Annotated in this window: 98 protein-coding genes and 1 pseudogene (2 of these 99 cut by a window edge); 66 read left to right on the top strand and 33 right to left on the bottom strand. The window is 55.9% G+C overall.

Going from position 1 to position 115,343, the window contains the following annotated elements; translation table 11 throughout:
* Together ABR39_RS11030 and ABR39_RS11025 are read right to left on the bottom strand one after the other, a co-directional pair.
* Positions 1-111, bottom strand: the beginning of a protein-coding gene (locus tag ABR39_RS11030) for a metalloregulator ArsR/SmtB family transcription factor (RefSeq protein WP_047346970.1). Its footprint begins 210 nt before the window's first position; only the first 111 of its 321 coding nucleotides appear in the window; the start codon lies at positions 109-111; its stop codon lies beyond the left edge, outside the window.
* A gap of 253 nt (positions 112-364) precedes the next feature.
* Complete coding sequence (locus ABR39_RS11025; protein ID WP_014169303.1) at positions 365-2,050, bottom strand: aspartate:alanine antiporter; 1,686 nt, start codon at positions 2,048-2,050, stop codon at positions 365-367.
* Between the two features lie 273 nt (positions 2,051-2,323).
* Between ABR39_RS11025 and ABR39_RS11020 the strand changes: the two genes are divergently transcribed.
* The gene (locus ABR39_RS11020; protein WP_047346969.1) at positions 2,324-2,698 is read left to right on the top strand and encodes an inner membrane protein YbjM; all 375 of its coding nucleotides are present in this window, start codon (positions 2,324-2,326) and stop codon (positions 2,696-2,698) included.
* A gap of 30 nt (positions 2,699-2,728) precedes the next feature.
* Here ABR39_RS11020 and ABR39_RS11015 read toward each other — a convergent pair whose 3' ends face one another.
* A complete protein-coding gene (locus ABR39_RS11015; protein WP_006809455.1) occupies positions 2,729-2,998 on the bottom strand; it encodes a GrxA family glutaredoxin in 270 nt (89 codons plus the stop codon).
* A gap of 184 nt (positions 2,999-3,182) precedes the next feature.
* On the opposite strand from ABR39_RS11015, the gene nfsA reads away from it, so the two are divergent.
* The 11 genes from nfsA (at position 3,183) to ABR39_RS10960 (ending at position 13,948) form a co-directional block, all read left to right on the top strand.
* Positions 3,183-3,905 carry a nitroreductase NfsA gene (nfsA, locus tag ABR39_RS11010; protein WP_047346968.1) on the top strand — a complete coding sequence of 241 codons (723 nt, stop codon included), beginning with the start codon at positions 3,183-3,185 and terminating at the stop codon, positions 3,903-3,905.
* A gap of 69 nt (positions 3,906-3,974) precedes the next feature.
* On the top strand, positions 3,975-4,877 hold the full coding sequence (rimK, locus tag ABR39_RS11005) for a 30S ribosomal protein S6--L-glutamate ligase (protein ID WP_047346967.1): 903 nt from the start codon (positions 3,975-3,977) through the stop codon (positions 4,875-4,877).
* 63 nt (positions 4,878-4,940) lie between these two features.
* A complete protein-coding gene (locus ABR39_RS11000) occupies positions 4,941-5,417 on the top strand; it encodes a YbjN domain-containing protein (protein ID WP_003858385.1) in 477 nt (158 codons plus the stop codon).
* A gap of 351 nt (positions 5,418-5,768) precedes the next feature.
* Positions 5,769-6,881, top strand: coding sequence for a spermidine/putrescine ABC transporter substrate-binding protein PotF (gene potF / locus ABR39_RS10995; protein WP_047346966.1), 1,113 nt, complete (start codon positions 5,769-5,771; stop codon positions 6,879-6,881).
* Between the two features lie 143 nt (positions 6,882-7,024).
* Positions 7,025-8,158, top strand: coding sequence for a putrescine ABC transporter ATP-binding subunit PotG (potG, locus tag ABR39_RS10990; RefSeq protein ID WP_048339039.1), 1,134 nt, complete (start codon positions 7,025-7,027; stop codon positions 8,156-8,158).
* Positions 8,159-8,168: 10 nt separating this feature from the next.
* Positions 8,169-9,122 carry a putrescine ABC transporter permease PotH gene (potH, locus tag ABR39_RS10985; RefSeq protein WP_047346964.1) on the top strand — a complete coding sequence of 318 codons (954 nt, stop codon included), beginning with the start codon at positions 8,169-8,171 and terminating at the stop codon, positions 9,120-9,122.
* Positions 9,119-9,964, top strand: a complete 846-nt coding sequence (gene potI, locus ABR39_RS10980) for a putrescine ABC transporter permease PotI (RefSeq protein ID WP_023310934.1) — start codon at positions 9,119-9,121, stop codon at positions 9,962-9,964. The genes potH and potI overlap by 4 nt, the downstream gene beginning before the upstream one ends.
* 65 nt (positions 9,965-10,029) lie before the next feature.
* Complete coding sequence (locus ABR39_RS10975; protein WP_047346963.1) at positions 10,030-10,503, top strand: YbjO family protein; 474 nt, start codon at positions 10,030-10,032, stop codon at positions 10,501-10,503.
* 40 nt (positions 10,504-10,543) lie between these two features.
* Complete coding sequence (gene rlmC / locus ABR39_RS10970; RefSeq protein WP_047346962.1) at positions 10,544-11,683, top strand: 23S rRNA (uracil(747)-C(5))-methyltransferase RlmC; 1,140 nt, start codon at positions 10,544-10,546, stop codon at positions 11,681-11,683.
* A gap of 104 nt (positions 11,684-11,787) precedes the next feature.
* Positions 11,788-12,495, top strand: a complete 708-nt coding sequence (locus ABR39_RS10965; protein WP_047346961.1) for a response regulator transcription factor — start codon at positions 11,788-11,790, stop codon at positions 12,493-12,495.
* Positions 12,479-13,948: a sensor histidine kinase gene (locus ABR39_RS10960; RefSeq protein ID WP_047346960.1), complete on the top strand. Its 1,470-nt coding sequence runs from the start codon at positions 12,479-12,481 to the stop codon at positions 13,946-13,948. Before ABR39_RS10965 ends, ABR39_RS10960 begins: the two co-directional genes overlap by 17 nt.
* An 86-nt stretch (positions 13,949-14,034) precedes the next feature.
* On the opposite strand, the gene artJ is transcribed toward ABR39_RS10960, so the two are convergent.
* The 6 genes from artJ to ABR39_RS10930 form a co-directional block, all read right to left on the bottom strand.
* The gene (gene artJ, locus ABR39_RS10955) at positions 14,035-14,766 is read right to left on the bottom strand and encodes an arginine ABC transporter substrate-binding protein ArtJ (protein ID WP_047346959.1); all 732 of its coding nucleotides are present in this window, start codon (positions 14,764-14,766) and stop codon (positions 14,035-14,037) included.
* Positions 14,767-14,945: 179 nt separating this feature from the next.
* Positions 14,946-15,614, bottom strand: a complete 669-nt coding sequence (gene artM, locus ABR39_RS10950) for an arginine ABC transporter permease ArtM (protein WP_025756070.1) — start codon at positions 15,612-15,614, stop codon at positions 14,946-14,948.
* Complete coding sequence (gene artQ / locus ABR39_RS10945; RefSeq protein ID WP_047346958.1) at positions 15,614-16,330, bottom strand: arginine ABC transporter permease ArtQ; 717 nt, start codon at positions 16,328-16,330, stop codon at positions 15,614-15,616. Before artQ ends, artM begins: the two co-directional genes overlap by 1 nt.
* Before the next feature lie 6 nt (positions 16,331-16,336).
* A complete protein-coding gene (artI, locus tag ABR39_RS10940; RefSeq protein ID WP_008500032.1) occupies positions 16,337-17,068 on the bottom strand; it encodes an arginine ABC transporter substrate-binding protein ArtI in 732 nt (243 codons plus the stop codon).
* A 19-nt stretch (positions 17,069-17,087) separates the two neighbouring features.
* Positions 17,088-17,816 (bottom strand): arginine ABC transporter ATP-binding protein ArtP, encoded by a 729-nt coding sequence (artP, locus tag ABR39_RS10935; RefSeq protein ID WP_047346957.1) that lies wholly within the window; start codon positions 17,814-17,816, stop codon positions 17,088-17,090.
* A 226-nt stretch (positions 17,817-18,042) separates the two neighbouring features.
* Positions 18,043-18,561 (bottom strand): lipoprotein, encoded by a 519-nt coding sequence (locus ABR39_RS10930; RefSeq protein ID WP_023310943.1) that lies wholly within the window; start codon positions 18,559-18,561, stop codon positions 18,043-18,045.
* A gap of 97 nt (positions 18,562-18,658) precedes the next feature.
* Here ABR39_RS10930 and ABR39_RS10925 point away from each other — a divergent pair, with 97 nt between their 5' ends.
* From ABR39_RS10925 to ABR39_RS10915, 3 genes are all read left to right on the top strand, one after another.
* On the top strand, positions 18,659-18,982 hold the full coding sequence (locus tag ABR39_RS10925) for a heavy metal-binding domain-containing protein (protein WP_023310944.1): 324 nt from the start codon (positions 18,659-18,661) through the stop codon (positions 18,980-18,982).
* Positions 18,979-19,809 (top strand): N-acetylmuramoyl-L-alanine amidase, encoded by an 831-nt coding sequence (locus ABR39_RS10920; protein WP_047346956.1) that lies wholly within the window; start codon positions 18,979-18,981, stop codon positions 19,807-19,809. The genes ABR39_RS10925 and ABR39_RS10920 overlap by 4 nt, the downstream gene beginning before the upstream one ends.
* 261 nt (positions 19,810-20,070) lie before the next feature.
* Positions 20,071-20,694 carry a helix-turn-helix domain-containing protein gene (locus tag ABR39_RS10915; RefSeq protein WP_047346955.1) on the top strand — a complete coding sequence of 208 codons (624 nt, stop codon included), beginning with the start codon at positions 20,071-20,073 and terminating at the stop codon, positions 20,692-20,694.
* Here the strand turns inward: ABR39_RS10915 and ABR39_RS10910 are convergent.
* A complete protein-coding gene (locus tag ABR39_RS10910; RefSeq protein ID WP_047346954.1) occupies positions 20,691-21,299 on the bottom strand; it encodes a hypothetical protein in 609 nt (202 codons plus the stop codon). The two genes, ABR39_RS10915 and ABR39_RS10910, sit on opposite strands and share 4 nt — an antisense overlap.
* Positions 21,299-22,852, bottom strand: coding sequence for an ExeA family protein (locus tag ABR39_RS10905; RefSeq protein ID WP_047346953.1), 1,554 nt, complete (start codon positions 22,850-22,852; stop codon positions 21,299-21,301). The genes ABR39_RS10910 and ABR39_RS10905 overlap by 1 nt, the downstream gene beginning before the upstream one ends.
* A 299-nt stretch (positions 22,853-23,151) precedes the next feature.
* Between ABR39_RS10905 and gspC the strand changes: the two genes are divergently transcribed.
* The 15 genes and pseudogenes from gspC (at position 23,152) to ABR39_RS10830 (ending at position 39,511) form a co-directional block, all read left to right on the top strand.
* Positions 23,152-23,883, top strand: a complete 732-nt coding sequence (gene gspC, locus ABR39_RS10900) for a type II secretion system protein GspC (RefSeq protein ID WP_047346952.1) — start codon at positions 23,152-23,154, stop codon at positions 23,881-23,883.
* Positions 23,884-23,895: 12 nt separating this feature from the next.
* Positions 23,896-25,839: pseudogene (gspD, locus tag ABR39_RS10895) on the top strand (type II secretion system secretin GspD).
* Positions 25,840-25,852: 13 nt separating this feature from the next.
* Positions 25,853-27,331: a type II secretion system ATPase GspE gene (gene gspE, locus ABR39_RS10890; RefSeq protein WP_047346951.1), complete on the top strand. Its 1,479-nt coding sequence runs from the start codon at positions 25,853-25,855 to the stop codon at positions 27,329-27,331.
* Positions 27,331-28,539 carry a type II secretion system inner membrane protein GspF gene (gene gspF, locus ABR39_RS10885; protein ID WP_047346950.1) on the top strand — a complete coding sequence of 403 codons (1,209 nt, stop codon included), beginning with the start codon at positions 27,331-27,333 and terminating at the stop codon, positions 28,537-28,539. The genes gspE and gspF overlap by 1 nt, the downstream gene beginning before the upstream one ends.
* A gap of 2 nt (positions 28,540-28,541) precedes the next feature.
* Complete coding sequence (gspG, locus tag ABR39_RS10880; protein ID WP_047346949.1) at positions 28,542-28,991, top strand: type II secretion system major pseudopilin GspG; 450 nt, start codon at positions 28,542-28,544, stop codon at positions 28,989-28,991.
* The gene (gene gspH / locus ABR39_RS10875; protein WP_047346948.1) at positions 28,991-29,476 is read left to right on the top strand and encodes a type II secretion system minor pseudopilin GspH; all 486 of its coding nucleotides are present in this window, start codon (positions 28,991-28,993) and stop codon (positions 29,474-29,476) included. Before gspG ends, gspH begins: the two co-directional genes overlap by 1 nt.
* Positions 29,469-29,849 (top strand): type II secretion system minor pseudopilin GspI, encoded by a 381-nt coding sequence (gene gspI, locus ABR39_RS10870; RefSeq protein ID WP_047346947.1) that lies wholly within the window; start codon positions 29,469-29,471, stop codon positions 29,847-29,849. Before gspH ends, gspI begins: the two co-directional genes overlap by 8 nt.
* The gene (gspJ, locus tag ABR39_RS10865) at positions 29,846-30,520 is read left to right on the top strand and encodes a type II secretion system minor pseudopilin GspJ (protein ID WP_047346946.1); all 675 of its coding nucleotides are present in this window, start codon (positions 29,846-29,848) and stop codon (positions 30,518-30,520) included. The genes gspI and gspJ overlap by 4 nt, the downstream gene beginning before the upstream one ends.
* Complete coding sequence (gspK, locus tag ABR39_RS10860; protein ID WP_047346945.1) at positions 30,517-31,533, top strand: type II secretion system minor pseudopilin GspK; 1,017 nt, start codon at positions 30,517-30,519, stop codon at positions 31,531-31,533. The genes gspJ and gspK overlap by 4 nt, the downstream gene beginning before the upstream one ends.
* 15 nt (positions 31,534-31,548) lie before the next feature.
* Positions 31,549-32,679, top strand: a complete 1,131-nt coding sequence (gspL, locus tag ABR39_RS10855) for a type II secretion system protein GspL (protein ID WP_047346944.1) — start codon at positions 31,549-31,551, stop codon at positions 32,677-32,679.
* Positions 32,676-33,161, top strand: coding sequence for a type II secretion system protein M (locus ABR39_RS10850; RefSeq protein ID WP_047346943.1), 486 nt, complete (start codon positions 32,676-32,678; stop codon positions 33,159-33,161). The genes gspL and ABR39_RS10850 overlap by 4 nt, the downstream gene beginning before the upstream one ends.
* On the top strand, positions 33,158-33,955 hold the full coding sequence (locus ABR39_RS10845; RefSeq protein ID WP_047346942.1) for a prepilin peptidase: 798 nt from the start codon (positions 33,158-33,160) through the stop codon (positions 33,953-33,955). The genes ABR39_RS10850 and ABR39_RS10845 overlap by 4 nt, the downstream gene beginning before the upstream one ends.
* A gap of 261 nt (positions 33,956-34,216) precedes the next feature.
* The gene (locus ABR39_RS10840) at positions 34,217-36,946 is read left to right on the top strand and encodes a glycosyl hydrolase family 18 protein (RefSeq protein WP_047346941.1); all 2,730 of its coding nucleotides are present in this window, start codon (positions 34,217-34,219) and stop codon (positions 36,944-36,946) included.
* Positions 36,947-37,083: 137 nt separating this feature from the next.
* Complete coding sequence (gene iagB / locus ABR39_RS10835; protein WP_029485019.1) at positions 37,084-37,536, top strand: type III secretion system invasion protein IagB; 453 nt, start codon at positions 37,084-37,086, stop codon at positions 37,534-37,536.
* Between the two features lie 136 nt (positions 37,537-37,672).
* Positions 37,673-39,511 (top strand): glycoside hydrolase family 19 protein, encoded by a 1,839-nt coding sequence (locus tag ABR39_RS10830; protein WP_047346940.1) that lies wholly within the window; start codon positions 37,673-37,675, stop codon positions 39,509-39,511.
* Positions 39,512-39,656: 145 nt separating this feature from the next.
* Here the strand turns inward: ABR39_RS10830 and ABR39_RS10825 are convergent, their stop codons facing one another.
* The 4 genes from ABR39_RS10825 to poxB all read right to left on the bottom strand — a co-directional run bounded on the left by ABR39_RS10825 (position 39,657) and on the right by poxB (position 44,968).
* Positions 39,657-40,670, bottom strand: a complete 1,014-nt coding sequence (locus tag ABR39_RS10825; protein WP_048339046.1) for an NAD-dependent epimerase/dehydratase family protein — start codon at positions 40,668-40,670, stop codon at positions 39,657-39,659.
* Positions 40,671-40,762: 92 nt separating this feature from the next.
* Positions 40,763-42,199: an SDR family oxidoreductase gene (locus tag ABR39_RS10820; RefSeq protein WP_047346938.1), complete on the bottom strand. Its 1,437-nt coding sequence runs from the start codon at positions 42,197-42,199 to the stop codon at positions 40,763-40,765.
* Positions 42,200-42,209: 10 nt separating this feature from the next.
* Positions 42,210-43,211 (bottom strand): low-specificity L-threonine aldolase, encoded by a 1,002-nt coding sequence (gene ltaE / locus ABR39_RS10815; protein ID WP_047346937.1) that lies wholly within the window; start codon positions 43,209-43,211, stop codon positions 42,210-42,212.
* A 38-nt stretch (positions 43,212-43,249) separates the two neighbouring features.
* Positions 43,250-44,968, bottom strand: coding sequence for a ubiquinone-dependent pyruvate dehydrogenase (gene poxB / locus ABR39_RS10810; RefSeq protein WP_047346936.1), 1,719 nt, complete (start codon positions 44,966-44,968; stop codon positions 43,250-43,252).
* A gap of 151 nt (positions 44,969-45,119) precedes the next feature.
* Between poxB and ABR39_RS10805 the strand changes: the two genes are divergently transcribed.
* Complete coding sequence (locus ABR39_RS10805; RefSeq protein WP_047346935.1) at positions 45,120-45,554, top strand: DoxX family protein; 435 nt, start codon at positions 45,120-45,122, stop codon at positions 45,552-45,554.
* Between the two features lie 97 nt (positions 45,555-45,651).
* On the opposite strand, the gene hcr is transcribed toward ABR39_RS10805, so the two are convergent.
* The 4 genes from hcr to aqpZ all read right to left on the bottom strand — a co-directional run bounded on the left by hcr (position 45,652) and on the right by aqpZ (position 50,192).
* Positions 45,652-46,620: an NADH oxidoreductase gene (gene hcr / locus ABR39_RS10800; RefSeq protein WP_047346934.1), complete on the bottom strand. Its 969-nt coding sequence runs from the start codon at positions 46,618-46,620 to the stop codon at positions 45,652-45,654.
* Positions 46,621-46,630: 10 nt separating this feature from the next.
* Complete coding sequence (hcp, locus tag ABR39_RS10795) at positions 46,631-48,283, bottom strand: hydroxylamine reductase (protein ID WP_047346933.1); 1,653 nt, start codon at positions 48,281-48,283, stop codon at positions 46,631-46,633.
* Positions 48,284-48,427: 144 nt separating this feature from the next.
* Positions 48,428-49,327 (bottom strand): lysine exporter LysO family protein, encoded by a 900-nt coding sequence (locus ABR39_RS10790; protein WP_047346932.1) that lies wholly within the window; start codon positions 49,325-49,327, stop codon positions 48,428-48,430.
* 169 nt (positions 49,328-49,496) lie between these two features.
* A complete protein-coding gene (gene aqpZ, locus ABR39_RS10785; RefSeq protein ID WP_025756038.1) occupies positions 49,497-50,192 on the bottom strand; it encodes an aquaporin Z in 696 nt (231 codons plus the stop codon).
* Positions 50,193-50,482: 290 nt separating this feature from the next.
* On the opposite strand from aqpZ, the gene ABR39_RS10780 reads away from it, so the two are divergent.
* Positions 50,483-52,141 (top strand): ATP-dependent endonuclease, encoded by a 1,659-nt coding sequence (locus tag ABR39_RS10780; RefSeq protein ID WP_047346931.1) that lies wholly within the window; start codon positions 50,483-50,485, stop codon positions 52,139-52,141.
* Here ABR39_RS10780 and ABR39_RS10775 read toward each other — a convergent pair.
* Entirely contained in the window at positions 52,138-53,094 is a 957-nt protein-coding gene (locus ABR39_RS10775) for a VirK/YbjX family protein (RefSeq protein ID WP_047346930.1), read from the bottom strand. The two genes, ABR39_RS10780 and ABR39_RS10775, sit on opposite strands and share 4 nt — an antisense overlap.
* A 158-nt stretch (positions 53,095-53,252) precedes the next feature.
* On the opposite strand from ABR39_RS10775, the gene macA reads away from it, so the two are divergent.
* Together macA and macB are read left to right on the top strand one after the other, a co-directional pair.
* Complete coding sequence (macA, locus tag ABR39_RS10770; RefSeq protein WP_047347378.1) at positions 53,253-54,368, top strand: macrolide transporter subunit MacA; 1,116 nt, start codon at positions 53,253-53,255, stop codon at positions 54,366-54,368.
* Positions 54,365-56,305: a macrolide ABC transporter ATP-binding protein/permease MacB gene (gene macB / locus ABR39_RS10765; protein ID WP_047346929.1), complete on the top strand. Its 1,941-nt coding sequence runs from the start codon at positions 54,365-54,367 to the stop codon at positions 56,303-56,305. The genes macA and macB overlap by 4 nt, the downstream gene beginning before the upstream one ends.
* Before the next feature lie 70 nt (positions 56,306-56,375).
* Here the strand turns inward: macB and cspD are convergent, their stop codons facing one another.
* A complete protein-coding gene (cspD, locus tag ABR39_RS10760; protein WP_006809408.1) occupies positions 56,376-56,597 on the bottom strand; it encodes a cold shock-like protein CspD in 222 nt (73 codons plus the stop codon).
* Between the two features lie 267 nt (positions 56,598-56,864).
* On the opposite strand from cspD, the gene clpS reads away from it, so the two are divergent.
* Both clpS and clpA read left to right on the top strand, forming a co-directional pair.
* On the top strand, positions 56,865-57,185 hold the full coding sequence (gene clpS, locus ABR39_RS10755; RefSeq protein ID WP_047346928.1) for an ATP-dependent Clp protease adapter ClpS: 321 nt from the start codon (positions 56,865-56,867) through the stop codon (positions 57,183-57,185).
* Positions 57,186-57,212: 27 nt separating this feature from the next.
* Positions 57,213-59,492, top strand: a complete 2,280-nt coding sequence (clpA, locus tag ABR39_RS10750) for an ATP-dependent Clp protease ATP-binding subunit ClpA (RefSeq protein ID WP_023335109.1) — start codon at positions 57,213-57,215, stop codon at positions 59,490-59,492.
* A gap of 205 nt (positions 59,493-59,697) precedes the next feature.
* Here clpA and infA read toward each other — a convergent pair whose 3' ends face one another.
* From infA to trxB, 5 genes are all read right to left on the bottom strand, one after another.
* Complete coding sequence (gene infA, locus ABR39_RS10745; RefSeq protein ID WP_002211347.1) at positions 59,698-59,916, bottom strand: translation initiation factor IF-1; 219 nt, start codon at positions 59,914-59,916, stop codon at positions 59,698-59,700.
* A gap of 284 nt (positions 59,917-60,200) precedes the next feature.
* The gene (gene aat / locus ABR39_RS10740; RefSeq protein WP_047346927.1) at positions 60,201-60,905 is read right to left on the bottom strand and encodes a leucyl/phenylalanyl-tRNA--protein transferase; all 705 of its coding nucleotides are present in this window, start codon (positions 60,903-60,905) and stop codon (positions 60,201-60,203) included.
* Positions 60,906-60,950: 45 nt separating this feature from the next.
* Positions 60,951-62,672, bottom strand: a complete 1,722-nt coding sequence (cydC, locus tag ABR39_RS10735; RefSeq protein ID WP_047346926.1) for a heme ABC transporter ATP-binding protein/permease CydC — start codon at positions 62,670-62,672, stop codon at positions 60,951-60,953.
* The gene (gene cydD, locus ABR39_RS10730) at positions 62,672-64,438 is read right to left on the bottom strand and encodes a heme ABC transporter permease/ATP-binding protein CydD (RefSeq protein WP_047346925.1); all 1,767 of its coding nucleotides are present in this window, start codon (positions 64,436-64,438) and stop codon (positions 62,672-62,674) included. Before cydD ends, cydC begins: the two co-directional genes overlap by 1 nt.
* 114 nt (positions 64,439-64,552) lie before the next feature.
* Positions 64,553-65,521, bottom strand: a complete 969-nt coding sequence (trxB, locus tag ABR39_RS10725; RefSeq protein WP_047346924.1) for a thioredoxin-disulfide reductase — start codon at positions 65,519-65,521, stop codon at positions 64,553-64,555.
* Between the two features lie 544 nt (positions 65,522-66,065).
* Here trxB and lrp point away from each other — a divergent pair.
* The 10 genes from lrp (at position 66,066) to ABR39_RS10675 (ending at position 80,070) form a co-directional block, all read left to right on the top strand.
* Entirely contained in the window at positions 66,066-66,560 is a 495-nt protein-coding gene (lrp, locus tag ABR39_RS10720) for a leucine-responsive transcriptional regulator Lrp (RefSeq protein ID WP_000228469.1), read from the top strand.
* A gap of 135 nt (positions 66,561-66,695) precedes the next feature.
* Positions 66,696-70,391, top strand: coding sequence for a DNA translocase FtsK 4TM domain-containing protein (locus ABR39_RS10715; RefSeq protein WP_047346923.1), 3,696 nt, complete (start codon positions 66,696-66,698; stop codon positions 70,389-70,391).
* Between the two features lie 128 nt (positions 70,392-70,519).
* Complete coding sequence (gene lolA, locus ABR39_RS10710; RefSeq protein WP_047346922.1) at positions 70,520-71,131, top strand: outer membrane lipoprotein chaperone LolA; 612 nt, start codon at positions 70,520-70,522, stop codon at positions 71,129-71,131.
* A 9-nt stretch (positions 71,132-71,140) separates the two neighbouring features.
* Complete coding sequence (gene rarA / locus ABR39_RS10705) at positions 71,141-72,484, top strand: replication-associated recombination protein RarA (RefSeq protein WP_047346921.1); 1,344 nt, start codon at positions 71,141-71,143, stop codon at positions 72,482-72,484.
* Between the two features lie 99 nt (positions 72,485-72,583).
* Positions 72,584-73,876 (top strand): serine--tRNA ligase, encoded by a 1,293-nt coding sequence (gene serS / locus ABR39_RS10700; RefSeq protein WP_045261771.1) that lies wholly within the window; start codon positions 72,584-72,586, stop codon positions 73,874-73,876.
* 211 nt (positions 73,877-74,087) lie between these two features.
* Positions 74,088-76,532, top strand: coding sequence for a dimethylsulfoxide reductase subunit A (gene dmsA / locus ABR39_RS10695; RefSeq protein ID WP_047346920.1), 2,445 nt, complete (start codon positions 74,088-74,090; stop codon positions 76,530-76,532).
* Between the two features lie 10 nt (positions 76,533-76,542).
* Positions 76,543-77,160, top strand: coding sequence for a DMSO/selenate family reductase complex B subunit (locus ABR39_RS10690; protein WP_023310987.1), 618 nt, complete (start codon positions 76,543-76,545; stop codon positions 77,158-77,160).
* A gap of 1 nt (position 77,161) precedes the next feature.
* On the top strand, positions 77,162-78,025 hold the full coding sequence (locus ABR39_RS10685; protein WP_047346919.1) for a dimethyl sulfoxide reductase anchor subunit family protein: 864 nt from the start codon (positions 77,162-77,164) through the stop codon (positions 78,023-78,025).
* 275 nt (positions 78,026-78,300) lie between these two features.
* Positions 78,301-79,449: an MFS transporter gene (locus tag ABR39_RS10680; protein WP_047346918.1), complete on the top strand. Its 1,149-nt coding sequence runs from the start codon at positions 78,301-78,303 to the stop codon at positions 79,447-79,449.
* Positions 79,450-79,572: 123 nt separating this feature from the next.
* Positions 79,573-80,070 (top strand): anti-virulence regulator CigR family protein, encoded by a 498-nt coding sequence (locus tag ABR39_RS10675; RefSeq protein WP_047346917.1) that lies wholly within the window; start codon positions 79,573-79,575, stop codon positions 80,068-80,070.
* Between the two features lie 35 nt (positions 80,071-80,105).
* Here ABR39_RS10675 and pflA read toward each other — a convergent pair whose 3' ends face one another.
* From pflA to ycaO, 4 genes are all read right to left on the bottom strand, one after another.
* A complete protein-coding gene (gene pflA, locus ABR39_RS10670) occupies positions 80,106-80,846 on the bottom strand; it encodes a pyruvate formate lyase 1-activating protein (protein ID WP_008499976.1) in 741 nt (246 codons plus the stop codon).
* Between the two features lie 204 nt (positions 80,847-81,050).
* A complete protein-coding gene (pflB, locus tag ABR39_RS10665) occupies positions 81,051-83,333 on the bottom strand; it encodes a formate C-acetyltransferase (protein ID WP_023335122.1) in 2,283 nt (760 codons plus the stop codon).
* Between the two features lie 51 nt (positions 83,334-83,384).
* A complete protein-coding gene (gene focA / locus ABR39_RS10660) occupies positions 83,385-84,242 on the bottom strand; it encodes a formate transporter FocA (RefSeq protein WP_047346916.1) in 858 nt (285 codons plus the stop codon).
* A gap of 407 nt (positions 84,243-84,649) precedes the next feature.
* Positions 84,650-86,410, bottom strand: coding sequence for a 30S ribosomal protein S12 methylthiotransferase accessory factor YcaO (gene ycaO / locus ABR39_RS10655; protein WP_047346915.1), 1,761 nt, complete (start codon positions 86,408-86,410; stop codon positions 84,650-84,652).
* Positions 86,411-86,537: 127 nt separating this feature from the next.
* On the opposite strand from ycaO, the gene ABR39_RS10650 reads away from it, so the two are divergent.
* The 13 genes from ABR39_RS10650 (at position 86,538) to ABR39_RS10590 (ending at position 101,468) form a co-directional block, all read left to right on the top strand.
* Positions 86,538-87,230, top strand: coding sequence for a DUF421 domain-containing protein (locus ABR39_RS10650; RefSeq protein ID WP_047346914.1), 693 nt, complete (start codon positions 86,538-86,540; stop codon positions 87,228-87,230).
* A gap of 162 nt (positions 87,231-87,392) precedes the next feature.
* The gene (gene serC / locus ABR39_RS10645; RefSeq protein ID WP_047346913.1) at positions 87,393-88,481 is read left to right on the top strand and encodes a 3-phosphoserine/phosphohydroxythreonine transaminase; all 1,089 of its coding nucleotides are present in this window, start codon (positions 87,393-87,395) and stop codon (positions 88,479-88,481) included.
* A gap of 68 nt (positions 88,482-88,549) precedes the next feature.
* Positions 88,550-89,833, top strand: a complete 1,284-nt coding sequence (aroA, locus tag ABR39_RS10640; RefSeq protein WP_047346912.1) for a 3-phosphoshikimate 1-carboxyvinyltransferase — start codon at positions 88,550-88,552, stop codon at positions 89,831-89,833.
* 185 nt (positions 89,834-90,018) lie between these two features.
* Positions 90,019-90,702 (top strand): (d)CMP kinase, encoded by a 684-nt coding sequence (cmk, locus tag ABR39_RS10635; protein WP_013097305.1) that lies wholly within the window; start codon positions 90,019-90,021, stop codon positions 90,700-90,702.
* A gap of 111 nt (positions 90,703-90,813) precedes the next feature.
* On the top strand, positions 90,814-92,487 hold the full coding sequence (rpsA, locus tag ABR39_RS10630) for a 30S ribosomal protein S1 (protein ID WP_014169387.1): 1,674 nt from the start codon (positions 90,814-90,816) through the stop codon (positions 92,485-92,487).
* 170 nt (positions 92,488-92,657) lie between these two features.
* Positions 92,658-92,945, top strand: coding sequence for an integration host factor subunit beta (gene ihfB, locus ABR39_RS10625; protein WP_008499965.1), 288 nt, complete (start codon positions 92,658-92,660; stop codon positions 92,943-92,945).
* A gap of 216 nt (positions 92,946-93,161) precedes the next feature.
* On the top strand, positions 93,162-95,426 hold the full coding sequence (locus ABR39_RS10620; protein ID WP_047346911.1) for a ComEC family protein: 2,265 nt from the start codon (positions 93,162-93,164) through the stop codon (positions 95,424-95,426).
* Between the two features lie 36 nt (positions 95,427-95,462).
* The gene (gene msbA / locus ABR39_RS10615; protein WP_047346910.1) at positions 95,463-97,214 is read left to right on the top strand and encodes a lipid A ABC transporter ATP-binding protein/permease MsbA; all 1,752 of its coding nucleotides are present in this window, start codon (positions 95,463-95,465) and stop codon (positions 97,212-97,214) included.
* Positions 97,211-98,188 (top strand): tetraacyldisaccharide 4'-kinase, encoded by a 978-nt coding sequence (lpxK, locus tag ABR39_RS10610; RefSeq protein ID WP_047346909.1) that lies wholly within the window; start codon positions 97,211-97,213, stop codon positions 98,186-98,188. The genes msbA and lpxK overlap by 4 nt, the downstream gene beginning before the upstream one ends.
* A gap of 44 nt (positions 98,189-98,232) precedes the next feature.
* On the top strand, positions 98,233-99,462 hold the full coding sequence (locus tag ABR39_RS10605) for a winged helix-turn-helix domain-containing protein (RefSeq protein WP_047346908.1): 1,230 nt from the start codon (positions 98,233-98,235) through the stop codon (positions 99,460-99,462).
* 45 nt (positions 99,463-99,507) lie between these two features.
* Positions 99,508-99,690 carry a protein YcaR gene (gene ycaR, locus ABR39_RS10600; RefSeq protein WP_006174474.1) on the top strand — a complete coding sequence of 61 codons (183 nt, stop codon included), beginning with the start codon at positions 99,508-99,510 and terminating at the stop codon, positions 99,688-99,690.
* On the top strand, positions 99,687-100,433 hold the full coding sequence (kdsB, locus tag ABR39_RS10595; RefSeq protein ID WP_047346907.1) for a 3-deoxy-manno-octulosonate cytidylyltransferase: 747 nt from the start codon (positions 99,687-99,689) through the stop codon (positions 100,431-100,433). The genes ycaR and kdsB overlap by 4 nt, the downstream gene beginning before the upstream one ends.
* A 141-nt stretch (positions 100,434-100,574) precedes the next feature.
* Positions 100,575-101,468, top strand: a complete 894-nt coding sequence (locus ABR39_RS10590) for a YcbJ family phosphotransferase (protein WP_047346906.1) — start codon at positions 100,575-100,577, stop codon at positions 101,466-101,468.
* On the opposite strand, the gene elyC is transcribed toward ABR39_RS10590, so the two are convergent.
* Positions 101,445-102,224 (bottom strand): envelope biogenesis factor ElyC, encoded by a 780-nt coding sequence (gene elyC / locus ABR39_RS10585; protein WP_047346905.1) that lies wholly within the window; start codon positions 102,222-102,224, stop codon positions 101,445-101,447. The two genes, ABR39_RS10590 and elyC, sit on opposite strands and share 24 nt — an antisense overlap.
* 124 nt (positions 102,225-102,348) lie before the next feature.
* Between elyC and cmoM the strand changes: the two genes are divergently transcribed.
* The 7 genes from cmoM to ABR39_RS10550 all read left to right on the top strand — a co-directional run bounded on the left by cmoM (position 102,349) and on the right by ABR39_RS10550 (position 112,985).
* Positions 102,349-103,128, top strand: coding sequence for a tRNA uridine 5-oxyacetic acid(34) methyltransferase CmoM (gene cmoM, locus ABR39_RS10580; protein WP_047346904.1), 780 nt, complete (start codon positions 102,349-102,351; stop codon positions 103,126-103,128).
* Between the two features lie 3 nt (positions 103,129-103,131).
* On the top strand, positions 103,132-104,454 hold the full coding sequence (gene mukF / locus ABR39_RS10575) for a chromosome partition protein MukF (RefSeq protein ID WP_023335133.1): 1,323 nt from the start codon (positions 103,132-103,134) through the stop codon (positions 104,452-104,454).
* On the top strand, positions 104,435-105,139 hold the full coding sequence (mukE, locus tag ABR39_RS10570; protein ID WP_047346903.1) for a chromosome partition protein MukE: 705 nt from the start codon (positions 104,435-104,437) through the stop codon (positions 105,137-105,139). The genes mukF and mukE overlap by 20 nt, the downstream gene beginning before the upstream one ends.
* Positions 105,139-109,590, top strand: coding sequence for a chromosome partition protein MukB (mukB, locus tag ABR39_RS10565; protein WP_047346902.1), 4,452 nt, complete (start codon positions 105,139-105,141; stop codon positions 109,588-109,590). Before mukE ends, mukB begins: the two co-directional genes overlap by 1 nt.
* 177 nt (positions 109,591-109,767) lie before the next feature.
* Positions 109,768-111,591: a L,D-transpeptidase gene (gene ldtD, locus ABR39_RS10560; RefSeq protein ID WP_047346901.1), complete on the top strand. Its 1,824-nt coding sequence runs from the start codon at positions 109,768-109,770 to the stop codon at positions 111,589-111,591.
* A 174-nt stretch (positions 111,592-111,765) separates the two neighbouring features.
* Positions 111,766-112,317 (top strand): YcbK family protein, encoded by a 552-nt coding sequence (locus ABR39_RS10555; RefSeq protein ID WP_032639289.1) that lies wholly within the window; start codon positions 111,766-111,768, stop codon positions 112,315-112,317.
* Positions 112,318-112,337: 20 nt separating this feature from the next.
* Complete coding sequence (locus ABR39_RS10550; RefSeq protein WP_025755996.1) at positions 112,338-112,985, top strand: MBL fold metallo-hydrolase; 648 nt, start codon at positions 112,338-112,340, stop codon at positions 112,983-112,985.
* Between the two features lie 48 nt (positions 112,986-113,033).
* On the opposite strand, the gene aspC is transcribed toward ABR39_RS10550, so the two are convergent.
* A complete protein-coding gene (gene aspC / locus ABR39_RS10545) occupies positions 113,034-114,224 on the bottom strand; it encodes an aspartate transaminase (protein WP_047346900.1) in 1,191 nt (396 codons plus the stop codon).
* Between the two features lie 184 nt (positions 114,225-114,408).
* Positions 114,409-115,343, bottom strand: partial view of a porin gene (locus ABR39_RS10540; protein ID WP_047346899.1) — the 3' portion only. 154 nt of this gene lie beyond the right edge of the window; 935 of the gene's 1,089 nt are visible here — the last part of the coding sequence; its start codon lies off the right edge, out of view; the stop codon is at positions 114,409-114,411.

Here is a 115,343-nt window from a genome sequence, read left to right as displayed (position 1 = left end):
GGCGGAGCAGAGATCGCAGACGCACAGCTCACCGGCTTCGCGGAGCAGCATGACGATGGCGAGCCGCGTTTCGTCGGAGAGGGTTTTGAATAGCTGGAGCGGGTGGAGCATGGGGTTTCCTGCGGGTGTGATTTTTATATATGTTTAATCATATGTGTTTTGGTGGCAAGAGAAAAGGTGAGATTAGAGGAAGGGGAATTTCAGGCAACAAAAAACCCATCAACCTTGAACCAAAACGGCGGGGTTGATGGGCTCCACAAATTGGGGACATCAAAGAAAAGCAGTGGCACTAGTTATGACTGCCCCCTAATAAAAAAGTTCTGCGCAAAGCGAAAATATTTTCCGCTTTGCGCAAACTTAGGAGTTATCCGAGTCCAGGCCAGATGATAATGATCAGCGTACCCGCCAGCGTCAGCAGCACGTTAGCGATAGCGTATGTGCCCGCATACCCCAGCGCCGGGATGTTGCTGCGCGCGGTGTCGCTGATGATTTCCATGGCTGGCGCACAGGTTCGCGCCCCCATCATCGCCCCGAAGAGCAGGGCGCGGTTCATGCGCAGCACGTAGGCGCCGAACAGGAAGCAAATAACGACCGGCACCAGGCTGACGATAAGTCCGGAAACCAACATCTGCCAGCCGACGGCACCGAGGCTGTGGCCAATGCCGCTGCCGGCGCTTAAACCAACGCCCGCCATAAAGACCATCAGACCGAACTCTTTCACCATGTTCAGCGCGCCCTGCGGAATGTAACCGAAGGTAGGGTGGTTCGCTCGCAGGAAGCCCAGCATGATCCCGGCGAACAGCAGCCCGGCGGCGTTACCGATGCCGAAGCTAAAGTTGCTGAACTGGAAGGTGATCATCCCGATCATCAGGCCAACAATAAAGAAGGCGCAGAAGGCCAGCAGGTCGGTAACCTGGCTGTGAATGGAGATAAAGCCGATGCGATCGGCAACGGTTTTCACGCGTCGCGCGTCGCCGCTGACCTGCAGAACGTCGCCTTTGTTGAGCACAACGTTGTCGTCGATCGGCATTTCAATCTGGCTGCGGATTACGCGGTTGAGGAAGCAGCCGTGGTCGGTCAGCTTCAGCTGGGCCAGACGGCGGCCAACGGCGTTATGGTTTTTCACCACGATCTCTTCGGTGACGATGCGCATGTCGAGCAGGTCGCGGTCGAACACCTCTTTGCCGTTACGGAAGCTCGGGTCGAGACGAGCGTGGGCGTCCGGGTAACCGACCAGCGCAATGTCGTCGCCCATCTGCAGCACCGCGTCGCCGTCCGGGTTCGCCAGAATGCCGTTGCGGCGGATACGTTCGATATAGCAGCCCGTCTGGCGGTAAATCCCCAGCTCGCGCAGGTTTTTGCCGTCTGCCCATGCCACCAGCTCCGGTCCGACGCGGTAGGCGCGGATCACCGGGAGATAGACTTTACGTTTGGAATCGGTATCCAGGCCGCGCTCGCGGGCGATTTGCTGGGCGCTGGTCTGCAGATCCTGATGCTGCAGTTTTGGCAGGTAGCGCGCGCCGACAATCAGGCTCACCAGACCAATCAGATAGGTCAGGGCATAGCCCAGGCTCAGGTGGTCGAGGGCGGTCGAGAGCTGCGCGCCGGCCATGCCGGAATGGCGAAGGGTATCACCGGCACCCACGAGCACGGGGGTAGAGGTCATGGAGCCTGCCAGCATACCGGCCGTTAACCCGATATCCCAGCCAAACAGTTTGCCCAGCCCTAAGGCGATCAGCAGCGCGCTGCCGACCATCACCAGCGCCAGCATCAGATAATTTTTGCCGTCGCGGAAGAAAATTGAAAAAAAGTTAGGTCCCGCTTCCACGCCAACGCAAAAAATAAACAGCATAAAACCTAAGTTGAGCGCGTCCGTGTTAATGCTGAAGTGCTGCTGGCCTAATAATAAGGAGACGACTAAAACGCCAATGGAATTACCAAGTTGAACTGAACCCAGGCGCAATTTACCCAGGCAAAGACCCAGCGCCAGTACCACAAATAATAACAGGATGTAATTCCCATTTAACAAGTCTGCGACGTTTATATTCACGGAGGCTAACTTCTTGTTTACCAGTAAGTTGTTGAATGAAAGGACTTTTTGGGCTACTGTTTTCTGGGTCAGGGAAAGGCGTTAACGCTCCCTGTTTCCTGCTTTATTCCCTAAAACATTAGCTGGCGTGTAGTTTAATCGCATTAGCTACTGACAGCCACTTATTATCGCATCACCCTGTGCGTGCTTTGGCAAGGATTGCCGCATTGCTTTATCTGACTGGGCGTCTACCCGACGAATGTGTATTTGATAGAGATAAGTCAGGAGGATAGTTTGAACATTAAACGAAACTGGGCGGGGGTGATCAGCTGCTTTTTGCTGTTCACGGTCGTATGCATGTCGCTCGCTTTTAATGTGAAAGGGGCGTTCAGGGCTTCGGGCCATCCGGAGCTGGGGTTGCTCTTTTTCACGCTGCCGGGCGCCGCGGCCAGTTTTCTCTCCCGTAAAGGGGAGGTGGTGAAACCGCTTCTGGGCGCTATGCTGGCCGCACCGCTGTGCCTGCTGCTGATGCGCTTGCTGTATATATCAACGCGGAGTTTCTGGCAGGAGCTGGCGTGGTTGATGAGCGCCGTGTTCTGGTGCGCCCTTGGCGCGCTCTGTTACTTATTCGTACGCAGCCTGATTCAACACCGACGGCACCCCAAATAAAAACGCCCTCAGGGTGAGGGCGTCTTCGCATTACTGGGCGGCAAACAGGCCCAGATGCTCTTTGGCGTAAGCTTCAAAATCAGTGCAACCGCCAATGTGTTTCTGATCGAGGAAGATCTGCGGTACGGTTTCAACCGGCTTGCCGACGGTTTTTTCGAGATCCGCTTTGGTGATGCCTTCCGCGTGGATATCCACGTAGCGGAAGTTGAAGTCATCGCGCTCTTCAGTCAGTTTCTCAGCCAGCTCTTTCGCGCGCACACAGTAAGGGCACCCTGGACGACCAAAAATTACTGCAAACATTTCTCTCTCCTCAAAAAACAAGCCTGACGGCGAATAAGACATATAGTGCCCGATAACCTGCCGCCATTAAAGAAGGTTTCGCCTGTCGCTTTGATACAGTAAGGCTATGTTTCGCCAATTACACCGCGCAAATCATTGCCTATACTGGCTGCCATACGGTTTAAGCACGACAAAGAGAGACAAGATGACGCCAACCATAGACCTGCTCACATCCCACCGTTCCATTCGCCATTTCACCGATGAGCCGATTACCGAGGCGCAGCGTGCCGCGATTATTGACAGCGCAAGGGCGACCTCCAGCTCCAGCTTCCTGCAGTGCAGCTCGATTATCCGCATTACCGACCCGGCCATGCGCGAGCAGCTGGTCACGCTGACCGGCGGTCAAAAGCACGTGGCCCAGGCCGCGGAGTTCTGGGTGTTCTGCGCCGACTTTAACCGCCACCTGCAGATCTGTCCTGAGGCTGAACTGGGCCTGGCCGAACAGCTGCTGCTGGGCGTGGTGGATACCGCGCTGATGGCGCAAAACGCCTTTACGGCGGCGGAGTCGCTGGGGTTAGGTGGCGTTTACATCGGCGGCCTGCGTAACAACATCGAAAGCGTCACCGAGCTGCTGAAGCTGCCGAAACATGTGCTGCCGCTGTTTGGCCTGTGCCTCGGCTGGCCGGCGGATAACCCGGATCTGAAGCCGCGCATTCCTGCCGCCATGCTGGTGCATGAAAACCACTACCAGCCGGTTGACCAGGAGGTTCTTAATCACTATGACGAAGAGCTGGCGAACTACTACATGACGCGCGGCAGCAATACGCGTCGCGATACCTGGACCGACCATATTCGCCGCACCATCATCAAAGAAAATCGCCCGTTTATTCTCGATTATCTGCACAAACAGGGCTGGGCGACGCGATAGTCCATTTATCCTGCGCCTGCCTGCGTATATGATACGCAGGCTTTTTCCATGTCTTTAGCGAGGTGCAGGGTGAAAATTGCCATATTGTCCCGGGATGGAACGCTCTATTCATGTAAGCGCCTGCGAGAAGCGGCGGCGAAACGCGGGCATCAGGTTGAGATCTTGGACCCGATGTCCTGCTATATGAACATCGACCCGGCCGCCTCGTCGATCCACTACAAAGGCCGCAAGCTGCCGTTCTTTGATGCGGTGATCCCCCGCATCGGCTCGCAGATAACCTATTACGGCACCGCCGCGCTGCGCCAGTTTGAAATGCTGGGCAGCTATCCGCTCAATGAATCCGTCGCCATTTCCCGCGCCCGCGACAAGCTGCGCTCGCTGCAACTGCTGGCCCGTCAGGGGATCGATCTCCCCGTCACGGGGATTGCCCATTCGCCGGACGACACCAGCGATCTCATCGACATGGTGGGCGGGGCACCGTTAGTGATCAAACTGGTGGAAGGCACGCAGGGCATTGGCGTGGTGCTGGCGGAAACGCGGCAGGCGGCGGAAAGCGTGATTGATGCCTTCCGGGGGCTGAACGCCCACATTCTGGTGCAGGAGTACATCGAAGAGGCGAAAGGATGCGACATTCGCTGCTTCGTGGTCGGTAACGAAGTGGTGGCGGCCATTGAACGCCAGGCAAAAGAGGGCGACTTCCGCTCCAACCTTCACCGCGGCGGCGTGGCGCGGGTCGCCAGTATCAGCGACCGGGAGCGGGAGATTGCCGTGAAAGCGGCGCAAACGCTGGGGCTGGACGTAGCGGGCGTAGACCTTCTGCGGGCGACGCGCGGGCCGCTGGTCATGGAGGTAAATGCCTCGCCGGGGCTGGAAGGCGTGGAAAAAACCACCGGGGTCGATATTGCAGGTAAAATGATCGCATGGATCGAGCGTCACGCCACGCCGGGTTACTGTCTTAAAACGGGTGGTTAAATGGATTACAGCGCACTTTTTGAGTACCCTATGCGAAGTTTTTACTAGAGAGGCTGCACAGCGATGGATTTACAGGTCGTACCAACACTGGATACGTTACGTCAATGGCTCGATGATGCCGGTATTACGTTCTTTGAATGTGATTCCTGCCAGGCGCTGCATCTGCCTCATATGCAGAATTTCGACGGTATTTTTGATGCCAAAATCGATCTCATTAACGACGTGATCCTTTTCTCCGCGCTGGCCGAAGTGAAGCCGTCGGCGCTGCTGGCGCTGGCCTCCGACCTGTCAGCGATCAACGCCAGTTCTTTGACGGTGAAAGCATTTCTCGACATACAGGATGATAATCTGCCAAAACTGGTCGTTTGCCAGTCTTTATTCTCCGGGGCAGGGCTGTCGTTCAAGCAGTTCGCCTGGTTTATGCGCTTGAGCGAAGAGCAAATTTCGATGGTAATGATGGAAGCCAACGCGCATCATCTGCTGTATAGCGCGGAAGATGATGCAGAGAATAATGATGCATCTCCCAATTTTCTTCACTAAGCCTGTCTGACTTTTGCGCAGTCGCTGCCATAGCGGCTGCAGAAGGCCATTTTTTCTGCTGCTTTTAACCTTTCCTTAAAGAATTTTTCACCTCCCTGAAGGCCGTTTCGGCTTATCACGTAGACATAACCTGCATAAAAAATTGATAAAAGGCGTTTTTTCGTCCGGGCTATAGCCGGAGACACGGGCTACAGTTATTCTTGCGATGCTTAAAAAAGCGAGCGGAAGCTGCCGGGTAAAGAGGTTTCTTTTTATTTCGGGCAGAGCGACAAACTATGCATGATTATTGCATAACTTCAGATTGCACAGTTTTAGTTCGTTTGTTAACGAGCTTTCAGAAGGAATAACGATATGATCGCCTTGAATAAAAAATGGTTATCGGGTCTGGTTGCGGGTGCTCTGATGGCCGTCTCTGCCGGCACGCTCGCTGCGGAACAAAAAACGCTGCACGTTTACAACTGGTCTGACTATATTGCGCCGGACACGGTCGCGAACTTTGAAAAAGAGACCGGCATTAAAGTGGTCTACGACGTTTTCGATTCCAACGAAGTGCTGGAAGGAAAACTGATGGCGGGCAGCACCGGGTTTGACCTCGTGGTGCCTTCCGCAAGCTTCCTGGAGCGTCAGCTGACGGCAGGCGTTTTCCAGCCTCTGGATAAGAGCAAATTACCGAACTGGAAAAACCTCGATCCGGAAGTGCTGAAGCTGGTGGCCAAACACGACCCGGACAACAAATACGCGATGCCTTATCTGTGGGCGACCACCGGTATCGGCTTTAACGTCGACAAAGTGAAAGCGGCGCTGGGTCCGGACGTCAAGCTGGACAGCTGGGACGTGGTGCTGAAGCCGGAAAACCTTGCGAAGCTGAAAAGCTGCGGCGTTTCTTTCCTCGATGCGCCGGAAGAGATTTTCGCCACCGTGCTGAACTACCTGGGCAAAGATCCGAACAGCAGCAAGGCTGATGACTACACCGGCCCGGCGACCGATCTGCTGCTGAAGCTGCGTCCAAACATTCGTTACTTCCACTCGTCTCAGTACATTAACGACCTGGCAAACGGCGACATCTGCGTCGCGATTGGCTGGGCAGGGGACGTATGGCAGGCGGCGAACCGCGCGAAAGAGGCGAAAAACGGCGTGAACGTGTCTTACTTCATTCCGAAAGAGGGGGCACTGGCCTTCTTTGACGTCTTCGCGATGCCGGCCGATGCAAAAAACAAAGACGAAGCGTACCAGTTCCTCAACTACCTGATGCGTCCTGACGTGATCGCCCACATCAGCGACCACGTTTACTACGCGAACGGTAACAAGGCCTCCGTGCCGCTGGTGAGCGAAGAAATCCGTAATAACCCGGCTATCTATCCGCCAGCGGATGTGTTCGCCAAGCTCTTCACCCTGAAAGTTCAGGATCCAAAAATTGACCGCGTGCGTACCCGCGCGTGGACCAAGGTGAAAAGCGGTAAATAACGGCGTTTGGTGTTGTTGCCCGGTGGCGCTATCGCTTACCGGGCCTACAAAACCCGTAGGCCGGGCAGGCGTTAGCGCCGCCCGGCGATGCGCACCCTGACGGTGCGTTTGCACCAGTATTGATCTATGCCGGAGAACACCCCGTGAATGACGCGATCCCCCGCCCGCAGGCGAAAGTCCGTAAAGCGCTGACCCCGCTTCTTGAAATTCGTAACCTCACCAAATCTTTCGATGGCCAGCATGCCGTGGACGACGTCAGCCTGACTATCTACAAAGGCGAAATTTTCGCGCTACTGGGCGCATCTGGCTGCGGTAAATCAACCCTGCTGCGCATGCTGGCCGGTTTTGAACAGCCCACCGCCGGGCAGATCATGCTCGATGGCGTGGATCTCTCCAGCGTGCCGCCGTATCAGCGCCCGATTAACATGATGTTCCAGTCCTACGCGCTGTTCCCGCACATGACGGTGGAGCAGAACATCGCCTTTGGCCTGAAGCAGGACAAGCTCCCAAAGGCCGAAATTACCGCGCGCGTGGCCGAAATGCTGAGCCTGGTGCACATGCAGGAGTTCGCGAAGCGTAAGCCGCACCAGCTCTCTGGCGGCCAGCGGCAGCGCGTGGCGCTGGCAAGAAGCCTGGCGAAACGCCCGAAGCTGCTGCTGCTCGATGAACCGATGGGTGCGCTGGATAAAAAGCTGCGCGACCGTATGCAGCTCGAAGTGGTGGATATCCTCGAGCGCGTGGGTGTGACCTGCGTGATGGTCACCCACGATCAGGAAGAAGCGATGACCATGGCTGGGCGTATCGCCATCATGAACCGCGGCAAGTTCGTGCAGATCGGCGAGCCGGAGGAGATTTATGAGCACCCGACCACCCGCTACAGCGCGGAGTTCATCGGTTCGGTTAACGTCTTTGAAGGGCTGCTGAAAGATCGTCAGGAAGATGGTCTGGTCATCGAATCGCCGGGGCTGCAGCATCCGCTGAAGGTCGATCCGGATAACTCCGTGGTGGATAACGTGCCGGTCTACGTCGCGCTGCGTCCGGAGAAGATCATGCTGTGTGACGATCCGCCTGCCGATGGCTACAACTTTGCCGTGGGCGAAGTGGTCCACATTGCCTATCTGGGCGATTTGTCCATCTACCACGTGCGCCTGAAAAGCGGGCAGATGCTCAGCGCGCAGCTGCAGAACGAACATCGCTATCGCAAAGGCCAGCCAACATGGGGCGACGAAGTGCGCCTGTGCTGGGATGCTGACAGTTGCGTTGTGCTGACGGTATAAGGAGCGGCCAATGAGTACAATTGAACCTCCAGCCCGCGCAGGCAAACCGGGCGGCGTTGCCAACTGGCTGACGCGCATGCAGATGAAACACGGCCGCAAGCTGGTGATCGCCATGCCTTATGTGTGGCTGATCCTGCTGTTCCTGCTGCCGTTCCTGATCGTTTTCAAGATAAGCCTGGCGGAAATGGCGCGGGCGATCCCGCCCTATACCAACCTGCTGGACTGGGCCGACGGGCAGCTGACGCTGACCCTTAATCTCGGTAACTTCCTGCAGCTGACGGACGACCCGCTCTATTTCGAAGCGTATCTGCAGTCGCTGCAGGTGGCGGCGATCTCGACGCTCTGCTGCCTGGTGATGGGGTATCCGCTGGCGTGGGCCGTGGCGCACAGCAAGCCGTCGACGCGGAACATTTTGCTGCTACTGGTTATCCTGCCGTCGTGGACCTCATTCCTGATCCGCGTTTACGCCTGGATGGGGATCCTGAAAAACAACGGCGTGCTGAATAACGTGCTGATGTGGCTTGGGGTTATCGATCAGCCGCTGACGATCCTGCACACCAACCTCGCGGTCTATATCGGCATTGTGTACGCCTATCTGCCGTTTATGGTGCTGCCGATCTACACGGCACTAACGCGTATCGATTACTCGCTGGTGGAAGCGTCGCTCGATCTCGGGGCCCGTCCGTTAAAAACCTTCTTCAGCGTCATTGTCCCGCTGACCAAAGGCGGCATTATCGCCGGGTCAATGCTGGTCTTTATCCCGGCGGTGGGGGAGTTTGTGATCCCGGAACTGCTCGGCGGGCCGGACAGCATCATGATTGGCCGCGTGCTGTGGCAGGAGTTCTTCAATAACCGCGACTGGCCGGTGGCGTCGGCGGTGGCGATTGTCATGCTGCTGCTGCTGATCGTGCCGATCATGTGGTTCCACAAGCATCAGCAGAAACAGATGGGAGAGCACGGATGAACAACTTACCGGTAGTACGCTCCCCGTGGCGGATAGCGATCTTGGTCATCGGCTTTACCTTCCTGTATGCGCCGATGCTGATGCTGGTGATCTACTCGTTCAACAGCTCTAAGCTGGTGACGGTCTGGGCGGGCTGGTCGACGCGCTGGTACAGCGAGCTGTTCCACGATGATGCAATGATGAGCGCGGTGGGGCTGAGCCTGACCATTGCGGCGCTGGCGGCCACGATGGCGTCCGTTCTGGGCACGATCGCCGCGCTGGTGATGGTGCGCTTCGGCCGTTTTCGCGGTTCGAACGGGTTCGCCTTTATGATCACCGCGCCGCTGGTCATGCCGGACGTGATCACCGGTCTCGCGCTGCTGCTGCTGTTCGTCGCCCTGGCGCACGCCATCGGCTGGCCGGCGGATCGCGGAATGCTCACCATCTGGCTGGCGCACGTCACCTTCTGTACCGCGTATGTCGCGGTGGTGATCTCCTCGCGCCTGCGTGAGCTCGATCGCTCCATTGAAGAGGCGGCGATGGATCTCGGCGCGACGCCGCTGAAGGTCTTTTTCATCATTACCCTGCCGATGATTATGCCGGCGGTGATCTCCGGCTGGCTGCTGGCGTTTACCCTGTCGCTCGACGATCTGGTTATCGCCAGCTTTGTCTCCGGCCCGGGGGCGACGACCCTGCCGATGCTGGTCTTCTCCAGCGTACGCATGGGGGTGAACCCGGAGATTAACGCCCTGGCCTCTATCATCCTCGGCGTGGTCGGAATTGTCGGATTTATCGCCTGGTATTTGATGGCGCGCGCGGAAAAGCAGCGCGTACGCGATATCCAGCGTGCAAGACGCGGCTGAAGGATTTAAAATTTCCAGTGATGTGCCGCGCATGACGCGGCACTGTTTTTCAGGGAAGTAAAACATTGGGATTATTAAAAAAATCACGTAATACGCACGCGCGTCCTAACGTCCCTGCGCTGGTTCAGGTGGCGGCGCTCGCCATTATTATGATCCGCTGCCTCGATGTGCTGATGATTCTGAACACTCTGGGCGTACGCGGCATCGGTGAATTCATTCACCGCAGCGTGCAGACGTGGAATCTGACGCTGGTCTTTTTAAGCAGCCTGGTGCTGGTGTTTATCGAGATCTACTGCGCCTTTTCGCTGGTCAAAGGGCGCAACTGGGCGCGCTGGGTGTATCTGCTTACGCAGGTGACCGCCGCCAGCTATCTGTGGGCCGCCTCGCTGGGCTATGGCTATCCCGAGCTGTTCAGCATTGCCGGTGAATCCAAACGCGAGATCCTGCGCGCGCTGTTTATGCAAAAACTGCCGGATATGCTGGTGCTCTGTCTACTCTTCGTTCCGGCGTCCAGTCGGCGGTTCTTCCGTCTGCAATAATGTGTATAATCGCAGCCCTCGTGATTCTTAAGGTTTTCATATGCAGTGCGCACTCTATGACGCCGGACGCTGCCGCTCCTGTCAGTGGATAGAACAGCCGGTCTCTCAACAACTCACCGCCAAAATGGCCGACCTGCAACAGCTGCTGGCAGAACACGCGGTGGGCGAGTGGTGCGCGCCCGTCAGTGGCCCGGAGCAGGGTTTTCGTAATAAAGCCAAGATGGTGGTCAGCGGCAGCGTGGAAAAACCGCTGCTGGGAATGCTGCACCGCGACGGCACGCCGGAAGATTTAACCGACTGCCCGCTGTATCCCGCCTCCTTTGAGCCCGTTTTTGCCGCGCTCAAACCGTTTATTGCGCGTGCAGGATTAACGCCTTACAGCGTCGCCCGCAGGCGCGGCGAGCTGAAATACCTTTTGCTGACGGAAAGCCAGATTGACGGCGGCATGATGCTGCGTTTCGTGCTGCGTTCGGAAGCCAAGCTGGAGCAGCTTCGCGCGGCGCTGCCGTGGCTTCAGGAGCAGCTTCCGCAGCTGAAGGTGATTACCGCAAACATTCAGCCGGTGCATATGGCAATCATGGAAGGGGAGAAAGAGATCTTCTTCACCGAACAGCACGCGCTGGCCGAGAACTTCAACGGCGTGCCGCTGTGGATCCGCCCGCAAAGCTTCTTCCAGACTAACCCAACCGTGGCTAGCAGCCTGTACGCTACCGCCCGCGACTGGGTGCGCGGGCTGAGCATCGATCATATGTGGGACCTGTTCTGCGGCGTGGGCGGTTTTGGCCTGCACTGCGCCACGCCCGAGATGCAGTTCACCGGAATTGAGATCTCCGCCGAAGCGATTGCCTGCGCCAGGCAGTCCGCCGCCGAGCTGGGTCTGACGAACCTGCGCTTCCAGGCGCTGGACTCCACCCAGTTTGCGACCGGCCAGGGCAACGTGCCGGAGCTGGTGCTGGTCAACCCGCCGCGCCGCGGCATCGGAAAGGCGCTGTGCGACTATCTGAGCCAGATGGCGCCAGAGTACATCATCTACTCCAGCTGTAACGCGCAGACCATGGCGAAGGATATCGCCAGCCTGCCTGGCTACCGCATTGAACGCGTTCAGCTTTTCGATATGTTCCCGCATACCGCGCATTATGAAGTGTTGGCGTTGTTAATCCGTAGGCCGGGTAAGGCGTAGCCGCCACCCGGCATGAACCCCGCACAATGTTCAACAAAATGTGAACTCTTCATCCCTGCGAAATCAGGTAAGCTTACGTCATAAGAAATGAATAAGGCTTACCCATGAAGCAGATCCTGCTGGTGGAAGACGACCACGATATCGCGGCGCTTCTGCGACTCAATTTAGAAGATGAAGGCTACGCCATCACCCACGAGCCCGACGGGGGCAACGCCCTGCAGCGTCTTGAAAAACAGCCGTGGGATGCGGTGATCCTCGACCTGATGCTGCCCAACGTTGACGGGCTGGAGATTTGCCGCCGCATCCGTCAGATGACGCGCTACCTGCCGGTGATCATAATCAGCGCCCGCAGCAGCGAAACTGACCGCATCACCGGGCTTGAAACCGGTGCCGATGATTATCTGGCAAAACCGTTTTCGGTGCAGGAGCTGATTGCGCGCATCAAAGCGCTGTTCCGCCGCCAGCAGGCGATGGGACAGGCGCAAACCGACGGTCAAATTCAGGCTCACGGTCTGACCATCGATCCGCTGGCGCGCAGCGTGCTACTTCACGGCCAGGTAGTGGATCTCACGCCGCGTGAGTTCGAGCTGCTCTACTTCTTTGCCCGTCATCCTGGCGAGGTATTTTCTCGCCTGGCGCTGCTGGAGCAGGTCTGGGGCTACCAGCACGAAGGCTATGAGCATACCGTTAACACCCACATCAACCGCCTGCGCATCAAGATTGAGAAGGACGCCGCCGAGCCGGAGATTATTCGCACCGTCTGGGGCAAGGGCTATAAATTTGCGGAGCCAAATCGTGATGCGCCGCTTTAGTCTCAGCCAGCGGCTGACGCTGCTGTTCATCCTGTTGATGATGCTCTGCGCCACCGTCGCCTGCGCGGTACAACTCTATACCAGTACGCAGTACGGTAACGCGATGGTGCAGCGGCTGTCGGGCGGGCTGGCGCAGCAGATAGTCCAGCGCGAACCAATTCTGGACGCGCAGGGAAGAGTCGACCGAACGTCACTCAAGCCGCTGTTTGACCGGCTGATGACCTTTAATCCGAGCGTTGAGCTGTACGTCGTCTCCCCGGACGGCGATATCCTGGCCGATGCCGCACCGCTGGGCCACATTCAGCGGCAAAAAATCGACCTGGCGCCGGTTCAGACCTTCCTGAGCGGTACCGCTATTCCGGTCCTGGGCGACGACCCGCGCAGCCAGAATAAAAAAGTCTTTAGCGCCACGCCGCTGCGGCAGGACGGCGAGCTAAAAGGCTATCTGTACATTATTTTGCAGGGCGAGGAGTCGAACGCGCTGGCGGAGATGGCCTGGCATAAGGCGCTGTGGAGCACGGTGCTGTGGTCGCTGATGTGGGTCGCGCTGTTTGGCCTGCTGGCGGGTCTGCTGGTCTGGTACTGGGTCACGCGCCCGGTAAAAGAGCTCACGGTCGAAGTCGGCGGGCTGGATCGGGACAGCATGAGCGCAATCAGACAGCTGGCCGTAGAGATGCCGGATGCGACGGCAAAGGATGAAGTGGCGCTCCTGCGCAACAGCTTTATCGAGCTGGCACGCAAAATCACCCAACAGTGGGACCAGCTGGCCGACAGCGATCGCCAGCGCCGGGAGTTTATCGCCAACATTTCGCACGACCTGCGCACGCCGCTCACCTCGCTGCTGGGCTATCTGGAAACCCTGTCGCTAAAATCCGCGACCCTGACGCCGCAGGAGCACCAGCAGTATCTCGCTACCGCGCTCCGACAGGGGCAAAAGGTACGCCATCTTTCACAGCAGCTGTTTGAGCTGGCGCGCCTGGAGCACGGCGGTATTAAGCCGCAGCGCGAGCGGTTCGCGATGGGGGAGCTGATTTCCGACGTGGCGCAGAAGTTTGAGCTCACCGCCCGCACGCGCGAGGTGAATCTGCATATTGACGTGCCGGGACCGCTGCCGCAGGTGTTTGCCGATGTATCAATGATCGAGCGCGTGGTGACTAATCTGCTGGATAACGCGATGCGCCATACGCCGACCGGCGGGGAAATTCGCCTGGCGGTCTGGCAGGAGAATCAACAGCTTCAGGTCGAAGTGGCGGACAGCGGAACGGGCGTGGATGCCGCGCTGCGAGACGATCTGTTCCAGCGGCCGTCGGCGTTGACGACTCAGGCTTCGCGGGAGAATCGCGGCGGGTTAGGGCTGCTGATTGTGAAAAGGATGCTGGAGCTGCACGGGGGCGGGATCAGGCTGATGGAGTCGGTGAGCGGGGCGCGGTTCAGGTTCTTTGTGCCGTTGTGAGGGAGTGCCGGGTGGCGCTGCGCTTACCCGGCCTACAACTCCCCCCGTAGGCCGGGTAAGGCGCAGCCGTCACCCGGCAAAAAAAGTTACTGCGGGAACCACTGCTCGCTGATTTTCTGGTACGTACCGTCAGTTTTAATCGCCTTCAGCGCGCCGTTCAGTTTTTCCAGCAGAGCTTTGTTATCCGGACGTACCGCGATACCCAGACCCGTGCCGAAGTACTGCGGATCGGTCACTTTTTCCGTGGCGGTGCCCAGCTGCGGGTTGGTCTTCAACCATTCGTTCACCACGGCGGTGTCGCCGAACACGCCATCGATACGGCCATTTTTGAGGTCGATAATCGCGTTCTGGTAGCTGTCATAGGCCACGGTCTTCACTTCAGGATGTTTGTCCTGCAGGTATTTCTGGTGCGTGGTGCCGTTTTCCATCCCGATGCGTTTGCCTTTCAGCTCGTCAAAGGACTTGTAAGCCCCTTTCTTCGCAATCACCACCGCCGAGTTGGCGTAGTACGGGTCGGTGAACGCAACCTGCTTGCTGCGCTCAGGCGTGATGTCCATCCCGGAGATCACCGCATCGTATTTTTTGAATTTCAGCGACGGGATCAGGCTGTCGAAGGCATGGTTGGTAAAGGTGCAGTCGGCCTGCATTTGTTTGCACAGTGCTTTCGCCAGATCGATATCGAAACCGACGATCTGGTTGCTGGCATCCAGCGATTCAAACGGCGGATAGGTGGCGGAAACGCCGAAATTGATTTTATCCGCAGCGGATGCGCCAGCGGCGAACGTTGCCAGTAATGCGGCCAGAACTAACTTTTTCATTGTAATGCTCCCGTCTGTCTATCTTGTCATTATGCGCCGTGTCTGCGGCATGGATGTACAATGCCAGTTAATGAATTTATATGCAATAAATATGATTAAATATTATGTCTAACACAAAAAAAAGCGGATAACCCATCAGGTTACCCGCCTTTGATATACAGATTTATGCATTTTCCTGGTTAATTTCTGCGCTCAAACGCCAGCGCTTTACGCTCGATCAGGCGCATCATCAGCGTCAACAGACCGTTAACCACCAGGTAGACCACGCCCGCCGCGCCGAACACCATCACGTCATAGGTGCGTCCATACAGCAGCTGTCCGTGCCCCATCACTTCCATCAGGGTGATGGTGTAGGCCAGAGACGTACTCTTGAACACCAGCACCACTTCGTTGGAGTAGGAGGAGAGGGCGCGCTTAAAGGCGTACGGAAGCAGGATTGCCAGCGTGTCTTTCTTGCTCATGCCCAGCGCCCCGCAGGACTGCCACTGTCCTTCAGGGATGGCGCGGATCGCCCCGTAGAACAGCTGGGTGGTATAGGCCGCACTGTTCAGCGAAAGCGCAATCAGGGCACACAGCCACGGCTCAGAGAGCAGATGCCAGATAACCGGATACTCCTGCAGCGACGGGAACTGGCCCGGGCCGTAGTAAATCAGGAAGATCTGCACCAGCAGCGGCGTACCGGTAAACAGGGTGATGTAAGCGCGCACAATCCACACCAGAACTGGCGTTTTCAGCGTCAGGATGATGGTGAAAATCAGCGCAAGGATCAGGGCCACGATAATGGACGCCACGGTCAGCGTCAGGCTGGTGTGCAGCCCTTTCATCAGCTCGGGAAAATATTCAAGCATCAGCCTGGTCTCCGTTCAAAGCGCGTCGCACGCAGGTCAATACGCTTGAGGATGTACTGACTGAGCAACGTGATCACCAGGTAGATAGCCGCCGCCACAATGTACCAGGTAAAGGGTTCCTGAGTACGGGTGGCGATGCTTTTGGTTTGCAGCATCAAATCGTTAACGCTTATCAGGCTCACCAGCGCGGTATCTTTCAGCAGCACCAGCCACTGGTTACCGAGGCCCGGCAGGGCATGGCGCCACATCTGCGGCATCACCAGACGGAAGAAAATCGCTGATTTCGACAAACCTAACGCCTGACCCGACTCCCACTGTCCCTGCGGCACGGCCTTCAGCGCACCGCGCAGGGTTTGCGACGCATATGCGGAATAGAGTAGGGAGAGGGCAATCACGCCGCACAGGAACGGACTGACGTCGAAGTTTTCAATCTGCATCTGCACCGGGATCTGCGCAAAACCGAGATTGAGAGTGAAGCCGTCCGACAGCGTGAGCAGCAGCTGCGAGGAGCCGAAATAGATAAACAGGACCACCAGAATTTCCGGTAGCCCACGCAGCACGGTGACCAGCGCGGAGCCTGCCCAGGCGACGGGGAACCATTTTGCTGATTCCCACACCGCAAAGAACATCGCCAGCACGAGGCCGATAATCAGTGCGCAAACGGCAAGGCCGACGGTCATCCCGGCGGCGCTTGCTAAAGGAAAAATTTCATTCATCAGGAATTACTTCTGGAACCATTTTTTGTAGATGGTTTCGTAGGTGCCGTCTTTCTTCACTTTTTCCAGCGCAGCGTTGAATTTCTGCTGCAGCTCAGTGTTGCCTTGACGAACGGCAATCCCCAGACCGGTACCGAAGTAATCCTTATCGGTCACTTTGTCGCCCACTGGCGCCAGCTTGTCGTTCGCTTTCAGCCACTCGGTCACGACAGCGGTATCACCAAATACGCCATCGATACGGCCATTTTGCAGATCCAGCTTCGCGTTCTGGTAGCTGTCATACGGAACGGTGGTGATTTCCGGATGCTTATCCATGATGAATTTCTGGTGCGTGGTACCGTTCTGCACGCCGACTTTTTTGCCTTTCAGCTGATCGACAGAGGTGAATTTACCTTTCTGACCAATGAACAGAGCGGAGTTGTCGTAGTAAGGGGTCGTAAACAGCACCTGCTTTTCACGCTCAGGGGTGATGTCCATACCGGCCATCACGGCGTCGATGCGGCGGAACTTCAGGCTTGGGATGAGGCTGTCGAACGCCTGGTTGCTGAAGGTGCAGGTCGCGTCGATCTCTTTACACAGGGCGTTAGCCAGGTCCACGTCGAAGCCCACAATTTTGTTGTTCGCATCAATAGACTCAAACGGAGGATAAGACGCTTCCGTGGCGAAACGAATGGTCTGGGCTGCGGTAGCGGAAAGGGTAACGCCAGCAAGCAGCACGGCAAGTAATACTTTTTTCATTATATTTCCCCTGACACAATCAATGAGATAAATAGTTTTTGAAGGCATCGGTTTGCGGGTTAGCGAAGCAGCCCGCATCACCTTGCTCAACGATATACCCGTTTTCCATGTACACCACACGGCTGGCGGTTTTACGCGCCACTTCCACCTCGTGGGTGACGATAACCTGCGTAATATTGGTTTCCGCCAGCTCGCGAATGATACTGACGATCTGGGCGGTGATTTCCGGATCCAGCGCGGCCGTCGGCTCATCAAACAGCAGTACCGCGGGCTCCATCATCAGCGCGCGGGCAATCGCCACACGCTGCTGCTGACCGCCGGAAAGGTGCAGCGGATAGCGGTCGCTGTAGGGCTTCAGGCGCAGACGCTCCAGCAGCTTTTCAGCACGCGCTATCGCCTGATCCTTGCTTAACCCCAGCACGCGGCACGGGGCTTCAATCAGGTTTTGCAGTACGGTCAGATGCGGCCAGAGATTGTATTGCTGGAAGACCATGCCGACGTTTTGACGCAGTTCGCGAATCGCTTTATCAGACGGCGCTTTCGCAAAATCAAAGTGGTTACCGGCAATCGCCAGCGTACCTGAACGGGGCATTTCAAGCAGATTAAGGACACGCAGAAGGGAGCTTTTGCCTGCACCGCTTGGGCCAAGCAAAACCAGCGTTTCGCCTTCCGGGCAGTTCAGCGTGATGTCAAACAGCGCCTGGTGTGCGCCGTAGAAGCAGTTAATGCCGTTTAGTTTAATACTCATCGGGGCAGTCTTTACTCATCCAGGCAATCTATAGCAATTGAGGCCGCAGATAGTACCGTTGACAGAATAGTTATGCAATATTTCTGCGTTAAAAGTTAAATATAACCCGTGTTTCTACTTAAACATAGCACAAAATAGCGAACGGAAAGGTCGGCAAGTATAAATGTCGGCATTCCGCAAGAAATGCCGCACATTTTACGGGGGTAACCGCGTGGTATCGGCGGTTTTAGCGATTCTCAATCGACTGGCGAAGCGTGCCTGCCGGGGCGTGAACGCTGCCGCCAACGTAGCGTACGTCGTCCACCGCCCAGCATTGACCTTCGCGGATCATCAGCACTTCATCCTGCCAGGTTTGGGTACCCTGCGTCAGCTTCACGCGCAGCGGAATATTGCGGGCGTCCGTGTTCGGGATGGTTGACGCGCTGGCCACTTCCGCGCTGTCTGGCAGCGTGGTACGGCTGGAGAACGGGTCGGATTTCAGCAGCGCGTTGTGCTGCGGATCGCGGGTGGCGTCGTTAAGCAGTTTTGCCAGGCCGTCGCTCAGATAGGGGCGCAGGCCGGTGAGATCGTTGCTGCGGTGCTGAATGCGGTAATCATAGAACTGCTGCGCCACGGCGTCCGGGCCGCCCTCAATGCAGGGGCCGCTACGGGTACCAATATCCTTAAAGGCTGGCGTGACCGTGGTGGTACAGGCGCTGAGCACCAGCGCGCAGGGCACCAAAAGTGTTAAAGCAGAATAGCGCATGTTGATTTCCTTATTTATTAACTATCCTTTCAATCATAGCGTAACGAACCGATAATGCTGTGCCTAAGGCATTGAACGCTAAAGAAGGAGAGAAACCATGCAGTTTTCAACAACGCCAACCCTGGAAGGGCAGACCATCACCGAGTATTGCGGTGTGGTCACCGGTGAAGCGATCCTCGGCGCGAATATCTTCCGTGACTTTTTTGCCGGTATCCGCGATATCGTTGGCGGCCGCTCTGGCGCATACGAAAAAGAGCTGCGCAAAGCGCGCGAGATTGCCTTCAAAGAGCTCGGCGAGCAGGCGGAAGCCCTCGGCGCGGATGCGGTCGTGGGGATCGATATCGACTACGAAACGGTCGGGAAAGATGCCAGCATGCTGATGGTGAGCGTAAGCGGTACGGCGGTGAAAACCCTCCGATGAGGCGTGCGTTTGCCACGCTCCTGCTGGCGCTGCTGCTGGCAGGATGCGTCACGGAAAAAGGTATTATCGATAAAGGTGCCTACGAGCTGGACACGCGCCATCAGGCGCAGGCGGCTTACCCGCGCATCAAGGTGCTGGTTATCCACTACACCGCGGATGATTTTGACAGCTCGCTGGCCACGCTGACGGATAAAAACGTCAGCTCTCACTATTTGATCCCTGCCAGCCCTCCCGCACCGGACGGGAAGCCGCGCATCTGGCAGCTGGTGCCTGAAAGCGAACTGGCCTGGCATGCGGGGATCAGCTTCTGGCGCGGCACCAACCGGATTAACGATACGTCGGTGGGCATTGAGCTGGAGAACCGTGGCTGGCAGAAAACGGCCGGGGTGAAGCATTTTACGCCGTTCGCACCTGCGCAAATTGCGGCGCTGGTGCCGCTCGCCAAAGATATTATCGCCCGCTACAACATCAAACCTGAGAACGTGGTGGCCCATGCGGACATCGCGCCGCAGCGCAAAGACGATCCCGGCCCGCTGTTCCCCTGGCGCGAGCTGGCGCAGCAGGGGATTGGCGCCTGGCCCGACGCCGGACGCGTCGCGTTCTATATTAACGGACGACTGCCCTATCAGGCGGTGGACACCGCAGCGCTGCTGGATTTACTCGCGCGGTATGGTTACGAGGTGCCCGACAATAGCACGCCCGCCCAGCAGAAGCGCATCATTATGGCATTCCAGATGCACTTCAGGCCGCAGCTGTGGAACGGCGTCGCTGATGTAGAAACAATGGCCATCGCAGAAGCACTTTTAGAGAAATACGGGCAGGGGTAATTCTTCGGAATGCCCCGAAACGAAAGATTAGCTATTCATGCGCTTCAGATTAATCTTAAGTACATTCTCAATTCATTTTAAGTTAATTGATTTAAAATCGCCCTCAATTAAGATGGATTCATCGATTCACGACATGAATCAATTTAAAAAACCAGCGCTGATTTGGTTTTTTTAATTTTAAAAGAATACAAAATTAACTTTACGGCAACATCAATATTTGCCGAAAGCTTTCTCCTTTAAACATCTTAATTAGGTATAACAATGTTAACTATTTTTGGTAAAAGCACGCGCCCCCACAATGAAATGGCAGCCATTATTGAAGCAACCTCAGGATATGAGGAGAAAACATTAAGAAAATGGCAAAGAATATCAACGGAAAAATCAGATGATATTCATATCATTGTCAGTGGCGAAGTTGAATTTCGTCGTTCCTCTGATGATTTATGTATTTTCACCCTGCAGGGGCAGTGTATTTTTGGTCTCTCCGCCATGTTTTATAACTCTACACATATGCACGGCGTGGTTCGCAGCAATGCGGTTGTCCGCTCAATAAATAAAGAAGAATTCCACCGTTTAATGACCCAGCACGGTCTGTGGCCAGATTTAACCAAAGTGCTGGCATGGTATATCTGTATGCTCAGCAAGCGTGATGACGTTTTAGTTGCCCGTAGTGCCTATTCCGTAGTACGTGAATTCCTGATTGAAATTAACGAACTGATTGTACAGCATCAGCGAGATATTAATATTTATGATTACATTCAGGAATACACTAACCTGGCGCGCAGTACCATTATTAAAATCCTCTCAGATCTGAAAAAAGGTCAATATATTGTGGTGGAAAAAGGGCGACTTCTCAGCCTGACGACCTTACCTGAAAAATATTAATCCCCTCCGGCGTCTCCTTTTATGACAGAAGGAGACGCCTTCTGCGTTTCATCAACCGGTGGCGCGGGCATTTTTCCCTTCGACATATCATCCTGCTGCTGTTTTAACGCCTGCATAAACAACTCTTTTAACGCGCTGTCGTCATCCGATTTCATCGCCTGTTCGTGTGCCTCGGTGCCGGGTAAGGTATCGCGCGAGGTGTCATGCGTGGCCGGGCTATCCGGTAACGCGCCATCGGGTGCCTGCTGCCAGTCATTTTCGTCGCTATTTATGGGCATACTGTCCATCGGCGGCAAATTTTCCTGCATTTTTAGCGGCTGGGGTTTTGGATGCGGATGCGGGAACGGCTTCGTCACGTACACGTAATGCATATCAGACAGCGTGGTTTCCGGTTTCGCCACGCTCACCTTTTTTATCACGGGCGCCGGGTGGCGCAAATTCCAGTAAACGTGCGCATAAAGTCCGGCTGCGATCAGTGCACACAGCCCAAGACACCACAGCGTGGTTACGCTGAGGATTTTACTGAACGACGGTAAACGCCATGAGAACCAGACCGGCTCCCCGGTGGTATAGCTGCGCTGGGCAGCAAGGCAGATGGTAGACATTATGCGTGTTTCTCTTGCGTAGTCGGGTTGGCCTGGGTTGTCTGGATCAACACGCTCGGCGTGGTATGGGTTTCGCGCATCAGCTGCATCAGCGTGTCTTCGCCCGGAATACCGTCGACGTGAAGGTGCATTTTCTGCTGGAATTCGCGGGTGCGTTTCATCAGCTCCGCCGTCCAGTTTTTATCGTGCGTTTCGCTTTCGCCCAGCGCCACGCTCAGCTGCTGATCCAGCCATTCGAGATCTTTACTGCCGCTGGCGGCGGTAATTTCGTCTTTGCCTTCCGGAGTCAGGCGATGCAGGAGGGTGTAATTGCCCGTCGCGTGCTGGTTATACCAGGTGCGGCTCACCTGCCAGGTTCGGTTATTCATCAGCAGGTCGAGGGTCTCTTTCCCCGCGCGCGCCACCACGGCGTAGTTAATATGATCGCCCGTTTTTATTTCGCTGACCCACGGATAGCCATCATTCGCCAGCGAGTCCAGGGTGGCATTGCCCTGTTTACACATCAGGTTCACTTTTGCCGCATTCTGACACAGCGCGTCGTCTGCTGACGCGTCATACCCCCACATGGCGTACAGCTGGTGCATGGCATCAGGCTGGTTTACCACTTCTTGTTCGATGACCGGCAATACCGGCGCGTCTGGCGTTTTAGCCGGCTGTTTCCAGCTGGCCGGTACCGGTAGCGCGACCGGCAGTTTTGCCGTGATGGATGAGGTCATCATCCAGCCGCAGGCGGCGAACAGCACGGAGGCGAACAGCCCGATGGAGGCCAGTGCTTTGCCGCGTTTCGGTGCCGGAAGCACTTCACCGGTGGCCAGGCGCAAATGACGCGGCCCGACGTTTGGCGCGCGTTCGGTCCACGCGGCCAGCATGGAGAGGTGCGCCAGCTCGTTCAGCTTGCTGGTGTTGCCTTTGGTCAGGGCGTGGATCTTTTTCACGCGAGCGGGCGTCAGCGGGGAGACGTCAGCGCCGTGCTCCTGGCACTGGGCGTCAACGTAGCTCAGGAATTCGCGGCAGGTCAGGTTGCGCAGGGTGTGGCTGGTCAGGACAAATTCCTGCAGCGCGGAGTCTGTCAGCATCGTCTCCCGATCTTCACTACCCATCAGAATGACCGACAAACGCACGTCCAGCTCTTGAGCACGCGTCAGGAGCATGGCCAGCACATCGTAGCTGTTGTTCTTCATCGCCTCAGCGTGCGTGATGACCAGCACCTTTTGCGCTGCACGGGTATCTCGCCACTGGCGCAGCACGGCATCCACGGACTGCAGCTTATTTTTGCTCTCTTTCGCCGACGGGTTGAGCTTATACAGCAGGCTGTTGGCGCTCAGCTTTGGAAACGCGTTAATTGAGACGACGGCGCTGCTGCTCTTCAGCGCATCGCTGAACTGCCCCAGCAGTTCACTGTCGTGGTAAAAGAGCCCGGTGATCCCTGCCTGCTGGCTTTTTTCTTTCAGAAGATTGAACACATCCTGATGATAAGGCACCAGAAAATCGCCCGTTTTACGGGTGATTGTTCTGAACGGAGGGGTACTGAATTTAAAATGACTCTGATACATAGCGACTGACCGTCTCTTCTCTTTAATAGCAATGGGCGAAAAGTACGGGATGCACCAGTCCTGGTCAATTTAACACCAGAGTAAAAATAACCTGCCGTCGGGCTCTAACATTCCTCTTTTTCCCGGTCAATCATTTTCTTTATTAAAGTTAATAGCGAAGCAGTTAGTCGATATTAAAAGGGCTGATTATTATTAGCCCACTAAGTGATGCAGCACGTCGCTGCGAATGACTGCTTTGCTAAAAGGCCGGATAAATAATGAGGAACGCACTCCTTTCCCGTGTAATGACACCCTGCATTATGCTTGTCATGCTGATATTTTGCAGCCAGCAGGGTTATGTCGTTTATAAAGATTATAAGAAAGTTACGAATAAGTTAGCGAATGCAGATAAGCCGGCGCTAAAAAAACGTGACGCTGAAAAAAACTTTGGCCTTTTCACCGCGGCAGTGCGTCAAAGCGACGCGCCTGTTGCAACAAAAGCGCCGTTATCAGCAGAAATCGAAGGCATTATTCGCAGCGATGAATCATGGCTGTCGTTTGCCGTGATCAAGACCCCAGCCGGGCAGCAGAGCTACCGGGAAGGGGAGTCGCTGGTGGGTTTCGATGGCGCTTATATAGATGAAATTAATAAAGATAATGTGGTTGTGCAGTACGAGGGGGCGAAACAGACGCTGGCCCTCAAGAAACCGGCTTATTTTAAGGGCGGCGTAGACAGCGGCCCGGTTACCAAATCGAAAAAAGATGCAGGCGCCGACAGTCTGCATCTCGATGATTATCTGGTGTTAAAACCGTTAATCGATAAGGGCCAACTGGAAGGCTTTAATATTAATCCACGGAATGCGTCTCCTTTTTACAGCGATACAGGGCTGGAAAAAGGGGATGTGGTAGTGAAAGTCAACGACGTCGATATGACGAAAGAAGCGCAGGCGAAAAATATCATCGCCAACTGGTCGAAAATGAAAGAGGCGGAGGTCGTCGTAAGACGGCACGCTCACCTTGAAAATATTCGGGTTAATGTTTTAAACAATTAACAAGTGTACATCATGAAGAAATTTCCGTGGGCGTGCGTGGCGCTGACCGCATTGTCGTTATATTCCAGTTCGCTGCTTGCAGCTAACTTTAGCGCCAGCTTTAAAAATACTGATATTCGCGAATTTATCGATACGGTAGGTCGCAATCTGAATAAAACCATTCTCGTCGACCCGTCCGTTCAGGGCACCGTGTCGGTGAGAACCTATAACGTGCTGTCGGAAGATGAATATTATCAGTTCTTCCTGAGCGTGCTGGATCTCTATGGTCTGTCGGTTATCCCGATGGATAACGGCATGGTCAAAGTGGTGCGCTCAAGCGTGGCGCGTACTGCCGGTGTTCCGGTGGCCGACAGCAAAAACCCGGGCAAAGGGGATGAGATCATCACCCGCGTGGTGCGCATGGAAAACGTGCCGGTGCGCGAGCTGGCTCCGCTGCTGCGTCAGCTGAACGATGCCTCCGGTATTGGTAACGTGGTGCATTTCGAGCCGTCCAACGTGCTGCTGTTAACCGGTAAAGCCTCGGTGGTTAACCGCCTGGTGGATCTGGTTGAGCGCGTGGATCGTTCCGGCATGCAGCGCCGTGAAATCGTGCCTCTGCGCTTTGCCTCCGCCAAAGAGCTTTCCGATATGTTGAACAACCTCAACAACGAAGAGCAGAAAGGGCAGAACGCGCCGCAGCTGGCGACCAAAGTGGTGGCCGATGACGAAACCAACAGCCTGGTGATCAGCGGCACCGAAGATGCGCGTGCGCGTACCCGTTCGCTGATTGGCCAGCTCGATCGCGAGCAGAATAACGAGGGCAACACCCGCGTCTTCTAACTGAAATACGCCAACGCCTCGAAAGTGGTGCCGGTGCTGACCGGTATTGGCGAACAGCTGAAAGACAAAGCAGGGACGCCGAAAAGCAAAACTGTCTCAACGTCGTCAAGCGACCTGAATATCACCGCCGACGAGTCTACCAACTCGCTGGTGATCACCGCTCAGCCAAACGTCATGAACTCCCTGGAGAAGGTGATCGACAAGCTGGATATTCGCCGTCCGCAGGTGCTGGTGGAAGCCATCATTGCTGAAGTACAGGACGGTAACGGCATGGATCTGGGCGTGCAGTGGACCAGCTCGCACGGTGGCGTGCAGTTTGGCTCAACCGGTCTGCCGATCAGCCAGATCAAGAACAAGTCGATCAAAACGGCCAGCTTCACGGGCCTGGCGACCGGCTTCTTTAACGGTGACTTTGGCGCGCTGATGACGGCGCTCTCTACCACCGGGAAAAACGACATTCTCTCCACGCCAAGCGTGGTAACGCTTGATAACAAAGAAGCGTCGTTCAACGTCGGTCAGGACGTGCCGGTGCTGTCCGGTTCCCAGACCACCAGCGGCGATAACGTCTTTAACTCGGTTGAGCGTAAAACCGTCGGTACCAAGCTGAAGATTGTTCCGCAGATCAACGACGGGGACATGATCCACCTGAAGATCGAGCAGGAAGTCTCCAGCGTCGACGCCAGCGCAACCACAGACGCCAGCCTGGGCCCAACCTTCAATACCCGCACCATCAACAACGAAGTGATGGTCCACAGCGGGCAGACGGTGGTGCTGGGCGGGCTGATGGAGAACGTCAATAAGCAGAACGTCTCGAAAGTGCCGCTGCTCGGCGATCTTCCGCTGGTGGGACAGCTGTTCCGTTACACCTCGCAGGACACGTCGAAGCGCAACCTGATGGTATTTATCCATACCACCGTACTGCGTGATGACGACAACTACAGCGCGGCGACGAAAGAGAAATACGATCAGATGCGTGCGCGTCAGCAGCAGCGTATGGAAGAGAAGAAGCTGGGTATTGTTGAAAACAATGATGTCCCGGTCCTTCCGGCCTTCCCGAAGCAGGATCATTCAACGCCAGTGGGCGTAACGGCTCCGGCGACCTCATCGTCAGCGTCCCGCAACCCGTTCAAAGAGTAAGCGGAGGTGATGCGTGGATGAACTGACAAAACAGCTTTGCACCAGCAGCTTTGCAAAGGATCACGGCATCCTGTTCTGGGAAGACACGGTCTATATCCGTGAGGGCGTGCCTGCGTTTGCGCTGCTGGAGATGCGCCGGGTGCTGGGGCGCGCGTTCGTGCCCCAGACGCTGAGCGCTGAAGCGTTCGATGAAATGCTGGGCAAAATCTGGCAGCAGAGTAGCGGCGTTTCACAGCAGCTGGTCGATGATATGGATGCGGATATCGATTTGATGGCGTTAACCGAGGAGATCCCGGACAACGAAGATCTGCTCGATAACGACGAAAACTCGCCGGTGATCCGCCTGATCAACGCCATTCTTGGCGAAGCGGTCAAAGACGGCGCGTCGGATATCCATATCGAAACCTTCGAGCGCACGCTGAGCATCCGTTTTCGCGTTGACGGCGTGCTGCGCCCGGTGCTGCAGCCAGCGCGCAAGCTCGCGCCGCTGCTGGTATCGCGTATTAAGGTTATGTCGAAGCTCGACATCGCCGAAAAACGTCTGCCGCAGGATGGCCGTATCTCACTGCGTATTGGCCGCAAGGCCATCGACGTGCGCGTGTCGACCATTCCGTCGCAGTACGGCGAACGCGTGGTTATGCGTCTGCTCGACAAAAGCAACCTGAAGCCGGACATCAACAAGCTCGGACTCATTGATGAAGAGCTGGAAAAACTGAAAGGGCTGATTGGCCGCCCGCACGGCATTATCCTGGTCACCGGGCCGACAGGCTCCGGTAAAAGTACCACCCTGTACGCCATTCTCTCGGCGCTGAACGGGCATGAACGCAACATTCTGACCGTTGAAGATCCGATTGAATACGAGCTGGAAGGGGTGGGACAGACGCAGGTCAACCCGCGCGTGGACATGACCTTTGCCCGCGGCCTGCGCGCCATTTTGCGTCAGGATCCGGACGTGGTGATGATCGGGGAAATCCGTGACGGCGAAACCGCGCAAATTGCGGTTCAGGCGTCGCTCACCGGTCACCTGGTCATGTCTACGCTGCACACCAACAGTGCGGCGGGGGCCATTACCCGTCTGCGGGATATGGGCCTGGAGTCATTTTTGATTGGATCGTCGTTACTTGGCGTCATTGCCCAGCGTCTGGTGCGTCGGCTGTGTCCGCACTGCCGTACCACCAGTTCGCTGGATGACAATGAAAAGGCGTTATTCAGCTTTATGGATACCCCGCCGAAAGCGATTTATCGCGCCGTGGGCTGTGAGCATTGTCGCCAGAGCGGCTACCAGGGACGCGCGGGGATCCACGAGTTTCTGGTGGTCGACAGCACCATGCGCCGCGCCATCCATGAAGACAAAGACGAGATGTCCATCGAGACCGAGCTGTTCAAGCAGGCCTACAGCCTGCGCGAAAACGGCCTGATGAAGGTCATCAGCGGCGTCACCTCGCTGGAAGAGGTGATGCGCGTGACCGCCGAGCGTGGAGGCGATGAATAATGGCTTTCTACGCGTGGACCGCCACCGATGCCGCCGGGAAAACCCAGCGCGGCACGCTGCAGGCGGAAGGGCCAAAGCAGGTGCGCCAGGCGCTGCGCGAGCAAAAACTGATGCCGGTAACGATCGCGGTTACTAGCGAAAAGGCGGCCAGCGCCAAAGCCAAAACCGGGGCCAAACTCTCTGTGCCGGTGCTGTCGATGTTTACCCGTCAGCTGTCGACGCTGGTTAACGCGTCGCTGCCGCTGGAGAGCGCCCTGAAGGCGATTTCGAAGCAGACGGAAGACAAAAAGCTGGCGGCGATGGTGGTTGAAATTCGCGAGAAAGTGGTGGAAGGCCACACGCTGTTTGACGCCTTCAGCCAGTTCCCGCGCACCTTCGACAAGCTGTACTGCACGCTGGTGATGGCCGGGGAGAAAACCGGTCACCTGGGCGATGTGCTGGAGAAGCTGGCGGAGTACAACGAGCAGCGCCAGAAGATGAAAAGCAAGCTGACCCAGGCGATGGTCTACCCCATCACCCTGACGGTGGTCGCCGTGGCGGTGATCTCCATCCTGCTGGTGGCGGTGGTGCCGCAGGTGATCGAGCAGTTTGTACACATGAAGCAGCAGCTGCCGATCACCACCCGCACGCTGATCGCGGTGAGCGATTTCCTGCAGGCGTACGGGATCTATATTGCCGGAGGCCTGTTCGGCGCGGCTGTCGGCTTTAAGGCCTGGGTGAAGAAAAAGGCGAACCGTTTTCGCTGGAACAGCTGGCTGGTGAACGGCTCGCCGATCAAAAAGCTGGTCTGCGCCATCAACAGCGCGCGCTATATCCGCACGCTCAGCATCCTGCAGGCCAGCAGCGTTCCGCTGCTCGAGGGGATGTATATCGCGATGGACGGGATTGAAAACCTCTATGCCCGGCAGGTGCTGGAGCAGGCGGCAGATACCGTACGTCAGGGGGCGTCCCTGTATAACGCGCTGGACCAGGCGAAGCTCTTTCCGCCAACCATGCTTTACATGATTGCCTCCGGCGAAGAGAGCGGGGAATTAGGTTCATTAATGGATCGCGCCGCGGAAAACCAGGAATCGGCACTGCAACATCGAATTACGTTAACACTGTCGGTCTTTGAACCGGCACTGGTGGTGACAATGGCGACAGTGGTTTTATTTATCGTACTGTCAATATTACAGCCGCTTCTTCAGCTCAATAATATGGTGGGTTAAATATGTCTTTAAAACGAAATAGCCTGAAACATCAGGCCGGGTTTACTTTGCTCGAATTAATGGTGGTTATCGTTATTCTCGGCGTTCTCGCCAGTATGGTGGTGCCAAATTTAATGGGAAATAAAGAAAAGGCGGATGCCCAGAAAGCCACCAGCGATATTGTGGCGCTGGAAGGTTCACTGGATATGTACAAGCTGGATAACCACCGTTATCCGACAACCGAGCAGGGCCTGCAGGCGCTGGTGACCAAACCGGAAATCGCGCCGATCCCGAAAAACTACCGTGACGACGGCTATATTCGCCGCCTGCCGCAGGATCCATGGGGTAACGATTACATCCTCGTCAGCCCTGGTGAACATGGCGCGGTAGATGTTTTCTCTGCGGGCCCGGATGCCGAAGCCAATACGGCTGACGATATTACCAACTGGTCTTTAGATAAAAAAGATAAGTAATGAATAAGCAACGTGGGTTTACCTTGCTGGAAATTATTCTGGCGCTGGTGATATTCGCCACCTGCGCCATGATGGTGGTATCAACGATCCCATCGCGCAGTGGCGCAGATATTTTCGGTCAACAGTTAAAAGCCCTCGTTGAATATGGTTCAGACCGTGCCGTGATGGACGGAAATATCGTGGGGCTTGTGGTGACAACGTCAGAATATCAGCTGGTGACCTGGGCGAAAAAAGATGGCGAGCGGCACTGGGAACCCCTGACCGCCGGGCGCATTCTCACCCACGGTCAGTTTCCTGAAGAGATGCACGTGTCGCTTTCGCCCCAGCGTATTGCCGCCACGACGGACACCGCGCCACAAATCGTCTTTTTGCCGGACGGGGAGATCAGCCGTTTTACGCTCTCCCTGCAAAGTTTCGACAAAAAGCAGCGCTTCAACGTGGTGTCGCAAGGCGCATCTCCGGTGTCGGTAGAGAACGATGAGTAAACGCAAAGGCAGAGAGCAGGGCATGACCCTGCTGGAAGTGATGGTGGCGCTGGTCATTTTTTCCACGGCCGCGCTGGCGCTGATGAACTCCGTCTCGCTGAACGTGCGCTTTACCCACGGCCTGGGCGAAACGCTCCAGGCGAGCTGGGTGGCCGAAAATCAGCTGGTGGAAGCACAGCTGAGCAAAACGCCGTTCCCGGATGCCATGCAGACGGGAACGGAAACGATGGGCGGCAGAAACTGGACCTGGCACAAGCAGCGGGTCAAAACCGCGGAAAATCGCTTTGCCGATGAGATCCAGGTGTATGCCGAAGGCGATGACGATAAGTCGGTGCTGTCCCTGCAAGTCGCCGAGCCGGGAGTGAAAAAATGAGCAAGCGCATCCAGCGCCAGCAGGGTTTTACCCTGCTGGAAATCATGATTGCACTGACCATCTTCGCCATTATCAGCTCGCTGGCCTGGCAGATCCTGGACGGCGCCATGAAAACGTCGAACGCAACGGATGTTGCCGCCACCAAATTAAACCAGCTCCAGCGTACCTATAACCTGCTGGAGCGCGATTTCTTTCAGCTTCAGGCGCGCGCCCCGCGCAACGAGCCTGAGGTTTTTGAGCAAAAAGACGATGCCCTGTCGCTGACCACCCTGAACGGCGTGAGCGGGCAGGTGCAGCTGGAGCGCGTGCGCTGGCGGCTGAAGGACAAAAAACTGTGGCGGGATATCTGGCCGGTTATCGACAGCCCCGCGGGCGTGAAGCCGGAAGAGGTGCCGATCCTGAGCGACGTAAAAACCATGGCGTGGCGCTTCTGGAAAGACGGCTGGCAGAACAAGTGGCCCGATACCGCGCACCAGCCGGACGGCGTGGAGCTGCTGCTGACCATGGAGAACGGTGACACCTGGCGCTGGGTCTTTACCACCCCAGGCGATATGCCAACGACGCCTGCGGCTGCCCCTACAGAGGAGGGCGCCGCGGCGGCTGCACCGACCGATCCGGCGGCACCTGCCCCAGCACCAGCACAGCCATCGCCGTCTGGAGAGACAAAATGAGCGGAAAATCGGTGCGGAAACAGCGCGGCGTTGCGCTGCTGGTGGTGTTAATTTTGCTCGTCCTGATGTCGGCGCTGGCCGCCAAAATCAGCCAGCAGTTCTGCCGCAATTTGCAGAAAACGCATTACCAGGTAAGCCAGCAGCTGCTGCGCTGGTCCATGCAGAGCCAGCAAAAAACGATTGAAGATCGGCTCCAGACTTACGCCAGCGGCGAAGGTAAAGGGCTTTCGCCGAAGGGCGAATGGGTGGAACCGGTGGAAACCGAAGGCGAAAACTACACCGTCGTCAGCCAGATTGAGGACGCCCAGACCTGCTTTAACGTCAATAACCTGCTGGCGGCAGACCCGGCACCAGCGCCAGAGACCGCGGGCGCACTGCCGGAAAAACCGGTGAAAGAGCGCATCGTTGAGCAACTGCTTGCCGACAGCGGCGTTTCATCCGGTGATGCAGAAGAGATCTACCAGCAGCTGGTGGACTATCTCGACGGCGATACCACCACGGCCAAAGAGGGGCTGGAAACCGATGCCTGGGCCGGCGTGGAGCCAGCAAGACAGCCTGCCAATCAGATGATGCGCACGGCTGGCGAACTGAAGCTGCTGCCCGCGTTTCCGCAGGCGGCTTACGGCAAGGTCAGCAAGGTGCTTTGTGCGTTACCCGACAGCGCCAGCAAGGTGGATATCAACACGTTGACGTCGGAGCAGGCGCCCCTGCTGTCGGCCCTGTTTATCGGCTCGCTCAACGTCGATGAGGCCACGCGTTTGCTCGCCTCGCGCCCGGAAGACGGGTGGGAGTCGATGGAGGCATTCCAGAAAGAGCTTGAGACAAATTATCCGCAGACTAAAGACGCCCTCAAGCAGGTTCAGGCGTTTCTCGCGGTAAACAGTACGTATTTCCAGGTCAACAGTACCGGCAATACGGATGATTTAACGCTGCGCGTCGTCAGCCAGCTTCATGTTGATAATGAAGCGGGCAAGGTCATTACCTGGCAACGCCGCTACCGAATGGTTGAATAAGAAAAGACTTACTCTATGAAACAGGTGCTTTTTGTTCGTCCCGACACGCGCGAGGACGGAAACATAATGTGGTGCGAGTCCGGTAGTGACCAGGTAGAAACGCGCCAGACGCTGTCGGCGCTGGCCGATCATGCCCTGGCGGCTCGCGTATGTCTGCTTCTGCCCGCCAGTGAGATGATTTTCCGTCATTTCACGCTGCCCAAAAAAGGCGGTGCGGGGCAGGGGATGCAATTCTCATGGCTGGCGGAAGAGACGCTGATCGGCGAGGTGGATAACCTTCACTGGACGGTGCTGAACAAAAAAGGGCGCGACGTGGACGCGGTGGCGATGGATATCGACCGACTGCAGCACTGGCTCACCCGCTGCGCGGAGGCCGGGCTGACGGTGGTGCAGGTGCTGCCGGACGCCATTCTCCTGCCGGTGGCCGAGGGCGGCAGTACGCTGGTCGCCATGGACGACGGCTACTGGATGCGCTATTCGCCGTTCGGCGCCTGTGAAACCGATGACGCGCTGCTGCCCCTGCTGCTGAGCCAGCAGGGCGCAGGCGAGATTGTCTGCTATGGCGAAGCGCCTGCGGACGTTCAGGTTGAACCGCTCCCCTGGCAGCACCCGCTGGTGCTGATCCAGCCCCAGTGGAAAAACTGTAAAGCGAACCTGTTGCACGGCGACTTTGCGCCAGCCGCGGCGACCGGCGGTTTCCGCCACGCTAAAGCGGCCATGGCGGTCGTGGCGGTGCTGGGCCTCGGGCTGATGATCGGCCCCCGCGTTGGCATGGCGCTGATGCTGACCCAGCAGGAAAACCTGGCCCATCAGCAGATGACCGAGCTGGCCCAGCACTACTTCCCGACGCTGCGTCAAACCACCAACCTGAAATACCACTTCGGCCAGAGTATTAAGAAGGAGAAGAAAGGCGTGTTTCTCCAGCTGGAAGCGCTGGAGCAAATTAAGCAAACGCTCCCTTCCGTTGAGCTGAGCGAAGTGGGATATGACGAGACGCAGAATCTGCTCACGCTGAATATCAGCTCCATGGACGCGACGGCGCTACAGGCGTTCGTCAACAAGGCGAGTGACACGTTCGACTTCACGCTGCAGCCGGTCTCAGGCGAAGCACCTTTTACCGCAATCATTACAGGGAAATATAAATGAAAGAGCGAATTGGACAATTAAAGGCGCGTTATCAGCAGTACAGCCCTCGTGAACGTAATTTATTTAAATTATGCGGCGCCGCGCTGTGCTGCGCCATTATCTGGTACGGCGTCATGATGCCGCTGGATAATATGATTAAAAATAGCGAAAGCACATTAACGAAACAGAAACAAACCCTGAACTGGATGCGTGCTGAAATAAATAAAAACCATCTGCAGGCGAAAGTGGTAAAAACCAATAATCCGCGCAGCGTGGTGGAAGAGAGCGCCAAAGAGATCCACGTCGCGCTGAGTAATATTCAGCAGGACGGGCAATCCATGACGTTTAATATCGACAGAATAAACGTGTATGAACTGAAAAGCTGGCTCAGGGAGGTGAATGTCACTTCCGGCGTGCGTCTTGAAAAAATGGATCTGACCCCGGTCGACCATCTCAGCGACGTAAAGGCGCAGATTAAACTCTCATGGGCGAAAGTGGCATGAGTCCGCTGATGCTGCTGCGCGAGGGCAATCTGCCCGCGCTGTGCCTGATGAGCGGCGCGCTGGGTGGCATTATCGGCAGTTTCTTAGGGGTTGTCGCCGAGCGCATTCCGCCGCTGGTGAAAGAAGAGGTAGGGGCCGGGAATTTACTCTTTCCCGCCTCGCATTGCCCTGAATGCGCCCACCCGCTCTCCTGGTGGGAAAACATTCCTGTCCTGAGCTGGTGCGGCCTGCGCGGCCGCTGCCGCTGCTGCAAATCGGCGATCCCGGTGCGGCTGTTGCTGCTTGAGCTGTCGAGCGCGCTCTTTTTTGCCCTGACGGCCGCGTTTGCGCCGTCGCTGACGGGCCTGATCGCGCTGTGGGTGCTGTGGTGCGGCCTGCTGCCGCTGGCGACCATCGACGCGAAACATATGCTGCTGCCGGACTGCCTGACCCAGCCGCTGCTCTGGGCGGGACTGCTGTATCACGCGCTGTGCCATACGCTGCCGCTGACGGATGCCCTGTACGGGGCGGTGGCGGGCTATCTCTCCCTGTGGCTTCTCTATTGGGCGTTTCGCCTGACGACGGGGCGCGAGGGATTAGGCTACGGCGACTTCAAATTACTGGCCGCGCTGGGCGCATGGTGCGGCTGGATGGCATTGCCCTCTTTATTATTGGTCGCCGCATTAAGCGGTATCGCGTTGTATTGTCTTTTTTATAAATCTGTTAAGAAAAATAACGTTATTCCGTTCGGACCGATGTTGTCACTGGCTGGATTGGTTATTTTTATTCTGCAGACGCTGCAATTCACAATCTGATTTATCTGGTCAAGTTTTTTTTGAAATTTTTTCGGCGAGGGAATGAAAGGACGAAAGACAATTCCCGGCGTATTGTATGGAACATAAGCTTTAAGGATTATCGCTCATGTCTTTTATGGAGGATATTTTTGCGTAATAGATGTTTCGCACAATTAGGTACTTTCGTTATTTAATGTAAATAGCACATTCACTAATCGCCCATGTTATATGGAATACATGGTTGTTTTACATTTTCACAAATACATTTATCAGGAATTAATAATGAAATTTATGAAGCCATCCTATCTGGCACTCTTCGTTGCAGCCGCATCCGGCTCCGCATTCGCCGCAGCGCCAGGTACGCCTTCAATCAGCAGCGGTAACGATAAATTTGCTATCGTTGAAGTCGATCAGGCCGCGCAGGATTACAACAGCCTGATCAAAGTTCACAAAGACGGCGTTGACGTTAAGGTTGAATGGAACGTCTGGAGCGGCGATGCGCCGACGTCCGGTAAAGTTCTGCTCGACGGTCAGACCGTGTGGACTGGCGCAGCCGGTGCATCTGGCTCAGCCACCTTCAAAGTGAAAAAAGGCGGCCGCTATCAGGAGCAGGTTGAACTGTGTAACACCAGCGGCTGTACCAAAAGCGCAAGCAAGCTGATTATCGTTGCGGATACCGACGGTAGCCACCTGCTGCCGCTGAATGCACCGCTGCAGGAAAATAACAAAGCGTTCGCGAAACACACTGATAAAGTGGTTGGCGCATATTTCCCTGAGTGGGGCGTATACGGCCGTAACTTCCCGGTTGATAAAATCCCTGCCTCTAACCTGAACCACATCCTGTATGGCTTCATTCCAATCTGTGGCGGCGACGGCATCAACGACAGCCTGAAATCCGTTGAAGGCGGTAACAGCTTCCAGTCTCTGCAACGCGCCTGTGCTGGCCGTCAGGACTACACCGTTGCCATTCACGATCCGTGGGCTGCGCTGCAAAAACCACAGTCCGGCGTGTCTAACTGGGACGACCCGTACAAAGGTAACTTCGGTCAGCTGATGGCGCTGAAAAAAGCCCATCCAGACATCAAGATCCTGCCTTCCGTGGGCGGCTGGACCCTGTCTGACCCGTTCTTCCAAATGCATGACCCTGCGATCCGTTCACGCTTCGTCGGCTCCGTTAAAGAGTTCCTCCAGACCTGGAAATTCTTCGACGGCGTAGACATCGACTGGGAATTCCCGGGTGGCGGCGGTGAAAACGCAGCGCTGGGCAACCCTGAGCAGGATAAAGCGGCCTATACCGCACTGATGCATGACCTGCGCGCCATGCTGAACGAGCTGTCTGCTCAGACCGGCCGTACTTACGAACTGACTTCCGCGATTGGCGCGGGTAAAGACAAGATCGAAGACGTTGATTACAACCAGGCTCAGCAGTACATGGATCACATCTTCCTGATGAGCTACGACTACTACGGCGGCTGGAGCAACACCGAACTGGGTCACCAGGCGGCGCTGAAAGCACCAGCATGGCGTCCGGAAACCAACTACACCACCGAAAACGGCGTTGAAGCGCTGCTGCAGCAGGGCGTACAGCCAGGCAAGATTGTTGTGGGTACCGCGATGTACGGCCGCGGCTGGACCGGCGTGCATAACTACACCGGCAACAACCCGTTCACCGGCACCGCAACCGGCATGGTTAAAGGCACCTGGGAACCAGGCGTTGTTGACTATCGTCAGATTGTGAACGAATACAAAGGCAAGCCAGGCTGGGAATACGGTTATGACGCGGATGCGGAAGCACCATACGTCTTCAACAAAACTACCGGCGACCTGATCTCCTATGAAGATGCCCGCTCTGCCACTGCAAAAGGTAAGTATGTGCTGGCGAAAAACCTGGGCGGTCTGTTCTCCTGGTCTATCGACTCCGATACAGGGGACATCCTGAACGCGATGAACGAAAGCCTGCTGGGCGGTTCTACTCCGGTTGATCCAGTGGTCACTAACCATGCACCAGTGGCTTCTGCGGCCGATCAGACCGTGACCGGTCCTGCGACCGTAACGCTGGATGGCTCTGCGTCAACCGATCCGGATGGCGATGCGATCACCTACAAATGGACCCAGATCTCTGGCCCATCTGTAACGCTGACCAACAGCACCAAAGCGAAAGCAACCTTCTCCGTGGGCGCTGTCACCAGCAACCAGACCCTGGCATTCCGTCTGACCGTGACCGATGCGAAAGGCCTGAGCAGCACCGCTGACGTGCAGGTTGTGAACAAAGCACCTAAGGCTAACCAGGCACCTGTGGTTAACCAGATGCAGGCTGTGACTCTGGAAGCAGAGCAGTCTTATTCTCTGAACGTGCAGGCTGCGGATCCAGACGGCGATGCGCTGACCTACTCCTGGAGCGTTCCAGCGGATATGCAGGCAACCGGTACTGATACCGCAAGCGTGAACATCACTGCGCCAAACGTAAGCTCTGAATCAACGTACACCCTGAGCGTGATTGTCAGCGATGGTAAAACCAGCGTGCAGTCCAACGTCCAGGTTACCGTAACGCCGAAAGCAGCACCAGTTGTGCCTGATGAAGACACCAACCCGGCAGACGACGTAACGCCACCGGCTGATGACGTAACGCCACCAGCAGACGACACGACGCCAGCAGCAGATGATACCACTCCGGCATCTAACAGCTGTGACGCCCCGGTTGACGCTAACGCCAGCAAATATGCTGCGTGGCAGTCAAGCAAAGTCTACAACAATGGCGATACCGTGAGCTTCGACCATCTGGTGTGGAAAGCGAAATACTGGACGCAGGGCAACCAGCCTGGCTTCGGTGTTGACGCGTGGGAACTGGTCAGCAACGTGAAAATGAACTGGCGTGCAGACATGGTCTACAACGGCGGCGATAAGACGACTTACCAGGGCTTCGAGTACCGCGCGAAATGGTGGACTCAGGGCGACAAACCAGGTAACAGCGATGTATGGGTGAAAGAAGGCGCGTCAGCTGACTGCAAATAATCTTCTGAACCTTAAATTGTGGGTGTGATATCCGCCCACAATCACAGACCACACCCCGCTTCGGGTGTGGTCTGTAACCAAAAATATTTAACAGGACGTGTTTGAGGAGAAATAAAACGTACCACCGCAGGTGAATAATGAAGCGATTACTGTTGCTGTTATTAATATTAAGCCAAAGCGCATTGGCGAATTGCTGGGATAAAGCGGCGCATTATTATCATGTTGACCCTTATTTACTTTATGCCATTGCGAATGTGGAATCAGGAATGAATCCCTACGCCGTCGGGACCAATCATGACGGGACGCATGACGTAGGATTAATGCAAATAAACAGCTCGCACTTTTCGGAGCTTGAACGACGCGGTATCAGCGAACGTAGACTTATGACTGAACCTTGTACCTCCATTATGGTGGGCGCATCGATTCTGTCAGGCATGATTAAAGTCTACGGATATAACTGGGAAGCCGTTGGCGCCTATAACGCCGGGATTAAAAAAGAAAATTATCCAAAGCGTATGGTGTATGCCCATAAAGTCTGGGCGAAGTATCAGCAATTAAAATCTGTTGCACGCGAAAGAAATGACTGGTGAGTTTTTTCTTTTTTGAAGCGTACCGTTAAGTATGCTTCAGAAAGTGAAAAACAGCTGTCTGGAGTTTATTTATTAATGGATTAATAAATAAGCTGGGATTTTATTTTAAACCATCGAATTAACAGGAATAACCGAAATGAATAAAAGGACATTACTGAGCGTGTTGATTGCGGGTGCGTGCATTGCACCTGTTATGGCTCAGGCCACCATGTTGAAGGCAGAAAGCAGCGAGCCTTACACCATGAAAGCCAGCGATCTGGCGAAAAAGGAAAAAGAGCTGACTGATTTCCCTCTGATGCAGTCCGTGAAGGATACCATCCGCACGCTGGACAACGCTTCAGTTGAGCAGATTGAGCCAGGCCGCGCGTCCAACCCGGCTAACGTTAAACGCGTTGAGGGGATCCTGAAAGAGAGCGACTGGGAATACCTGTTCCCGCTGCGTGCGAAGGACTACAGCTACAGCAACTTCCTGAAAGCGGTGGGTAAATTCCCGGCGCTGTGCGACACCTACAAAGACGGCCGCGACAGCGATGCCATCTGCCGTAAAGAGCTGGCAACCATGTTTGCCCACTTTGCGCAGGAAACCGGCGGTCACGAAAGCTGGCGCCCGGAAGCCGAATGGCGTCAGGCGCTGGTCTACGTGCGCGAAATGGGCTGGAGCGAAGGTCAGAAGGGCGGCTATAACGGCGAATGTAATACCGACGTCTGGCAGGGTCAGACCTGGCCGTGCGGTAAAGACAAAGACGGCGATTTCCTGAGCTACTTCGGCCGCGGCGCGAAGCAGCTGTCCTACAACTATAACTACGGTCCGTTCTCCGAAGCGATGTACGGCGACGTTAAAGTTCTGCTGGAAAAACCCGAGCTGGTGGCGGACACCTGGCTGAACCTGGCGAGTGCGATCTTCTTCTTCGCCTACCCACAGCCGCCAAAACCAAGCATGCTGCAGGTTATCGACGGCACCTGGCAGCCGAACGATCACGACAAGGCTAACGGCCTGGTCCCTGGCTTCGGCGTGACCACCCAGATCATCAACGGCGGCGTAGAGTGCGGTGGCCCGACTGAAATTGCGCAGTCTCAGAACCGTATCAAGTACTACAAAGAGTTCGCCAACTACCTGAAAGTGCCTGTACCGGCTGACGAAGTGCTGGGCTGTGCGAACATGAAGCAGTTCGATGAAGGCGGCGCAGGCGCACTGAAGATCTACTGGGAACAGGACTGGGGATGGAGCGCGGATACGCCTGACGGCAAAACCTACTCTTGCCAGCTGGTGGGCTACCAGACGCCATTCAGCGCGTTTAAAGACGGCGATTACACCAAGTGTGTACAGAAGTTCTATAACGTGAATATCGTGAATGACGACGGCTCAGCGACCACGCCGGATGAGACACCGGTTACGCCAACACCAACGCCATCAGAAGATGAAACGCCAGCACCAACCCCGGATGAAACCCCGGCTCCAACGCCGGACGAAACCCCGGCAGCGGTAAACCATGCGCCAGTGGCGCAGATTGCGGGTCCAATCGGTGCCGTTGAAGCGGGTGCGCAGGTTTCTCTGAGCGCTGAAGGTTCTACCGACGAAGACGGTAACAAACTGACCTACACCTGGCGTTCCCAGGACGGCCAGACCGTCACCGGCGATGACAAAGCGGTTGTGACCTTCACCGCGCCAGAAGCGGCGACGGCTCAGCAGTACGAAGTGAGCCTGACCGTCAGCGACGGCGAGCTGAGCAGCAGCACCACCTACCTGCTGAACGTGAAAGCGAAAGAAGCGGCTCCGTCTAAGGATGAGGGCACTTCCGGCGATTACGCAGCATGGAGCGCGAACAGCAAGTACAAGGCAGGCGATATCGTGAACAACCACGGTAAACTGTTCCAGTGCAAACCGTTCCCGTACAGCGGCTGGTGTAACAACGCCCCGGCATACTATGAACCAGGCGCAGGTCTGGCATGGTCTGAAGCCTGGACGGCTCTGTAAAAGCAAAACGGCAACCTTCGGGTTGCCGTTTTCGTGTTTTCTCCCTCTCCCTGTGGGAGAGGGCCGGGGTGAGGGCATCAGGCCGCAGAGTTCTGTTTTTTGCCGGGTGGCGCTGCGCTTACCCGTTCTACATGGGGCAGGGCGCTTACCTGTGCAACTTCCCATGATCCCGCAGCCACGCTGCCGTGCGTACAATCCCTTCATCCAGCGTCACAATCGGCTTATACCCCAGCTCATTCTCCGCGCGCGAAATATCCAGCGTGAAATCAAAATTAAGCTTTGATACCCCATAGTGGGTCAGCGCAGGCTCTTTGGCCGTTTTGCTGCCAAAACGCTCCATGCTGCGGGCGATCATATCCAGCATCGGATAAGGCACCGAACGGATACGGCAGTTAATCTGCAGCTCGTCGATCAGGCGCTGCACAATGCTGCGCAGCGTGCAGGGCTCGCCGTTAGTGATGTTGTAGGCGCGACCGGAAATCAGCTTATCGCAGTCCGTCTGGCTTGCCAGCCACATGGCGTGGACCGCATTTTCGTAATAGGTCATATCCACCAGGGCATCGCCGCCGCGCGGCAGCAGCACGCTGCCGTAGTGGTGCATCATCTGCGCCAGACGGGGAATAAACACTTTGTCGTGCGGCCCGAACAGGCTCTGCGGACGCAGCACCGTAAAGCGGGTATGCGGGTTCGACTGCGCCAGCAGGTCAATCACCTCTTCGCTGGCCGCCTTGCTGCGGGCAAACTCACAGGCAAAGCGGGCCGGACGGAAATCTTCCTGCACGTCACGATGGTGGTGATAGTCGAAATAGAGCGACGGGGACGAGATATGAATAAAGTTACGCACGCCCCAGGCGACGGCCCATTCTCCCAGACGGCGGGTTGCCCGCACGTTGGCGAGATCAAAGGCTTCCTGGGTACCCCACGGGGAGGTGAAACTGGAGCAGTGCCACAGCGTATCGATACCGGCGAGCATCACTTTTGCCTGAGAGGAGACCAGCTCCGTCAGGTCGGCATGGACGAACTCTGCGCCCATTTTTTGCAGCAGCTTCCCCATCGCTTCGTTGCGACCGGTAGCCCTGACGCTGATGCCCTTGTTGCGCAGAAATTCGACCGCATTTCGGCCTAAGCCGCTGGTCGCCCCGGTAACCAGTACCTTCATATCAATCCACTGTGTTGAAAAGAATTTCGTGCGCATTCTTTCGTGAATTACGGCGCTATGCAATGGGAAAGGTGAAAGAAAGAGAGTTTTATTTAGATCTTTTCCGTCTTTTGTTCTGCAAGTTGCGCAATCCGCTTTGCCATCCCGCGGAAGATAAACAGGTGTGCAGGGATCATGAACAGCCAGTAGAACAGACCGGGCATTCCGTGCGGATGCCACCATGCGCGGACGTCCAGTTCACGACGATCGCCTTTGTCTTTCAGGGTAAAGCAAAGGCGGCCCAGCCCGGGGGCCTTCATGCCGAACAGCAGCGCCAGCTGTTTTTCCGGTTCGACGATGATGACCTTCCAGCTGTCGACCGCATCGCCCACTTCAAGATACGGGCGAGCAGGGCGGCCTTTTGCCAGCCGGTGGCCGACCAGCAGATCCATCGCCCCGCGGGTTTGCCAGAGCAGGTTGCCGAAGAAATACCGCTCTTTGCCGCCAATCTGGTTTACCACCTCCCACAGCGCGGCCAGGCTGGCCGTGGTTTCCACCGTGCAGCCCGCCTGTTTCGGGTAATAGCCGTACTCCGGCCGCCAGCGGGCAAACGCCTGGGCGTCGTAACCCCAGTCGCTGGAGTTCACCAGCTGCTCTTCTTCCTTCAGGGTGTTGCGCACGGCATCGTCAAAGCGGATCAATGGCTGGGGAATTAAGGCGCGAAGCGCGCGATCGTCTGCCAGCAGATCGTGCTTCAGACCCTGGATCAGCGCTTTGGCGGTCGTCGGGGGCACTGAAGTGATCACATTCAAAAACCACACCGAGATCCAGCGGGTTGGGAAGGGGATGGGGATGAGCCAGCGTCGGCGTCCGCTGACGCGCATAAAGTGTTCGAACTGTTCCTGGTAGCTCAGCACTTCCGGGCCGGCGGCCTCCAGCACGCGGTGCTGCTCGGCCGGGTGATCCAGCAGGGCCACCAGATAATGCAGGAGATTCTCCAGCGCAATCGGCGTGGTGCGCGAGCGCACCCAGCGCGGCGGCGTGAGCACCGGCAGGTTGTAGACCATATCGCGCATCACTTCGAAGGCGGCGGACCCGGCGCCGACGATAATGCCGGCGCGCAGTTCGGTGACGGGAATGTTCGCGCCGCGCAGGGTGTCGGCGGTCAGCTGGCGCGCGCGCAGATGGTCGGACTGCTCGTTTTCGGGAGCCTGCAGCGAGCTTAAGAAAATCACCTGCTTAACCGGCGCTTGCAGCAGCGCATCGCGGACATTCATCGCCACCTGACGCTCGTGGGCGATAAAATCGCCGCCTTCACCCATGCTGTGGACCAGGTAGTAAAGCGTATCGACCCCGTCCAGCAGCGCTGGCAGCGCGACTGGCCAGTTGAGGTCGACGTTGTGGCAGGTCACGCCGGGCAGGTTTTGCTTTTGCAGGCGTTCGGTGTTGCGTGCCGCTGCCAGCACCTGATGTCCCTGCTGGCTTAACGCCGTGGTCAGATGCTGACCAATATATCCGCTGGCGCCAAGCACCAGAATACGCTGCGGCACGTGATGCTCCTTAACGCTGTAAAAAGGCCTGCCAGTGTTTCACCACGTCCGCCAGCTGTTCGCGGCTCACGTCGAGATGCATCACCAGACGCACAACGGGTGACGCGTTGATCAGTACGCCACGCGCTTTCATATACTCGCCAAGCGCAGCGGCGTGGTCATCGCCTACGCGAACGAACAGCATGTTGGTGTCGTGGCGCATCACGTCGGCGCCAATTTCGCGCAGCTGCGCCGCCATCCACGCGGCGTTGTCGTGATCGTCTTGCAGACGCGTGACGTTATTCTTCAGGGCGTACAGACCCGCCGCCGCCAGGATACCGGCCTGGCGCATGCCGCCGCCTGTCATCTTGCGCCAGCGGTTGGCGCGCTTAATGTAGTCCGCACTGCCGACCAGCAGGGAACCCACGGGCGTGCCCAGCCCTTTCGACAGGCAGATAGTGAACGAGTCGCAGTATTGCGTAATCTCTTTCAGCTCGCAGCCGTACGCCACCACGGCGTTAAAGATGCGCGCGCCGTCCACGTGCAGCCCGAGCTTGCGCTCGCGGGTGAATTCCCACGCCGCTTTCAGGTACTCGCGCGGCAGGACTTTGCCGTTATGGGTGTTTTCAAGGCTGAGCAGCCTGGTGCGGGCGAAATGGATATCGTCGGCTTTGATTTTCGCGGCGACCTTATCGAGCGGGAGCGAGCCGTCCGGCGCGGCGTCGATCGGCTGCGGCTGAATGCTGCCGAGTACCGCCGCGCCGCCCGCTTCGTACAGATAGTTATGTGCGCCCTGGCCGACGATATACTCTTCGCCGCGCTCGCAGTGGCTGAGCAGCGCGACCAGGTTGGCCTGCGTACCGGTGGGCAGGAACAGGGCGGCCTCTTTACCGCTGAGCTCTGCGGCATAGCGCTGCAGTTCGTTTACCGTCGGATCGTCACCGTAGACGTCATCCCCGACCGGGGCGGCCATCATCTCTTCGAGCATGGCGCGACTCGGGCGGGTAACGGTATCGCTGCGTAAATCAATCATGGCATGTCCTTATATTTAAAAAGGCGATGCCAGATGTTTTACCTGAGCCAGTTGGTTTTTGCCAGTTCGATCACTTCATCGCCGCGGCCGCTGATGATCGCGCGCAGCATATAGAGGCTAAAGCCTTTGGCCTGCTCCAGCTTGATCTGCGGCGGGATCGCCAGCTCTTCTTTGGCGACGACGACATCCACCAGCACCGGACCGTCGATGGAAAAGGCGCGCTGCAGGGCTTCATCCACCTCAGAGGCTTTTTCAACGCGGATACCGGTGATGCCGCAGGCCTCTGCGATGCGCGCGAAGTTGGTGTCGTGCAGCTCGGTGCCGTCCGTGAGATAGCCTCCTGCCTTCATCTCCATCGCCACAAAGCCCAGCACGCTGTTGTTAAAGACCACGATTTTCAGCGGCAGCTTCATTTGTACGACCGACAGGAAATCTCCCATCAGCATGCTGAACCCGCCGTCGCCGCACATTGCCACCACCTGACGCTCTGGCGCCGTTGCTTTTGCACCCAGCGCCTGCGGCATGGCGTTAGCCATCGAGCCGTGGTTGAACGAGCCGAGCAGGCGGCGTTTGCCGTTCATCTTCAGATAGCGCGCCGCCCAGACGGTTGGCGTGCCCACATCGCAGGTAAAGATGGCATCGTCGTCAGCAAAATGGCTGATCTGCTGGGCCAGGTACTGCGGGTGAATGGCTTTGTCGCTCGGTTTGGCGAGGTCGTCCAGCCCCTTGCGGGCATCGCGATAGTCGCTCAACGCCTTATCAAGGAACTTGCGGTCCGTTTTCTCTTCCAGCAGCGGCAGCAGGGCGGCAAGGGTGGATTTGATGTCGCCCACCAGCGCCATATCGACCTTGCTGTGCGCCCCGATACTGGCCGGGTTGATATCAATCTGAATAATTTTGGCATCCGCCGGATAGAACGGACGATACGGGAACTGGGTGCCGAGCAGGATCAGCGTGTCGGCGTTCATCATGGTGTGGAAACCGCTTGAAAAACCGATCAGCCCGGTCATGCCCACGTCATAGGGGTTGTCGTACTCTACGTGCTCTTTGCCGCGCAGGGCATGAACAATCGGGGATTTCAGCTTGCCGGCAAATTCAAGCAGTTCCTTGTGCGCGCCTGCACAGCCGCTGCCGCACATTAGGGCGATATTGCTGGAGTAGCGCAGCAGCTGAGCCAGCTTTTTCAGCTCTTCTTCGGCAGGCGTAACCACCGGCTGCGGCGCGTGGTACCAGTGCGTGCTGGCCCCTTCAGGTGCGGCCTTAAGGGCCACGTCGCCCGGAATAACGACCACGGAAACGCCGCGGTTTAGCACCGCCTTGCGCATGGCGATTGCCAGCACCTGCGGGATCTGCTCCGGGGATGAAACCAGCTCGCAATAGTGGCTGCATTCACGGAACAGCTCCTGCGGATGCGTCTCCTGAAAATAGCCGCTGCCGATTTCGGAAGAGGGAATATGGGCGGCAATCGCCAGCACCGGCACGTGATTGCGGTGGCAGTCGAACAGGCCGTTGATCAGGTGCAGGTTGCCCGGCCCGCAGGACCCGGCGCAGACCGCCAGTTCACCCGTGAGCTGCGCTTCGGCACCGGCGGCAAAGGCGGCGACCTCTTCATGACGGGTCGGCATCCATTCAATGGTTTTCATCTTGTTGAGGCTGTCGCTCAGTCCGTTAAGGGAATCGCCGGTTACGCCCCAGATACGTTTTACGCCTGCCTGTTCGAGGGTCTTCGCTATGTATGCAGCCACGGTTTGTTTCATGGGTGTCCATCTCCTTTTTGTGATATCGCTTACAAGCTTAGAAGAAAGTCTCTGTCTTGCCCGCTTTACCCCCTCATTAAAAGGTGGTTTTCACATGCCACTCTTCAGCATAATCTGGCTGAACATTGGGTAAAAACAGGAATTATTTCAAATGGTTAAATCATTGTTAACTGCTGTTAATGAAAAGCTATCATGCGACGATCTCGGCAAACTCTTGTTACGACTTGCCGTCGGCGGGCTGATGCTGTTTCACGGTTTACACAAGCTATTCGGCGGCGTGGGGTTTATCAGCGGCATGCTGGTGGAAAAAAGCTTGCCGGGGTTTATCGCCTACGGGGTGTTGATTGGCGAAGTGGTGGCACCCGTCCTGATTATTGTCGGCCTCTTTACGCGCCCGGCGGCGCTGGTGCTGGCCTTTACGATGATCGTGGCATGGCTGATGGTGGGCACGGGCAAAACCTTTGCGCTGGATGCCGTGGGGGCGTGGGCGATTGAAAGCCTGGTGTACTTCTTTATCGGCTCGCTGGCCGTGGCGTTTTTAGGGGCAGGGCGGTACGCGGTGGGGAAAGGTCCTGCGTGGCGATAGGGTTGTTGTGGGTCGGGTAAACGTAGTGCCACCCGACAAAAAGCCCGGAGGCGCTGACGCTTACCGGGCCTACGATCGAACATTTAACGTTTATTGTTTATGCGAGGACCAGGTCCCCCTGCGGATGACATGAGCACGCCAGCACATAACCCTCGGCAATTTCCGCATCCGTCAGCGTCATGGTGCTGGTGACGGTGTAGTCACCGGAGACCACTTTCGTCTTACAGCAACCGCAGACGCCTGCACGGCAGGCTGCTACCACCGGCACCTTGTTACTTTCCAGCGCGTCCAGCAGCGTGGTCCCCACGCGGCCGAAGAAGGTCTGCGCGGGCTGCAGCTTGGTAAACTGAATCCCGCTGGTTGCCGCTTCCGCTACCGGCGTGAAGAACTGCTCTTTGAAGAAGCGGGTCACGCCGAGCGCTTTCACTTCCTCTTCCACGATAGCCATGTACGGCGCCGGGCCGCAGGTCATCACGGTACGGCTCGCGATATCCGGCACGCTTTGCAGAAGCTCGCGGCTCAGGCGCCCCGCGACAAAACCATGCGTCGCGTTGTGTTCTGCCACCAGCGTCACCGGATAGTTGCGCCATTCATCGGCAAAAATCACGTCCTCCGGAGAGCGAACGCTGAATATCACCTGCACGTCGGCCTGAGGGCGGTTTTTGGCCAGCCAGCGGCGCATCGACATAATCGGCGTCACGCCACAGCCCGCCGCCAGCAGCAGGAATTTATCTTCTGTTTTGTCGTCACAGGTGAAATCGCCCTGGGCGTCGGACAGCCAGATATAATCCCCGCGCTTCACGTCCCGGGTCAGCCACTGCGAGCCTGCGCCGTCATCAATACGGCGGACGGTGAGCGTGATGTACTCGCTCACGCCCGGCGTTGAGGAGATCGTGTAGGCGCGCAGGGTGTCCGCCGCGTTGCGGACGCTGACCAGCGCATACTGGCCCGCGCGGTACGGATAGTAGTCGTGGCACAGCAGCGACAGCGTCCACACATCCGGCGTCTCCTGATGGATGTGGTGAACCTGCATCCGCCACGGACATTGTGAGGTTGGCATGGTCATGAATAACTCCTTACGCGCTCAGCAGCTGCTTCATATCATCTTCAACGTTGGTCACGGAACGCAGGCCGAATTTTTCATTCAGCACGGCCAGCAGGTCCGGCGTCAGGAAGCCAGGCGCCGTCGGGCCGGTCACGATGTTGGTTACGCCCAGCGAGAGCAGGGTCAGAAGGATGACAATCGCTTTCTGTTCGAACCAGGAGAGGACCAGCGACAGCGGCAGGTCGTTCACGCCGCAGCCCAGCTTCTCTGCCAGGGTCACTGCCAGAATGATGGCCGAGTAAGCATCGTTACACTGACCGGCATCCACCAGACGCGGCAGGCCTTCGATGTTGCCGAAGTCCAGCTTGTTGAAGCGGTATTTACCGCACGCAAGCGTCAGGATCAGGCAGTCTTCCGGCACGCGGGTGGCGAAATCGGTGAAGTAGTTACGCTCGCCGCGCGCGCCGTCGCAGCCGCCGATCAGGAAGATGTGGCGCAGCTTTTCACGGCTGACGAGGTCAATCAGCGAATCTGCGGCGCCGAGCAGGGTTTCACGACCGAAGCCCACGGTGATGAGATGCGGGATCTCGCTGTACGGGAAGCCTGCCATCTGCTGCGCCTGCGCAATTACCGGACCGAAATCGTCACCTTCGAGGTGGCTCACGCCCGGCCAGCCGACGATGCTGCGGGTCCAGATGCGGTCATCGTACGCGCCGACGGTAGGGTCGATGATGCAGTTGGATGTCATCACGATAGGGCCAGGGAAGCGGGCGAACTCCACCTGCTGGTTCTGCCAGCCGCTGCCGTAGTTACCGATCAGATGCTTAAACTTACGCAGCTCCGGGTAGCCGTGCGCCGGCAGCATTTCGCCGTGGGTATAGACGTTAACGCCGGTGCCTTCGGTTTGCTTCAGCAGGTTGTAGAGATCTTTCAGGTCATGACCAGAAATCAGAATGCATTTACCTTCGGTCGCTTTGACGTTGACCTGGGTTGGCGTTGGGTGACCGTAGGTGCTGGTTTCACCGGCATCCAGAATGCTCATCACGCGGAAGTTCATCTGGCCGATTTCCATTGAGCATTCCAGCAGCGCGTTCATATCGGCAGGCCAGGTCCCCAGCCACGCCATGATTTTGTGGTACTGCGCGTAAATCTCATTGTCGTACTGACCCAGAACGTGCGCGTGCTCCATATAGGCCGCGGCGCCTTTCAGGCCGTACAAGCACAGCAGGCGCAGGCCGAGAATGTTCTCGCCAATTGCCGCTTTGTCTTTGTTTGGGGTGAATTCTGCCGCCTGACGCTGCAGGTCGCCCAGATCGTCGCTCACCAGCTGAAGTTCTGACATCGGGTTTTCCACGCGGGCGCCGGCATCCGCCTTCAGGCACTGTGCTTTCAGCGCTTCGCGCAGGGCAATAGCCTCACGGGCATACCCGACGATGCGCGGGGAATCGAAGTTGACGTTAGTCAGCGTGGAGAAAAATGCGCGCGGGGCGAAGCTGTCAACGTAGTGGTCGACGATGCCGTATTCGCGGGCTTTGAACGCCCATGCGGAAAGGCCTTGCAGGGCGGCAATCAGCAGGTCCTGAAGGTCAGATGTTTCTGCGGTTTTGCCGCACATACCCTGTGCGTAGGAGCAGCCATTGCCTGCCGGAGTACGGATAGTTTGTTCACATTGCACACAAAACATAATCACACCTGTTAAAGTTATATTTAATATACATGTTTAAGGTTATGCTCGTGCCGGAACGGTGAAAAGGGCTTTCTGCCACAAAATAGAGGGAGATTGATTTAGCGCAATTTTGGCGGCAGGTTCGCTACCGCCAAAGAAGTATCAGGCAGAGAAGAAGGCCATCAGAACGGGAACCAGCAGGCTTAAAATAAAGCCGTGAACGATAGCGGCGGGCACCATCTCCAGCCCACCTGAACGCTGTAATACCGGCAGGGTAAAGTCCATCGAGGTTGCGCCGCACAGACCCAGCGCGGTGGAACGGCTGCGGCGAACCAGGCCCGGGATCAGCATGATGGCAATCAGCTCGCGCGCCAGATCGTTAAAGAAGGCGGCGCTGCCAATCACCGGGCCGAAAGATTCGGTCAGCAGAATTCCGGAAAGGGAGTACCAGCCAAAACCTGACGCCATGGCCAGCCCGGTTTTCAGGGGCAGGTCGAGCACAAAGGCATTAATGACGCCTGCCACCATGGAGCTGGCGACAACGATAACGGCAACAATCATTCCCCGACGGTTCAGGACAATTTGTTTCAGCGTCATGCCATTATTTCGCAGCTGGATACCAATCAGGAACAGCAGGAAGATCAGGGTATATTCGCTGGCCTCCGTAGCGTGCTGTAAAAACGCCCAGCCGGTCAGTCCAAGAAGAAAACCGAGCAGCACGACGCCGCACAGTTTTAATGATTCCAGCGCCATTGCTATTCGGGAAGGAAGTTTTTCCTGATGATGGTGATTTTTCCACGGAATTGTGCGTTCAAGCCAGAAGAGTGCGGCAATATTACACAGCAAAATAACCACGACGGTGACGACAGAATAATGCAGAATCGCCAGCAGATTGGTTGCCAGATTATCCAGGAAGGCCAGGCTTATCCCCATAAAGAAAAGAATGACGTAAACAATCCAGCTGAGAAAACGGTTGATTAACCGTAATGCAGATTCCTGACGCAGCGGGATGAGATAGCCCACAATCAGGGGCAGCAGAATAATGAGGAGTCCTGAAAACATGAACAGCCGGTCCTTTAAGTATCTGTTGAGCGCCAGAGACACTACCCAATAAAGGTTGTTCAGTAAAGCGGCAATAAAAAAGCCGGGTGGCGCTAACGCTTACCCGGCCTGTGTGTGCGGCCTGTTGCCCTCACCCCGGCCCTCTCCCTGTGGGAGAGGGAGGGAAAGATTAATCGCGTTTTTCCAGCAGCGTGCGATACAGCACGCCGCCCAGAATACCGCCGACGATTGGCATTACCCAGAACAGCCACAGCTGCTCCAGCGCCCAGCCGCCCTGGAAGATGGCAACTGCGGTACTGCGCGCCGGGTTAACGGACGTGTTGGTGACCGGAATGGAAATCAGGTGGATAAGCGTCAATGCCAGACCAATGGCAATAGGCGCAAAACCGGCTGGTGCGTGTTTGTCGGTTGCGCCGTGGATCACCAGCAGGAAGCCTGCGGTCAGCACAATTTCAATCACGATGGCAGACAGCATGGAATAACCGCCCGGGGAGTGTTCGCCGAAGCCGTTAGAGGCGAAACCACTGGCTGCCGCGTCGAAGCCGGCTTTACCGCTGGCAATCACGTAGAGTACGGCAGCGGCAATAATACCGCCAACCACCTGGGCGACGATATAACCGATAACTTCTTTTGCCGGGAAACGACCGCCCGCCCATAAACCTAACGTTACTGCCGGGTTAAAATGACCGCCGGAAATATGCCCCACGGCAAAGGCCATGGTTAATACGGTTAAACCAAATGCCAGCGCGACGCCGACAAATCCAATGCCTAATTCCGGGAATGCTGCAGCCAGAACGGCGCTACCGCAGCCACCAAATACCAGCCAGAATGTACCAAAGCATTCTGCTGCTAATTTTCTAAACATAACCACCTCAAAATAATTTTCCGCACGCGTTCCTGCGTGTGGGTTATATCGTCAAAAAGGGATGACGACTCAAAGAGTCTCTATTTTAAAAAATAACAACACCCCTTCGCCACTTAAATAAATTAGATTGGTTTGATTTCAGGCAATGTGATGTCATTCCTTGTTCGAGCCGGCGGTAAATAGAGCATAGCTCATTTTTCAATGGGTGGATGTTGTACTGTCGTCACCACCATCCTCCCGCTATACTGCTGATAACTTGAAGGAAAAAGTGGTCATTTGTCGGGGGATTTATGCTTCTCGAACGTGTGGAAATTGTCGGATTTCGCGGTATTAACCGTCTGTCGCTCCAGCTGGAGCAAAACAACGTCCTGATCGGCGAGAACGCGTGGGGTAAGTCCAGCCTGCTGGATGCGCTGACGTTACTGCTTTCGCCCGAAGACGACCTGTATCATTTCGTTCGCGACGATTTCTGGTTCCCACCCGGCGACGTCACGGGGCGCGAGAAGCATCTGCATATCATTCTGACGTTCCGGGAATCCGAGCCTGGCCGTCACCGCGTGCGTCGCTTCCGCCCGCTGTCGCCCTGCTGGGTGCCGTGCGATGACGGTCTCCATCGGATATTTTATCGGCTGGAAGGGGAGATGGCGGAGAACGAAGGGGTACTGACCCTGCGCGATTTCCTTGATGAGAAAGCCAACCCCATCCCGCTGGACAATATCGACGATCTGGCTCGCCATCTGATCCGCCTGACGCCGGTATTACGCCTGCGCGATGCGCGTTTTATGCGGCGCATTCGTAACGGTACCGTACCGAATATGCCTGAAGTGGAAGTGACGGCCCGCGAGCTGGATTTCCTGGCGCGAGAGCTGGTGTCGCGCCCGCAGAATTTGACCGATGGCCAAATCCGTCAGGGGTTGTCCGCGATGGTGCAGCTCCTGGAGCACTATTTTTCCGAGCAGGGGACGTCGGCGTCACGCCATCGTCTGATGCGTCGACGCTCTCATGATGAGCAGCGAAGCTGGCGCTATCTGGACATCATTAACCGGATGATCGACCGGCCCGGCGGGCGTACGCACCGGGTGATTTTGCTGGGACTGTTTTCAACGCTTCTGCAGGCCAAAGGCACCGTTCGACTTGACCGGGACGCCCGACCGCTGCTGCTGGTGGAAGATCCTGAAACGCGCCTGCACCCCATCATGCTCTCCGTGGCATGGCATCTGCTGAATTTACTGCCGCTCCAGCGTATTACCACCACCAATTCCGGTGAATTGTTATCGCTAACGCCGGTAGAGCACGTTTGTCGTCTGGTGCGTGAATCTTCCCGCGTTTCCGCTTTTCGGCTGGGGCCGGGTGGTTTGAACGCGGAAGACGGGCGGCGCATTGCGTTTCATATTCGCTTTAACCGGGCGTCGTCCCTTTTTGCCCGCTGCTGGCTGCTGGTGGAGGGAGAAACCGAAACCTGGGTCATCAATGAGCTGGCGCGCCAGTGCGGCCACCATTTTGATGCGGAAGGCATTAAGGTGATCGAATTCGCCCAGTCGGGATTAAAGCCGCTGATAAAATTTGCTCGCAGGATGGGGATCGAGTGGCACGTGCTGGTCGACGGCGATGAGGCGGGCAAAAAATATGCCTCGACCGTGCGTGGCCTGCTGAATAGCGAGCGAGAAGAAGAGCGCGACCATTTAACCATGCTGCCCGCGATGGACATGGAGCACTTTATGTATCGTCAGGGGTTCGACGACGTTTTCCACCGCATTGCGATGGTACCGGTCGATGTCCCGATGAACATGCGGCGCGTGATCGCCAAAGCCATTCATCGTTCGTCAAAGCCGGATTTAGCCATTGAAGTGGCGACGGAAGCGGGAAGGCGAGGCGTGGAGGCGGTACCGACTCTGCTGCGCAAGATGTTCTCCCGCGTGCTGTGGCTGGCACGCGGGAAAGCGGATTAGCGTTGAGTTGCCTGATTCACCTGCTGAATCAGGCTATCCAGCAGCTCGTAGCGGCGGCGATATTCGGACCGCTTTTTGCTCGCAATTTCTTCCATGGGTTTACGCGGCATGGCAAGCGGCAGCATAAAGTTACCGTTATCCTGTTTTTCTCCCCCGATGGAGATCCAGAAACTGTCGTAATCGGCCAACAGTTTTCCCTCTTTTTTCTTGCGGTAACGCCAGCTGCGATAGATATGGGTGGCGTTACTGACGGCAACAATCTGCTCTACCGGGAAAGCGGTGCCGAGCGTCATGGCGGCTTCGACCAGCAGGCGTTTCGGGAACAGGCCATGACAGGCTTTCGTCGCGCCCTGGATCAGCTCATGAGGAACGTGCGCTTTTGCACCCTGCAAACCGCCAATGAACAGCGTCGCTTTTCCTTCAAACTGGCATAGCGTAAAGGTCATTTCCGCCAGCACCGTGTTTTGGCTGTCGCAAAACGCGAGGGTGGCTTCCCCTTCTTTATCCAGGAACGCATCAGCACACAGACGAACGGTAAATTGCTGTTCATCTTTTCCGGTTAAGGTCAGCAAGGTAAACCCCTGCTTAGAAAGGTAACCCGTGAGCAGCGTCGCGGGAAGCTGGCGGCTCATGGTCTGATAGTGCCAGTTGAGCGATTCCAGCGCATGCTGACGATCCATATTCACCGTCAGCCAGGGGCGATGCAGCCGGCACGGCAGTCCTGGCTGTACCTGCAGCATCTGCATCAGGCGCGGTTGTTTTGCAAGACTCGTTAACAGGCGCGCGGTGCTAAAGGGTGTAGCCAGCGAACGTAACATGAATTTACGTCGATAGGAGGGGTTTTGCCACGCCAGCCCTGGTGTGAGCGTACCGAAAGCCAGATTTTTGAAGAGCTGCCAGCCAGATTTAGGCTGCTGCAGGTTTGAAAAAGGTGTATCGACGATGGAAGACATGATAGATCCTGCTTCTTGATGAAGATCTTCATTTCAGCAGGCGAACTCTCAACGTCTCGTAAACAAATTGTGACGATTTCGGGAAGAAGTGGTTTCGTTGAGGAGTCGTTTAGATAGAATCAACATTATCAATGCCAGAACATTTATTTGGAATATTTATGAACCTCAAGGGAAAACGCAGAACGCTGATTCTGCTGCTGGCGGTCGTGGTTTTAGCCGGTGGGTACTGGCTATGGCAAGTGCTTAATGCGCCTCTACCACAGTATCAGACATTAATTGTTCGCCCGGGCGAACTGCAGCAAAACGTGCTCGCGACGGGCAAGCTTGATGCCCTGCGCAAGGTTGACGTTGGCGCCCAGGTGAGCGGCCAGCTGAAAACGCTGTCGGTAGAGATTGGCGACAAAGTGAAAAAAGGCCAGCTGCTTGGGGTTATCGATCCTGAACAGGCTGAGAACCAGATTAGGGAAGTGGAAGCCACGTTGATGGAGCTGCGCGCGCAGCGTGCGCAGGCGCAGGCAGAGCGTAATCTTGCCCAGGTCACGCTGACCCGCCAGCAGGCGCTGGCTAAAACCCAGGCCATTTCGAAACAAGATTTGGATACGGCCACCACTGAGCTGGCGGTAAAACAGGCGCAGATTGGCACTATCGACGCGCAAATCAAACGCAATCAGGCCTCTCTGGATACGGCGAAAACCAACCTCGATTACACCAAAATCGTCGCGCCGATGGCTGGTGAAGTCACCCAGATCACCACGCTGCAGGGCCAGACGGTGATTGCCGCCCAGCAGGCACCGAACATCCTGACGCTGGCGGACATGAGCACCATGCTGGTCAAGGCCCAGGTATCAGAAGCGGACGTTATCCATCTGAAGCCGGGGCAAAATGCCTGGTTTACGGTGCTGGGCGACCCGCAGACGCGCTACGAAGGCGTGCTGAAAGACATCCTGCCCACGCCGGAAAAGGTTAACGACGCCATCTTCTACTATGCCCGTTTTGAAGTGCCGAACCCGCAGGGCGTGCTGCGTCTGGACATGACCGCCCAGGTGCATATCCAGCTGACCGGCGTGAAGAACGTGCTGACCATCCCGCTCTCTGCGCTCGGTGAATCCGCCGGGGAGAGCCGTTATAAAGTGAAAGTGCTGCGCAACGGGGAAACGCGCGAGCGTGAAGTGGTGATTGGCGCGCGGAACGACACCGATGTGGTGGTAGTGAAAGGGCTGGAAGAGGGTGAGGAGGTTGTCACCAGCGAAAGCCTGCCCGGAGCCGCTAAATGACGGCGCTGCTTGAGCTGAACGACATTCGTCGCAGCTATCCCTCCGGCGATGGTCCGGTGGAAGTGCTGAAAGGTATCTCCCTGCGCGTGGAAGCGGGCGAGATGGTGGCGATTGTCGGGGCGTCGGGTTCCGGTAAATCGACGCTGATGAACATTCTCGGGTGCCTGGATAAACCGACCCGCGGCACCTATCGCGTGGCCGGAACGGACGTCTCCACCCTGGACGGCGACGCGCTGGCAAAGCTGCGCCGCGAACACTTTGGCTTTATCTTCCAGCGTTACCATCTGCTCTCTCACCTCAATGCGGCGCAGAACGTTGAAGTGCCTGCGGTGTATGCGGGCGTCGAGCGGAAAAAAAGGCTTGAGCGCGCGCAGATGCTGCTGACGCGCCTGGGGCTGGCGGAGCGGGTGGAGTACCAGCCCTCGCAGCTTTCCGGCGGCCAGCAGCAGCGCGTGAGTATCGCGCGCGCACTGATGAACGGCGGGCAGGTGATCCTCGCGGATGAACCGACGGGCGCGCTCGATAGCCGCTCCGGTGAAGAGGTGATGGCGATCCTTCATCAGCTGCGCGATCAGGGGCACACGGTCATCATCGTTACCCACGACCCGCAGGTTGCGGCGCAGGCGGAACGCATTATTGAGATCCACGACGGCGAGCTGGTGAGCAACCCGCCGCCGCGCGAGTCCCGGGCGGCCGCACCGAAAGAAGCGCTACCGGCATCAACCGGCTGGGGGCAGTTCTCCAGCGGCTTTCGTGAAGCGCTGACCATGGCCTGGCTGGCAATGGCGGCCAACAAAATGCGTACCCTGCTGACGATGCTCGGCATCATTATCGGTATCGCCTCGGTGGTGTCGATCGTGGTGGTGGGCGACGCGGCCAAGCAGTTAGTGCTGGCAGATATCCGCGCCATCGGCACCAATACCATTGACGTCTATCCCGGCAAAGACTTTGGCGACGACGAACCGCAGTATCAGCAGGCGCTGAAATATGACGATCTGGCGGCGATTCAGAAGCAGCCGTGGGTGAACTCCGCTACGCCTGCTGTTTCGCAAAACCTGCGGCTGCGCGTGGGCAATGTTGACGTGGCCGCCAGCGCTAACGGCGTCAGCGGGGACTACTTCAAGGTCTACGGCATGACCTTCAGCGAAGGGGCGACCTTTAACGCCGAACAGCTGGCGGGCAGGGCGCAGGTGGTGGTGCTGGACGCGAACTCGCGCAGGCAGCTCTTCCCCAATAAAGCGAACGTGGTGGGGGAGGTGATCCTGGTCGGTAACATGCCTGCCACGGTCATTGGCGTGGCGGAAGAGAAGCAGTCGATGTTTGGCAGCAGCAAGATCCTGCGCGTCTGGCTGCCGTATACGACCATCTCCGGGCGGATTATGGGCCAGTCCTGGCTTAACTCCATCACCGTGCGCGTGAAGGAGGGCTACGACAGCGCGCTGGCCGAGCAGCAGCTTGAGCGCCTGTTAACCCTGCGCCACGGGAAGAAAGATTTCTTCACCTGGAATATGGACGGCCTCTTGAAAACGGCGGAAAAGACCACACGTACTCTTCAGCTGTTCCTCACGCTGGTGGCGGTCATTTCGCTGGTCGTTGGCGGCATCGGGGTGATGAATATCATGCTGGTGTCGGTGACCGAACGCACGCGGGAAATTGGCATTCGCATGGCGGTCGGGGCCAGAGCCAGCGATGTCCTGCAGCAGTTTTTGATTGAGGCGGTGCTGGTGTGTCTGGTGGGGGGCGCGATGGGAATTGCGCTCTCAATGATGATCGCGTTTGCGCTCCAGCTCTTTTTACCCGGCTGGGAGATCGGCTTCTCGCCGGTTGCCATTATTACCGCTTTTTTGTGTTCAACCTTTACCGGCATTTTGTTTGGCTGGTTGCCCGCCCGCAATGCGGCGCGGCTGGATCCGGTGGATGCGCTGGCTCGGGAATAACCTGAAAATAAAAATGCCAGCCGATCGGGCTGGCATTTTGACTGCGGGATGTACACAATAAAACAGAGAGCTATGCAACCGTCTCTGCTTCAACGGGTACGATTAGGCTGGCATGATTGCCTTTTGGTCCCTGATGTACATCGAACCGGACGGACTGCCCGGCTTTGAGCGTTCTGTAACCATCCATCTGAATGGTGGAATAGTGAGCGAAGATATCCTCGCCGCCGCCTTCGGGGCAGATGAAGCCAAACCCTTTGGCGTTGTTGAACCACTTAACAGTACCCATTTCCATGCTTCGACATCCTTCGTAAATCTTATAAGTTAAGATGGAATGAACCGGTGGTGGAGTGGGGGCTGTTCAAAACCTCGCCATCTCACGCTTGTACAATTTAGAGAAACGAAAGAAGTCGTCAAGCGTTTGGCGCTGGAGATGGGACAATAATCAACCAAAGTTTGAAGCAGTTAACGCTATTGCAACAGTTTGTGACAGACATCGCGGATGACAGTAATAGATGATTGTTATCTAACATCTGAGGTAGATTCAAAGTGGTTATGCAAAATGGGTAAGACCAACGACTGGCTGGATTTTGACCAGCTGGCGGAAGAGAAAGTGCGTGACGCGCTAAAACCGCCATCTATGTATAAAGTTATGTTAATGAACGATGATTACACGCCGATGGAATTTGTTATTGACGTGCTACAAAAGTTCTTTTCTTATGATGTAGAACGTGCAACGCAACTGATGCTTACCGTTCATTATCGTGGCAAAGCTATCTGCGGCATCTTTACAGCCGAAGTGGCGGAAACCAAAGTGGCGATGGTGAACGACTATGCGAGGGAGAACGAGCATCCGTTGCTGTGTACGCTGGAAAAGGCCTGATAAGGCATAAAATTGGGGGAGGTGCCTATGCTCAATCAAGAACTGGAACTCAGTTTAAACATGGCTTTCGCCAGAGCGCGTGAGCACCGACATGAGTTTATGACCGTCGAGCACCTGCTGCTCGCACTGCTTAGCAACCCATCTGCCCGCGAAGCGCTGGAAGCCTGCTCCGTGGATCTGGTGGCGCTACGTCAGGAACTCGAAGCCTTCATCGAACAAACCACACCGGTGCTGCCAGCCAGTGAAGAGGAGCGCGACACACAGCCAACGCTCAGCTTCCAGCGCGTGCTGCAGCGCGCGGTTTTCCACGTCCAGTCTTCCGGACGTAGCGAAGTGACTGGCGCAAACGTCTTAGTCGCCATCTTCAGCGAGCAGGAGTCACAGGCGGCCTACCTGCTGCGCAAACACGAAGTCAGCCGGCTCGACGTGGTTAACTTTATTTCTCACGGAACGCGTAAAGACGAGCCTAACCAGGCATCGGATTCCAGCAATCAGGTCAATAACAATGAAGAGCAAGCAGGCGGGGAGGATCGTATGGAAAACTTCACCACCAACCTTAACCAGCTTGCTCGCGTTGGCGGTATCGACCCGCTGATTGGTCGCGATAAAGAGCTGGAGCGCGCGATCCAGGTGCTGTGCCGTCGCCGCAAGAACAACCCGCTGCTGGTGGGGGAATCTGGCGTGGGTAAAACCGCGATTGCCGAAGGGCTTGCCTGGCGCATTGTGCAGGGTGACGTGCCGGAAGTGATTGCCGACTGCACCATCTACTCGCTGGACATCGGCTCGCTGCTGGCGGGCACCAAATACCGCGGTGATTTTGAAAAACGCTTCAAGGCGCTGTTAAAGCAGCTGGAGCAGGACACCAACAGCATCCTGTTTATCGATGAGATCCACACCATCATCGGCGCAGGTGCGGCCTCCGGTGGCCAGGTGGATGCCGCGAACCTGATCAAACCGCTGCTCTCCAGCGGCAAGATCCGCGTGATTGGCTCCACGACCTACCAGGAGTTCAGCAACATCTTTGAGAAAGACCGCGCGCTGGCGCGCCGCTTCCAGAAAATCGACGTGACCGAACCGTCCGTCGAGGAAACGGTGCAGATCATCAACGGTCTGAAGCCGAAGTACGAAGCGCACCACGACGTGCGTTATACCGCGAAAGCGGTGCGTGCGGCGGTGGAGCTGGCGGTGAAATACATCAACGACCGTCATCTGCCGGATAAGGCGATTGACGTGATTGATGAGGCCGGGGCGCGTGCTCGCCTGATGCCGGCGAGCAAGCGTAAGAAAACCGTTAACGTGGCGGATATTGAGTCCGTGGTGGCCCGCATCGCGCGTATCCCTGAGAAGAGCGTTTCTCAGAGCGACCGCGATACGCTGCGCACTCTGGGCAACCGCCTGAAAATGCTGGTCTTTGGTCAGGATAAAGCCATTGAGGCCTTAACCGAAGCGATCAAGATGGCTCGTGCCGGACTGGGGCATGACCACAAGCCTGTCGGTTCCTTCCTGTTCGCCGGCCCGACCGGCGTGGGGAAAACCGAGGTGACGGTTCAGCTCTCTAAAGCGCTGGGCATTGAGCTGCTGCGCTTTGATATGTCCGAGTATATGGAGCGTCACACCGTCAGCCGTTTGATTGGTGCGCCTCCGGGATACGTGGGCTTTGACCAGGGCGGCCTGCTCACCGACGCGGTGATCAAGCATCCGCACGCGGTACTGCTGCTTGATGAAATCGAGAAAGCGCACCCGGACGTGTTCAACATCCTGCTGCAGGTGATGGACAACGGGACGCTGACCGACAACAACGGGCGCAAGGCGGACTTCCGCAACGTGGTGCTGGTGATGACTACCAACGCCGGGGTGCGTGAAACCGAGCGTAAATCCATCGGCCTGATCCACCAGGATAACAGCACCGATGCGATGGAAGAGATCAAGAAGATCTTCACGCCGGAGTTCCGTAACCGTCTGGACAACATTATCTGGTTCGATCACCTGTCTACCGACGTGATCCACCAGGTAGTGGACAAGTTCATCGTCGAGCTGCAGGTTCAGCTGGATCAGAAAGGCGTGTCGCTGGAAGTGAGCCAGGAAGCCCGCAACTGGCTGGCTGAGAAAGGCTACGACCGTGCGATGGGTGCCCGTCCGATGGCGCGCGTAATTCAGGACAACCTGAAGAAACCGCTGGCGAACGAGCTGCTGTTTGGCTCGCTGGTGGACGGCGGCCAGGTGACTGTGGCGCTGGATCAGGCGAAGAACGAGCTGACGTACGATTTCCAGAGTGCGGCTAAGCACAAGCCGGAAGCGGCTCACTAACGTAACTTAAATAAAAAGCCGGGTTTTTTAACCCGGCTTTTTTGTGCCTGTTTTTCTCCCTCTCCCTGTGGGAGAGGGTCAGGATGAGGGCATCATGCCGCACTGAAATACATCTTCCCACGCGGCTACATTAATGCCACAAATAAAAAAGGCCGGGATAATCCCGACCTTTTAAATATTCATCTGCCATTACAGGCGAAAAAAATTAGCGACTACGGAAGACAATGCGGCCTTTGCTCAGGTCGTACGGGGTCAGTTCAACAGTCACTTTGTCGCCCGTTAAAATGCGGATGTAGTTTTTGCGCATTTTACCGGAGATGTGCGCAGTTACCACGTGACCGTTTTCCAGCTCTACGCGAAACATGGTATTAGGCAACGTATCAAGTACGGTACCCTGCATTTCAATATTGTCTTCTTTGGCCATCTAATCCTCTGGGGTATCACTACCAAGTTTTGAACCGGCAAGATAATGCCGAAATTCATCAATTAAGTAAAGAATTGCGCGATTAAAACGCTGCAAAACAGTTTCGGCGCATTGCCCAAGCGTCACGGTACAACCGAACAGGAAGCGCATTCGTAAAGGGGAGACAACAGGATAAACGTCAGGACGTTATCTGAAGCGAGGGTCCCAAACGGCGGCGGGGCAACAGGCAGAAGCTACTCTGCGGCATAATTATAACATCCTCAAAAAAAATATGCGGAAAACATTTAGGCATTGGGCATAAAGAGCGTTCTCGGTATCCAGAAGTCACGCGGGAGCTTCTCCTGACGGCTGGCATCCAGATGCTCGATGTACTGACGACGCGGGATTTCAACAGCCCCCAGGGAGGCTGTGTGCTCGTTGAGCACCTGGCAATCGATCAGGCGTCCGCCGCGTTGGGCAAACGCCTGGCAGAAGACCAGCAGCGCGCTTTTCGATGCGTTAACCGCGCGCGAGAACATCGACTCGCCACAAAACAGCGTTCCTTGCGCCACGCCGTACATGCCGCCGACGAGTACGCCACCTTCCCATACTTCGATGGAGTGGGCGTAGCCAAGCTCATGGAGCTGATGGTAAGCGGTAATGATATCGCGGGTGATCCATGTCCCTTCATAGCGGTCTTCGGCACAGCCTTCAATGACCTGCCCAAAGGCGTGGTTGAGGGTGACGCGGTACGGTGATTTCGCATGGAAACGCTTCATGCTGCGGCTCAGATGAAACTGCTCTGGCCACAGCACGGCACGCGGGTCGGGAGACCACCATAAAATCGGGTCGCCGGGGGAAAACCAGGGAAAGATACCGCGCTGGTAAGCCATCAATAGCCGCGCAGGACTGAGGTCACCGCCAAGTGCCAGCAGCCCATTGGGCTCACGTAGCGCCCCCTCCGGAGAAGGGAACGCGATGTTATGACGAGAAAGCTGGACCAGGCGCATGACAGCAGAACTCCAGTACGCGAGTGAGGACGCTACAAATATAGTCTACAGACGCTGTTTAAACTGGTAGTAGCGACCCTGTTTCGCCAACAGTTCTGTGTGACTACCTTGCTCAATAATGTGTCCGTTGTCCATCACAATTATCCGATCAAAACTCGCCAGACCGCGCAGGCGGTGCGTGACCATCAGCACGGTTTTTCCGCTCATCACATTCGCCAGCAAATCAAGGATTTGGCTCTCCGTGGTGGCGTCCAGTCCTTCAGTAGGTTCGTCGAGCAGCATCAGCGGGGCATCATGCAGCAGCGCGCGCGCAATCGCCAAACGACGCAGTTCACCACCGGAGAGCTGACGGCCTCCTTCGCCCAGCCAGCTGTTTAACCCTTCGTCCTCCAGCAGCTTATGCAGGCCGACCTGTTCCAGCATGGCGCGAAGCACATCATCAGAGGCGTCCGGCGCCGCCAGCCGCAGATTATCGCGCAGGGTAGCGCTAAACAGATGCACGCGCTGGGGAACGACGCTGACGGTCTTGCGCAGGGCCTGCTCGCTGAAATCTGTTAGCAACGTATTATTAAAACGAATCTGGCCGCGCTGCGGATCCCAGGCGCGCGTCAGCAGCTGTAGCAGAGTCGATTTACCGCAGCCGGTACGCCCGAGGATCGCAATCCGCTCTCCTGCGCTTACGGAGAGAGTAATGCCGTCCAGCGCATTCTGAGCCTGCCTGTCGTAGGCAAAGGTGACATCATCAAGCGCGAGTGCAACCTGCTCTGGCACCTCAGTCTGACTGGCGCTGAACGTGACTTCAGGTTCCTGCTCGGCAATCTGTGTGATGCGCAGGGCAGAGGCGATCACTTGCCCCAGATGCTGGAAGGCGCCCGTCACCGGTGCCAACGCTTCAAACGCGGCGAGTGCACAAAAAACGAAGAGAGCAATCAGGGGGCCAGGCTGAGTATTACCCCCGACATTGCCGGAAGCCAGCCACAGCATGGCAATGACGGCCACGCCGCCGATGAGCATCATCAGCGCCTGGGAAAAGGCCGTCAGCTCCGACTGACGGCGCTGGGCCTCATGCCAGTTCAGCTCGGTACTTTCCATGCGCGCGCGGTAGCGCTTGCTGGCACCAAAAATGGTCAGCTCGGCCTGACCCTGAAGCCAGGAGGTCAGCTGCTGGCGATAGTCTCCGCGCAGGCGCGTCAGGTTTTCGCCGGTGGATTTGCCGGCGCGGTAGAACAGCGGCGGAAGAATGATGAGCGTCAACAGCATGATCCCGCCCAGCGTGAGCGCAACGGAAACGTCCAGCACGGACAGCCCCAGCGTGACCACCACAATCACCACAAACGCGCCCACTATCGGGGAGATCACGCGCAGGTAAAGGTGGTCCAGCGTGTCGACATCTGCAACGACGCGGTTAAGTAACTCACCCTGACGAAAACGCGCCAGCCCGGCAGGGGAGAGGGGCAGCAGTTTGCTGAAGGTGTAGATGCGCAGGTGCTGTAGCACGCGGAAAGTGGCGTCGTGGCTGACTAGCCGCTCGAAATAACGTCCGGCTGTACGGGTGATGGCGGTACCGCGAACACCCGCAGCCGGGAGCATGTAGTTAAAGCTGTACAACCCCGCAACGCCTGCGACGGCCGAGGCCGACAAGAACCAGCCGGAAAGCGTGAGCAGACCAATGCTGGCGAGCAGGGTCACAATCGCCAGCACAATTCCCAGCGTTAGCATCCACTTGTGGCGTTTATAGAGCGCAAGATAGGGCAGCAGAGCGCGCATCAGATGTCCTCCTGACGGTTCGCCAGCAGGGTGGCAAACGGCCCCTGCGCGGCAACAAGAGAGGCGTAATCGCCTTGCTCAACGATACGGCCATTTTCCATGACCCAGATCTGGTCCCAGTCGGCAATGCCTTCAAGCTGGTGGGTGACCATCAGGGTCGTTTGCTGCAGAGAGGCGGCGTTCAGGGCCTCCATTACGCGCTTCTCGCTGTGTGCATCCAGGCTGGCAGCGGGCTCATCCAGCAGCATTAGCTGGCATGGGTTCAGCAGCGCGCGGGCAACGGCCACACGCTGCGCCTGTCCAACCGAAAGCCCGGCGGACTGGTCGCCGACAACGGTATCCACCCCATGCGGGAGCAGCGGCAGAAACTCGCTGACCCAGGCGCGGTCGAGAACCGATTGCAGTTCATCTTCACGCGCATCCGGGCGCGCCAGAAGCACGTTCTCGCGCAGCGTAGAAGCCGGAAGCTGCGGGTTTTGTCCTACCCAGCTGAGCTGTTTACGCCAGGCGTCAGGATCGAGGTTGCGCAGTTCGGTTTTGTTTATCCGCAGTGAACCGGTGTAGGCCATAAAACCGGACAGTGCATTTAGCAGCGAGCTTTTCCCTGAACCGCTGATGCCGACAAGCACCACGCGCTTTCCGGCTGGCAGGGTAAAGTTCAGCGGGCCTGCCAGCACCTTACCTTCAGGCGAGAGGATGCAAAAATCATTCGCCTCAAGAGTCACGGGCTCTTTAGCATTCAGCGTCACGTCGCCCCGCTCAGGGTGCGCCAGCGGCGTTTCCAGGAAGGTTTTCAGACTGTCGGCCGCGCCCACCGCCTGCGCTTTGGCGTGATAGAAGGTCCCCAAATCGCGAAGCGGCTGGAAAAACTCGGGGGCCAGAATCAGCGCCAGGAAACCGGCGGAAAGGGTTACCGCGGTGCCGTAATGGCCGAAATCGAGCGCGCCGAGGTAGGAGAAGCCGAAGTAGACCGCCACAAGGGCAATCGACAGCGAGGTAAAGAATTCCAGTACGCCTGAGGACAAGAAGGCGAGGCGTAACACTTCCATGGTGCGCTGGCGGAAGTTCTGCGATGCCTGGCGAATGTTTTCGGTTTCCGCTTCACCGCGGCCAAAAATGCGTAACGTCTCCATGCCGCGCAGACGGTCAAGGAAATGGCCGCTTAAGCGACCTAGTGCCAGGAAGTTACGACGGTTAGCATCCGCTGCGCCCATTCCGACCAGCGCCATAAACAGCGGGATCAGTGGGGCGGTGCCCATCAGAATCAGCGCAGCCATCCAGTTCACAGGGAAGATGGCAATCACAATCAGCAGTGGAACGAAGACGGCAAGGGCCATTTGCGGCAGATAGCGCGCGTAGTAGTCGTGCATATCGTCAATCTGCTCAAGGATCAGCGTCGCCCAGCTTCCGGCCGGTTTTCCCTGGATCCACGCGGGCCCGGCTTCCTGAAGCCTGTCGAGCACCTGACGGCGGATCTCGTAGCGGATATGCTGTCCGGCGTGAAAACCGACGCGCTCACGCAGCCACACCACCCAGGCGCGCAGGACAAAAATCAGGATCAGGACAATAAAGGGAAGCAGGAGCGCTTCGCGCGGGATGTTCTCCATGATCATGTGATTAAGAATGCGGGCCAGCAGCCATGCCTGGGCAACAATCAACAGACCGCTAACGAATCCCAGGAGACGGGAAATCGTAAGCCAGCGGCGGGAAATAACGCTTTGCTGTTTCAGCCAGCGTGTTAACTCTTGTTGACGGGTTTTTTCCATTGCGTACTTTGCAGGTGACGTTATTAGAAGTTGGGCAGCGCAATGTTACAACGGGGAGACAATAAAGGCGACTTATCGCCGCCTTTATTTACGTTTGTTACTGACTTGTAAAGATTATTTACCTTGTTCAGCCAGTCCGTCGAGGTAGCGTTCGGCGTCCAGCGCGGCCATACAGCCGGTGCCCGCAGAGGTAATCGCCTGACGGTAAATGTGGTCCATCACGTCGCCGGCCGCGAACACGCCAGGGATGCTGGTCTGGGTCGCGTTACCGTGAATGCCGGACTGCACTTTGATGTAGCCGTTTTCCAGCTCCAGCTGACCGTCGAAGATGGCGGTGTTCGGGCTGTGGCCGATAGCGACAAACAGGCCCGCCACTTCCAGCGTTTCGACGTTATCAGTGTTCTGGGTATCACGGATACGCAGACCGGCAACGCCCATCTGGTCGCCCGTGACTTCTTCGAGGGTACGGTTGGTGTGCAGCACGATGTTGCCGCTTGCCACTTTATCCATCAGGCGTTTGATCAGGATCTTCTCCGCGCGGAAGGTATCACGACGGTGGATCAGGTGCACTTCTGAGGCAATGTTCGCCAGGTACAGCGCTTCTTCCACTGCAGTGTTGCCGCCGCCGATGACCGCGACCTTCTGATTGCGGTAGAAGAAACCGTCACAGGTTGCGCAGGCAGAGACGCCGCGGCCTTTGAACGCTTCTTCGGATGGCAGACCGAGGTAACGGGCAGAGGCACCGGTTGCGACGATCAGCGCGTCACAGGTGTATTCGCCGCTGTCACCCGTCAGGCGGAACGGACGGTTCTGCAGATCGACCTTGTTAATGTGGTCGAACAGAATTTCGGTTTCGAATTTGGCGGCATGCTCGTGCATACGTTCCATCAGCAGCGGCCCGGTCAGGTCGTTCGGGTCGCCTGGCCAGTTTTCCACTTCGGTGGTGGTGGTCAGCTGACCGCCTTTTTCCATGCCGGTGATTAATACCGGTTGCAGGTTAGCGCGTGCAGCATAGACCGCTGCGGTATATCCCGCAGGTCCAGAACCAAGGATTAGCAGCTTACTGTGTTTGGCCGTGCCCATGAGATCCCCATTGTTGTTGGCAGACATTTGGCTGGATTGTAGGGAATTTGTTGTCGTAAAAAAAGAGCGCAGCAATTTTGTTATCAATCCATGTAATAGCTACGGACGATGAATGACGCGCGATAACATCAGGCTTTCGCCTGAAAATCGGTCGTTTGTAAGGCAATAAAATGAGGATTAATACCCTGCCGTAATGAATATCCGGCATGTTGTACTAAAAAACGATGTTTTGCTTTGACAATCCCCTGCGCTTTTGCGAAAACATTCAAGGAAGAAAAAAAACCGCGTTAACCGTATGCCGCATAGGCATGCACGTAAATGCCATTTTTACCGGGTCAGTGAAATCTACGCATGGCGTGGACAGACGCCATACGTGATGTCGGTGACTGCCTTCGGGCAACGGTCTTCTTACCAACAGAACCCGAATCCGCATCGCGTCTAATACAAAACCAGGCGATGTGATGACTAACGGGTACAGGCTCTGAACAGTGATGTGCACAGGGTCCAGGCAGGAGTAGGGAAGGAATACAGAGAGACAATAATAATGGTAGATAGCAAGAAGCGCCCTGGCAAAGATCTCGACCGTATCGATCGTAACATTCTTAATGAATTGCAAAAGGATGGGCGTATTTCCAACGTCGAGCTTTCAAAACGTGTGGGACTTTCCCCGACGCCGTGCCTTGAGCGTGTGCGCCGACTGGAAAGACAGGGTTTTATTCAGGGCTATACGGCTCTGCTGAACCCGCATTATCTGGATGCCTCACTTCTGGTATTTGTTGAGATTACTCTGAATCGTGGTGCGCCGGATGTGTTTGAGCAATTTAACGCCGCTGTACAAAAACTTGAAGAAATTCAAGAGTGTCACCTGGTTTCCGGTGATTTCGACTACCTGTTGAAAACCCGTGTGCCTGATATGTCCGCCTACCGTAAGCTGCTGGGGGAAACCCTGCTGCGTCTGCCAGGCGTGAACGACACCCGTACGTATGTGGTGATGGAAGAGGTCAAACAGAGCAATCGTCTGGTTATTAAGACGCGCTAACACGGAACAGGTGCAAAATCAGCGTAGTTTGATTACACTCCTGTTAATCCATACAGCAACAGTGCCGGGGAGTCCCGGCGCTGTTGTCCGTTTTAGCAAACAGGCAGGATATGCCTGATACCTGGAGAGCCTTTCTTGAGCCAGGAATACACTGAAGACAAAGAAGTCACACTATCGAAGCTAAGCAGCGGACGTCGTCTCCTCGAGGCTTTGCTGATTGTTATTGCCCTTTTTGCCGTCTGGCTGATGGCAGCCTTACTCAGTTTCAACCCCTCAGATCCCAGCTGGTCACAAACTGCATGGCATGAGCCTATCCATAATTTAGGCGGCGTACCCGGTGCCTGGCTTGCGGACACGCTATTTTTCATTTTCGGTGTGATGGCCTACACCCTTCCGGTCATTATCATTGGCGGATGCTGGTTTGCGTGGCGTCATCGTCAGAACGATGATTACATCGACTATTTCGCCGTGTCGCTGCGCCTGATTGGCGCGCTGGCGCTGATCCTCACCTCATGTGGTCTGGCGGCGATTAATGCGGATGATATCTGGTACTTCGCCTCGGGCGGGGTGATTGGCAGCCTGTTGAGTTCTGCGCTGCAGCCAATGCTGCACAGCAGCGGCGGCACGCTGGCGCTGCTGTGCATCTGGGCGGCGGGGCTGACGTTATTCACCGGCTGGTCCTGGGTAAGCATTGCCGAGAAAATTGGCAGTTTTATCCTCACTATTCTGACCTTCGCCAGCAACCGTACTCGTCGTGATGATACGTGGGTTGATGAAGATGAATACGAAGATGAAGAGGAAGACGATGCGCCTGTGCAGCGTCGCGAATCTCGTCGTGCTCGAATTCTGCGTGGCGCGCTGGCGCGTCGTCAGCGTGTTGCTGAGAAATTTGCTAACCCGCTAGGCCGTAAAACCGATGCGGCGCTCTTCTCTGGTAAACGCATGGATGAAGACGAGCAGGTGGCGTACCGCGCTGCGGGCGCTGCCGTCGATCCTGACGATGTGCTCTTCTCCGGCAATCGTGCCACGCCTGGTGACTTTGACGAATACGATCCGCTGTTAAACGGCCACTCGGTCACCGAGCCGGTTGCCGCAGCCGCAGCCGCGACGACCGCTGCTCAGGCCTATGCCGCGCCAGTTGAAGCCGTGATGCCGTCTGCGCCGGTTTCACCGCCGGAATCCGTTATTCAGCAGCCGCAGATTGACTGGCAGACTGCCCCGGGTGTTCACAGCCCGGAACCGGTCATTGCGCCTGAACCAGAAAGCTATATTCCCGTGCAGCAGGAGCAGTGGCAGCAGCCATATCAGCCGCAGCAGCCTGCGTATGAACCGCAAGATTACCCGCACTATGAACAGCCTGTGGCTCAACCCTATCAGGAGTATGTACCTGAACCGGTTGAACCTGTGCAGCCTTATGTCGCACCGCAGCCTGAACCTGAGCCCGAAATTGTGGAAGAGGTGAAGCCCGCGCGCCCACCGCTGTACTATTTCGAAGAAGTCGAAGAGCGACGTGCGCGTGAACGCGAGCAGCTGGCGGCCTGGTACCAGCCGGTGCCTGAACCGGTGCAGGAACCCGTTTCGAAAGCGCCTTCTGTTTCTGTTCCGCCGATCGACCCGACGCCTGTTGTTGCACCCGTAGCGGAAAGCGTTAAGCAGGCTACCGCGGCGGCGGCCGTGGCTGCACCTGTCTTTAGTCTGGCAACCGGTGGGGCGCCACGTCCTCAGGTGAAAGAGGGGATTGGTCCGCAACTGCCTCGTCCTAATCGCGTTCGCGTTCCGACCCGTCGTGAGCTTGCCTCTTATGGGATCAAGCTGCCTTCCCAGCGCATGGCCGAAGAAAAAGCGCGCGAGCCTGAGTACGAAGATGACGTCGATGAAATGCAGCAGGACGAGCTGGCTCGCCAGTTTGCTGCGCAGCAGAATCAACGCTACGGTGAGGAATATCAGCACGATGAGCCTGTGCTGGAAGACGAAGATGACGCGGCAGAAGCCGAATTAGCGCGCCAGTTTGCCGCTACCCAGCAGCAGCGCTATTCCGGTGAACAACCTGCGGGCGCAAATCCGTTCTCGCTGTCGGATTTTGAATTCTCGCCGATGAAAGATCTGGTGGATGATGGCCCGAGCGAGCCGTTATTTACCCCGAGCGTGATGCCGGAAGTTGAACCTGTGCGCCAGCAACCCGCTCCTGCACAGCCGTCCTATGCCCCGCAGCCTCAGCAGCCGGCTCCGCAGGCTTACGCGCAGCCGCAGCAACCGCCGCAGTACCAACAGCCTGCTCCGCAGCCGCAGGAAAGTCTTATTCACCCGCTGCTGATGCGTAACGGTGACAGCCGTCCGCTGCAGCGTCCAAGCACGCCGTTGCCGTCTCTGGATCTGTTAACACCGCCGCCGTCAGAGGTTGAACCGGTCGACACATTCGCGCTGGAGCAGATGGCGCGCCTGGTGGAAGCCCGTCTGGCTGACTTCCGTATCAAGGCGGATGTGGTGAACTATTCACCGGGTCCTGTCATTACCCGTTTCGAACTGAACCTGGCGCCTGGCGTAAAAGCCGCGCGTATTTCTAACCTGTCCCGTGACCTGGCGCGCTCCCTGTCGACCGTTGCGGTGCGCGTGGTGGAAGTTATACCGGGTAAGCCCTATGTTGGTCTTGAGCTGCCGAACAAGAAACGTCAGACCGTTTACCTGCGTGAAGTGCTGGATAACTCCAAGTTCCGCGATAACCCCTCTCCACTGACCGTGGTGCTGGGGAAAGATATTGCCGGCGATCCTGTCGTGGCAGATCTCGCGAAAATGCCTCACCTGCTGGTGGCCGGTACGACCGGTTCCGGTAAGTCCGTCGGTGTGAACGCCATGATCCTCAGCATGCTCTATAAAGCGCAGCCGGAAGATGTGCGTTTCATCATGATCGACCCGAAAATGCTCGAACTGTCGGTCTACGAAGGTATCCCGCACCTGCTGACTGAAGTCGTCACCGACATGAAAGACGCCGCCAACGCCCTGCGCTGGAGCGTGAATGAGATGGAGCGCCGATACAAGCTGATGTCTGCGTTGGGCGTGCGTAACCTGGCCGGTTATAACGAGAAAATCGCCCAGGCGGTGCGCATGGGGCGTCCGATTCCGGATCCTTACTGGAAGCCGGGTGATAGCATGGATGCCCAGCATCCGGTGCTGGAAAAACTGCCTTACATCGTCGTGCTGGTCGATGAGTTCGCCGACCTGATGATGACCGTCGGTAAGAAAGTGGAAGAGTTGATTGCCCGTCTGGCGCAGAAAGCGCGTGCGGCCGGCATTCACCTTGTGCTGGCGACCCAGCGTCCTTCCGTGGACGTTATCACTGGTCTTATTAAAGCGAATATTCCAACGCGTATCGCCTTTACCGTATCAAGTAAAATTGACTCGCGTACCATCCTCGATCAGGGCGGCGCAGAGTCGCTGCTGGGGATGGGTGACATGCTCTATTCTGGCCCGAACTCCACCTCTCCGGTGCGTGTTCACGGTGCGTTCGTCCGCGATGAGGAAGTTCACGCCGTCGTGCAGGACTGGAAAGCGCGCGGTCGCCCGCAATACGTTGACGGTATTACCAGCGATACGGAAAGCGAAGGCGGCGGCGGTGGCTTCGACGGCGGCGAAGAGCTGGATCCGTTATTCGACCAGGCGGTTAACTTCGTTACCGAAAAACGCAAAGCGTCCATTTCTGGCGTGCAGCGCCAGTTCCGCATTGGCTATAACCGCGCGGCGCGTATCATCGAACAGATGGAAGCGCAGGGCATTGTGAGCGAGCAGGGGCATAACGGTAACCGTGAGGTGCTGGCTCCGCCGCCGTTTGATTAACCCTCTGCGATTGCAAAGAAGGGTAAATCAGCCAAAATTAAGCATTTTCTTCTGTCGCCTGCCTTCGGGCAGGTCCAGAATAGAAGACGGAAACCCCATTTCGGGAAGACGTATTTTAAGGAATAACAATGAAAAAAATCGCCATCGCCTGTGCATTACTCACCAGTTTTGTCGCCAGCAGCGTCTGGGCTGATGCAGCCAGCGACCTTAAAAGCCGACTGGATAAAGTAAGCAGCTTCCACGCCAGCTTCACGCAAAAAGTGACTGACGGCAGCGGCAATGCGGTGCAGGAAGGTCAGGGAGATTTGTGGGTGAAACGCCCAAATCTGTTTAACTGGCACATGACCCAGCCGGATGAAAGCATCCTGGTGTCTGACGGTAAAACGCTGTGGTTCTTCAACCCGTTCGTTGAGCAGGCAACCGCGACCTGGCTAAAAGATGCCACCAGCAATACGCCGTTTATGCTGATTGCCCGCAACCAGTCCAGCGACTGGCAGCAGTACAATATTAAACAGACCGGTGATGAGTTCGTTCTGACGCCAAAAGGCAGCAACGGCAACCTGAAACAGTTCACCATTAACGTAAGCACCAACGGTACCATTAATCAGTTTGGCGCGGTTGAGCAGGACGATCAGCGCAGCAGCTACCAGCTCAAATCTCAACAGAACGGCGCCGTTGATGCATCGAAATTCACCTTTACCCCGCCGCAGGGCGTAACGGTGGACGACCAACGTAAGTAAGAGGCGTGAGTGAGCAATCTGTCGCTCGATTTTTCAGATAACGCGTTTCAACCTCTGGCCGCTCGTATGCGGCCAGAAAATTTAGCGCAGTACATCGGCCAGCAACACCTGCTGGCTGCCGGTAAGCCATTGCCGCGCGCCATTGAGGCCGGGCATCTTCACTCGATGATCCTCTGGGGCCCACCGGGCACTGGCAAAACCACGCTCGCCGAAGTGATCGCCCGCTATGCTAACGCGGACGTTGAACGCATCTCGGCAGTTACGTCCGGTGTGAAAGAGATCCGCGAAGCGATCGAACGTGCGCGGCAAAACCGCAATGCCGGACGTCGGACTATCCTCTTCGTGGACGAAGTCCACCGCTTCAATAAAAGCCAGCAGGACGCCTTCCTGCCACACATTGAAGATGGCACGATCTTCTTCATCGGTGCGACCACCGAAAACCCGTCATTTGAGCTGAACTCGGCGCTGCTTTCCCGTGCGCGCGTTTATCTGCTCAAATCGCTGACTACAGAGGACATCGAAAAAGTTCTCACCCAGGCGATGGATGACAAAGCGCGCGGCTACGGTGGGCAGGACATTGTTCTGCCTGAAGACACGCGGCGTGCGATTGCAGAGCTGGTCAACGGTGATGCGCGTCGGGCGCTGAACACGCTGGAGATGATGGCCGATATGGCCGAAGTCGACGATGCCGGCAAGCGGGTACTGAAGCAGGAACTGCTCACCGAAATTGCCGGGGAGCGCAGCGCGCGCTTCGATAATAAAGGCGACCGTTTTTACGACCTGATCTCGGCGCTGCACAAGTCCGTGCGCGGCAGCGCCCCGGATGCGGCCCTGTACTGGTACGCCCGGATTATAACTGCCGGTGGCGACCCGCTGTATGTTGCACGCCGCTGTCTGGCAATTGCCTCTGAAGATGTCGGCAATGCCGATCCTCGCGCCATGCAGGTCGCGCTGTCGGCCTGGGACTGTTTCACCCGCGTAGGCCCGGCGGAAGGCGAACGCGCGATAGCGCAGGCGATTGTTTATCTGGCCTGTGCGCCGAAAAGCAACGCCGTCTATACCGCGTTTAAAGCGGCGATGTCTGACGCGCGTGAACGTCCGGACTACGATGTGCCGGTTCACCTGCGTAACGCGCCGACCAAATTGATGAAAGAGATGGGTTATGGGCAGGAGTACCGTTACGCTCATGATGAACCCAATGCCTATGCTGCCGGTGAGGAGTATTTCCCACAGGAAATGGCACAAACGCGCTATTATCACCCCACAAACAGAGGTCTTGAAGGCAAGATTGGTGAAAAGCTCACCTGGCTTGCCGGACAGGATCAAAATAGCCCTATAAAACGCTACCGTTAGCTCAGTCGTTGCGGTAATGTTGGCAATGTATACCCGTTATATTGTGGCCGCAGGCTGTGGTCACATTTTCCTATTTAATTCGATAAGCACAGGATAAGCATGCTCGATCCCAATCTGCTGCGTAATGAGCCAGACGCAGTCGCTGAAAAACTGGCACGCCGGGGCTTTAAGCTGGATGTAGATAAGCTGCGCGCTCTTGAAGAGCGTCGTAAAGTTCTGCAGGTACAAACTGAAAATCTGCAGGCAGAGCGTAATTCTCGATCGAAATCCATCGGCCAGGCGAAAGCGCGCGGGGAAGATATTGAGCCATTACGCCTGGAAGTGAACAAACTGGGTGAAGAACTGGATCAGGCGAAAGCTGAACTGGATGTTCTTCAGGCCGAAATTCGTGATATTGCCCTGGCTATCCCGAATATTCCTGACGACAGCGTCCCTGTCGGTAAAGATGAAAACGACAACGTTGAAGTGAAACGCTGGGGTACACCTCGTGAGTTTGACTTTGAAGTGCGCGATCACGTGACGCTGGGCGAAATGCACGCGGGCCTGGACTTTGCGGCTGCGGTTAAGCTGACCGGTTCCCGCTTCGTGGTGATGAAAGGCCAGATTGCCCATCTGCACCGCGCACTGGCGCAGTTCATGCTGGATCTGCACACCGAACAGCACGGCTACAGCGAAACCTATGTTCCGTATCTGGTCAACCACGATACGCTGTACGGTACGGGTCAACTGCCGAAATTTGCCGGCGATCTGTTCCACACCCGTCCGCTGGACGAGGAAGCAGACAGCAGCAACTACGCGCTGATCCCAACGGCGGAAGTGCCGCTGACTAACCTCGTGCGTGATGAGATCATCGACGAAGACGACCTGCCAATTAAGCTGACGGCGCATTCACCGTGCTTCCGTTCTGAAGCAGGTTCTTACGGTCGCGACACGCGCGGTCTGATCCGTATGCACCAGTTCGATAAGGTTGAGATGGTGCAGATCGTCCGTCCTGAAGAATCTATGGACGCACTGGAAGAGATGACCGGCCACGCTGAAAAAGTGCTGGAGCTGCTGGGTCTGCCGTACCGTCGTATGGCTCTGTGCTCGGGTGATATGGGCTTTGGCGCCTGCAAAACCTTCGACCTGGAAGTGTGGGTACCTGCGCAGAACACCTACCGTGAAATCTCCTCCTGCTCTAACGTCTGGGATTTCCAGGCGCGTCGTATGCAGGCACGCTGCCGCAGCAAATCTGACAAGAAAACCCGTCTGGTGCATACCCTGAACGGGTCTGGTCTGGCTGTTGGCCGTACGCTGGTTGCCGTGCTGGAAAACTACCAGCAGGCAGATGGCCGCATTGAGATCCCTGAAGTGCTGCGTCCATACATGAAAGGCCAGCAGTACATCGGCTAATTATTTGCCTCAAAACAAAAAAGCGCCTGTGGGCGCTTTTTTTATGCCTCTGAATTGATACGACGCAATACCCCCTCCCACTAAAGTAGTAATACTGCTGCGAATGAAAGTCAGCATAAAAAGCTGATAACCAAGAAATTCGATATATATAAAACTTTATAGCGGTTTGCACCGCCTCTCTTTTCTTTGTGAGCAACCAAAGTGAGTCTCTATGAAAATCAACGCGCCTGAAGCATTAATGGCTGCCGAGGTCACTCGCCGTGGGTTGATGAAAACCACGGCAATTGGCGGCCTGGCCGTAGCCAGCAGCGCCTTCACGCTTCCCTTCACCCGACTGGCGTCGGCGGCAGATGCACTGTCTTCGGCTACTTCGCCGGAAAAAGTGGTGTGGAGTGCCTGTACCGTAAACTGCGGTAGCCGTTGTCCGCTGCGTATGCATGTGGTGGATGGCGAAATCAAATATGTCGAAACCGATAATACCGGTGACGATAACTACGAAGGGTTACATCAGGTTCGTGCTTGTCTGCGCGGACGCTCCATGCGTCGTCGCGTATATAACCCTGACCGCCTGAAATACCCGATGAAGCGCGTTGGCAAGCGTGGGGAAGGGAAGTTCGAGCGCATTAGCTGGGACGAAGCCTACGATATTATCGCCACCAACATGCAGCGTCTGATCAAGGAGTATGGCAACGAGTCCATCTACCTGAACTATGGCACCGGGACGCTCGGCGGCACGATGACGCGCTCCTGGCCGCCGGGTAAAACGCTGGTGGCGCGCCTGATGAACTGCTGCGGCGGTTATCTCAACCACTACGGTGACTATTCTTCCGCACAGATTGCCGAAGGTCTGAACTACACCTACGGTGGCTGGGCAGACGGCAACAGCCCGTCCGATATAGAAAACAGTAAGCTTGTCGTCCTGTTCGGTAATAACCCGGATGAAACGCGTATGAGCGGCGGCGGGGTGACTTACTACCTGGAACAGGCCCGCGCTAAATCTAATGCCCGGATGATCATCATCGATCCCCGCTATACCGATACCGGTGCAGGGCGTGAAGATGAGTGGATCCCTATTCGTCCAGGTACCGATGCGGCACTGGTCTCAGCGCTGGCGTGGGTGATGATCACCGAAAATCTTGTCGATCAGCCTTTCCTGGATAAATACTGCGTCGGTTATGACGAGAAAACCCTGCCAGCCAGCGCGCCGGCAAATGGGCATTATAAAGCGTATATTCTCGGTCTGGGCAGCGACGGCGTGGCGAAAACGCCGGAGTGGGCATCCACCATCACCGGTATTCCGGTCGAGCGCATTGTTCAGCTTGCGCGTGAAATAGGTGCTGCCAAACCGGCCTATATCAGCCAGGGCTGGGGGCCGCAGCGCCATGCAAACGGTGAAATCGCGACCCGCGCCATCTCCATGCTCTCCATTCTGACCGGCAACGTCGGTGTTCACGGCGGTAATACCGGCGCGCGTGAAGGCTCGTATTCGCTGCCGTTTGAACGCATGCCGACCCTTGAAAATCCGGTGCAGACCAGTATCTCCATGTTCATGTGGACCGATGCGATTGAACGTGGCCCGGAAATGACGGAGCTGCGCGACGGCGTGCGCGGCAAGGACAAGCTGGACGTGCCGATCAAGATGATCTGGAATTACGCCGGTAACTGCCTTATCAATCAGCACTCCGAAATCAACCGTACCCATGAAATCCTGCAGGACGACAAGAAGTGCGAGATGATTGTGGTGATCGACTGCCACATGACCTCCTCGGCAAAATATGCCGACATTCTGCTGCCGGATTGCACCGCCTCTGAGCAGATGGATTTTGCGCTGGATGCCTCCTGCGGCAATATGTCCTACGTGATATTCACCGATAGGGCCATCAAGCCACGCTTCGAGTGCAAAACCATCTATGAGATGACCTCCGAACTGGCAAAGCGCCTTGGCGTTGAGCAGCAGTTTACCGAGGGGCGCACTCAGGAAGGGTGGATGCGTCATCTTCATGAGCTCTCCCGTAAAGCGATCCCCGATCTGCCGGACTTCGATACCTTCCGCCAGCAGGGAATGTACAAACAGCGTGACCCGGAAGGGCACCACGTGGCGTACAAAGCCTTCCGCGAAGACCCACAGGCGAATCCGCTGACCACGCCGTCGGGCAAAATCGAAATCTACTCTGAAGAGCTGGCTAAAATCGCCGCCACCTGGGAGCTGCCGGAAGGGGACGTTATCGATCCGCTGCCGATCTACACGCCGGGTTTTGAAAACTACAACGATCCGCTGACGGCGAAATTCCCGCTGCAGCTGACCGGTTTCCACTACAAAGCGCGCGTTCACTCCACCTACGGTAATGTCGACGTACTGAAAGCCGCCTGCCGACAGGAGATGTGGATCAACCCGATGGATGCCAAAGCGCGCGGTATCAGCAATGGCGACCGCGTGCGCATCTTTAACGACCGCGGCGAGGTCCACATTGAAGCCAAAGTGACACCGCGCATGATGCCCGGTGTTGTAGCGCTAGGGGAAGGCGCCTGGTACAGCCCGGATGCCAACCGCATCGATCAGGCAGGCAGTATTAACGTACTGACCACGCAGCGTCCGTCGCCGCTGGCGAAAGGCAACCCATCCCACACCAACCTTGTCCAGGTTGAAAAGGTTTAAGGAGTAACCGATGACAACCCAGTATGGATTTTTTATTGATTCCAGCCGTTGCACCGGGTGCAAAACCTGCGAGCTGGCCTGCAAAGATTACAAAGACCTGACCCCGGACGTGAGCTTCCGCCGCATCTACGAATACGCCGGTGGTGACTGGCAGGAAGATAACGGCGTCTGGCATCAGAACGTCTTTGCCTACTACCTGTCAATTGCGTGCAACCACTGCGAAGATCCGGCTTGTACCAAAGTCTGTCCGAGCGGTGCGATGCACAAGCGTGAAGACGGCTTTGTGGTGGTGGACGAAGATGTCTGCATCGGCTGCCGCTATTGCCACATGGCCTGTCCGTACGGCGCGCCGCAGTACAACGCCGCTAAGGGTCATATGACCAAATGCGACGGCTGCCACACCCGCGTAGCGGATGGCAAAAAGCCGATTTGCGTTGAGTCCTGTCCGCTGCGCGCGCTGGACTTTGGCCCTGTTGAAGAGCTGCGTCAAAAACACGGTCAGCTTGCCGCAGTGGCACCGCTGCCGTCTGCACACTTCACGAAGCCGAGTATTGTCATTAAACCTAACGCCAACAGCCGTCCTACAGGTGATACCACCGGCTACCTGGCAAATCCGAAGGAGGTGTGAGATGGGAAGTGGATGGCATGAATGGCCGCTGATGATCTTCACGGTCTTTGGTCAGTGCGTGGCAGGTGGCTTCATTGTGCTCGCGCTGGCATTGTTGAAAGGCAATCTGAATGCCGAACAGCAGCAGCGTTTAGTGATGAGCATGTTTGGCCTGTGGATTCTCATGGGGATTGGCTTTATCGCGTCTACGCTGCACCTGGGTTCACCGATGCGCGCGTTTAACTCCCTGAACCGCGTAGGCGCCTCGTCTCTCAGTAATGAGATTGCCAGCGGGGCAATTTTCTTTGCTGTCGGTGGGCTCGGCTGGCTGCTGGCCGCGCTGAAGAAATTGCCTGCGGGTCTGCGCAGCCTGTGGCTGATCGTGACCATGGTGCTGGGCGTGGTGTTCGTGTGGATGATGGTGCGAGTCTATAACACCATTGATACTGTCCCAACCTGGTACAGCGTCTGGACGCCAATGAGCTTCTTCCTGACGATGTTTATCGGCGGGCCGCTGCTGGGCTACCTGCTGCTGCGCGTAGCGGGTGTCGACGGGTGGGCAATGCGTTTGCTGCCCGCCGTTTCGCTGCTGGCGCTGGTGGTGAGCGCAGTCGTTGCCCTGATGCAGGGGGCCGAACTGGCAACCATTCACAGCTCGATTCAGCAGGCATCTGCCCTGGTACCGGATTACGGTTCTCTGATGGCCTGGCGTATCGTTCTGCTGGTTGCGGCGTTGGTATTCTGGATTGCCCCTCAGCTTAAAGGTTATCAGCCTGCGCTGCCTCTGCTGTCGCTGGCCTTTGTGCTGGTGCTGGCGGGTGAACTGATTGGCCGCGGCGTGTTTTATGGCCTGCATATGACTGTGGGAATGGCTATCGCCAGTTAACGTTGTATTTGAGTATAAAAAGCCGGGCCTCAGCGCCCGGCTTTTTCTTTTTTCGATCATGAAATTTTTCGACTGTCGTTTTGTTTTAATTTTGGTCATTAATAAACAAAAACAGATACATAATTAATATCTATAGCAGGCGTGGCATTAGCAGGATAAGTTTTTTAAATCGACAGGGAACATATTGTGCGAGGCCGCTAAATCAGTGGATTGACTTTGTTTTTGCCAGTGGCATGATGCGCACGAAATCTGAACTTCCTCACGGTTTTTAATCCATGACCACCTATACCCGGCCAGTGCTTCTGTTGCTCTGTGGCCTGCTTCTGTTGACCCTGGCGATCGCAGTGTTAAATACGCTCGTCCCGCTGTGGCTTGCCCATGAAAACTTACCGACCTGGCAGGTGGGTATGGTCAGCTCGTCCTTCTTTACCGGGAACCTGCTGGGCACATTATTAACCGGTAGCCTGATCAAGCGCTTTGGCTTTAACCGCAGTTATTATCTGGCCTCGCTGATTTTCGCCGCTGGCTGTGCAGGGCTGGGCCTGATGGTCGGCTTCTGGAGCTGGATGGCATGGCGCTTTATCGCTGGCGTAGGCTGCGCGATGATTTGGGTGGTCGTTGAAAGTGCGCTGATGTGTAGCGGCACCTCGCGTAACCGCGGGCGTCTGCTGGCAGCCTATATGATGGTTTACTATGTGGGCACCGTGCTGGGGCAACTGATGGTTAGCAAGCTGCCAACCGACCTGATGAGCGTTCTGCCGTGGGTGACGGGCATGGTGCTGGCCGCAATCCTGCCGCTGCTCTTCACGCGCATTGTGAACCAGAACAGCGAGCATCAGGAAGCGACCCACGTCTGGCCGATGCTGAGGCTCCGTCAGGCTCGCCTGGGTGTTAACGGCTGTATTATCTCGGGGATTGTTCTGGGCTCGCTCTATGGCCTGATGCCGCTCTATCTGAATCATCAGGGCGTCAGCGATTCCGGAATTGGCTTCTGGATGGCGGTCATGGTGAGTGCGGGGATCGTCGGGCAGTGGCCGATTGGCCGCCTGGCGGACCGCTTCGGTCGCCTGCTGGTGCTGCGCGTTCAGGTCTTCGTGGTGATCATGGGCTGCCTTGCTATGCTCAGCAACGCCGCAATGGCGCCTGCGCTGTTTATTCTTGGGGCTGCCGGTTTTACGCTCTATCCGGTCGCGATGGCCTGGGCCTGTGAGAAAGTTGAACATCACCAGCTGGTGGCGATGAACCAGGCGCTGCTACTGAGCTATACCATCGGCAGTTTATTAGGGCCGACGTTTACCGCGATGCTGATGCAGAATTATTCCGACAATTTGCTGTTTATTATGATCGCCAGCGTGTCCTTTATTTATCTCCTGATGCTGCTGCGCAAAGTGGGCGAACACCCAACGCCTGTGGCACATGCCTGATTAACTAAAAGCCAGTCATCGACTGGCTTTTTTGTCCCTATTGCATATAAGAGTTTTACGTATTGTTAGTTTATTGCGCCAGGCGATAATTCAGGTGAGTCCTACCACTATAAGGCAGCAATCATGTCTATTCGTCGTTTTTCCACTACCGCACTTGCCGTAGTGTTGTCTTTAACGTTTGCAACGGCTCCTGTCATGGCTAATCCTGGAAACGGGAATGGCAATGGTCACGGAAACGGTGGCGGGCAAGGTAATGGCGGGAATCATGGCAATTCCGATACCCATGGCAATAAGCAAAATAATGGACAAGAAAATCCGGGTAAAGCGAATAAAAACGTCAGTGATGATGTTAACGCTCGCGTGAGCTTCGATCACGCACGCCATCTGGCCCTGAACTATGGGTTAACGGGGTATGAATCACTGCCTCCAGGCATTGCGAAAAACCTTGCACGCGGTAAACCGCTGCCTCCGGGCATTGCGAAGAAAACCGTGCCGGCTTCTATGCTGGGCCAGCTTCCTTCCTATCCTGGCTATGAATGGCGGGTCGTGGGTGACGATCTGGTCTTAATTGCGCTCAGCACTGCCGTTGTGACGACTATTATCAACGGTGTGTTCAAATAGAATAAAAAAGGCCCGGTTCAAACCGGGCCTTTTCTTTAATACATAACCTTATGGCCGTACTGTTCAAGAATACCTTTGACGCGTTCCATCGTCTCTTTCTTCGGCGGCTTCACGCCATCGAGTTTGTACTCTTCGCCCATAGCCACCCATTTGTGTTTACCCAGCTCGTGATAGGGCAGAAGTTCGATTTTCTCGACGTTGCCCATGTCCCGGGTAAATTCACCCAGGCGGTGCGCGGAGTCGTCATCATCTGACCAGCCAGGAACCACCACGTAGCGGATCCAGGTTTTAATGCCTTTATCGGCAATGTATTTGGCGAACTCCAGCGTACGGTGATTAGAGACGCCAACCAGGTTCTGATGGATCTCATCGTTCATCTGTTTGAGATCGAGCATGACCAGATCGGTCACTTCGAGCAATTCATCGATAACGGGATCGTAGCGGCGCACAAAACCGTTGGTGTCGAGGCAGGTGTGAATGCCTTCTTTGTGGCAGGCGCGGAACCAGTCACGCACAAACTCAGCCTGAAGAATGGCCTCGCCGCCAGAAGCGGTAACGCCGCCGCCGGACGCGTTCATAAAGTGGCGGTAGGTCACCACCTCTTTCATCAGATCGTCGACGGTCACTTCTTTCCCGCCGTGGGTGTCCCATGTGTCACGGTTGTGGCAGTACAGGCAGCGCATCAGGCAGCCCTGGAAAAAGGTAATAAAGCGGATACCCGGGCCATCGACGGTGCCACAGGATTCAAAGGAGTGAATGCGACCAATAGTTGACATTGCGGTGATATCTCCAGCATCGGCCCGTCCGGGGCCTGTGTATGCACAGCTCAAAGCCGGCTGTGTTTAAGTCTGTTTTGGCTGTTATCCATAGAGTATAGATAGCGGACAAAAGAGACTGAGGTGGAGAGGGTGCTAAAAAGGCCCCACTGACGTGGAGCCTTTATTGTACGCTTTTTAACGCGTGATTTCAGTCAATTCCAGTTACATGGACTGAGTGAAAGTACGGGTGATAACGTCCTGCTGCTGTTCTTTAGTCAGGGAGTTAAAACGTACTGCGTAGCCAGATACACGGATGGTCAGCTGAGGATATTTCTCAGGATGTTCCATCGCGTCGAGCAGCATTTCACGGTTCATTACGTTCACGTTCAGGTGCTGACCACCTTCGATGGACGCTTCGTGGTGGAAGTAACCATCCATCAGACCCGCGAGGTTAGTTTTACGCACTTCGTCGTCTTTACCCAGCGCGTTTGGCACGATAGAGAAGGTGTAAGAGATACCATCTTTCGCGTAAGCAAACGGCAGTTTAGCAACGGAGGTCAGAGAGGCAACCGCACCTTTCTGGTCACGACCGTGCATTGGGTTAGCACCTGGGCCGAATGGCGCGCCAGCACGACGACCGTCTGGGGTGTTACCGGTTTTCTTACCATACACAACGTTAGAGGTGATGGTCAGAACAGACTGAGTCGGGATAGCGTTACGGTAAGTAGTCAGTTTCTGAATTTTCTTCATGAAACGTTCTACCAGGTCAACCGCCATGTCATCAACGCGAGAGTCGTTGTTACCAAACTGCGGGTATTCACCTTCGATTTCGAAGTCTACAGCCAGACCGTCTTCGTCACGAATTGGTTTAACTTTCGCATATTTGATTGCAGACAGGGAGTCAGCAGCAACGGACAGACCAGCGATACCACACGCCATGGTGCGGATAACGTCACGGTCGTGCAGCGCCATCAGAGAGGCTTCGTAGCTGTACTTGTCGTGCATGTAGTGGATAACGTTCAGTGCAGTGACGTACTGTTTAGCCAGCCAGTCCATGAAGTGATCCATACGCTCCATCACTTCGTCGAAGTTCAGAACGTCGCCTTTGATTGGCTCAGACTTAGGACCAACCTGCATTTTCAGTTTTTCATCAACGCCGCCGTTGATTGCGTACAGCATGGTTTTCGCCAGGTTTGCACGCGCACCGAAGAACTGCATTTGTTTACCAACGACCATTGGGCTTACGCAGCAAGCGATAGCGTAGTCATCGTTGTTGAAGTCCGGACGCATCAGGTCATCGTTCTCGTACTGCAGAGAAGAGGTATCGATAGACACTTTAGCGGCGAATTTCTTGAAGTTCAGAGGCAGTTTTTCAGACCACAGAACGGTGATGTTCGGCTCCGGAGAAGGACCCATGGTGTACAGGGTGTTCAGGAAGCGGAAGCTGTTTTTGGTCACCAGCGTACGGCCGTCAACGCCCATACCACCGATGGATTCAGTTGCCCAGATTGGGTCACCGGAGAACAGCTCATCGTATTCAGGGGTACGCAGGAAGCGAACCATACGCAGTTTCATGACCAGGTGGTCAATCATTTCCTGAGCGTCTTGCTCGGTGATTTTGCCTGCTTTGATGTCACGTTCGATGTAGGCATCCAGGAAGGTGGATACACGACCGAAGGACATTGCTGCACCATTCTGAGACTTAACAGCGGCCAGGTAGCCGAAGTAGGTCCACTGGATAGCTTCCTGAGCGTTGGTTGCAGGACCAGAGATATCGCAGCCATATTTAGCCGCCATTTCTTTGATCTGACCCAGCGCGCGGTGCTGTTCAGCGATTTCTTCACGCAGACGGATAGTCGCTTCCAGGTTTACGCCGTTTTCCAGGTCAGACTGCAGGGAAACGAACTGCGCGTATTTGTCTTTCATCAGGAAGTCGATACCGTACAGCGCAACGCGACGGTAGTCACCGATGATACGGCCACGGCCATACGCATCTGGCAGACCAGTCAGAACGCCAGATTTACGGCAGTTCAGAATGTCTTTGGTGTAAACATCGAATACGCCCTGGTTGTGCGTTTTGCGGTATTCGGTGAAGATTTTTTTCAGCATTGGGTCCAGCTCGCGGTTATACGCTTTGCAGGAACCTTCAACCATTTTGATACCACCGAACGGGATGATTGCGCGTTTCAGTGGTGCTTCAGTTTGCAGACCAACGATTTTCTCAAGGGCTTTGTTGATGTAGCCAGCATCGTGAGAAGTGATGGTGGAAGCAACGGAGGTGTCAAAATCAACTGGCGCGTGAGTGCGGTTTTCCAGTTTAACGCCTTCCATTACGCTGTCCCACAGCTTGGTGGTCGCTTCAGTGGCGCCAGCCAGGAAGGATTCGTCACCTTCATACGGGGTATAGTTTTTCTGAATGAAGTCACGTACGTTTACTTCATTCTGCCAGTCACCTTTCGCAAAACCTTCCCAGGCTGTGGCTAACTTTTCATTAAGCTCGGACATGTAACACCTACCTTCTTAAGTGGATTTTTTATTTACTGCCTGAGAAAACCATCAATGATGATCGTCGCCACGCAGGTAAATGACCCAGTATGTCAACCCAACTAACAGACCCCCACCGATAATGTTCCCGATAGTGACAGGGATCAGGTTATCAGTAATGAAATTCATAATAGTCAGGTGAGAGAAACTTTCCGGGGATGAACCAACTGCGGTCCAGAACTCCGGGCTCGCAAAGTCGCGGATGACAATGCCCATTGGGATCATGAACATATTCGCGATACTGTGCTCAAAGCCGCTGGCAACAAACATCGCAACCGGCAGAACCATAATTAAGGCTTTGTCCATCAGGCTACGACCAGAGTAGCTCATCCATACAGCCAGGCAGACCATGAGGTTAGCGAGGATGCCGAGAGCAACGGCTTCGATAAATGTGTGGTGCATTTTGTGGTCGGCGGTTTGCAGGACGTTGAGGCCCCAGCCACCGTTGGCGGTCATGTACTCGCCAGAAAGCCACATCAACAAAACAAAGAGCAGACAGCCAACCAGGTTACCCACGTAGACGTTAAGCCAGTTTCGTGCCAGCTGACCCCAGGTAATTCTTCCGCTGGCCTTAGCCACGACAATCAGCACCGTTGAGGTGAAGAGATCGGCGCCGCAGATGACGCAAAGAATCAGACCCAGTGAGAAGCAAATGCCGCCAATCAGTTTGGCCATGCCGAAAGGCATTGCGGCAGTACCGGTGGTGGCGGTGATGTAGAAGACGAAAGCGATAGAGATGAACACACCAGCCGTAATCGCCAGATAGAACGTCTTCATCGGGTGTTTCGTTGCTTTATAGACACCCGCTTCTTCGGCAACTTTCGCCATCGCAGCAGGGAGTAAAAGATCAAAAGGGTTGTCAGCTTTCACACTAACTCTCTCTTTATTAAGTCGGCGACGAGATACTAACAAAGCATTATAGAAGAGAAATTGATATAGATCATATCTCGCCTGGCTTATAGGCCCGCACTGTGTATGGTTTTACAGCAAATGCGGAGTAAGTATTTGATTATCCGTATAAAAATAAATTTTAAAAGTTATGAAAAGAGTTGAATTTTTTTCGTCCAGCCACCTCTGAAACAGTTAATTAATATGGAGTATTTACCATAAAAAGTAACAGTAAAGCCCAGGTAAATATTATTATATTTACCCACGTTTAACTTTATTATTACATTCAACGATCATTGCCGAAGAAAATAAAAAACGGGGCAATGAAATTGCCCCGTAATATAGCCCAGACGATTGAATACGCCTACTGCTGGTAATGTTATGTGCGCTTATTTTGACCAGTAAGCGGCTTTTGCTTTCTGCAGCTTTTCGTAGGCCTTCAGCAGCGACTGATGCGCAGGGAAGGCTTTCAGATCGCTATCAACAGCCTGCAGACCATAGAATGGATCTTCGCCACTCAGGGCCGCGCTGGCTGCTTCTACGGCCTCAGCGCCGTACATACGCACGAAAGCATTCAGATATTGCAGCGGCTCGCGATCCTCTTCCTGTGCGAGCAGCAACAGCGTTTGCAGACAGCGATAATAATTGGTGCGCTCGGCAGAGAAGACCGACTGGTTGAACTCCATGGTCCACTCGGTCCAGGCCAGAGCCTGATCCAGATCGCCGCCCGCCAGGGCCAGCATCGCTTTCAGCTCACCGATACGCAGGGTGTACCAGCCGTTATCTTTACCGGTCGCCAGGCCCAGCAGTTCACGTACGCGCGTGAAGTCATCGTGGCCTTCCTCGTCCAGCTGGGCGATCAGGTTCAGATAATCTTCTTTCTCCCATTCGCTGCCCGGCAGAGCCAGCAGCGTTTCGCGCAGATGCGCGCCCATGCTGTTATTCGCCAGCCACAGATCTTCGGCAGGGTAGATGTCGGACATGCCGGGAACAATAATGCGGCACGCGTAGACGCCGAGGTGCTCGTAGTCGGCGATATAGACGTCCTGATCTTCGGCTTTGAAGATAGCCATCAGCGTGGCGAACTCTTCTTCGGTTGTACCGGCAAAGCTCCAGTCCACGAACGGATAGTCTGCGTCCTGCTTGAACATATCCCAGGAGATCAAGCCGCTGGAGTCGATGAAGTGGGTTTCGAGGTTGGTATGCTCGGCCACTTCTTCGTCGTCAAACGTTGGCGGGGTGAACACGTCGAGATCTTTCAGGCTACGGCCCTGCAGCAGCTCGGTAACGGTACGCTCCAGCGCCACGCCAAAGTCAGGATGCGCGCCGAAGGAGGCGAAACAGGTACCGTTCGTTGGGTTAAACAGCACAACGCAGATAACCGGGTATTTACCGCCCAGCGAGCCGTCATACGCAAAGATAGGGAAACCTTCTGCTTCCAGTTTGGCGATGGATTCCACCACGCCAGGATAGCGGGCCAGCACGTCGGCCGGAATTTCAGGCAGGCTGATGGATTCGGCAATGATGCGGTTTTTAATATGGCGTTCGAAGACTTCAGACAGACCCTGTACGCGTGCTTCATTACGGGTGTTACCGGCGGACATGCCGTTGGACACATACAGGTTGCCGACGATGTTCATCGGGATATAGACGGTCTGCTCATCAGACTGACGGGTAAACGGCAGGGCGCAAATACCGCGATCTTCGTTACCGGATTGCAGATCGATCAGCATGCTGGCCGTCAGTTCGCTGTCTGGATCGTAGAAGGCACGCAGGCGAGCGTCGAGAATACCTTCCGGCAGTTCGTCATCTTCGGTCAGGGGGAACCATTTTTCATTTGGATAGTGAACGAACGGGCCGTTAGCGATGGTTTCGCCCAGCCAGAAGTCAGCGAAGAAATAGTTGGTGGACAGACGCTCAAAATACTCACCCAGCGCAGAGGCCAGTGCCGCTTTTTTTGTCGCGCCTTTACCGTTGGTAAAGCACAGGGCACACTCTTTATCGCGAATATGCACGGACCAGACATGAGGCACCGGATTGAGCCAGGAGGCTTCTTCGATGTTAAAACCCAGGTCGGTCAGTTTTTGCTGGAAGCGAGCGATGGAATCTTCCAGAGCGGCGTCTTTGCCGGGGATAAACGTTTGAGTCATGGCGTTCACTTTTATCGTACGTAAAGCGCGCAATGATACGGGTTTTGCGTGACGGGTGCTATCTTCGGCGAAAATAAAAGCCTGAGCTATGCTTACATTCAGTAACCTACTGTTAAGGCATAGAAAAATGAAAGCGTTTGATCTCCAGCGGATGGCGTTTGATAAAGTCCCTCCTGAGTTTTTAGGCGAAGTCGCTCTGCGCAGTCTGTATACCTTCGTTCTGGTCTTTCTGTTTCTTAAGATTACGGGCCGTCGCGGCGTAAGGCAGATGTCGCTCTTTGAGGTGTTGATCATCCTGACGCTGGGTTCAGCGGCGGGGGACGTCGCCTTTTATGATGATGTACCGATGGTGCCGGTGTTTATCGTCTTTGTCTCACTGGCGCTGCTTTACCGCCTTGTGATGTGGCTGATGTCGAAAAGCGAAAAGCTGGAAGATCTGCTTGAAGGGAAGCCGGTCGTTATCGTCGAGAACGGACAGCTAGCCTGGGAAAATGTACAGAGCGCCAATATGACCGAGTTTGAGTTCTTTATGGAGCTTCGTCTGAATAGCGTTGAACAGCTCGGGCAGGTGCGTCTGGCAATTATGGAAACTAACGGTCAAATCAGCGTCTATTACTATTCTGACGACGAGGTGAAGCCGGGACTGTGTATCCTGCCGGATATGCTTATTGAGCGTTTCAGAACCGTACCCGAATCGGGCGAGTATGCCTGCGTGAGATGTAGCCACGTGATTGCAATGCAGCCGGGGGATCGTCAATTATGCCCTCGCTGTGCAAATCCGGAATGGACGAAGGTTAGCCATGCTAAACGCATTACCTGACAGCCATTTTGTCGGTTTTGTCTTAGCGAGGCGGCAGATTGTTTTGTGTGACGCAGGACACATTTCACGGGTCATAAGTTTTAGACATTGCGGCGCGTGTCACTGAATGATAAAACCGATATCCACAGTTATAACTTATGGCTTTTAGCGTGGTGAGGGGAAATGGCTCAAGTCTTTAATTTCAGTTCAGGTCCGGCGATGTTACCGGCAGACGTACTTAAACAGGCTCAACAGGAACTTTGTGACTGGAATGGTCTGGGGACGTCGGTGATGGAGATCAGCCACCGGGGTAAAGAGTTTATTCAGGTGGCGGAAGAAGCAGAAAAGGATTTTCGCGATCTGCTGAATATCCCTTCGAACTACAAAGTATTGTTCTGTCACGGCGGTGGGCGCGGTCAGTTTGCTGGCGTACCGCTGAATATCCTTGGTGACAAAACGACGGCCGACTACGTTGATGCGGGGTACTGGGCGGCAAGCGCCGTTAAAGAAGCGCATAAATACTGCACGCCGAATGTTATTGACGCCAAAGTAACCGTTGACGGTCTGCGCGCCGTGAAGCCAATGAGCGAGTGGCAGCTTTCAGATAACGCAGCGTATCTGCACTACTGCCCGAACGAAACCATTGACGGGATTGCCATCGACGAGACGCCAAACTTCGGCAGCGATGTCGTGGTTGCCGCCGACTTTTCCTCCACCATTCTGTCTGCGCCAATTGATGTCAGCCGCTACGGTGTTATCTACGCGGGCGCACAGAAAAATATCGGCCCGGCCGGTTTGACTATCGTCGTCGTGCGTGAAGACCTGCTGGGTAAAGCGCATAAATCCTGCCCGTCGATTCTCGATTACACCGTGCTGAACGATAACGACTCTATGTTCAACACCCCACCAACGTTCGCCTGGTACCTTTCTGGCCTGGTCTTTAAATGGCTGAAGCAAAACGGCGGCGTGGCGCAGATGGACAAAGTGAATCAGCAGAAAGCCGAACTGCTGTACGGCGTGATCGACAAGAGCGGCTTCTACCGCAACGATGTGGCGAAGGCTAACCGTTCCCGCATGAACGTGCCGTTCCAGCTGGCGGACAGCAACCTGGACAAAGTGTTCCTGGAAGAGTCCTTCGCGGCAGGCCTGCATGCGCTGAAAGGCCACCGCGTTGTCGGCGGCATGCGTGCCTCCATCTATAACGCGATGCCGCTGGAAGGCGTTAAAGCCCTGACTGATTTCATGATCGATTTCGAACGTCGCCACGGTTAATTGCGCTGTTTTCACCCCCGCAGCGCTGCTGCGGGGTTTTTATTATGTTGAGTTGAGAGTTAAGTTTCATGGAATCCCTGACGTTACAACCTATCGCGCGGGTAGATGGCACCATCAATCTGCCTGGTTCAAAAAGTGTCTCGAACCGCGCTCTGCTGCTGGCAGCTCTGGCAAACGGCACCACCGTCCTTACAAACCTGCTGGACAGCGATGACGTGCGCCATATGCTCAATGCGCTGAAAGCGTTGGGAGTTCATTATACGTTGTCTGAGGATCGTACTCGCTGCGAAGTGACCGGCAATGGCGGCGCGCTGCACGCGGGTGAAGAGCTTGAGCTGTTTCTGGGCAACGCCGGTACGGCGATGCGTCCGCTGGCGGCAGCCCTGTGTCTGGGGAGCAACAACATTGTGCTGACCGGCGAACCTCGCATGAAAGAGCGTCCGATTGGCCATCTGGTGGATGCCCTTCGCCAGGGTGGCGCACAGATTGAGTATCTGGAGCAGGAAAATTATCCGCCACTGCGTCTGCGCGGGGGCTTTACTGGCGGAAACGTTGAGGTGGATGGCAGTGTGTCCAGCCAGTTCCTGACGGCGCTGCTGATGACCGCACCGCTGGCACCGCAGGATACCCTGATCACCATTAAGGGCGATCTGGTTTCCAAACCGTACATTGATATCACATTGCACCTGATGAAGACCTTTGGTGTCGAGGTTGAAAACCAGGCTTATCAGCGCTTTGTGATGCGCGGTGCCCAGCAGTACCAGTCTCCGGGCAACTATCTCGTTGAAGGGGATGCCTCATCCGCCTCCTATTTCCTGGCCGCAGGGGCGATTAAAGGCGGCACGGTAAAAGTGACCGGTATTGGCCGTAACAGCGTGCAGGGTGATATCCGCTTTGCCGATGTGCTCGAGAAAATGGGGGCCGTTGTGACCTGGGGTGATGACTTCATCTCCTGTACTCACGGCGAGCTGAACGCCATCGATATGGACATGAACCATATCCCGGATGCGGCGATGACCATTGCTACAGCGGCACTGTTCGCCAAAGGCACCACCACGCTGCGTAATATCTATAACTGGCGCGTAAAAGAGACGGACCGCCTGTTCGCGATGGCGACAGAGCTGCGAAAAGTGGGGGCAGAGGTGGAAGAGGGCGAAGACTATATTCGCGTGACCCCACCAGCAAAACTCCAGTTTGCGGAAATCGGAACCTATAACGATCACCGTATGGCGATGTGCTTCTCGCTGGTGGCGCTGTCCGATACGCCTGTCACGATCCTCGATCCGAAATGTACGGGGAAAACCTTCCCGGACTACTTCGAACAGCTGGCACGCATTAGCACGCTGGCCTGATAACATGTTGCCGCATCACCCGATGCGGCATTTGCTTACGCTTCATTACGAACACCTCCGCTCATTTCTTCTACACTCTGCTTCAATCATTCTGTAATTTGCACGCAAAGGTAACAGTTGCGCACGTTGGCGCGTATAATGCGCGGCGTTCATGTAAACGGTATGCCTTATTTAAGGAGAAAAAGATGACGGCAGTTGCCCCGGTAATCACCATTGATGGGCCAAGTGGCGCAGGGAAAGGTACTCTGTGCAAAGCGATGGCGGAAGCATTGCAATGGCATCTTTTAGATTCGGGAGCAATCTATCGCGTGCTGGCTCTGGCTGCGCTGCATCATCACGTGGATGTGGCGTCTGAAGAGGCGCTGGTTCCGCTTGCGGCGCATCTGGATGTGCGTTTCGTGTCGACCGATGGCAACCTGGAAGTCATCCTTGAAGGGGAAGACGTGAGCGGCGAAATCCGTACGCAGGAAGTGGCTAATGCCGCCTCCCAGGTGGCGGCCTTCCCGCGCGTTCGCGAGGCGCTGTTACGTCGCCAGCGCGCTTTCCGTGAAGCCCCGGGTCTGATTGCTGACGGACGTGATATGGGAACCGTGGTATTCCCTGATGCGCCTGTGAAAATTTTCCTTGACGCCTCTTCGGAAGAACGTGCGCAACGCCGCATGCTTCAGTTGCAGGAAAAGGGGTTTAGTGTTAACTTTGATCGCCTTTTATCCGAGATAAAAGAGCGCGATGACCGCGATCGCAACCGCGCCGTCGCCCCACTTGTTCCTGCAGAAGATGCATTAGTTCTGGATTCAACCAGTTTAACTATTGAGCAAGTGATTGAAAAAGCGCTACAATATGCGCGCCAAAAACTGGCACTCGCGTAATCGCGACCGATTTAGTAGTACCCCCGCTGCAATGGATTGACGGCGGGTATGTGAAACAACCCCATCCGGCACGGAGCCAGGTGGACGTTAATATTAACCTGAAGATTAAACATGACTGAATCTTTTGCTCAACTGTTTGAAGAATCCTTAAAAACAATCGAAACCCGCCCGGGTTCCATCGTTCGCGGTGTTGTTGTTGCTATCGACAAAGACGTAGTACTGGTTGACGCCGGTCTGAAATCTGAGTCCGCCATTCCGGCAGAGCAGTTCAAAAACGCCCAGGGCGAGCTGGAAATCCAGGTAGGTGACGAAGTTGACGTTGCTCTGGACGCAGTAGAAGACGGCTTCGGTGAAACCCTGCTTTCTCGTGAGAAAGCTAAACGTCACGAAGCATGGATCACGCTGGAAAAAGCTTACGAAGAAGCTGAAACTGTGGTCGGTGTTATCAACGGCAAAGTTAAAGGTGGCTTCACTGTTGAGCTGAATGGTATTCGTGCGTTCCTGCCAGGTTCTCTGGTAGACGTTCGTCCAGTTCGTGACACCCTGCACCTGGAAGGCAAAGAGCTTGAGTTCAAAGTAATCAAGCTGGACCAGAAGCGTAACAACGTTGTTGTTTCCCGTCGTGCCGTTATCGAATCCGAAAACAGCGCAGAACGCGATCAGCTGCTGGAAAACCTGCAGGAAGGCATGGAAGTCAAAGGTATCGTTAAGAACCTCACTGACTACGGCGCATTCGTTGACCTGGGCGGCGTTGATGGCCTGCTGCACATCACCGACATGGCGTGGAAACGCGTTAAGCACCCAAGCGAAATCGTGAACGTGGGCGACGAAATCACTGTTAAAGTGCTGAAGTTCGACCGCGAGCGTACTCGTGTATCCCTCGGCCTGAAACAGCTGGGCGAAGATCCATGGGTAGCTATCGCTAAGCGTTACCCAGAAGGTACTAAACTGACTGGTCGCGTAACCAACCTGACTGACTACGGCTGCTTCGTTGAAATCGAAGAAGGCGTTGAAGGTCTGGTGCACGTTTCCGAAATGGACTGGACCAACAAAAACATCCACCCATCCAAAGTTGTTAACGTTGGTGATGTAGTGGAAGTGATGGTTCTGGATATCGACGAAGAACGTCGTCGTATCTCCCTGGGCCTGAAACAGTGCAAAAACAACCCATGGCAGCAGTTCGCGGAAACCCACAACAAGGGCGACCGTGTTGAAGGTAAAATCAAGTCTATCACTGACTTCGGTATCTTCATCGGCCTGGACGGCGGCATCGATGGCCTGGTTCACCTGTCTGACATCTCCTGGAACGTTGCAGGCGAAGAAGCGGTTCGTGAATACAAAAAAGGCGACGAAATCGCTGCAGTTGTTCTGCAGGTTGACGCAGAGCGTGAGCGTATCTCCCTGGGCGTTAAACAGCTCGCAGAAGATCCGTTCAACAACTGGGTTGCACTGAACAAGAAAGGCGCAATCGTAAACGGTAAAGTGACTGCAGTTGACGCTAAAGGCGCAACCGTAGAACTGGCTGACGGCGTTGAAGGTTACCTGCGCGCTTCTGAAGCTTCCCGTGACCGCGTTGAAGATGCCACTCTGGTTCTGAACGTAGGCGACGACGTTGAAGCTAAGTTCACCGGTGTTGACCGTAAGAACCGTGCAATCAGCCTGTCTGTTCGTGCTAAAGACGAAGCTGATGAGAAAGATGCAATCGCAACTGTTAACAAACAGGAAGATGCAAACTTCTCTAACAACGCAATGGCTGAAGCTTTCAAAGCAGCTAAAGGCGAGTAATATCAGGTTCTCAGCATCATTTGACCTGTAACATATTTACAGTGCGAAGGATGAGGAGCAAACTTGACAGATTGCAGGATTCGTCCTGTAATCAATAACAAAGGGCGGCTACGGCCGCCCTTGTTTAATGAGCTGTTCAGCTAATTGGTTTGAAAGGAACCGGAGGAATCATGACCAAGTCAGAATTGATTGAAAGACTTGCCAGTCAGCAACCGCATATCCCTGCCAAGGCAGTGGAAGATGCCGTAAAAGAGATGCTGGAGCATATGGCTTCCACTCTTGCCCAGGGCGAGCGCATTGAAATCCGCGGTTTCGGTAGTTTTTCTCTGCACTATCGTGCTCCACGCACCGGGCGTAACCCGAAAACTGGCGATAAAGTCGAACTGGAAGGTAAGTACGTTCCACACTTTAAGCCGGGTAAAGAACTGCGCGATCGCGCCAATATTTACGGCAACTGAGTTTAACCATCGGGTTAAACTGGGTTTGAAAGAAAGCACCTGCGGGTGCTTTTTTTATACTTAACGTTATCGCATCTGAAGATGCCCCGCATTTTTCGTTTCAGCTTCTGCAAACCGTTAAAAACAGTACAGCGCTTGCTGTAAAACGCATTCTTCTCACCTGACAACGCCATCCGCCGGCTTACATACTGCCCCCTCTGAAACAGGGAGGTAGTAATGGGCATACCCGCGCTGAGTATCTGCGCCATTCTGGCGATAACCCCTTTACTCTGGTTACCTGAACTGCCATCGCGTCGTGTCGTGTGGATAATGATTGTGGCTGGGATAGGACTGGCTGCACTGCGAAACGCACGACTGAAGTACGTGGGGATCGGGGTGCTATTTTGTGTATGGGGTATTCTTGCCGCGCAAGAGAGCGTCTGGCCGATGGCGCATTTAACCTCCGGTGCGGTGCGGGCTGAGGTCGAAATCACCGCGACCGATGGCGCAACCCTGCATCAGGGAAAAATTCTCAGCGTTGATGGTCAACGCTGGTGGGCATCCGCTGGCGTAACGTTGTATGGCAATTATCTGCCACAGAAAGCGTGTGCCGGTCAGCGCTGGGCCATGACCCTCAGGCTTAGGCCTGCTCATGGCGAACTGAACGACGGTGGTTATGATGCCCAGCGAAGCGCTTTTGCTCAACATCAAACGCTGAGTGGGCGATTCACCCATGCGGAACTCGTCGAGGGACGCTGCAGTCTGCGGGCCCAGTACCTGTCGTCACTGCAAAATCGGCTCTCGGTTTATCAATGGGGGGCGGTTATTCTGGGGTTGGGAATGGGAGAGCGACTGGATGTCCCCCGGGAAATAAAAGATCTGATGCGTGAAACCGGCACACTGCATCTCATGGCGATTTCGGGTCTACATATCGCGCTGGCTGCATCCCTCGTCTGGTTACTGGCGCGTGGATTCCAGTTTCTATTACCTGGCCACCGGGTTCACTGGCAAATGCCTCTCCTGGCCGGGCTGTGCTTTGCCGCTTTTTACGCCTGGCTTACCGGTTTGCAACCTCCTGCTTTGCGAACGGTCATCGCTCTCGCCGTGCTTGCGATGTTACGGATCGCTGCCCGTCAATGGTCTTCCTGGCAGGTATGGCTTTGCTGTATCGCGGCAATCCTGATAAGCGATCCATTAGCCATTCTTTCGCAGAGCCTGGCCCTGTCAGCATTTGCCGTCGCCGCGCTGATTTTCTGGTTTCAGTGGCTGCCTCTTCCTCACTGGCATCGGGCACGCTGGATAAGGCCGCTACTGAACCTGATTTATCTACAGGTTGGCATGTTGCTGCTGCTCATGCCATTACAGGTTCTGATTTTCCATGGCGTCAGCATCTCCTCTCTGGTCGCTAATCTCTTTGCCGTTCCCCTGGTGACATTTGTTTCCGTGCCGCTGATCCTGCTCGGCATGCTGCTCCATCTGCTGCCGCTTGCCGCAGTAGAAAGTGCCATCTGGTATGCAGCCGATAAATCGCTTGCGGGGCTGTTCTGGCTGCTGATGCGCCTGCCTGATGGCTGGCAAAACGTGGATCAACGCTGGCAGTACACGACATTGCTGCCCTGGCTTAGCATCATTGGCTGGCGTTTCCGCGCCTGGAAAACCGTTCCTGCCGTTTGTCTGGCAGGAAGTGTCTTACTGACATTTCCCTTCTGGCAACCGACAAAAAGCGATAGCTGGACGCTGCATATGTTGGACGTGGGGCAGGGTCTGGCCATGGTCATTGAACGGCAGGGAAAAGCCATTCTCTATGACACCGGGCTCGCCTGGCCGGGCGGAGATAGCGCGCAGCGGTTAATTATTCCGTGGCTTCGCTGGCATCACCTGCGGCCAGAAGGCGTTATTCTCAGCCATGACCACCTCGACCACGCGGGAGGCCTGGCATCGCTCAAAAAAGCATGGCCAGACGCGTGGATAAGAAGCGGGTTACGTCAGGCAGGACACCGTCCGTGTTTTAGAGGACAGCGCTGGGAATGGCAGGGGCTCACCTTTACCGTCCACTGGCCGCCTGAAAACTCCCACGCCCAGGGGAATAACGCTTCCTGCGTGGTAAAAGTCGACGACGGTGAGCAGAGTGTGCTGCTCACAGGCGACATTGAAGCGCAGGCGGAACAGGCTATGCTTAGCCATTACTGGCGTCATCTGACCTCCACGCTCATACAGGTACCTCATCATGGCAGCAATACCTCTTCGTCATTGCCGCTGGTACAACGGGTGGCTGGACAGATCGCCCTGGATTCAGCGGCACGCTATAATGCATGGCGATTCCCGTCGGCAAAAGTTGTCCGACGTTATCGAAAAGAGGGGTATATCTGGCTCGATACCCCTCATTCTGGACAAATATCGGTGACATTCTCGCAACATCACTGGCAAATCCGGCGTTTGCGAGAGCAATATTTACCCTTTTGGTATCATCAGTGGTTTGGCGCGCCCGTAGATAACGGGTAGAATATGCGGCTATTTCAACGAATGCTGGTTTTTTGAATGCATAACGACAAAGATCTCTCCACGTGGCAAACGTTCCGCCGACTCTGGCCGATGATTGCGCCCTTTAAACCAGGCTTGATCGTGGCGGGTGTAGCGTTAATCCTCAACGCAGCCAGCGATACTTTTATGCTATCGCTTCTCAAACCGTTACTGGACGACGGTTTTGGTAAAACGGATCGCTCAGTGCTGCTATGGATGCCTCTGGTGGTTATCGGACTGATGATCTTACGCGGTATCACCAGCTATATTTCCAGCTACTGTATTTCCTGGGTATCAGGGAAAGTGGTGATGACCATGCGCCGTCGTCTGTTCAGTCACATGATGGGCATGCCGGTCTCATTCTTTGATAAACAGTCGACCGGGACGCTGCTGTCTCGCATTACCTACGACTCAGAACAGGTCGCCTCCTCGTCCTCAAGCGCGCTGATTACCGTTGTGCGTGAGGGTGCATCGATCATCGGCCTGTTCGCGATGATGTTCTATTACAGCTGGCAGCTGTCGATTATCCTTATCGTGCTGGCTCCGATTGTTTCTATTGCTATTCGAGTCGTGTCGAAGCGCTTCCGCAATATCAGTAAGAATATGCAGAACACGATGGGGCAGGTGACAACCAGCGCGGAACAGATGCTGAAAGGGCATAAAGAAGTTCTGATTTTCGGCGGTCAGGAAGTCGAAACCAAGCGCTTTGATAAAGTCAGCAACAAAATGCGTTTGCAGGGGATGAAAATGGTTTCGGCCTCTTCAATTTCTGACCCTGTCATTCAGCTCATTGCCTCTCTGGCGCTGGCGTTCGTTCTCTATGCGGCAAGCTTCCCGAGCGTAATGGAGACGCTGACGGCGGGTACCATTACCGTGGTCTTCTCCTCAATGATCGCCCTGATGCGTCCGCTAAAATCGCTCACAAACGTGAACGCCCAGTTCCAGCGCGGGATGGCAGCATGCCAGACCCTGTTCAGCATTCTGGATTCCGAGCAGGAAAAGGATGAAGGTAAGCGCGTGATCGAGCGTGCAAACGGAGACGTTGAATTCCGCAACGTGACCTTTACCTATCCAGGCCGCGAAGTGCCTGCCCTGCGTAATATCAACCTGTCTATTCCGGCGGGTAAAACCGTTGCGCTGGTAGGTCGTTCTGGTTCGGGTAAATCGACTATTGCCAGCCTGATGACCCGTTTCTACGACATTAACGAAGGTGAAATCCTGTTAGATGGCCACGACCTGCGGGAATATACCCTGCAGTCGCTGCGTAACCAGGTTGCGCTGGTCTCTCAGAACGTGCATCTGTTTAACGATACGGTCGCCAACAACATCGCTTACGCACGCACTGATGAGTACAGCCGCGAGCAGATTGAGAACGCCGCGCGTATGGCCTACGCAATGGACTTTATCAATAAGATGGATAACGGTCTGGATACCATCATTGGTGAAAACGGCGTGCTCCTCTCCGGTGGCCAGCGCCAGCGTATTGCGATTGCGCGCGCGCTGCTGCGTGATAGCCCAATACTGATCCTGGACGAAGCGACGTCCGCGCTGGATACGGAATCTGAACGCGCTATCCAGTCCGCGCTGGATGAACTGCAAAAGAACCGTACCTCACTGGTGATTGCGCACCGTCTGTCGACTATCGAGCAGGCTGATGAAATCGTCGTGGTTGAGGATGGCGTCATTGTTGAACGCGGAAGCCATGCCGATCTGCTGGAACACCGCGGCGTTTACGCCCAGTTGCATAAGATGCAGTTCGGTCAACAATGATTGCACGCATCTGGTCCGGTGAGTCCCCGCTGTGGCTGCTGCTTTTGCCGCTCTCCTGGCTGTATGGTCTGGTGAGCGGCATTATCCGTCTGCTTTACCGTCTGGGGCTTAAGCGGGCCTGGCGTGCGCCGGTTCCGGTTGTGGTTGTCGGTAATCTCACCGCGGGCGGCAACGGTAAAACGCCGGTGGTTATCTGGCTGGTGGAACAACTGCAAAAACGCGGTATTCGTCCTGGGGTTGTATCTCGCGGTTATGGCGGTAAAGCGGCGCAGTATCCTCTTCTGCTGACGGCGGAAACGACAACCGCTGAAGCGGGCGATGAACCGGTCCTGATATATCAGCGTACCGGCGCGCCGGTTGCGGTCTCTCCAGTGCGCAGCGACGCCGTGCAGGCTCTGGTTGCCGAGCACGCGGTGCAAATCATCATTACGGATGATGGTCTGCAACATTATGCCCTGGCGCGTGATAAAGAAATTGTGGTGATCGACGGGGTTCGCCGTTTCGGTAACGGCTGGTGGCTGCCAGCGGGGCCAATGCGGGAACGCGCTTCGCGTCTGAAGTCCGTTGATGCGGTGATTGTGAACGGTGGTGAGGCAACAGCGGGTGAAATCCCCATGCGTCTCCTGCCGGGCATGGCGGTCAATCTGGTGACGGGTGAACGTCAGCCGGTTTCTCAATTACCTGCGCTGGTGGCGATGGCCGGTATTGGTCATCCTCCGCGTTTCTTCGCTACGCTGGAGCAGTGTGGCGCACGGCTTGAGAAACGCGTTCCGTTGGCCGACCACCAGGCGCTGATGGAAGAGCAGATCGATGCGCTCACCGTGCCCGGTCAGAGCCTGATCATGACTGAAAAAGATGCGGTGAAATGCCGTGCCTTCGCGAAAGAAAACTGGTGGTATCTGCCGGTTGACGCTGAACTCAGCGGCGAGCAGCCGGAACGTTTGCTCAAGGAACTGATTGCGTTGGTAAAATAAACGCTTACGCGGTTCTGGTGGCGCTTTGACTGACAGGAAAACGCATGTCTTTACCGCAACTCTCGCTTTCAGCCGCACGTCATTTACACCTTGCCGCGCAGGGGCTGCTCAAAAAGCCTCGCCGCCGCGCGAAGCCTGCCGATATTCTCTCTACCGTCCAGCGCATGTCGCTACTGCAAATCGACACCATTAACATTGTGGCGCGCAGCCCTTACCTGGTGCTGTTTAGCCGTCTGGGAAGTTATCCATCGCAGTGGCTGGATGAGGCGCTCAGCAAGGGAGAGTTAATGGAGTATTGGGCGCACGAAGCTTGCTTCCTGCCCCGCAGCGATTTTGCGCTGGTCCGTCACCGTATGCTCTCACCGGATAAGATGGGCTGGAAGTACCGACAGGCGTGGATGCTGGAGCACGCGGCTGAAATCGAGCAGCTCATCGCGCATATTCAGGAAAACGGCCCTGTACGCTCCGCCGATTTTGAACACCCCCGTAAAGGCACAAGCGGCTGGTGGGAGTGGAAACCGCACAAACGCCATCTCGAAGGGCTGTTCACGTCAGGCAAAGTGATGGTGATAGAACGGCGTAATTTTCAGCGCGTATACGACCTGACGCATCGCGTGATGCCGCACTGGAACGACGAGCGCGATCTGCTCTCGCAGGAAGCGGCTGAGGCCGTCATGCTGGAGAACAGCGCCCGCAGTCTGGGCATTTTCCGTTCGCAATGGCTGGCAGATTATTACCGGCTGCGCCAGCCCGTCCTAAAACCGCTGCTGGAAAAGTGGCAGCAGGAACGGCGAATCATTCCCGTCATGGTGGAAACACTGGGCGAAATGTGGCTGCATGAGGATCTTCTCCCGCTCTTGCCTCTGGCTCTGGAAGGGAAACTGCAGGCCACCCACAGCACGGTGCTTTCGCCTTTCGATCCGGTGGTATGGGACAGAAAACGCGCCGAGCAGCTGTTTGATTTCAGCTACCGGCTGGAGTGTTATACCCCTGCGCCAAAGCGTCAGTATGGGTATTTTGTGCTACCTCTGCTGCATAAGGGACAGCTGGTTGGGCGTATGGACGCCAAAATGCACCGCAAGACCGGCACGCTTGAAATCATTGCCCTTTATCTGGAAGAGGGCGTTAGGGTGACAGCAACCCTGGAGAAAGGGTTAACGTTCGCCATTAGCGAATTCGCACGCTGGCAGGGTGCTCAAGACGTGACGCTGGGGCGGTTGCCCGACGGGCTGTTTACATCCTGTCGAAGTGGCTGGGAAACAGGCACTCCCTGAAAAAGGAATGTGTTAAGCTTTAGCGATTACCCATACGGAGGAACTATGGATCACCGTTTACTAGAAATTATTGCCTGCCCGGTATGCAACGGCAAACTCTACTACAGCCAGGACAAACAAGAGCTCATTTGTAAGCTGGATAGCCTGGCCTTCCCGCTGCGCGACGGTATTCCGGTATTGCTGGAAAATGAAGCCCGTTCCCTGGTGGCAGAAGAGAGCAAACCATGAGTTTTGTTGTCATTATTCCTGCGCGCTACGCGTCTACGCGTCTGCCGGGTAAACCGCTGGTGGATATCAACGGCAAGCCGATGATTGTGCATGTCCTTGAGCGGGCGCGTGAATCCGGAGCCGAACGCGTGATTGTCGCTACCGATCATCCGGACGTCGCCCGCGCGGTTGAGGCCGCAGGCGGTGAAGTGTGCATGACCCGCGCCGATCACCAGTCCGGCACTGAACGTCTGGCGGAAGTGGTTGAGAAATGTGGTTTCAGTGATGATACGGTCATCGTGAACGTGCAGGGTGACGAGCCGATGATCCCGGCGGTCATTATCCGTCAGGTGGCAGAAAACCTGGCTCAGCGTCAGGTCGGTATGGCGACGCTCGCGGTACCTATTCACCACGCTGAAGAGGCATTCAATCCGAATGCCGTGAAGGTGGTTATGGATGCCGAAGGCTATGCGCTCTATTTCTCCCGCGCCACGATTCCGTGGGATCGCGATCGCTTTGCGCTCTCTAAAGAGACCATTGGTGATACCTTCCTGCGTCATATTGGGATCTACGGCTACCGCGCCGGCTTTATTCGCCGCTATGTCACCTGGGCGCCGAGCCCGCTGGAGCATATCGAAATGCTGGAGCAGCTTCGCGTGCTTTGGTATGGCGAAAAAATCCACGTTGCCGTTGCCAGCGAAGTACCTGGAACGGGCGTAGATACGCCGGAAGATCTTGAGCGCGTCCGCGCCGAACTGCGTTAATACCGCCTGCATCCCCCCTTTTGGGGGGATGTCTTTTCGCCACGCCTTTCCCTTTCTTCTCCATAATTGATCTCTTCCGGGTGACATCTTCATCCAGGACGCTCATTATAAAAGCAGTAGTCTTAATGGGGGTAATCTCATATGGAACAGCTGCGTGCCGAACTTAGCCATCTGCTTGGTGAGAAGTTAAGCCGGGTCGAATGCGTGAGTGAAAAGGCCGATACTGCGCTCTGGTCGCTGTATGACAGTCAGGGCAACCCAATGCCGCTGATGGCCAGAAGTTTTACCTCGCCGGGCGTCGCCAGGCAACTTGCATGGAAAATGTCGATGCTGGCACGGGAAGGGACAGTCCGTATGCCGACGGTATATGGCGTGATGACGCATGAGGAACACCCCGGCCCGGACGTGCTGCTGATTGAGCGTTTACGCGGCGTGTCTGTTGAAGCCCCGGCGCGCACGCCGGAGCGCTGGGAACAGTTGAAAGACCAGATTGTTGAGGCACTGCTGGCCTGGCATCGTCAGGATAGCCGTGGGCTCGTGGGGCCTGTCGACAGTACGCAGGAAAACCTGTGGCCGCTGTGGTATCGCCAGCGGGTTGAAGTGCTGTGGGGCACGCTTAACCAGTTCAATAACACCGGGTTAACCATGCAGGACAAACGCATTCTGTTTCGCACCCGCGAGTGCCTGCCGGCGCTGTTCGACGGCTTTAATGACAACTGCGTGCTGATCCACGGTAATTTCACCCTGCGCAGCATGCTCAAAGACTCCCGCAGCGATCAGCTCCTGGCGATGGTCGGACCGGGGATCATGCTCTGGGCGCCGCGCGAATATGAGTTGTTCAGGCTCAGCGACAGCGGGGCGGCAGAAGGTTTACTGTGGCACTATCTTCAGCGCGCGCCGGTTGCAGAAGCGTTTCTCTGGCGGCGCTGGCTCTACCTGCTCTGGGACGAAGTCGCGCAGCTGGTCAATACCGGACGTTTCAATCGCGCGAACTTCGATCTGGCGACAAAATCACTCTTGCCCTGGCTCGCCTGAGGAACCTTTCAGCCACTGCCAGAGGCGTCCGAGCGTCTCATAGCCGACGCGGTCGCTATGCATCAGCCATGCGGGGGACGGGATTGCCCGTTCCCACGGGTTGAGCGGCGCGTCGATGGCCATCTGGTTTGCCGGTGCGGGAAGCGGGTGCAGGCCTTGTTTTTCAAAGAAAATCATCGCTCTTGGCAGGTGTGAGGCGGAGGTCACCAGCAGGAACGGGACCTCGCCAATCGCCTGCTTCACCGCGGCAGCCTCTTCTTCGGTATCTTTTGGGCTGTCCAGGGTGATGATTGAGGTACGCGGCACGCCGAGGGATTCCGCGACTCGGGCGCCCGCCTCAGCCGTACTCACCGGGTTTGTTTTTGCCGCCGCGCCGGTGAAGATCATTTTTGATCCCGGGTTCGCCAGCCACAGGCGAATCCCCTCGTTTAGCCGTGGCAGGCTGTTGTTGATCAGGTTTGAACTGGGGGCCCAGTCAGGATCCCAGGTATATCCGCCGCCCAGCACCACGATGTACGCCACTTTCTGATTTCCCTGCCATGTTGGGTACTTGTTTTCGATGGGGCGTAAAAGACCATCCGCGACCGGCTGCAGGCTTAACAGCAGCAGAACAAACCAGCCGAGCGTGATAAGCGTTTTGCCACTTTTCTGAAAGCGACTGAACCACACCAGCGCCAGCCCCAGCGCGATGATGATGAGCAGCAGCGGAAGGGGAAGCATCATCCCTCCAATGTATTTCTTAAGGGTAAAAAGCATCCTTTTTGGTTCCTTTTTTGACCATATAGCAGGTGATTACCGGTGATATTACACCAGAGAGGTTCATTCTCCGCGCGGGTGTGACAAAATAGCGGTTTTGCAGTTAGCGAGTGGAACTCTCCCAATGCGGGATCGCAATTTTGATGACATCGCGGAAAAGTTTTCGCGCAACATTTATGGCACCACCAAAGGACAGCTCCGTCAGACGATCCTCTGGCAGGATCTGGACACCATTCTGGCGACCTTCGGCGGTCAAACGTTGCGCGTGCTGGACGCAGGTGGCGGTGAAGGGCAGACGGCGATAAAAATGGCCGGGCTCGGTCATCACGTCACGCTTTGCGATCTTTCTGCTGAAATGGTCTCCCGCGCGACGCGTGCTGCAGAAGAGAAAGGTGTGAGCGACAACATGCATTTTATACAATGCGCCGCTCAGGACATCGCACAGCATTTGGAAACCCAGGTTGATCTGATATTGTTTCATGCGGTGCTGGAGTGGGTTGCCGATCCGCAAAGCGTGTTGCAAACCCTGTGGTCGATGTTACGCCCGGGCGGCACGCTGTCGCTGATGTTCTACAATGCTAACGGCTTCCTGATGCACAACATGGTTGCGGGTAACTTCGACTATGTTCAGGTCGGGATGCCTAAAAAGAAAAAGCGCACGCTTTCCCCGGACTATCCGCGCGATCCGCAGCAGGTTTATGGCTGGCTGGAAGCGATTGGCTGGAAGATCGTCGGGAAGACGGGCGTCAGGGTGTTTCATGATTATCTGCGTGAAAAACACAAACAGCGTGACTGTTTTGACACCTTAACAGAATTAGAAACGCGGTATTGCCGTCAGGAGCCTTTTGTCAGTCTTGGCCGCTATATTCACGTCACCGCGCACAAGCCGCAGATGCAAGGATAACCTATGAGTGAATTTTCCCAGACAGTCCCCGAACTGGTTGCCTGGGCCAGGAAAAACGATTTCTCCATCTCGCTGCCGGTAGACAGACTCTCTTTCCTGCTGGCGGTTGCCACGCTGAACGGCGAACGGCTGGATGGTGAGATGAGCGAGGGTGAACTGGTGGATGCGTTCCGCCATGTCAGTGATGCGTTTGAGCAAACCAGCGAAACCATTAGCGTGCGTGCCAACAACGCAATTAACGATATGGTGCGTCAACGTCTGCTGAACCGCTTTACCAGCGAGCAGGCGGAAGGAAACGCCATCTATCGCCTAACGCCACTGGGTATCGGTATCACCGATTACTATATTCGCCAGCGTGAATTTTCCACGCTGCGTCTTTCCATGCAGCTCTCGATCGTGGCGGGTGAGCTTAAGCGTGCCGCCGATGCCGCGGATGAAAACGGTGACGAATTCCACTGGCACCGTAACGTCTACGCGCCGCTGAAATATTCGGTGGCGGAAATCTTCGACAGCATCGATCTGACCCAGCGTCTGATGGACGAACAGCAGCAGCAGGTGAAAGACGATATCGCGCAGCTGCTGAATAAAGACTGGCGTGCCGCCATCTCCAGCTGTGAGCTTCTGCTGTCAGAAACCTCCGGCACGCTGCGTGAGCTTCAGGATACGCTGGAAGCGGCAGGGGACAAGCTGCAGGCGAATCTGCTGCGTATTCAGGACGCGACCCTGGCGCATGACGATCTGCATTTTATCGATCGTCTGGTCTTTGACCTGCAAAGCAAACTCGACCGCATTATCAGCTGGGGCCAGCAGTCGATTGACCTGTGGATCGGCTACGACCGACACGTGCATAAATTTATCCGTACCGCGATTGATATGGATAAAAACCGCGTCTTTGCTCAGCGTCTGCGTCAGTCGGTGCAGACCTATTTCGATGCGCCGTGGGCGCTGACCTACGCCAGTGCCGATCGTCTGCTGGATATGCGCGACGAAGAGATGGCTCTGCGCGATGAAGAGGTCACCGGTGAACTGCCGCCGGATCTGGAATATGAAGAATTTAACGAAATTCGCGAGCAGCTTGCCGCGATGATTGAAGAGCAGCTCGCTGTCTACAAAACCAGACAAGTGCCGCTGGATCTGGGGCTCGTGGTGCGCGATTATCTGGCGCAATATCCACGCGCGCGCCACTTCGACATTGCCCGCATCGTGGTAGACCAGGCGGTGCGTCTGGGCGTCGCGCAAGCAGATTTCACCGGGCTGCCGCCGAAGTGGCAGCCAATTAACGATTACGGAGCCAAGGTACAGGCGCATGTCATTGACAAATATTGAACAAGTGATGCCGGTTAAGCTGGCACAGGCGCTGGCGAATCCGTTATTTCCGGCGCTGGACAGCCAGCTGCGTGCCGGTCGTCACATTGGCTTAGACGAGCTGGATAATCACGCCTTTTTGATGGACTTCCAGGAGTATCTGGAAGAGTTTTACGCACGTTACAACGTGGAGCTTATCCGCGCGCCGGAAGGGTTTTTCTACCTGCGCCCGCGCTCCACAACGCTGATTCCGCGTTCCGTGCTCTCCGAGCTGGATATGATGGTCGGCAAAATTCTTTGCTATCTCTATCTCAGCCCCGAGCGTCTGGCGAATGAAGGTATCTTCACCCAGCAGGAACTTTACGATGAGCTGTTGACGCTGGCGGATGAGAGCAAGCTGCTCAAGCTGGTGAACAACCGCTCCACGGGGTCGGATCTTGACCGTCAGAAATTACAGGAAAAGGTTCGTTCTTCCCTGAACCGTCTGCGTCGTCTGGGGATGGTGTGGTTTATGGGCCACGACAGCAGCAAGTTCCGCATTACGGAGTCTGTCTTCCGCTTCGGCGCCGATGTGCGTGCGGGCGATGACGCGCGTGAAGCGCAGCTTCGCATGATCCGCGACGGTGAAGCGATGCCGGTGGAAAACCATTTGCTGCTCAATGACGAGCATGAAGAGAATCTGCCGGATAGCGGGGAGGAAGAGTAATGATTGAACGCGGTAAATTTCGCTCACTGACGCTGATTAACTGGAACGGCTTCTTTGCCCGAACCTTCGATCTGGACGAGCTGGTTACGACGCTCTCCGGCGGTAACGGTGCGGGTAAATCCACCACCATGGCGGCTTTCGTCACGGCGCTGATCCCTGACCTGACGCTGCTTCACTTCCGTAACACCACCGAAGCGGGTGCTACAAGCGGCTCCCGTGATAAAGGTCTGCACGGTAAGCTGAAGGCCGGGGTCTGTTATTCGGTTCTGGACGTTATCAACTCCCGCCATCAGCGTGTGGTTGTGGGCGTGCGCCTGCAGCAGGTTGCCGGTCGTGACCGTAAAGTCGATATTAAGCCTTTCGCCATTCAGGGGCTACCGACCTCCATGCAGCCGACGGCGCTGCTGACGGAAACCCTGAACGAACGCCAGGCGCGCGTGCTGACGCTGCAGGAGCTGAAAGATAAGCTTGAAGATATCGAAGGCGTACAGTTCAAACAGTTCAACTCCATCACCGACTACCACTCCCTGATGTTCGATCTGGGCGTGGTGGCGCGTCGTCTGCGCACCGCCTCAGACCGTAGCAAATACTACCGTCTGATCGAAGCGTCCCTGTACGGCGGTATCTCCAGCGCCATTACCCGCTCCCTGCGCGACTATCTGCTGCCGGAAAACAGCGGCGTGCGTAAGGCGTTCCAGGATATGGAAGCGGCACTGCGTGAAAACCGCATGACGCTGGAAGCGATTCGCGTGACCCAGTCTGACCGCGACCTGTTTAAACACCTGATCAGCGAAGCCACTAACTACGTGGCGGCGGACTACATGCGTCACGCCAACGAGCGCCGCGTGCATCTCGATCAGGCATTAGAGTACCGCCGCGAACTGTTTACCTCCCGTAAACAGCTGGTGGCCGAGCAGTACAAGCATGTCGAAATGGCGCGCGAGCTGGGTGAGCACAACGGTGCCGAGGGCGACCTGGAAGCCGACTATCAGGCCGCCAGCGATCACTTGAACCTGGTGCAGACCGCGCTGCGTCAGCAGGAAAAAATCGAGCGCTATGAAGCGGATCTCGACGAGCTGCAAATTCGTCTCGAAGAGCAAAATGAAGTGGTGGCCGAAGCCGCCGATATTCAGGAAGAGAACGAAGCCCGCGCCGAAGCGGCCGAGCTGGAAGTGGATGAGCTGAAAAGCCAGCTTGCCGATTACCAGCAGGCACTTGACGTGCAGCAGACGCGTGCGATCCAGTACACCCAGGCGCTGCAGGCTTTGCAGCGTGCCAAAGAGCTGTGTCATCTGCCTGACCTGACGCCGGATAGCGCCGAGGAGTGGCTGGACACCTTCCAGGCCAAAGAGCAGGAAGCCACCGAGAAACTGCTGTCCCTCGAACAAAAAATGAGCGTCGCGCAGACAGCGCACAGCCAGTTTGAGCAGGCCTATCAGCTGGTGGTGGCAATTAACGGCCCGCTGGCGCGTAACGAAGCGTGGGACGTTGCCCGCGAACTTCTGCGCGACGGCGTGAACCAGCGCCATCTGTCCGAGCAGGTCCAGCCGCTGCGTATGCGCCTGAACGAGCTTGAGCAGCGCCTGCGCGAGCAGCAGGAAGCCGAGCGTCTGCTGGCGGAATTCTGCAAGCGCCAGGGTAAACGCTACGATTTCGACGAGCTTGAAGCCCTGCATCAGGAGCTGGAAGCGCGTATTGCTGCCCTGTCCGATACCGTATCAAACGCCAGCGAACAGCGTATGACCCTACGTCAGGAGCTGGAGCAGATTCAGTCCCGTTCGAAGACGCTCTTGCAGCGAGCGCCGGTCTGGCTGGCGGCTCAAAGCAGCCTGAATCAGCTCAGCGAGCAGTGCGGCGAGCAGTTCGAATCCAGCCAGGAAGTGACCGAATACCTGCAGCAACTGCTGGAGCGCGAGCGCGAAGCCATTGTTGAGCGTGACGAAGTGGGCGCCCGCAAGCGCGACGTCGATGAAGAAATTGAGCGCTTAAGCCAGCCGGGCGGGTCAGAAGATCCGCGCCTGAATGCGCTAGCCGAGCGTTTTGGCGGCGTGCTGCTGTCCGAGATTTATGACGATGTTGGCCTTGACGATGCCCCGTACTTCTCCGCGCTGTACGGTCCATCCCGCAACGCGATTGTGGTCCCGGATCTGTCGCTGATTTCTGACCAGCTTGCCGGCCTGGAAGATTGCCCGGAAGATCTCTACCTGATCGAAGGGGATCCGCAGTCGTTCGATGACAGCGTATTCAGCGTCGACGAGCTGGAAAAAGCGGTAGTGGTGAAAATTGCCGACCGTCAGTGGCGTTATTCCCGCTTCCCTGAGCTGCCGCTGTTTGGCCGCGCCGCGCGCGAAAGCCGCATCGAAAGCCTGCATGCCGAGCGTGAAACGCTGTCCGAACGTTTTGCGACCCTGTCGTTTGATGTGCAGAAAACCCAGCGTCTGCACCAGGCGTTCAGCCGCTTTATCGGCAGCCATCTCGCCGTGGCGTTTGACGCGGATCCGGAAGCCGAAATCCGCAAGCTCAATACCCGCCGCGGCGAGCTGGAACGTGCGATTGCCAGCCATGAAAGTGATAACCAGCAGAGCCGCGTCCAGTTTGAGCAGGCGAAAGAGGGCGTCGCTGCCCTTAACCGCATCCTGCCGCGCCTGAACCTGCTGGCAGACGACACGCTGGCTGACCGTGTGGATGAGATCCAGGAGCGTCTGGATGAAGCTCAGGAAGCCGCGCGTTTCGTACAGCAGCACGGCAACCAGCTGTCGAAGCTGGAGCCGGTTGTTTCGGTGCTTCAGAGCGACCCGGAACAGTTCGAGCAGTTAAAAGAAGATTATGCCTGGTCGCAGCAGGTTCAGCGCGAAGCGCGTCAGCAGGCGTTTGCCCTGACGGAAGTGGTGCAGCGTCGCGCCCACTTCGGCTACTCTGATTCGGCTGAAATGCTGAGCGGTAACAGCGACCTGAATGAAAAACTGCGTCAGCGCCTTGAGCAGGCGGAAGCGGAACGTACTCGCGCCCGTGAAGCGATGCGCAGCCACTCTGCTCAGCTGAACCAGTACAATCAGGTGCTGGCCTCGCTGAAAAGCTCCTACGACACCAAGAAAGAGCTGCTAAACGACCTGCAGAAAGAGCTCCAGGACATCGGCGTTCGTGCCGACAGCGGGGCAGAGGAGCGGGCGCGTATTCGTCGTGACGAGCTGCATTCTCAGCTCAGCAATAACCGCGCGCGTCGCAACCAGCTGGAAAAAGCGCTGACCTTCTGTGAAGCGGAAATGGATAACCTGACCCGTCGCCTGCGCAAGCTGGAGCGCGACTATTTTGAGATGCGCGAGCAGGTCGTGACCGCCAAGGCAGGCTGGTGCGCGGTGATGCGCATGGTGAAAGACAATAACGTTGAACGTCGTCTGCACCGTCGCGAACTGGCATACCTCTCTGCCGATGAGCTGCGCTCCATGTCGGATAAGGCGCTGGGTGCGCTGCGTCTGGCGGTGGCAGATAACGAACACCTGCGCGATGTACTGCGGATGTCAGAGGATCCAAAACGTCCGGAGCGCAAAATCCAGTTCTTCGTGGCGGTTTACCAGCACCTGCGCGAGCGTATTCGTCAGGACATCATTCGTACCGACGATCCGGTTGAAGCCATCGAGCAGATGGAAATCGAACTGGGACGCCTGACGGAGGAGCTGACTTCCCGTGAACAGAAGCTGGCGATCAGCTCCCGCAGCGTGGCGAACATCATTCGTAAAACCATTCAGCGCGAGCAGAACCGTATCCGCCAGCTGAACCAGGGCCTGCAGAGCGTGTCGTTTGGTCAGGTGAATAGCGTGCGCCTCAACGTCAACGTGCGTGAAGCCCACGCGACGCTGCTGGAGGTGCTGTCTGAGCAGCACGAACAGCATCAGGATCTGTTCAACAGCAACCGTCTTACCTTCTCCGAAGCGCTGGCGAAGCTGTATCAGCGCCTGAACCCGCAGATTGATATGGGGCAACGTACGCCGCAAACCATCGGTGAAGAGCTGCTGGATTACCGTAACTACCTGGAAATGGAAGTTGAGGTAAACCGTGGTTCCGACGGCTGGCTGCGTGCAGAATCCGGGGCGCTCTCGACCGGTGAAGCGATCGGTACCGGGATGTCGATTCTGGTGATGGTCGTACAGAGCTGGGAAGATGAAGCGCGTCGTCTGCGTGGGAAAGACATCTCCCCATGTCGCCTGCTGTTCCTGGATGAAGCGGCGCGTCTTGATGCCCGCTCGATTGCGACGCTGTTTGAGCTGTGCGAACGTCTTGATATGCAGCTCATCATTGCGGCACCGGAAAACATCAGTCCTGAAAAGGGCACCACCTACAAACTGGTGCGTAAAGTGTTCCAGAACAGCGAGCACGTTCACGTTGTCGGCCTGCGTGGCTTTGCTCCGCAGCCGCCAGAGTCCTTGCAGGAAACCACGGCGGACGCATCCTGACGCGTCTCCTTAACGAGAGCGGCGCCCTGGCGCCGCTTTTTTTTTAAACTTAACTTGTGCTTAGGGCTGCGTTATCTTTAAACTTCTTTACATAAGGTAAGGCAACAGGTTTGCCGGCTACCTATAATAAAGAAAGCCCCACCGTGATGGGCATGTCGTGAAAACAGGGGGCAAGGGATGTTGCTAAAGAAAAAATGTGGTCGTCAGCTGTCTGCGCTCAGTTTATGCCTGGCAGTGACATTTGCTCCACTGTTAACCGCCCAGGCCGACGAGCCTGAAATTGTGCCGACTGACAGCTCTGCAACGACGGGTACGCAGCCAACGTCGCTGTCTGAGCCACTGGAGCAGTCTCCGGCGACGGCTGTCATGGCCGGTATTAAGCCGCTGCCGGAAGGCATCGACGCCGAATCTCTCAGCCAGCAGCTGCAGTCGGGGCTGCCGTCAGGCTATACGCCTGTCTATCTCAACCAGCTCACGCTGCTTTATGCTGCCCGTGATATGAAACCGATGTGGGAAAACCGCGATGCCGTGCGCGCCTTCCAGCAGCAGCTGGCGGAAGTGGCCATTGCCGGGTTTCAGCCGCAGTTTACAAAATGGGTTGAGCTGTTAACCGATCCTGCCGTCACCGGACAGGCGCGGGACGTGGTGCTTTCCGATGCCATGATGGGCTACCTGCAGTTTGTGGCGGGCATTCCGGTCAACGGTAACCGCTGGTTGTACAGCGATAAGCCGTACAAGCTGGCGACGCCGGCGCTGTCGGTCATTAACCAGTGGCAGTTAGCCCTGGATAATGGCGAACTGCCGCGCTTTATTGCCAGCCTCGCACCGGCACATCCGCAATATACCACCCTGCACCAGTCGCTTCTTGCGCTGGTAGGTGACTCGCGTCCGTGGCCGCAAATGCGCGGTACCACGACGCTGCGTCCGGGGCAGTGGAGCAGCGATGTTCCTGCCCTGCGCGAGATCCTGGCGCGCTCCGGTATTCTGGACGGCGGGCCACATATCGCCTTGCCCGGCGACGATCCGCAAAACGCGGTGGTCAGCCCGTCAGCCCCCGTGAAAGAGAAAAAAGCGGTCGCCGTCAGCAATAAACCCGCAGCATACGACCGCGAGCTGGTTGCGGCAGTTAAACAGTTCCAGGCCGTTCAGGGGCTGGGGGCCGATGGCGTCATTGGCCAGACAACGCGTGACTGGCTGAACGTGTCGCCTGCGCAGCGGGCAGGGGTGCTGGCGCTGAATATCCAGCGTTTGCGCTTGCTGCCGGGTACGCTCTCAACCGGGATTATGGTCAACATTCCGGCATATTCACTGGTCTATTACCAGAACGGTAGCGAAGTGCTGGCGTCGCGCGTGATTGTCGGGCGTCCGGATCGTAAAACACCGATGATGAGCAGTGCGTTAAATAACGTAGTGGTTAACCCGCCGTGGAACGTACCGCCGACCCTCGCGCGTAAAGACATTCTGCCGAAGGTCTGGAACGATCCGGGATATCTGGAACGTCATGGCTATACGGTGATGCGTGGATGGAACAGCAAAGAGGCCATAGATCCTTATATGGTCGACTGGTCGACGATCACCGCGTCAAATCTGCCGTTCCGTTTCCAGCAGGCTCCCGGGGCGCATAACTCGCTGGGGCGCTATAAGTTCAATATGCCGAGTTCAGACGCTATCTATCTGCACGATACCCCGAACCACAACCTGTTCCAGAAGGATACTCGCGCGCTGAGTTCTGGCTGCGTGCGCGTCAATAAAGCCTCGGAACTGGCGAATATGCTGTTGCAGGATGCGGGCTGGAACGATACGCGCATCTCGGATGCCCTGAAACAAGGGGATACGCGTTACGTGAATATTCGTCACAATATTCCGGTCAATCTTTACTATCTGACCGCGTTTGTGGGCGAAGACGGGCGGACTCAGTATCGTACAGATATTTACAATTATGATCTCACCGCGCGATCCGGCGCACAAATTTTGCCAAAAGCGGAACAATTAATCAGGTAAATGAAGCAGTTCGGGAAAAAAGATTGTCGTAAGTTAGGGTGAATACGGGGCAATATCGCTGTAAGCCGCGTATTCACTGGGGTTGGGCGCCTTGACGTACCTGGTTTTGCCAGTTAAGGTGCCCTTCGTGCGCTAAGCATATTACGATTTCTTTTACCTGTAGACCTGATTATCATGGACAAATTTGACGCTAATCGCCGCAAACTGCTGGCGTTAGGTGGTGTTGCGCTTGGCGCAGCGGCCATCTTGCCGACGCCAGCATTTGCCACCCTCTCGACACCTCGTCCGCGAGTTTTAACGCTCAACAATCTTCATACCGGTGAGTCGCTAAAAGCGGAGTTCTTCGATGGCAGAGGCTATATTCAGGATGAATTAGCAAGACTTAACCATTTTTTCCGTGATTTCCGCGCGAATAAAATAAAAGCCATCGATCCAGGACTGTTTGATCAGCTTTTCCGCCTTCAGGGTCTGCTGGGCACCAGCAAGCCGGTGCAGCTTATTTCTGGTTATCGCTCAATTGATACCAATAATGAACTGCGCGCCCACAGTCGCGGGGTAGCCAAAAAGAGCTATCACACGAAGGGACAGGCAATGGATTTCCATATTGAAGGCGTTTCGTTAGCCAATATTCGCAAAGCTGCGTTATCTATGCGCGCAGGTGGTGTAGGATATTACCCCAGCAGCAACTTTGTGCATATTGATACCGGTCCGGTTCGGCACTGGTAATAACGAAACACAGGAGCAGTATGAACTATCGTATTATTCCGGTTACCGCGTTCTCCCAGAATTGTTCACTCATCTGGTGCGAACAAACTAAACTGGCCGCGCTTGTCGATCCCGGTGGCGACGCTGAGAAAATCAAGCAGGAAGTCGCTGACAGCGGTGTCACGCTGATGCAAATTTTGCTGACGCATGGTCACCTTGACCATGTTGGCGCAGCGGCGGAACTGGCGCAACATTATGGTGTGCCGGTGATTGGTCCGGAAAAAGAAGATGAGTTCTGGCTGCAGGGGTTACCCGCCCAAAGCCGCATGTTTGGCCTTGATGAGTGTCAGCCCCTGACGCCCGATCGTTGGCTAAACGAAGGAGAGCGCGTAAACGTAGGGAATGTGACTTTACAGGTGTTGCATTGTCCTGGGCATACGCCAGGCCATATTGTCTTCTTTGATGACCAGTCCCGTCTGCTGATCTCCGGCGATGTGATTTTCAAAGGTGGCGTAGGACGCAGCGATTTTCCGCGCGGCGATCACGGGCAGCTGATTCAGTCGATTAAACAGAAACTCTTGCCGCTGGGTGATGATGTGACGTTTATCCCTGGACACGGTCCGATGTCGACGCTGGGCTATGAACGGCTCCATAACCCGTTCCTTCAGGACGAAATGCCTGTCTGGTAACCCGAATAAAAAAAGCCTGCATAACGCAGGCTTTTTTATGGGCGCAAATTACAGTACGGCAACAATCGCTTCGCACAGTGGCGCCATGTTGTCAGGCGTCATGCCCGCAACGTTCACGCGGCCAGACGCTACGGCGTACACGCCAAACTCTTCACGCAGGCGCAGAACCTGCTCTTTGGTCAGGCCGCTGAAAGAGAACATGCCGTTCTGTTTGATGATAAAGCTGAAGTCGCGGTCAGCGCCTTTCTCCGCCAGGGTGTTCACAAACAGCAGGCGCATGCGCTGAATACGCTGGCGCATATCGTTCAGCTCTTGTTCCCAGATGGCGCGCAGCGCATCGTTGCTCAGGATAGTGGCAACAACAGACGCACCGTGTGCCGGTGGGTTAGAGTAGTTAGCGCGAATAACCGATTTCATCTGGCTGAAGGCACGATCAACGGTCTCTTCGTTTGCTGCAACCAGCGTACAGGCACCCACACGCTCATTGTACAGACCGAAGTTCTTGGAGTAGGAGCTGGCAACAATCAGCTCCTGATGCACGGCGGCGAACGCGCGCAGGCCTTCTGCATCTTCTTCCAGACCACGGGCGAAGCCCTGATAGGCAAAGTCAAACAGCGGCAGCCAGCCTTTTTCTACGGACAGCTTCGCCAGATGTTCCCACTGCTCAAGCGTCGGATCGATACCGGTTGGGTTGTGGCAGCAGCCGTGGAACAGCACCACGTCGCCCGCCTGCGCTTCGCTCAGGCTTGCCAGCAGGCCGTCAAAGTCGAGAGAGTGGTTTGCCGCGTCGTAGTAAGCATATTCACGCACTTCCAGACCCGCAGAGTTAAACACGCTCTTGTGGTTCGGCCAGCTTGGGTTGCTCACCCAGACGCGCTTCACAGAGGTGTTTTTCGCAAGGAAATCCGCCGCCACGCGCAGCGCACCGGTACCGCCAGGGGTCTGCGCAGTACGGGCACGTTTGTCACTCACAATTGCGCTGCCTTTACCGAACAGCAGCTCCTGGGTGCAGCGACCAAATTCAGGGATACCATCAATACCGAGGTAGTTCTTGGTGGTTTCGTTTTCCAGCAGATACTGCTCAGCTTTCTTAACGCTGGTCAGTACCGGAGTTTTGCCGGTTTCATCTTTATATACACCAATACCCAGGTTGATTTTGCCAGGGCGGTCGTCGGCACGAAACAGATCGGCCAGGCCCAGAATCGGGTCGGCAGGAGCGGCGGTAATGTTCTCAAACATGACGAAGTTCCATTGTGATTACAGAAGTGAAATCCGCTATCAGGTTAACGGTAGATTTACAAAATGCCAACCGTTTGCGACGAAAAGCGTGCGGCTTTTCAAAAGTCGCCATTATTTTCTGTCGGGCATAAAAAAACAGGGCCGAAGCCCTGTTCATTAAGCATATAACAAAGTGGTGTTCTGATTAGAACTGGTAGGTAACAGCCATTGCAACCTGGTCGTCTTTACCGTTCACGATACCCACGCTACGAGAGTAGTCGGTGTCGTCGATCAGGTTCAGCTGGTAGTCAACATAGACGTTGAAGTTTTTGTTGAAGTAGTAAGTTGCACCCAGTTCAACAAATTTCTGCAGATCAGCATCGCCGCCAGAGAAGGTGCCACGCTGTGACAGGTTTTTACCTTTAGACTGAACGTAGGACACGGAAGGGCGCAGACCGAAGTCGAACTGGTACTGAGCGATCACTTCGAAGTTCTGAGTTTTGTTCGCGAATGAGCCGTCAGCTTCACGGGTCATGTTGCGGGTTTCAGCGTAGGTGGTAGCCAGGTAGATGTTGTTCGCGTCGTATTTCGCGCCAACTGCCCATGCTTCAGCTTTGTCGCCTTTACCGTCAGCGGTCTGCAAGTTAGTACGGTCAGAGTTGCTGTATGCGCCGATCAGGCCGAAACCTTCGCCGAAATCATAACCCAGAGAGGTACCGAAACCGTCACCGTTAGCGGTTTTAACGTCGGTACGCTCGTTTTTACCCTGATACTGCAGACCCAGGCTCAGACCATCAACCAGACCGAAGAAGTCAGAGTTACGGTAGGTCAGCAGACCAGAGTTACGGCCGGTCATGAAGTTATCAGAGTAGTTAGCCCAGGTCATACCAGAGAAGGATGGGGCCATATCGGTGTAGGATTCTACATCGTATACGATACCGTAGTTACGGCCGTAGTCGATTGAACCTGCGTCACCGGCTTTCAGACCAGCGAACGCCAGACGGGTACGCTGAGTCTGGTTGCTTTCTGCCTGGCTTGCCAGAGCACGGTATTCCCACTGACCGTAACCAGTCAGTTGGTCATTGATTTGAGTTTCGCCTTTGAAACCGATCTGAGCATAGGTTGCATCGTTGCTGTCGG

It is taken from the genome of Enterobacter genomosp. O, from assembly GCF_001022965.1.
Classification (GTDB): domain Bacteria; phylum Pseudomonadota; class Gammaproteobacteria; order Enterobacterales; family Enterobacteriaceae; genus Enterobacter; species Enterobacter cloacae_L.
The sequence above is the reverse complement of the archived record's forward strand: the minus strand, read 5'-3'. Positions and strand labels throughout refer to the sequence as shown.

Coding starts and splice junctions, on each gene's coding strand:
- ABR39_RS11015 (WP_006809455.1), bottom strand. CDS start 2,998: ATGTTTGCAGTAATTTTTGGTCGTCCAGGGTGCCCTTACTGTGTGCGC.
- nfsA (WP_047346968.1), top strand. CDS start 3,183: ATGACGCCAACCATAGACCTGCTCACATCCCACCGTTCCATTCGCCAT.
- ABR39_RS11000 (WP_003858385.1), top strand. CDS start 4,941: ATGGATTTACAGGTCGTACCAACACTGGATACGTTACGTCAATGGCTC.
- potF (WP_047346966.1), top strand. CDS start 5,769: ATGATCGCCTTGAATAAAAAATGGTTATCGGGTCTGGTTGCGGGTGCT.
- potH (WP_047346964.1), top strand. CDS start 8,169: ATGAGTACAATTGAACCTCCAGCCCGCGCAGGCAAACCGGGCGGCGTT.
- potI (WP_023310934.1), top strand. CDS start 9,119: ATGAACAACTTACCGGTAGTACGCTCCCCGTGGCGGATAGCGATCTTG.
- rlmC (WP_047346962.1), top strand. CDS start 10,544: ATGCAGTGCGCACTCTATGACGCCGGACGCTGCCGCTCCTGTCAGTGG.
- ABR39_RS10965 (WP_047346961.1), top strand. CDS start 11,788: ATGAAGCAGATCCTGCTGGTGGAAGACGACCACGATATCGCGGCGCTT.
- artJ (WP_047346959.1), bottom strand. CDS start 14,766: ATGAAAAAGTTAGTTCTGGCCGCATTACTGGCAACGTTCGCCGCTGGC.
- artM (WP_025756070.1), bottom strand. CDS start 15,614: ATGCTTGAATATTTTCCCGAGCTGATGAAAGGGCTGCACACCAGCCTG.
- artQ (WP_047346958.1), bottom strand. CDS start 16,330: ATGAATGAAATTTTTCCTTTAGCAAGCGCCGCCGGGATGACCGTCGGC.
- artI (WP_008500032.1), bottom strand. CDS start 17,068: ATGAAAAAAGTATTACTTGCCGTGCTGCTTGCTGGCGTTACCCTTTCC.
- artP (WP_047346957.1), bottom strand. CDS start 17,816: ATGAGTATTAAACTAAACGGCATTAACTGCTTCTACGGCGCACACCAG.
- ABR39_RS10930 (WP_023310943.1), bottom strand. CDS start 18,561: ATGCGCTATTCTGCTTTAACACTTTTGGTGCCCTGCGCGCTGGTGCTC.
- ABR39_RS10925 (WP_023310944.1), top strand. CDS start 18,659: ATGCAGTTTTCAACAACGCCAACCCTGGAAGGGCAGACCATCACCGAG.
- ABR39_RS10920 (WP_047346956.1), top strand. CDS start 18,979: ATGAGGCGTGCGTTTGCCACGCTCCTGCTGGCGCTGCTGCTGGCAGGA.
- ABR39_RS10915 (WP_047346955.1), top strand. CDS start 20,071: ATGTTAACTATTTTTGGTAAAAGCACGCGCCCCCACAATGAAATGGCA.
- ABR39_RS10910 (WP_047346954.1), bottom strand. CDS start 21,299: ATGTCTACCATCTGCCTTGCTGCCCAGCGCAGCTATACCACCGGGGAG.
- ABR39_RS10905 (WP_047346953.1), bottom strand. CDS start 22,852: ATGTATCAGAGTCATTTTAAATTCAGTACCCCTCCGTTCAGAACAATC.
- gspC (WP_047346952.1), top strand. CDS start 23,152: ATGCTTGTCATGCTGATATTTTGCAGCCAGCAGGGTTATGTCGTTTAT.
- gspF (WP_047346950.1), top strand. CDS start 27,331: ATGGCTTTCTACGCGTGGACCGCCACCGATGCCGCCGGGAAAACCCAG.
- gspG (WP_047346949.1), top strand. CDS start 28,542: ATGTCTTTAAAACGAAATAGCCTGAAACATCAGGCCGGGTTTACTTTG.
- gspH (WP_047346948.1), top strand. CDS start 28,991: ATGAATAAGCAACGTGGGTTTACCTTGCTGGAAATTATTCTGGCGCTG.
- gspI (WP_047346947.1), top strand. CDS start 29,469: ATGAGTAAACGCAAAGGCAGAGAGCAGGGCATGACCCTGCTGGAAGTG.
- gspJ (WP_047346946.1), top strand. CDS start 29,846: ATGAGCAAGCGCATCCAGCGCCAGCAGGGTTTTACCCTGCTGGAAATC.
- gspK (WP_047346945.1), top strand. CDS start 30,517: ATGAGCGGAAAATCGGTGCGGAAACAGCGCGGCGTTGCGCTGCTGGTG.
- gspL (WP_047346944.1), top strand. CDS start 31,549: ATGAAACAGGTGCTTTTTGTTCGTCCCGACACGCGCGAGGACGGAAAC.
- ABR39_RS10850 (WP_047346943.1), top strand. CDS start 32,676: ATGAAAGAGCGAATTGGACAATTAAAGGCGCGTTATCAGCAGTACAGC.
- ABR39_RS10845 (WP_047346942.1), top strand. CDS start 33,158: ATGAGTCCGCTGATGCTGCTGCGCGAGGGCAATCTGCCCGCGCTGTGC.
- ABR39_RS10840 (WP_047346941.1), top strand. CDS start 34,217: ATGAAATTTATGAAGCCATCCTATCTGGCACTCTTCGTTGCAGCCGCA.
- iagB (WP_029485019.1), top strand. CDS start 37,084: ATGAAGCGATTACTGTTGCTGTTATTAATATTAAGCCAAAGCGCATTG.
- ABR39_RS10830 (WP_047346940.1), top strand. CDS start 37,673: ATGAATAAAAGGACATTACTGAGCGTGTTGATTGCGGGTGCGTGCATT.
- ABR39_RS10825 (WP_048339046.1), bottom strand. CDS start 40,670: ATGAAGGTACTGGTTACCGGGGCGACCAGCGGCTTAGGCCGAAATGCG.
- ltaE (WP_047346937.1), bottom strand. CDS start 43,211: ATGATTGATTTACGCAGCGATACCGTTACCCGCCCGAGTCGCGCCATG.
- poxB (WP_047346936.1), bottom strand. CDS start 44,968: ATGAAACAAACCGTGGCTGCATACATAGCGAAGACCCTCGAACAGGCA.
- ABR39_RS10805 (WP_047346935.1), top strand. CDS start 45,120: ATGGTTAAATCATTGTTAACTGCTGTTAATGAAAAGCTATCATGCGAC.
- hcr (WP_047346934.1), bottom strand. CDS start 46,620: ATGACCATGCCAACCTCACAATGTCCGTGGCGGATGCAGGTTCACCAC.
- hcp (WP_047346933.1), bottom strand. CDS start 48,283: ATGTTTTGTGTGCAATGTGAACAAACTATCCGTACTCCGGCAGGCAAT.
- ABR39_RS10790 (WP_047346932.1), bottom strand. CDS start 49,327: ATGTTTTCAGGACTCCTCATTATTCTGCTGCCCCTGATTGTGGGCTAT.
- aqpZ (WP_025756038.1), bottom strand. CDS start 50,192: ATGTTTAGAAAATTAGCAGCAGAATGCTTTGGTACATTCTGGCTGGTA.
- ABR39_RS10780 (WP_047346931.1), top strand. CDS start 50,483: ATGCTTCTCGAACGTGTGGAAATTGTCGGATTTCGCGGTATTAACCGT.
- ABR39_RS10775 (WP_047346930.1), bottom strand. CDS start 53,094: ATGTCTTCCATCGTCGATACACCTTTTTCAAACCTGCAGCAGCCTAAA.
- macA (WP_047347378.1), top strand. CDS start 53,253: ATGAACCTCAAGGGAAAACGCAGAACGCTGATTCTGCTGCTGGCGGTC.
- macB (WP_047346929.1), top strand. CDS start 54,365: ATGACGGCGCTGCTTGAGCTGAACGACATTCGTCGCAGCTATCCCTCC.
- cspD (WP_006809408.1), bottom strand. CDS start 56,597: ATGGAAATGGGTACTGTTAAGTGGTTCAACAACGCCAAAGGGTTTGGC.
- clpS (WP_047346928.1), top strand. CDS start 56,865: ATGGGTAAGACCAACGACTGGCTGGATTTTGACCAGCTGGCGGAAGAG.
- clpA (WP_023335109.1), top strand. CDS start 57,213: ATGCTCAATCAAGAACTGGAACTCAGTTTAAACATGGCTTTCGCCAGA.
- infA (WP_002211347.1), bottom strand. CDS start 59,916: ATGGCCAAAGAAGACAATATTGAAATGCAGGGTACCGTACTTGATACG.
- aat (WP_047346927.1), bottom strand. CDS start 60,905: ATGCGCCTGGTCCAGCTTTCTCGTCATAACATCGCGTTCCCTTCTCCG.
- cydC (WP_047346926.1), bottom strand. CDS start 62,672: ATGCGCGCTCTGCTGCCCTATCTTGCGCTCTATAAACGCCACAAGTGG.
- cydD (WP_047346925.1), bottom strand. CDS start 64,438: ATGGAAAAAACCCGTCAACAAGAGTTAACACGCTGGCTGAAACAGCAA.
- trxB (WP_047346924.1), bottom strand. CDS start 65,521: ATGGGCACGGCCAAACACAGTAAGCTGCTAATCCTTGGTTCTGGACCT.
- lrp (WP_000228469.1), top strand. CDS start 66,066: ATGGTAGATAGCAAGAAGCGCCCTGGCAAAGATCTCGACCGTATCGAT.
- lolA (WP_047346922.1), top strand. CDS start 70,520: ATGAAAAAAATCGCCATCGCCTGTGCATTACTCACCAGTTTTGTCGCC.
- serS (WP_045261771.1), top strand. CDS start 72,584: ATGCTCGATCCCAATCTGCTGCGTAATGAGCCAGACGCAGTCGCTGAA.
- dmsA (WP_047346920.1), top strand. CDS start 74,088: ATGAAAATCAACGCGCCTGAAGCATTAATGGCTGCCGAGGTCACTCGC.
- ABR39_RS10690 (WP_023310987.1), top strand. CDS start 76,543: ATGACAACCCAGTATGGATTTTTTATTGATTCCAGCCGTTGCACCGGG.
- ABR39_RS10685 (WP_047346919.1), top strand. CDS start 77,162: ATGGGAAGTGGATGGCATGAATGGCCGCTGATGATCTTCACGGTCTTT.
- ABR39_RS10680 (WP_047346918.1), top strand. CDS start 78,301: ATGACCACCTATACCCGGCCAGTGCTTCTGTTGCTCTGTGGCCTGCTT.
- ABR39_RS10675 (WP_047346917.1), top strand. CDS start 79,573: ATGTCTATTCGTCGTTTTTCCACTACCGCACTTGCCGTAGTGTTGTCT.
- pflA (WP_008499976.1), bottom strand. CDS start 80,846: ATGTCAACTATTGGTCGCATTCACTCCTTTGAATCCTGTGGCACCGTC.
- pflB (WP_023335122.1), bottom strand. CDS start 83,333: ATGTCCGAGCTTAATGAAAAGTTAGCCACAGCCTGGGAAGGTTTTGCG.
- ycaO (WP_047346915.1), bottom strand. CDS start 86,410: ATGACTCAAACGTTTATCCCCGGCAAAGACGCCGCTCTGGAAGATTCC.
- ABR39_RS10650 (WP_047346914.1), top strand. CDS start 86,538: ATGAAAGCGTTTGATCTCCAGCGGATGGCGTTTGATAAAGTCCCTCCT.
- serC (WP_047346913.1), top strand. CDS start 87,393: ATGGCTCAAGTCTTTAATTTCAGTTCAGGTCCGGCGATGTTACCGGCA.
- aroA (WP_047346912.1), top strand. CDS start 88,550: ATGGAATCCCTGACGTTACAACCTATCGCGCGGGTAGATGGCACCATC.
- cmk (WP_013097305.1), top strand. CDS start 90,019: ATGACGGCAGTTGCCCCGGTAATCACCATTGATGGGCCAAGTGGCGCA.
- rpsA (WP_014169387.1), top strand. CDS start 90,814: ATGACTGAATCTTTTGCTCAACTGTTTGAAGAATCCTTAAAAACAATC.
- ihfB (WP_008499965.1), top strand. CDS start 92,658: ATGACCAAGTCAGAATTGATTGAAAGACTTGCCAGTCAGCAACCGCAT.
- ABR39_RS10620 (WP_047346911.1), top strand. CDS start 93,162: ATGGGCATACCCGCGCTGAGTATCTGCGCCATTCTGGCGATAACCCCT.
- msbA (WP_047346910.1), top strand. CDS start 95,463: ATGCATAACGACAAAGATCTCTCCACGTGGCAAACGTTCCGCCGACTC.
- lpxK (WP_047346909.1), top strand. CDS start 97,211: ATGATTGCACGCATCTGGTCCGGTGAGTCCCCGCTGTGGCTGCTGCTT.
- ABR39_RS10605 (WP_047346908.1), top strand. CDS start 98,233: ATGTCTTTACCGCAACTCTCGCTTTCAGCCGCACGTCATTTACACCTT.
- ycaR (WP_006174474.1), top strand. CDS start 99,508: ATGGATCACCGTTTACTAGAAATTATTGCCTGCCCGGTATGCAACGGC.
- kdsB (WP_047346907.1), top strand. CDS start 99,687: ATGAGTTTTGTTGTCATTATTCCTGCGCGCTACGCGTCTACGCGTCTG.
- ABR39_RS10590 (WP_047346906.1), top strand. CDS start 100,575: ATGGAACAGCTGCGTGCCGAACTTAGCCATCTGCTTGGTGAGAAGTTA.
- elyC (WP_047346905.1), bottom strand. CDS start 102,224: ATGCTTTTTACCCTTAAGAAATACATTGGAGGGATGATGCTTCCCCTT.
- cmoM (WP_047346904.1), top strand. CDS start 102,349: ATGCGGGATCGCAATTTTGATGACATCGCGGAAAAGTTTTCGCGCAAC.
- mukF (WP_023335133.1), top strand. CDS start 103,132: ATGAGTGAATTTTCCCAGACAGTCCCCGAACTGGTTGCCTGGGCCAGG.
- mukE (WP_047346903.1), top strand. CDS start 104,435: ATGTCATTGACAAATATTGAACAAGTGATGCCGGTTAAGCTGGCACAG.
- mukB (WP_047346902.1), top strand. CDS start 105,139: ATGATTGAACGCGGTAAATTTCGCTCACTGACGCTGATTAACTGGAAC.
- ldtD (WP_047346901.1), top strand. CDS start 109,768: ATGTTGCTAAAGAAAAAATGTGGTCGTCAGCTGTCTGCGCTCAGTTTA.
- ABR39_RS10555 (WP_032639289.1), top strand. CDS start 111,766: ATGGACAAATTTGACGCTAATCGCCGCAAACTGCTGGCGTTAGGTGGT.
- ABR39_RS10550 (WP_025755996.1), top strand. CDS start 112,338: ATGAACTATCGTATTATTCCGGTTACCGCGTTCTCCCAGAATTGTTCA.
- aspC (WP_047346900.1), bottom strand. CDS start 114,224: ATGTTTGAGAACATTACCGCCGCTCCTGCCGACCCGATTCTGGGCCTG.